The sequence below is a fragment of the Phycisphaerales bacterium genome (assembly GCA_029268515.1).
Taxonomy (GTDB): domain Bacteria; phylum Planctomycetota; class Phycisphaerae; order Phycisphaerales; family SM1A02; genus JAQWNP01.
In genome coordinates, this window is the sequence record JAQWNP010000001.1 from 1 (window position 1) to 115,343 (window position 115,343).

Below are 115,343 nucleotides of genomic sequence, written 5' to 3' on the forward strand. Positions count from 1 at the left end.
TTGAACCGTTATATGGGTTCTTTGGCGCTGCAGGAAGGTAGTCATTGTTGACAAGCTGATCCCAATTTGTACTTGGATCAAACGTGCCACCAGTTTCACCCTGAGCGCGATAAAGCTCGATCTGACTTCTTACAGTCTGAAGCTGGCTACGCATTGATGCCTCATTCGCATCATCTGCAGCATCCGTAAACTGTGGAATAACAATCGCGGCAAGAATACCGAGAATTACCACAACAATCAGAATTTCGATCAACGTGAATGCCCGTGGCATTCGTTTGGCCTGAATGTGCATTACACCTGACTCCTAAAACTAGTTGCATTGGCCTTGGGAACATCCCACTGTCCAACGCATCCCTTTGAATGTTCTAAGCCAGGTAACCAACTACCCAGCACTCCAAATAGTTGAACTCGCCGAGAGACAAGATCAACCCCGTTGCGCAGCGCTGCTGCGTGCCAGACGCCTTCCCCTCCAAAGGCGCCGACCCGCATGAGCGAATCCCCACAGGGAGCCACCTGCGCACCTGATGTATCGACCGCCCACATGGGTAGATCGAGTCTGTATGTGATAGAGATGGCAACAATAAAACTCATAAACCACCCAAACCCACCAATTGGTACTCCACCAGCTCTAATGACCCCAAAATCGCCCTCCTGAGCGATCAAGTGGGCACACAAAAAACCGTGTGGCGGACCAGCAACCCCGCAGTCTTTGCAGGGGCCGATACACTGTTTTTCCTTACTTATGATCGTTAGGAGTCGATTCTATGGTTCGAGTCAAGCCATTCCAGGCCATCCACCCGAAACCCAATCTTGCTTCACTTGTCGCCTCTGTCCCCTATGACGTGGTCACCAGAAGCGAGGCCCAAGCCCTGGCACAAGGAAACCCTCACAGTTTTTTACATGTCATCCGGCCTGAAATTGATCTACCTGATGATGTAGACCTACATGATGATTCTGTCTACGCAAAAGCCCGCTCAAATCTAGAACAGCTACTCAATGACGGAGTGCTTATCCAAGATGCAGAGCCTGGCCTCTTTATCTACCGTCAGGTCCAGGGAGATCACATACAAACGGGTGTTGTCTGCTGTTGTCATGTAGATGATTACCGGAACAACATCATCAAAAAGCATGAGCGCACGCGACCTGATAAAGAAGATGATCGTACGCGACACACCATTACGCTACGAGCCAATGCGGGACCGGTATTTCTTACCTACCGAGATACGCCGTCGATCGATCAACTCGTTGATCACGATGTCAACCAACGTCCGTTGTTTCATTTCAATGCCCCCGATGGAGTCACACACACTGTTTGGAGAGTCTCAGATACAAACGCCTATGTCACGGCTTTTGAACAGATTCCCTCCACCTATGTCGCTGATGGCCACCACCGTGCCGCCTCGGCAGCGCGTGCGGGTACTGAATTGGGGCAAAATAGACCAAGCAGCGACCAAGAGTGTGATTGGTTTCTGACCGTCTTATTTCCGGCCAGCCAACTGCAGATCTTGGCATACAACCGAGTTGTTGTGGACCTCAACCACCAACAGCCAGAAGTCCTACTGGAAGCCATTTCTCAGCTCGGCGAAGTACACCCAACGGAGAAGCCTCACCCGGCCGAGCATGGCTTGATCTGCTTTTACTTGGAAAGCCAATGGTATGAACTGAGATTTAATCCCGAGAGCATTGATACCAAGAACCCGATTAAAAGCCTTGATGTCGCTCTTTTGCAGGACCGAATATTAGAGCCATTACTCGATATAGAGGATCCACGTACCGACCAGAGAATTAAGTTCGTCGGTGGCCATCAGGCAACTGAAACAATGGCCAAAATGGTAGACCAAAGCCAAGGGAGTATCGCTTTCAGCCTCTACCCAACCAGTATCGAGCAGTTACTTGCCGTATCCGATGCGGATCTAATGATGCCTCCCAAATCTACTTGGTTTGAACCAAAGCTGAGAAGCGGTCTTTTTGTACACGCTTTAGATGATGAACTGAGTACTTGAACTCAAACAAGCAAGAAGCAACTAGTTACCATATACATCAACAAATCAGGTGTATTTAGGAATTGCACTCATGCCAACTACGAAGGATTCTTCCGCCACAACGTCCACTGTGAACACTTCACGGGCCTGCGTGCTGATCGCTGATAAATTTGAGACCACTGGCATCAACGCACTTGAACAGGCTGGCTGCCATGTGATCACTTCGCCAGATCTAGACCCCTCCACATTACCCAGTGCACTTGATGAAGCTGATCCTGACATTCTGATTGTTCGCTCAACAAAGGTCACTGAAGACGCAATAACAAATGCAAAACGACTCAGCCTCATTGTTCGGGCCGGCGCAGGCTATGACAATATTGACCTGAGTGCTGCATCAAATCGTGGGGTATTTGTCGCAAACTGCCCCGGTAAAAACGCCGTAGCTGTGGCCGAATTAGCTTGGGCGTTGATACTGAGTTGTGATCGCCGAGTACCCGATCAAACTGCTGATCTGCGTGCCGGGATATGGAAAAAATCTGATTATTCCAAAGCTGCTGGCCTGTATGGCAGAACCCTCGGCATTGTTGGACTCGGACGCATTGGCCTGGAAATTGCCGAACGGGGACGAGCCTTTGGCATGCGTACCCTCGCTTGGTCACGCAGCCTCACCCAAGAACAAGCAGATGCTGCCGGGGTCGTCTACTGCAGTACCTTAAACGATTTGGCCAAGATGTCAGATGTCATCAGTATCAATGTTGCCGGCAACGCAGAAACTTCGAACCTCATCGGCGAGGATTTCTTTCAAGCGATGCGATCCGGCGCTACCATTATTAATACGAGTCGCGGTAATGTCATCGATTCTGATGCAATGCAACGCGCTGTCAAAGAGAAAGGCATACGTGCCGGACTTGACGTTTTTGCCAACGAACCTGGTGCTGGAGGCAAAGACTTCAAGGATTCAATTGTCTCACTGCCCGGCGTCTATGGGACACATCATGTAGGCGCCTCAACAGATCAAGCTCAAATTGCAATCGCCAATGAAGCCGTTCGGGTGGTTTGCACCTACCTTGATCAAGGGGTCGTACCAAACAGCGTCAATCGTGCAGAATCCACTCCTGCGACAACACTGCTCACCGTCCGCCATCTCAATCGTCCGGGCGTATTGGCACACGTGTTCTACACGTTAGGACAAGCAGGTATTAACGTCGAAGAGATGGAGAATGTCATTTATGAGGGCGGCGAAGCCGCATGCGCTCGAATCCAGCTCGATGACTGCCCTGGCGATCAAGAACTGGACTCTTTACGTGGCAATGAACATATTCTCCAGGTCACTATTGGAAACCTCGGCCAACTCAATACCTGACAAATACTAAGCCAGCTCTAACACTTCGCAACTTTACTACTGCACAGGGAGTTCAATACATCATGCCAGTGGCTTCGAAAAAGCGGATCTTCAATTTTTCAGCTGGACCGGCCATCATTCCTGAACCGGTCATTGAGCAAGCTCAACATGATCTCTGGAATATCCAGGAATCTGGCATTGGCATTGTTGAACATAGCCATCGTGGCGATCACTTTCAACGCGTACTCACTGAAGCAGATATTGACTGTCGAAAACTAGCGAACATCAGTGATGACTACGCGATCGTGTTCCTACAGGGCGGAGCGACAACACAGTTTTCCATGATACCCATGAACTTTCTGCCCAAAGATGGCACCGCCGACTACCTTGATACAGGCGTGTGGGCTTCCAAAGCAATCAAAGATGCTCAACTATTCGGCAACGTCAACGTCGCCTTTGATGGCAGCAAATCTAAGTACCGTAAACTTCCGGAGTCAGGAACACTGAATCTCACTGAAGGCGCTGCTTATACACACTACTGTTCCAATAACACCATTTATGGAACAGAGTTTCATGCCACTCCAACTTCCAACACACCACTTATTGCAGACATGAGTAGTGATATCTTTAGCCGACAACTCGATATCAATAGTCATGCCATGATTTATGCAGGAGCACAAAAAAATCTTGGCCCAGCAGGAACGGTGCTTGTCATCATGCGCAAAGATCTTGCTGAACGCTGCGAACGAGAGATCCCCTCCATCTTTAGGTATGCAACACATGTAGACAAGGAGTCTTGCTTTAACACACCTCCCACCTTCGGCATCTATCTTATTGGACAGATTCTGAAATGGATTCTTAGGGAAGGTGGCTTACTGGCAATTGAACATCGAAATATCGCTAAAGCCAAAGTGATCTACGATGTCATTGATAACTCAGGTGGTTTTTATTCTGGCGTTTCAGATGAATCCTGCCGCTCAAATATGAACATCACCTTTCGAACACCCAACGACAAGACAGACGCCATGTTTCTTGACGATGCAAACAAACTACAGATGAGTGGACTCAAGGGACACCGTAGCGCCGGAGGTCTCCGCGCCTCGATCTATAATGCCTTTCCAAAGGAAGGGTGCGATGCCCTCGCTGAGTTCATGCAGATTTTTGCGAAGGCAAATGGCTAGGTCAACTCAATTGCCTATGTAGCTAAGATCTCTTGGCATAACTGCCCAGTCTGGCTGACATAAGACTGACCAAACAAATTGACATGATTGAGCACATGATAGAGCTGGTAAACCGCAAGTCGTGAATGCAATCGCGGCGACACCTCCTGCTCAGCGATATAGGCATCAATTACCGCTGCTGGGAAACCACCAAAAAGCTGCATCATGGCGATGTCGGCCCAGCCATCACCATACGAACAAGCTGGATCGATTACGACAACACCGCCATTGTTATTGATCACGACATTGCCAGACCAGAGATCTCCATGCAGCAAGGACACCTTTGGATGCGATGGTATGAATTGACTGAGTCGCTCAATGATCTCACTCACCATTTGATCTACGTCATTCGGAAGGTGCCTCCGGCGTCGAATACAATCTTGCTGATACCCAATTCGGTACTTCGCGTTGAACTCAACCCAGTCATCACACCAAGTGTTTTGTTGAGGTGTATATCCGAGATAATTCGATGAGCTATAGCCATACTGATTATGATTTACTCCCATCGCATGCAATCTTGCTAGATCCACGCCAAATTTTTCCCATCGAGTCTCAGCGCCGCCTTGTTCAATAAATTCCATTGCGAGAACCGTGAACTCTTCCACTTGTGTAATGCCATGTATGTGGGGCACCAGGACGGTATCAGTCAGCGCCAGATCTTGCAGACCAGCAACCTCAGCAGTCAGCATTGCGGCATACTGATTTGTCGATATTTTTACGACACATTTCGCCCCATCAACACCTGTAACGACACTTGCACCATGAATGCAGCCCCCGGCTAATTCAGCAATGTGAGCAACAGCAGGCATGACATCTAATTGACGCAGCGCTATTTCAACAAGATGCTTATCAGCCATCTCGATGCTTTTCAGCAGATTCTTGCAAATGATCTAGTAGTTGGCCACAAGCTGATGAAACAAGCTCAATCACGCGATGAAATCCATCTTCCCCACCATAATAAGGATCTGGCACTTCTTGTTCGACTAGTGAGCCATCATATTCCAGAAGTAGTGAAATCTTTTCCCGAGGCGCGCCCATTGCCAGCAAAGCCTCTCGGTTTTCCTGATCCATACAAACAATGTGTTTGAATTTAAAAAAGTCTTCGCGGCAAACCTGGCGAGCAGAGCCACGCAAATCAATGCCTTGTGATTGCGCCGCTTTTCGCATTCGCTTGTCAGGATCTTGCCCCTCATGCCACCCACCAGTGCCAGCGGAGTCAACTTCAAACTGATCCGCCAGTCCACGCAACTGAGTTTCTGCAACAAACACGCATTCGGCTAATGGGCTACGACAAATGTTTCCCATACATACAAATAATATCTGTGTCTTATGCTCAGATGTCATTTTAACTCACACTCTTCTACTTACTGATGCGCGAACCCATCTACTTAGCAGACGATGACGACGTACTTCCAAGCGAGACCTCGTCCACTTGTATTTCGGCGGGCTGTCTGCGTGCAATCTTGACGGCTACTGCACCAATAAAGCTAAACAGTACAAACACAATTGCATAGACCACCAACAGTCGAATTTCTGTAAACAACACCATCCAAGCCACCAGTATTCCTAAACAAGCAAAAGTAATACCGATTCCATACAAAGCAAACACTGCACGACGCGTACCGCCCAATCCACGATTTAGCTGGTGATGTATATGCTGGTTATCCGCCGAAGACATTGGCCGTCCAGCCATCTTCCTACGAATAATAGCCAACGCTGTGTCAATTATTGGAACGGCAAACACAATCAAGCCAGCAACGACGAGATGTGTTTCTCCATATTCACCAAACATCAAGATAATCACAACAGAGAGATACCCCAAGAGCAGGCTCCCAGCATCACCCAGGAAAATAACCGCCGGATGAAAATTAAAGGGCAAGAACCCGAGCACTGCACCAAGAGTTGCAAGACAAAGTACAACTCGTGCTCCGGCAAGGCTATCTTCCTGCGCTAGAATATCGCCGCCACTAGCGATTTCATGGCTTACCGCCATCAGCACGGATATAACAAGCAAGCCTAACATGACAATACCAGTCAGACCCGAAAGTAAGCCATCAAGACCGTCAACTAAGTTACTCGCATTACATCCACCAAGCACAAAGATTGCAATCAGCGCAGTTCCTATCCAGTAAGAAACATCTATCGACATGCCGGTTATTGGCATTTCGATCATGAGACCACTAGAACCAAATATTGCGACCAGCAGCCCTCGAGCGACATCGGTACCAACCGCTTCAATCGCCAGCGCAGCCGCAGCCACGAGTTGACCCGCCACCTTTAATCTTGGATCCCATCCCCAAATATCATCAGCAAGACCAGTAAATGCGATCGCGATGATTCCAATCACAATTGCAATTGGAACTGGCCGGTAATCTACGACCATTGCATCGAACATGGTGTAGCTCAACCCAATACCAACCAACACTGCGAATACGACAGCTCCACCCCCAAGATACGCCACCGCTTCGCGATGAATTTTCCGGTCTGAATCCGGACGATCGATGATATTGTTCTTCAGCGCTATCTGCCTTGCAATAGGCGTAGCAATGAGCGCTACAAAATAGGCTATAAGGAAGACAGGAATATAAGAGTTGAGAAGCTCTACTGCAGTGGAAGTAGCTCCCTCATCCCATGTCGCGGACAAAATAGCAGACGAATCTGGCTCTAAATCAATACTAAAAGGTAGCTGTGGATCCATACTCTAACCTTCTACCAACTTTGATACTGATGCCTCATGCAACCTATTTTACCGTCACTACTTGCCACCACTTTTTACAAGCCGACGCTTACTCTTTCTTTTGGGTTCGACCCGAATAACCTGCAATGGCTGCGTAGTTCTTCTTGAGATATCCACCTGCTGCGGTACGTGGACGATTTAGCAGAATGCCAATAATCTCGCTATTTGTTTCACCGAGTTCACGAAGCATCCTCGAAACCAATCCTCGCTCCTCTTGGTAAGCACGCACCACAGTGATGACACCATCAGACTGATTGGCGACCACCCTCGCATCACCAGAAACGATTATTGGCGAAACATCTATCAATACTAGATCAAACCGATCTCGCAACACTGCGATTGAACGATCAAATAGTTCGCCATGAAAAGCGTTACTCACCCGATTGTCCGGCGTACCCGCCGAGATGATGCTGATCTGACTTTCATTCTGCACAATCACTTCATCAAGTGACACGTCCCCTGCGAGCACGTCGCCCAATCCAAGTCGCGGCTCTGCGACACCCATAGCCTTTGCTAAACCAGGTCGCCGGAAATTTGCATCAACAACCACAACAGTTTGGCCTGACTCTTTAGCAATCGTTGCAATGTTACTGATGGCTGTCGTTGCCCCTGATTCAGGCATACCACTTACAAACGAAATGACGCCATAACCACCTTGCCCCAGCCGACGAGCAATTGGCTCGTAACTCTGACGGTATGCTTCTGCAATAACACTATTAGGCATTGTCTGGACGATGCGCTCGACCACTGTGGGCCTCGTTGGATCATCTGTTATTTCAGGGATTGATCCAATCACTCGCACCGACGAAAGAAGTTCAAGATCACTTACTCGTTTAATGCGGCGATCTGTTAGTTCCCTAATAAAAACAATGCACAAGGCCAGACCAAAGCACAATACAATACCTAGTGGGATCATAACTTCCCATCTTGGAAACGATAACGTTCGAGGCATCTCAGCATCACCAAGTGAGCGAACGCGCTGTGCATCTTCTCGCAAACGCATTAATCTCAAGCTATTGATCAGATGCACATCTGCATCACGCTGAAGCTCTAAGTGCGTACGCTGCGTTACCATTGCCTCGTAAGACGACTGATCAGCAGCGAGATCCTGCAACTCGCTTTCTTTGCCATCAACATCTTCTTCTATCTGCTGAATCAATCCTAAGAGCTGATCACGCTGATCTGCATATTGAAGACGCTCTGAATTGAGATTACGCTCGATAATCTCTCGTCTTCTTGCATTAATTTGATCTTCCGTTGCTCGTACCCTGACTTCCATCTGATACACATGTGGATGATCATCTCTAAATCGCTCACGACTACCTCTGAGCTCTGCTTTGAGTTGTTCTTCTAACTGGAGCTGCTCACGCAACGTGATGTCTGCTTCAGCCATTTGAATGTCCTCGAAGGTGTAATCCAAAGTGCCAGCAAGCTTCTCAGCTGTTTGTAGCAAGGCGCTGTTGACCATCGCAAGACTTGATCGTGATTCAATCATTTCCTGCGTCAATTGCTCTGTCTCAATTGCCGCCTGACTAAATCGTGCGTCATCTAGGGTTGTAATACCTCGGGCGCGAATAAATGATCGAATCTCGTCTCCAAGGTCCTGCAACATAAGTCTGGTACGTCGAAGCTGATCATCAAAAACTCGCTCATTTTCTACGTAAACGCGATCATTCATCCGCGTCACATACGCCATGTACGCCGTACGAATTGAATTCAACACAATAGGTACATCTGTTGCAGTATGAGCTGACCAACTTGCACCATAAATATTGGTCCCTCGAAGCACTGGTGTTGAAATGTCCTGTTCTAATTCATCTACAGCATCGGCAATCAGTGGCTCGCCAGCTTGACCAACAAAACTGTTTTGAAACCACTCAGTATTTTCACGAACGGATCGATCACTCACTGCATCTTCTAAGATTTCACGCCGCTTAAGGAGGAAGACTTGCGTATTCGATATCCGCGTCACCATTCGATCATCGACAAAGTCCTGCGAACCAACGTCTGTGGCAGTATTAAGGCCGGGGCGCACCTCAAACCACACGTCAGACGAGTACAACGGATAAACAATTCGCAGCACAATCATTGATAACACACCAATGGCTGCCCCAATAAAGACTGAAGCAATTAACCAAACCATGTAATGGCGCAACACTCGAATTGGATCAAGCGTCTGAGTCACCTCGCGGGATGGAGCCATCGAACTGGCAGCTGTTTGTCCTGGTTTTTGATCTTGTGGTTTTAGCATCATGAGGTCTCAAAAGAGTTAGTTCATTCAATTCAAGGAATTGAGATAGCAGCCTTCTCATCTATATCGGCCCGGAGACTTGCAATCTCGGCTTTCAATTCAGGATTCTTCGTAAGTTCATCGGCTCTATTGAGTCTAGAGATCGCTCCCTGAAATCGGCCGTCAAGTGCCAGCACATGAGCCAAATGTAGATATGTAACTGCCCGCTCTTGAATTTCAACCGACTTTCGCAACAATTCTTCCGCCTCCATATCATTTCCCAACTGGAAATGGATCCACCCGAGCTCATCCAGCAGTTCAGCGTTCTCAGGCGAGAGCCTTTTTGCCTGCTCTGCAAAGGACAAAGCCTGGCCAGGCTCTTCCAGATCCACACTGTATATAGCAGACATTATCATGAGAGCGTTCAAATCCTGGGGGTCTTTAGCAAGCGCCTTATTGAGTAACTCAATCGCTTTAGTAGTTTGACCAAGACTTCGATAAATTCTTGCAAGAGTATCCTGATAAGTGACATTGTCTGGATACATTTCTACTACACGCTCACTGAGCGCCAGTGCTTCAACAAGATCACTATCAGTAGTCATCAAGACATATGCCTTATTGTTAAGCGCAACACCATCACTACTATTGAGAGCTAAAATTCTTGAGTACACTTCACCTGCTTCCGAGAAATTATCAGTGACCAAATATATTTGCCCAAGTACGTGTAATGCACTGATAATTTGATCGTCTTCATAATCCGAATCAACCACCATATTGAGTAGCTCTATCGCTCTATCTTGATTGCCTGAATATGATCTAATCCAAAACAGTGCCAGCCCTTGTAACATCTGCGCGTTTTCCTCATACCCCGGAAGGCTTCTTACAAAAGCCTCACCAGCAGACGATTCAGATTCGCTAAATAGACTCTCAAGGTCAGAAAACCAGACTGCATAGCGACGTTTTATCGAATCAGGATCTTCGCCATCAACAATAATGTTTTGGTAAGCACGCGCCATCACTTCAAGAGCCTTATCTCTTTGATTAAGGCTTAAGATCGCTCTTGCAAATAGTCCCGCAAGTACCGAATCCCCAATGATTTCAGGGGTTTCCCTGAACACCTCTACCACCAAAGATCCTTCCCACTCCGGAACATCTCGTGTGATGTCTGCGATCGCCAACAATAAACGTGCATCGCGGCTTACGTTATAAGCCCGCAATAAAGCAGTCACAGCTTCCTTCGTACTTCCATTGAACTGATGGACGGCACCGAGTCTTTGATACCAGAAGGGACTATTGGGAGACAACATTATTCCCTCTTCAATGAGCAATATTGCATCATCCACTTGTCCCTTCGATGTCAGCGACTCAACAAGCATATTCCTAGCCATTACATTGTTAGGAAACTGCAAAACGAGCTGTCGCAGTGTACTATCAGCCGCGTTTTGATTGCCAAGGAGATTCAGCACTTTGACTCGAGCCAGTGAAGTCTGAGTGGTAATAGAGCTTGCTAGCTGATCAGCCTTGTCCAGCGATTGGATTGCCCTATCTAAACTCAGGCGATCCTCATCCCACTGATATTTATCAATGAAGCCAGTAGCTTCTATCATGTACGGCATGGAATCTGTTGGAAGCAGTTTCTTGCTGCTCTCAAGTGATCGCATAGCGTTTGCATGCTCAATATTGGCCAACTCTTTATCACCACCATTTCCATATTGTTTTGACTTCGCCTGGTGGAGTTTGGCTTGTAGAATCTGAGAATAAAAATCACTTTCGTAGAGCTCATTCCGAATAGCGATTTCTTCTGTAGCTTCCTCGAGCATCCCTTCCCAAATGAGGCACTCGATAAGACGAGCATGTACTTTCGAAGTCGGGTTGTCTTTCATCTCTTCACTAAGAAGGGCAAGAGCATCCACATATTGACTTTGTGAAATATATAGGTTGGATAACTGCTGAGCTGCAAACCTTTTATATATGTCATCAAGCTCGATTGCACTAATAAAGGCCTGCTTCGCGTCAGAAAAACGATTCGCTTCAATAAAGTAGCTAGCAAGAGCAATGTAATCTTCACCTACAATGCCCTCACCTAAACTCGATATGCGATCTTTCAACAGTTGTGCGCCTGCTTCTACGTTTCCTTGAGACATCTCTAAATTGGCACAAAGCGAAGCAAACGCTCGATTTTCGCTAAGAGAGACACTCAGCTCCACAATAATTTCTTTTGCTACGTCGTTCCATCTCTCACGAATACTCGCCAACCTAGCACTTTGCTCGTTATCTGAAAGCCGCTCCCAACTTTGGCTGTTGTACATTAGCTGATCATCAGCATTTCGAATATATTCCCATGTCGGATCTGTGAGCGTGATAAGCCTCACCAAATTCGCTGCATTGGTGATATCAGCAGGGTTCGCCTGGTACTGATCTACTCGAGTCTTCATGACAAATGGCAGATTGCCCTGCTCTGCCTCTAACTGCAGCCAAAGCTCCCGGAGTTCAACTTGATTTGGGGCAAGAAGAATCGCTTGCCTAATGATTCGAATTGCACGGCTCGCACCATCAGGGGTCTTGATAAGTGATTTGGCATAAGCTTTGACAAGACTAATATCGTTAGGATTGCGCCGATAAGCTTCGTCAAACGCCTGGTTTGCCTGAGCATCATCTCCGAGATCTCGATAGGACAATCCCAAAGTTCGCCATAGCTTTGCTTGATAAGGCAACTTCTTAATTAACAGCTTTAGGACTTCGACACTCTCAAGAAGTTTTTCTTTACCGGCAACGAGTTTACCTTCACTCTTGAGATTCTGGCCGAGTCTCTGGAAAAACTCCGCCTGCATAAAAAGAAGTTCTGTATTCTCTGGGTTTTCTTGCCTTGCCCGCTCTATTTTCTTTTCAGCTAGATCCCATTCACCCCTATCACAGTCAAGTAACACACTAAATTTCACCACTCTAAGATCATCTGGAGCTTTTTCAGAAAGCGACTCAATGATGGTGTTCAACTTTGAAACAGCATTTACTAAATAGTCTTGTGCCTCTCGACCTACCTCAGCGTAGCCGGTCGATATAAGTGCTTGGATACGAACTTCCTCAATTGCCATATAAGAAATAATCGCCGCGGCTGTTTCAATATCTCGCTCAATAGGATTTTCATTCACTTCTGATAAATAGCTAATAATTGCTTCAATTGGATCTTCTATCTCCAGACTTATCTCAATAGCACGAATGTACGCATTCTCAGGATCTAAGCCTTTTAGTATTTGCAAACATTTTTGAGCCAACGCCTGATCATTCAACATGACGGCAACTTTGATACTGGCTAACAATACACGCGTACTCTCAGGGTTCGATTCCCGCAGTTGCGCAAGATCATTTTTTGCCCCCGAAAGATCATTGGTGCCAATCTTCATAAAAACATCTTGCAGACCCTTTGAAACCACTCCAATTGACGACGAGCCGGTCGCTAGGGCCTCTTCTAGCTGATCTGATAGAGAGCTCAGTTCTTCATATTCATCTATCAATGACTCTGGAACTCTCGAAAGTGTTTCTGAAGCCTGACTATAGCGGCCTAGAATTGCCTCTAACCTTGCTTTGCGAATCACCAGTTGAACATTACTCGGCGTTACCTTCAGTGCCTCAATAGTTCTTTCATAAGCAAGGCCTGTTTGCCCCAACCTATCAAGTGCATCTATCAATATGCGCGCAGTAGACAAATCAACACGCTCCGTTCTCACCCACAATTCTTCTAACTTCTGAGCAGCAAGGCGATAATCACCGTCAACGAATGCTCGCTTCCCATCTGCTCTAAGAACCAACAAATCACTTTCATCATCACCACAGATATTTAATAAGGTAAGTCTTGCCTCATCACACTTTAGTTCCTCATCTGTCAGATCCGCATCAGGATTCTCTTGCTTCTTTCTTTCAAGCTGACTAAGTGCTATATCAAATAACAGAGAAGCACTTCTTTTCTGAAGTGGAAACTGAATCACTGCATTAAAGCTAGAATTAAGACCTGGTCCATTGACAATACCATTCGCTAGCTCATTCGCCTTTAACAATGCAACTTCATCCTGAAAGCTATTTTCATAATGAAGCATTGCCAGCTCATGACGGAAAGCAACTCTGTCTGAATCCCTATCAATATAATTACTTATTATCTTGACTGATCGCTCGTAAGCATTGTCTACCTGACTCAGCCGCAATAGACCTACCGCATTTCTAACAACCATTGCATCATCGGTTTGCTGAATCACCGCTTCCATCTGCTCAATCATTGCATTCTTTTTGGCTAGCAACTCATCGGTGTTTTCTGCCTCATTAGCCAGTTCGCGTTGATATTGAATGGTGTAAAACTTGGCTAACGCAGTAGCGCTGCGAGGCTTGTCTGGAACAACGCGTTCAAGATCTTCGAATGTCTGCATCGCAAATTCGTACTGTTTTTCGGCCTGACGCGAACGCCCATCAAGCTCCAGCCTCGCCACAACTTCAAGACGGCCTTGCGCTAATGAAGACCATGCCAAATCATTTTCAGGATCTAAGGTCAATGCAGCGCGTAGTTCTTCTTCTCCTGGAAAACGAACATTTCCTTCCACATCCACAGTATCGGTAAACTCAGTTGGACTCAGGTATTGCTTTGCGCGCCCGATTTCCGCAAGCAGTTGAGCCTCTTCAAGCGAGTCTTCATTAATCGAATCCTGCATTGTCAGCAAAGCATCTTCTACATTTTGCCATGATTCAATACTGTTTTGCGACCATTGAGCCGCTTTTATTGCATCTTCAATAACTGCCCAATGGAACTCCAGATTGTCAGGCTGATGTATCGCTCTCGAACGCCGAATCAAAACAAGCTCGCCATACCTTGATTTTGCTTCGGTCTGCGTTGGTGGCACGATTGCGAGAATTGATGCTTCCCATTTATCTAGATACTCAAGATTAGACTTCTCTTTACTGACGCCTCGAGCGTACTGCTTAGCCGCATCTTCGTATTGACCCGCGGCCATAAGCGCATCGCCACGGCGTATATTACGACTGGCATCCCCTCGGGCATAAAGAAACCAAAGGCCGCCCAGAATGAAGATCGCTGCCCCAAAAAAAACAGTGATATAGAAGATAAGTTTCTTATTTACTTGGGTGGCCATGATCGCCTCACATAAATAGAGTTTGACTCTTTGTTAAGTAGTTTCTGGATACTTTCCTGTTTCCACTTCAAACCAATCTGGCAAACATCGCATGAGGTGTGGAAGCAAATCTTCTAAAAACTCAGTTGCTCTTGACACAAAAATTTCTTTGTTTTCGCCCTGCTTAAGAACTGCAGTAATTTGGACTTTGCAGTAATAGGAGTACTTGCTTGATAGGTCAAATGCAAATCGATGAACATCACCAGGTGTAACAGCAACTTGGCCATTGGCCAGAAAGAAATATCCAGCAAAAATCGGGGTTTCACCCATGTCAGGATGCCTAAACTCGCTTGTTCTTAGTTGGAAGTCACCTAAAGGCAAACGTATTGTTTCTTGATCACTAGTAACAGGATGCGGCCTTTGAATCTGTGGGTAGACATGCCCAAGTTCTTTCGGACTCTCATCTTTAAGCACCCATTCGGACTGATCAATATTTAAGTCAATATTCTCGGGAACAGCCATCTGCGGTTCGTATCCACCTGCAACAAAACAACGATCTGGCACATGTGGAACAGCATCAATTTGCCCAGTGTAATAGACAACATGTAATGTCAATCTACTGCTAGCAGCGTTTCCATCCAGTGCATATGTACGTGTTAAAAACTGTCCGGATCCGAGTGATTCAATCATCTCTTCACTCAGTACAACGTCTTCTCCTACCTTGTGCCAAGAACCTAACTGTGGCGGTAAAGAGGCAATCGCTAAACGGGGCTGTATCGACTCTTTGCGAAGATGCACATTCAACTGCTCAGCGATCACTTTTATCGAAATTGCAGAAATTGCCAGCGTCAGACAGGCGATTACAAATGCCGCTATTCCACTTCGACGAACATGGGAGCGAAGTACCAGAGGCTTTGATGCAGCAACTGTTTTAGCTTCTGATTCATTTTCAATGATCAGATTCTTGATGATCCAAAGCTCTCCCAAGAAAATCAAATAGGCCGGGATCAACCAAAACAAGCCAACGATAGAGTGAAAATCTCCGGCTGCAAATCCGGTATCGAACATGGACAAGAGAGAAAGTGTCACTACACGAAGTATGTTTACAAAAATGGCGGTTGGGAAAGCAGATAATACTAATAATGCCTGTTGCCAAAAACGTTTCAGACCCAAGTAAGCCATCGCAACACCGAGTGCCAAAAAAGCCATCAGCATGCGCATTCCGGAGCAAGCTTCAGCAACATTAAGTTGGCGAGATTCTCCATCAGCAAAGAGCTCTAACGTATTACCTGAAAGCGTGACATCATTACCCATTGCTTTAAGAGCAAAGAATGCACCGCCAGCCGCGATGTCCTGCATGCGAAATGTAATAATACTCAGGAATCGATCAGAGATCGTCTGCCCAAACACAAAGAGAAATAGCAGTGGAAACCAAATCCAAATGAACGCTCGATAACCACAGAATAGAAGTATGAGCCCCAAAGTTGAGATGCCAACTCCTAGTCCCATCAAATTATGGTGGCGCAACCACGCAAGGCTCTCACCAGTAAACGTACACAACCCATACCAAAGCACGCCCACGACTACAAGAAGAAGCCCTACCCATGCTCTCTGCAGAGGCTGCGCAAGAATCTTATTGCGCGCTAAGTAGACGAAGTAGCAGGCAATTAATGGTATGACGAGAGTATGCCCCCAATCAGCTTGCTGCTTAATGGCAAACTCAACTTGGCGGAAAAAGAAGTCCCAGAAGACCCAGAAATACAGAACCAGTAAAAGCGCAACTCCAGCGAGCAGAAAGAATTGATCTGCTTGGTCTGAATCGCGTGCCCGATCATCGGATTGGCTACGCCTGGTCTGAATAGTCTCACCTGTCATACTGTGGTCAGATCGACTATGCAGAGCTCAATGTTAACTGAGATTTCGATCCCAAAAACAGAAAGCCAGTTCAGAAATTCTAAACCGTTTGCTGGTGATCCTCGCCTACCTCCCTTGATAAGTCCTACGTTTATAAGGGGTAATGGAGTTCGACAAAACTGGCCATGAAATCTGGTCATTTAAGGGCCTGTATCTTTGAAATTGGGAATCTGAGCCCAAACAGCCTAATACGGCCCAATATACCCGAAAGGAAGCAGAACCCAGCGATTGAATTCGGCTAGTTGAAGCCAATACCGCCAGCATCACCACCACCACCAGCACCCCAAACGTCAAAGCCAAAATTGCGCTCTAGAAAGAAGCCGAATCCATAGTCGAATCGAAATCCATTACGGATGACTGCCAAGGGGGTTGCCCAGAAACTCGTGCCAATAATGACATGATCATCAGGACGAAGGTAGATATCAGGCTCTGTTCTTTGGCGAATGGCTGCTAAATTCAGCCTCACAGTTGCCTCCCAATTGTCACCAATCACGCGTGTCAAATCAACACGCCGGGGAATCGCGAGCGGACCTGGTCCACCAGCAGCTGCAACCAAGCGACTGAGTGTAAGTTTGCCTACTTGGGGCAAGTTGTAAACGCCCGGGCGAGAAATCTGGCCGTCTATATAAACGACACCTTGCTCAGGTCCATCAACATAGATCTGATCATTGGGCCGAATCACAATGTTGTAACTACTCTCTCCTCGGGCAAGCTCTTGATATGGAATTGCCAAAATCCGCTCAGCAAACATGCCGAGATCTTTATCTTCAAGGTCAGACGAACCCATTGGTGTGTTGGCTTGCTGTTGAGATCCTGGAACCTCAACCCACTGCCCCTTCTCTTTTACATAGATGTAAGACGGAGCAGTGCCTGTTTCAGATGAGTCAGTGACATCTACAATATCAATTGGCTGCTTGTTATTAACCTCTATAGGCTGAAGTTCATCAACATCAACAATTGGACCATCCTGCGCAAGTATGCCTGGCGAAGGACTCGCCCCTCCTTTTTCGAGTTGATCAATTAATGAATCAACGTCAACAGGATTTTCTTCCGTCGCAGGGCGTGCCGAAGAACCATTCTCCTGTGCAGGCATTTGGCCACGATCGAACTGTGTTTGCATCTCAGGTGAAAGAGGAAGCTGCCTGATGACATAAACATATTGAGTTGTCGCTGGCACACCACCTGACTGCGCAAGGGCTTCAATAAGCCGAAAGTCCGGCTTTAAGAGCGTGTATATACCAGGTTGGGTCACGTACCCATAAATGGTCCAGGTAAACCCACCAGCATCCTCTACAACAACATCAACCTCAGGATTCGACATCACCGAATCGCTGAGTGTTTGCTCAATTCGATCTTGGAGTTCCTGTGGCGTGAGGCCAGCAGCCAACTCTTCCCCAATCTCTGGAATGCGGATAAATCCGCCAGCATCAATACGTCGCGTTGTCCGAGTCCACTGCCCTTGGGTGTAAAGCTCAAAGATTTCAATGGTGACGACATCACCAGGTTCGATCCTGTAGTCCAAAACATTAGGCGTGAGATCCTCGGGCGTGATGTTGGAGATCTGGCCCCACTCCTCGTGCTGACGCTCGACAACATCCAGTCGGGTCAATATCGGAATCGTAGTCGCGGTGGTTTCCCATCGACCAGTCACTGATGGATCAAAGAAAGAATCAACCTCACAACCAGATTGGGCGACTGCCAAAAACATTAACCCTAAAAATGAGAGATGTTGTGCCAACTTTCTGGGCATCATGCTCTGTGTCTCCTGGACCACTAACTGGACTAATCCATCACAATTCGGGGCTGATGGGGGGGAAATCGCGACAACTATGGCTCGCTCATGGCTCGCTTGGTACTTATCGACCGTGCCCCCACTTAGAGTTGAACCTTACCTGGACTGAAGGGGCATGAGAGGGGGCATTTTGGGACCAACACGCAGTTTCTAGGAACCAGGGCTGGTGATTCGAGACCGATGCCCGCTACACTAGAGGGTTGCTGGAACCTCTACACCATGAGCTCAAGACTACCAACCACAGATACCGCCAACCCTGCTGCACAGCGGCGAACGCAGGAGCGCCACCCCCGTCCCCTCGGCGGCGATACTGCCAGGCATGTCGGTCCAGCTCAAATCAGCCTTTCCGGGCAAATTCTCAACAACCGAGAGACGGCACCAGCCCAACTCACCATCAAACGAAAGCCCAAGTGGCTTCGGGCCAAAATGCCTGGTGGCGAGGGTTTCGAAAAACTCCGATCAATCATTAAGACCAATCGACTACATACCGTCTGTGAAGAAGCAAGCTGCCCGAATATCGGAGAATGCTGGGCGAGAGGTACTGCAACAATCATGATCATGGGCGATGTATGCACACGCTCATGTGGTTTCTGCAATGTCAAAACAGGTCGTCCCATGGAGGCCGATGAAGACGAGCCAAGACGTGTTGCAGCATCAATCAGCCTCATGGGGCTCAAGCATGTTGTGATCACCTCTGTTGATCGTGATGATTTGCCAGATAGCGGCGCTGGAATATGGGCAAGCACAATTCGCCAGGTTCAAGAAGCGTGTCCTACGACGTCAGTTGAGGCACTGATTGGAGACCTCCGCGGCAATGCGGAGGATCTTAAGACAGTGATTCGTTCTCAGCCCGATATTCTGGCTCATAATTTAGAGACCGTGCGGCGAATGCATCCAGCGGTGAGGCCTCAAGCTAAATTTGAACGATCTGTAGAGGTCATTGCACGCATCAAGGAAGCTGGCCTCGTTTCGAAGACGAGCATCATGGTCGGTATTGGAGAGCGAGATGAAGAGGTCTTTGAGTTAATCGAAGAGCTTCAGGAAAAAGCATGCACAGACATCCTTACGATTGGGCAATACCTACAACCCACACGAAATCACCTGCCGCTGGATCGTTGGGTTCATCCTGATATGTTCGCTGCATACCGTGAAGCAGGATTACGCGCAGGCTTCCAAGTCGTCGAATCGGGCCCTCTTGTGCGAAGCTCATATCATGCCGAGGAACAGGCTGCTCAACTGAGTCCACAACGAAAAGCCACGGATGAAAAAATGTCTGAATTGCTAGGAACAGCAACTCAACGACGAGCTACTCATCCAACGAGCTCTTAGCCAGCCTGTCACCTAAAAGAAAATCAATAGGCTGCTTTGTCTGACCATGTTGGGCGAGATCTGCCAGCACTTCACCAATCAATGGCGTGAACTTAAAACCATGGCCACTGAATCCACAAGCAAAGCAAAGACCTGGAATCTCTTTGTCCCAGTCAATTATAAAATGCTCATCTGGGGAGTTGGTGTAGAGACAGGTCTTGTAGGAAAGAAACGGACCAAATCCATCAGGAAGTCGGGCAGCAAGAATTTCTTTTGCTTGCTCAAGCTCTGCTTCACCCAGTAATCTGTCGACCTTCTCCGGGTCTGTTCTAATGCCTTGCACATGAGGCGCTAGCTTCATGCCAGATTGCCCCGGAAGGAGAGGCATTCCATACCAATATTCGCCAGAGGGTTCCTCGCATATCCAGGCTGGAAAAATCTTTTCATTGAAGAGCTCCGGCTTTTTTGGCTGGAACCAAAACACACACTGGCGCGTGACCTCAAGATGTGAAGCCATGCTCGGCAACAATGACTTGGTCCACGGCCCGGCAGTAACAACAACCCGCTCAGCCAAATACTCCGCTTGCTCAGTTCGCACAGAAATTTGAGAGCCAGACTCGGAAAGATCTATGACCTGCTGATTACCAATGATTTCAGCGCCATGCTTGTGCGCCTGTTGCACCATCACCTCAACAGCGCGCGCCGCCATGACAGCACCTGCCTTTACTTCAAAAACACCGGCATAATCAGCCGGCAATTTGAATTGTGGATATCTACGTTTTAGGTCAGCATGGTCGAGTATTTGATGTTCAAGATCATGCTGACTAAGTGCATTCGCCGTCGCTGCCACAACATGTTCAGAAGCCGGACCCAAGAAGAGGCATCCACACCGATGCCAAAGACGATCTGCTGTTGACGCAGCAAGTTCTTCCCAATACTCAAAGGCACGCGCTGCCAGTGGAACGTAGTTTGTATCCTCATAGTAGCCGCATCGAACAATACGTGACACACCACCGCTGGAACCAAGATCATGCCCTATGGCATGTTGTTCTAAACCAAGCACACGAACGCCTCGACGAGCCAACTGCCAACAGGTGGCCGCTCCCATGCCGCCAACACCAATCACAATCACATCAAAATGCTTAGGCATTAATCAGACCTCATGGCTTTTAGGACACCTTACAGATCACTCTACCGTTACAAACCGAATTCTATAGCTCTCAGTTTCACAACCCCTGAATCAGTGACAACCAAAGGCCGTCAATGGGTCGATATGCCTCGGGGCCAGGCTCATGCTATATGACAGACACCTCAAATCCTCGGATACTCAAACAAACGATGGACGCCGCTCCAATCGCCATTCTTGCCATGGACTCGAGGTGGTCATCGCCTGGATCTGCCCACAGCTTTCAACGGTCAGATATGAGATGCTGGATATGAGTGCAAACGGCCTGAAAATTCGTTCCTCCTCTCCTCTCATTGCAGGAATGCTGGGTCGAGCAACCCGCATCCTTCCCCATGGCCAATGTTTAAATGAGACGGTGAGCATTGTCTGGACCAAATCCAGCTCTGATGGCACTTATATCGAGGCTGGCCTGCGTTTTCAGACCCCAGATCAATGATGCCATAAATTCTGGCCCTCTAATGAACCTAGACATTTCAGATCCGTATCAATGGCAGATGATCTACCGGAATGCACGTCATTCCGATCATGTCTCAGATCATCGTGTTCGCGAGTGATCGCGAGTTAAAAAGAGGCTCACAAGAGCCAATTTCGTTGCCGTTCTGATTTTCAATGGGCCTCCGACCCTTCCGCTCATTGTGCGTATATCTGCCTTGCCCTTCCGCTGCCAGACAAGCCGACGTGTATGACTTTATCCACGTTGCCTGCTGTCTCTGCATCCGGTCGGGGAAGACAGGGGCGTGGTATCTGAAAAGGTGCCACGCTCTTTCCCTCTCCTTTCCGGTGTGTGGCCGGAAGCGCTCTCGGGATTCGGTGCGTGCACCCGCTGCACAAACAGTGTGGCGCACGCACCATCCCACCCGAGTTATCCAAGAATGTCAGACCCCTTCCATCCGTGAGTGAATTACAAAATGCAGAAGACTAAGGGCGATATCGATCTTCATCTCTACCTAAGCCAGATTAGCAAAGTCGATTTGCTCACTGCTCAACAAGAAAGAGATCTAGGTTGGAAGATTATCAACGACGAATGCTGTGACTCCAAGCAACAGATGATTGGAGCCAACCTTCGACTTGTTGTTTCAGTTGCTAAGAACTTCACCAACCGAGGGCTACCTCTCTCTGATTTGATCGAAGAAGGCAATCTCGGTTTGATCCGAGCCGTTGATGGCTACGATCCTGCACACGGGGCGAGATTCTCAACATATGCAACTTGGTGGATAAAGAAGTCCATCAGAAGAGTGCTTCATACTGCAGGCCCACCAATACGCCTTCCAAGCCATCTCATTGAGCGCATCACTCGATGGCGATCAATTTATGATCGTCTGGAACACCACTTACATAGGCCACCCACACCAAGTGAATTCGCCGTGGCTGCAGAGATTGATCCAAATAAGATGGAAATGGTAAATCGCATCTTGTGCATTAATCAGCGTGCTGCAACGAGGCCGAATGATCAAAGTAACTGCAACTTAAGCCTACTAGACCTCTTTGAAGATCATCGCAGCTTGCGCCCTGAAGAGACTGCGCAGCACTTTGAACAAAAATCCCGTCTACGAGACTGCCTCTTTCTACTGGATAACCGATCAGCTCGAATTGTACGGCTTCGCTATGGACTAGAAGGCACGTCACCAATGTCATTGAGACAGGTCGGAGAAATAGTGGGACTCACGCGAGAACGCGTCAGGCAAATTGAGATGGCGTCACTACGTAAACTACGTCAACTCATCGACTATGGAACAAACTCCGAAGCTGGAAAAAATCACACAAGGGCCAAGACAAATGCCCCTTCAAGACTTGTACCAGAATCACTAAGATCTGCTTAATTCGCGTCTATCGACCAGTCGATCAACCGTGTTGCTATGAACTAATGACCAATCCGCAACCAGAGTAGATGACTACCAGATAGCCAAATGACGCCTGTGATAAACCACGACGCTTCTGACAACCAGCCAATTTGCTGTCTTGCAACTCGATGACCGACTCCATTTTCTTGGATAGACTTACCGTCAACTGCTGCATGAATCCAAGGCGTGCGAGCTGAGTTTGGATCTAACCTAACTGCTTTCATAGAGCTAATGTAGCTGCAAATAAAACCAGCTTGCTGAAGGATGACCTCCTCTCGATCATCAATCCATACGCGCCGATTACGCGCCATGGCCACTCGTATACAATCTGCAACTTCAGTGACTTCAAGCGCACAAGAGGGGCCCTGAATATTCCAACTAAGATCAGCAGGCCAGCACAACCCCTTGCGTGCATCGATCAAAAGAGACTGGGCTACTACGCCTTCTCTTTTCATGGTTACGAGTACTCGGGAAGGCAGCACTGAGTCACCAATTTTTCCATACTCAGCACAAATCAAATTGGCATAGATCGGATCATGCCATTGAGGCTGCAGTGAGCTAGCCCCAGGGTTAAGTAAGAAGCTTGCTTCCCACCAACCGGCCGCCATTTGAGACGCAGGACTAGACAGAACCTGTTTCACAGGCCACACCAAGCAGAACGCAATCAGTGTCCAAACACACCACCGCAGGGGAAAACCAATTGTTCTTGGCGGCGTCGCTTTTCGCAGCGATGCTTGATCTAGCGTCGAGCCACACTCGGAACAACGGCTAAATGGAGACGCAGCATCAACAATTGAATAGCCACAACTTCTGCATTGAAGACGACTTACAAATGTGGGGATCGGCTTGCGTTGCTTTCGAAGCGAAAAAGCCACCAAGGCAAACAGATAGAGGACGAGAACCCCTCCCAGTACCGCGTATACAACGAACTCGATTTTTGACCCCGGAATAGACATGTACTCGCCACACAATACGAGAAATAAGGCGAATAAGGCGCAACTTTATACCACTATGCAAAACTATCCTCATCCCAAAACACCAGCCGATTGAGCCGCGACTTGCAAATGCCTAATTTGCATCCACTTATCAACATTTTTAAAATGGATCCAGACCTACAGAATCAGTGTCGATGTCGTGCGTATCAGCACCGATCGCGTACGTTAGAGACTTTTATCGTATTTATAATCGATATTAGAGTAGGAACGAATAAGATTGGCCAGTTCCATCGAGCATCGCCCCGCTCGTTCGCATGAAAGCGTCTTTTGGACCGTTAAAGATGCGATATGGCCCAAGAGATCCCTCGCTGCCAAGATACAGCTAACCCGGCAACGAGGCCGTCGACGGCGCATCCTGAGGCAACAATCTCATGAGGCAAAAAGGCCAGCAATAGCAGCCCTCAGAGATCTCTGGCTCAAAATGGCAACACGTTTGGTTTGCAATGACTGGCAATAAGAAACCACAATCGTCTCAAATGACACAGCTATAATTTCAACAGCATATGAAGCACCGCCTCATGCTCATCATTATCATAATCATCGCGCTTTATGTCATATGGTGTGTCATTGCCTATCTCTTTCAAGGTGAAATGGTCTTCCCTAGGCGGTATGCCAACCAGTGGCAACGTGTAAGTGTGCCAGACCATATCGAAGCACTTTGGCTTGACCACCCAGATTCTATACGCACCGAAGCATGGTTCCGGCCTGGCGAAGGAATAAGCTCCGATCGACCTGGCCCTTTAGTTATTTATGCGCATGGAAATGGCGAGCTTATAGATAACAACATTGAACTATCAGATTTTTTATATTCACAGTCAATCTCAATATTGCTTATTGAGTACCGAGGCTATGGTCGATCCCAAGGCACACCATCAGAGCAAGCAATCGTGCGAGATGCTCATAGATGGATCGAGCAGATGAAACTTCGCCAGGATGTTGATGCCCGACAGCTCATCTACTGGGGCCGCTCAATTGGCGCCGGTGTCATGTGCCAGTTGGCTCTCGAAGAACCGCCGGCTGGACTCATCTTGCAGACCGCCCTTCTCAGATGCGACACATTCGCTTGGCGTTTTGGCTTTCCCCCATTTCTCATGCGCCATCCATTCCGCACCGATCTAGCCCTACCACGTATTTTCTGCCCATTGCTTATTCTGCAACATACGACAGACCAAATCGCACCAATCACAGATGGACGAATGATGAAGCAACTTGCAGCTGGGCCAGTCACCCTTATTGAATTGAACGGCACACACAATGCACTCGCTAGCCAAACAGAACAGGAGCGACAAGAGCTTGCCATCAGACAGTTTCTAAAGCTCATCCAATCGAACATTTCATATTGAACGGCTTAGATTGATCACGCTTGATCGACGTGTATGTCAATTGCGAGTATCCTCATGTCGTTAGCAAACGCGAACAAACCCATACCCACGATACACAAGAGTACTGGCCTATTTATGTCAGAGAAAAGTGCCTATCAGTCCATTCGCGTAGCTATTGCATTGCTGATTAGCATTGTTGCAACGCTTGTGATCTGGATTTTCCTGGCCACCATCTTTGTATCCATGCTGCCAGAAAAACCCCCCGTAGAAGAAGCCGTAGCGACGACCAGCACCGTCATACTTGCTATTGCTGCTGCTGCCATCAGCAGCATTATTGGCGGCTACATCACCACACTTATAGCGCCAGACTTTGGACTCGCTGGAAGTTTCTTACTGGGCATCGCCCTGATTGTGCTTTTTGAGCCATTGGCTCGAGAAGCTGCACACTTCCCTACATGGGCATGCATTACGCTAATGGTCGTCTTTATACCAGCAGCTGTTTTTGGTGGGCTTGTCAGAACACGAATTCAAGCCGCTCCTGATGAATCGCGCACAACTACATAAATGACATTTTACTGCCAATGCGCACGGCGTCGCACTGCTTGTCAATGAGGCGACGAATCTGGATCGGCTCTTTCCGGTTGTTCCGTAACATCGAGTGCCTGGCCAGCGAAAATCATGCTACTGATACCCAATGCGGCAGAGAGAATCGAACCGCCAATCACACCAATTCGCATGGCATCTTCGTGTGCCGATGAATCAGTAAAGGCAAGACTTCCCAGAAAAAGACTCATGGTAAAACCAATACCTGTCAGTGCGCCAATTGCAAACAAGTGCCCCCAAGTAGAACCCCGCGGCAACGTTGCCCATCCTAATTTGATCGCCAGCCATGCTGAAGCAAACACACCGAGTGATTTACCCAGACATAAGCCTGCAGCAATCCCAACTGGAACCTGCCAAATTTCAAACGCGCTACGAATTGACTCTGAATTGAATGTAATACCGCCATTACAGAACACGAACACTGGCAAGATGACAAATGCCACCCACGGGTGAAGAAGGTGCTCAAGGTGCCGCAACGCTGAAAAACCTTTAGCGTCAGGCTTTAAAGGAATAGTCAATCCAACCGCCACACCAGCTAACGTCGCATGTACGTGAGCCTCTAAAATACAAATCCAAATGAATATGCCTATGAGAATGTACGGCGCAATTCTCTTGACACCGACCATGTTTAGTAACACCAATAAAAGAATGCCTACTATTCCTGCGACAAGAAATCCCAAAGAGATGTCATTGGTATAAAACACCGCAATAATAGAAACAGCTAAAATGTCATCAACAATTGATAAAGCCACCACAAATGCTTTGCATGCGACAGGAACACGTGTCCCTAACATTGCAATCACACCTAATGTGAATGCAATATCAGTTGTCGTTGAAATAGGCCAACCCCAAAAGCGAGTCTCATCCATTCCACCGATGTAGTTGATGGCAAGATAAATCACGGCTGGCCCAACAATTCCACCGATGGCTGCCACACCAGGCAACACCACCTTCGAAACAGATGCGAGTTCACCATCTAAGATCTCTCGCTTGATCTCGAGCGCCAAAATCAAGAAAAAGACCGCCATCAGGCCTTCATTAACCCAAATCAGCAGTTCCTCACGAAGACTGGCCTGCCCAATACTAATTTCAATTGGTATATCAAGGAACCACTGGTACACCGATGATACACCGGGCACATTGGCAATAATCATTGCAAGAACGAGAACAAACAACAGCAAGATGCCGCCAGCAGCCTCAAGTCTAAAAAACTGCTCAAAGTAGGAAACGCCATCGTTCTTTTTTACGGGTGGCAGAGAGGGCACTGAATTGTTTGTCATGACTCGCACCTTTTATTAACGGAAGCTACTTCGCCCTGTCCATTTCTTTTTGTACTCACATTAGCCAAACACTTCCTAAACCAACGAAATAGTTGATTTTCAAGCCACTGTTTTTGATCCCGACTCACAAATCCAACATGTCCTCCACGCTTTGTCATCGACAAGCATATCGTTGGCATTGCGCCAAGCTCCTGCATTGGCAACTTGTCGGACAAAATAACTGGATCATCACTCGCATGCAGCATAAGTGTTGGCACCGAAATGGAATTGATCCATGGCGCCGGGCTCACACCACGATAATAGGATTCTAAGTCTGAAAAGCCATGCGCAGGAGCGGTGTAGCACTTCTCAAAGTCTTCCATCGTACGGGCCTTGCTGATCGCTTCAATATCAAGGCCATCTTGGCCAACCACCTTATTTTGATCAATCAGTAGCTTTGCTTTTCGCTTCATGGTTCGTAAAAAGAACCGACCGTAAAAACGAAGTCCAATATCAAGACAATGTGAGTCTCGGCTCGCTATCAGTGGCGCTGAAACAGTCGCTGCGCCACAGACATTTGATGGCATCGTTGAAGAACATCGACCTAACCAATTCGCCACAATACTCCCACCAAGACTATATCCCACCACCACGATTGGTCGCGTTGGCTCTCGCGCTGCTGCCACACGAACAACTTGGTCAAGATCATCTATAAACCCGTAGTGATATGTTCGAATCGTCTGCCCTAAAGGCCTTCCGCAAGTACGGTGGTTTACTGCAATGCCGTTAAAACCTTCTCGCAATCCTCGGCTCATTAAGCGAAGCATATATTTTGAGCGAGACGATCCTTCGAGACCGTGGCAAGCAATAATAAGTGGCGCACCAGGCTGCTGCGTCGTCAAATCAATATCTATGAAATCGCCATCTGCACTTTCCAGTACTTGGCGCGTATAAGAAATAGGCTCCGAACGACGGCAGAGAAAGGCATAAGATGTCTGCAAATGACGACCGCAAAGCCAACGAGGGGTGCGCAAGGCGTCAACTTCAAACGAGTTAATCCAGCTGGGACCTAAACGGCTCTTCTCTAACACATTTGAGTCTTTCGCGGAGGACATACTCGTGCGCTCACTCAACTTCCTACTCTTTCTCACCATTGATTAAATACGTTTCTTGCCAAACCTTCATTTCACCCGAGTCCCATGGAGATTCTCCAAGACCAAGATAACCGAGCCCTAGCATACAACCCTCCATCGGGTTCATCTGAGTAGAATTCTTCAGCAGGCTGCTGTGCCATCCTACGTGAACCCCAAGCAGGCATTCACTATTGTCAGCATTGATCCCTTCAGGCAAGATTGCGGTGAGATGCGGACCAATGCTGGCCGACTCGCTCAAAGAAACAAATGTTACTCCGTCGTAATCGTTTTCATTTCGCTGCTGCTCATCTTGGAGTTCATCTGAATAAGTCTTTTCACCATCGACTATCAAATAATCAATCTTATATGCTAAACCAAAGCGTAGTCGCCCATGCGACCCTGCCCGATGAACGCGAAACCACAGCGTCACTTGACCCGAGTCATTCGTGCGGCACGTCAATTCGATCGTACCTCGTGCATACTGACTCAGCTCTGCTTCCGAAAGAAACCCATCAATAATGCCCTGCTCAATGACATCACCCCAACACTGATTCCATGGCCTGGTCTCATCAAGCTGCATCTCAAGCCCCTGATTGATCAGATACTGTCGATGTGGATCACTAAGCTTTTTATTTGCAATACGACTATCCAGCTCTTTCAGAACAGCGGTACGCCAACCTTCATCAGAACTACCAAGCTCAACCTCCACAAGCCACCAGTTGGGCATGTGAGGCATCCATTTATCGCTACGCAACGTGACCCAACCAATAGACACAAACCAGGCCAGTGATGTACCTAGCAAGAGAACGCCAAGCCACGCACATAGCGGTCGTTGCTTTCGAGCTCCCAAACGAACAGATCGATTGCCTGTCAGATCTCGGCCGCATTCCGAGCAACGCAACGGAACAAGACCTTCCTCTTCTGCTAATTGCGATTGACACTTTCGGCAATGAGGCGCATCACCACTCCGAATGCCGCGCCATCCAAAACCCAGCAGCAATACCCCCAAGCCCATCAATATAAAGCATAGAAATATGGCCATTTTGTAATAGCCATTGTACAAGAGCTTCTAAGCAGTGTCCCTTATGGTCTATTGATCCTGAAAATCAACACCAACCGCGATACTCAAACCTAATTCAGATCGTTCCAAAGTCATCTGACCTTGCTGATCGGCGACGAAGTTAAGTCGAAGTGGCGATTTTTTGTCTACCGCACAACCAGCGAAAACCCCATCACCCAATGGCGATAGAACAACACTGAATTCAGCAAGAGAATCTACTGGCTCCATACAACCGACCGTCAGGTCAGGGGTCAGCGTGAGTTGATAGACAACCGGCATTCGACTAAATGTCACAGCGAAGTAGCAAATAGGATCGTTCAACGTAGGTATGGCTCCTAGGATGTGTAGCGATCGTGGCGCGCCATGGAGATCGATACAGTCTTGCCAGTCCTGCAATATTGGCCCACTACCATGGCCTCGGCCAATAGAATTGACTGACCGCTTGAACTCTTGTGGCTCACCGCGAAGAAGTGGATCCATGAGATCTTTGACTCGATTACTGAGATACTTCATTCTTGCAGCTGTCGCCGCATCTAAATTGCGACCTAAATACAGACGAGCAAACGCTTCTTGCCCAACCCCTGTCGCGCGTAGTTGTTTCTGGTCACGATCTATGCGTAACAAGCTGCCATCAGTAAACGTATAAATTCCAACATACCTTTGCAGCTCTTCCTCTGAATGTGGCATCACACGTTCTGCTACGACGGAGTGATCTTCACCAACAAACTTAAGATTACCTGGCGAACCATCTGACTTATATTCGTATTCAACTGTGATATCAGAGCGATTATCTACAGCTGTTCCAACAAATTTTGAATGCGAAACTGGAACCAGTTCTACCTTAACTGGATGTGTCTCTTTGACTGGTACAAATGACTCAATCATTCGATTTAATGAGTAAGATATTTTCCATGTTAAATTGGTTTTTTGAAACTCAATTGACACATAAACTGAGACGCCCTCACTATCTGGCACCGAACCAAGAACGGTTGCACTTCTAGGCTTCCCCACCATTTCAACATAAGTCATCCACACTTCAGCAATTTCATTGCTGCCCTCTACACTAAGTACTGGATCAAGATCCGCACGAAATGCAGGCATACCTTCCGTAATCAGATTGCTCATTGATTTATGAGCACGTTTGTTAAATTGCTGAAAGACCCAAAGCCAACCATTCTGAAACGTATCTCCATAGAGCAAAATCCCTACAGCCTTCTCGCCTTGACCGGCAATTGTAAGACTGGATTCATGCTCGCTCACAATAAAACGATCACCATTTGGCAGCAGAAAATCTCCCGCAAATGGAGCCATTTCAAGTGGTATAGGATTTTCATATTCTGTTTGAGCAAAGGAAACAGCGCAAACGCTGCTGAGCACAAGTAGAGCAAATACGCCGGAGCAGAATCTTACAATAGATTTAGATATCAACATTTGCTCCCCTCGAATTATAGTTTTGGGCAACAACAAGCATCGACGTGTCTACAAGACAAATTCAATCCCCCATGGCGATTCCATGAGATTGCCTGTCGACCAAGTCACTCCGTTTCGTGTTCCCACCATCACCTCTATCACAAATGGTATAAATAGAACTTGCGCACAACTCGTAGGGTCCGAGAATAGGCCGATCAGCCAGATAGATCGTTGCGGCCAGTAGAACATCTCATGTTCAAGTACAATCTTTTTCGAACGCCGTACCTAGAGGATGCAGAACAATGCCACCCCCTGTCGTTGATCTTCGAAGTGATACTATTACACAGCCCACGAAGGCGATGCTAGATGCAATGATTTCGGCACCCCTTGGCGATGATGTCCTTGGCGACGATCCAACGGTCATTGCACTCCAAGATCGCGTTGCAGCCATGCTCAACAAGGAAGCCAGCTGCTTTGTACCTTCCGGGACAATGGCCAACCAGGTGGCAATTCGTGCTTTGACTGAGCCAGGCGATCAGATCATTGCACACTCAGAAAGCCACGTTTACAAATATGAATCAGGAGCCCCTGCAGCACTCTCTGGATGTAGCTTTTACTTTGCTCATGGTGAAAAAGGACAGTTCAATTCAGAAGATGTAACGGCAGCAATCCAACCACAAGATGCACACTTTCCGAAGTCTGCACTGGTTATTCTTGAAAACACCCACAATCGTGCGGGTGGCACCATCTGGCCCCTTGATCGCTTGGAATCAGTAGCAACTCGTGCACGCGAACATGGACTGGGACTACATTTGGATGGCGCTCGCTTGTTTAATGCCTCTGTGGCATCGGGCGTCGCCCTTTCAGAGTACGCCAAGCACTTTGACACAATTTCAATGTGCTTTTCAAAAGGTCTGGGTGCGCCCGTCGGTTCTATCGTCGTAGGAAGCAAATCGTTGATAGCCCGTGTTCACCGATTTCGCAAACTCTTTGGTGGCACCATGCGACAATCTGGTCTCCTTGCAGCCGCTGCAATCTATGCGCTTGATAACCACATCGAACGCTTAGCTGAAGATCATGAAAATGCCAAGGCCTTGGCACATGGCATCAGCAAGATTACAGGCCTAGATGTCAATGTTGATGATGTACAGACTAATATTGTATGTTTCCAAGTGGACCCAACTATCGGCTCCGCTTTTGAAATCTGCCAGAAGCTGGATGCGAGGGGCATTCGTATTTTCGACATTGGACCACAACTACTTCGTGCAGTCACACATCTGGGAATTTCATCTTCGGATATTCCTATCGCCATTAAAGAGATAGAACACGTAGTGACAGATGCCGCCCATTCAACTTCTTAACTGTCTCGTTGATTTTGGCGGGCCTTAGCAATAAATGGTGCTGCTCGAACGCGCAGCCAAGCCGTTTGACCTACCGCTCCAATCGTAAATGCGATGATGGCAACAGAAATACCCGTAACAGAGTTCATCCACACGCCTATTACTAATGTGGCTGTTGTCAGAATGAGCATTACCAGTACTGCTTCAGTGACCCCGCGGGTACGGTGATGATGAACGAGAATGCCCTGATAAAGAGCCGTCCACACTGATACCCAAACGAGAACAGGTGTCAGGCGAAGTGCTTGTTCCGCCACAGACGCAAGCTGATCATCTAGATGGTTTAGATAACGAAACCATCCTGCTGTGAGTGGCGTGTACCCAACGATCACTATCAGCGCTGTCGTCAAAATAGCAATCATCAGCGTAAAGCGCCCGAGCACTCGATTTGCATTGGGCCGCCCCCATTGATTAACAACAACTTCAGTCATTGCCACACCAAGGCTTCGAATCATAAATACCAATCCATTGAGTGCTGGCCATGCCGCCAGGGAGGCGAGTGCTAATGGCATCCGACTCATACCTGCTGAACCAAGTGGCTGAGCCACCATAACAACCAGCGGAGTCAGCGCTAGGGGCACATAGAAAGCCAGTAATCGCGAAAGGTTCATCGGCGGTGCCGCTTTTCCATGAATGAGCCCGACTTCAGCCAAGGAATGCCCACACTCTGGGCAATCTAATCGCTCAGGATCCACAATAAGAAAGTTGCATCCACCACAAGCATCTTGTGATGCTTTTAACGGTGCGCTACGTAATGTCTGACGGGAAGCAATCCTCGCAAATACTGCTTCAGCAATAACGCCAAGACTCAAAGCCGCACCACCAAGCACTGCTCCCTCAATCTTCTCGATTGAAAATCCAATAAGCAACACCGACGCTGTAAACAGAAGTCGCATCGCCGTGCCAAGACCAACCAAATTCGATTGGTTCGCTCGAATGAGAAGGCCTTGATGAAATCGCCGATCAGCGATTGCCCACGTCCACGGCAGCATGACGAGGAAAGCCAAACGCGCTGGGCCTCTTGCTACGACAGGAATGTCGAGCAAATCACCAACAATAAAACCCCATAGTGGCGTGCTTACAATCAGCAAATGCAGGAGTGTGAGGCCTGCAGCCAACCACATCATGAACTTCTTGAGAACAATGATGCGCTCACGATCGGAACAAAGGGCGGTCGATGCGGTAAGCATCATGATCACTGGAGCCTCAATAAGAAGTGCCAGTGGAAATACAACCCCACCAAAAGCAGCTAATTGTCCTTCTGCATTGCCCATGCGCGCGACAATGGCACTGATCATAGGAATCTCGATTCCCATCAAAAGCCAACTCGCCGCTAACGGCCACCATGAAGTTGCCGTTTGTTTCCAGACAAGTGGACTAGCTTGATTCGCTGGCGAGGTGGTCATAATGCTCTTTGTTAGAACTTGGTTTGAAATACAAAAATAACTACCGAACAGTGATGACCCAGGACGCTAACTGGCCGAGGTCCAGATCAAGACCATGGCAGGCAGTGCCATGGCGCGATAATCAGTGAGAATGGTCAATATGTGACTATGAAGAACGATCTTATACATTGCCTGACGGCATTATTGAGGTATTCTGAAGGATCAGACGAGGGCGAGGGCTTGGTTTCAGGAGACTGAGCTTTTTTTATTGGGCACGAAGCCCGCTTGACCGTGACTTTCTGACGATGACTTTCGAGGAATCCTTTTAGACGAATGACAGGAGAGTGTCCAGGTGTGCGGCAAGCGATTTAGTAAATATGCGTTGATGCTAACAGTGTGTGTCCTGAGCTCTATGAACAACCCTGCGCTGAGTAGCGGTAATGGAAAAACAAGCCGTGGTGATCGATCTGATTCAAAGAGCATCGATCAAACCCAACCACTTGAAGTTAATGGCCGCCTCGTCTATCCGGAAGGATGGCCAATTGGCGCCGCAATGACTCCAGCTGAGAGGTCATGGAAGGCAACCCAACTGCCACTTCGCTCTGGAATCAATGTGCTGCCACCAGAAGGCCCCATTCGCTGTGTTGCAGAGTACGAGCCAATGGAAGGCATTCTCGTTGCATGGGAGGGCAATAACAGCTGGAAAAGTATTCTCGCTGAGATGGCTTCTCACATCACAACTACTGGGAATGCCAACATATTTGTCGTTGTCGATAATAACTCTGAAGGCACATCCGCTCGAAATTCTATTGTTGCTCAAGGCGCTGACAGTTCCAGAGTTATCATTATTGTTCGCACGACTAACACCATCTGGATACGGGATTATGGACCACGCTTCATCACCGAGGGTGGATGCCGTGCGATCGTGGATCACGAGTACAACCGCCCCCGCCCCTCTGATAATGCGCTGAGTAGTTATCTCAGTTCACTCTGGGATTTTCCCTACTACGAAATTCCGCTTACCCACGGTGGGGGCAATTACCATCTCAATGGTATTGGCGAGAGTTTTGCAACCCAGCTCATTGCGAACGAAAATCCGTCCCTCACTGAAGTGCAAATTGTGGACTATTGGCAGGATTTTCAGGGACTCGATACGACTCTTACCCCTGCATTTCCGACATCTGTTGACTCTACACAACATATTGATATGTGGATGCAAATTGCTGATGACAGGCTTGCATTAGTAAGTGATTGGCCAAATAACGTCGGCTCTACTCAAGATAATATCTGTGACGACACAACAGCTGATCTGTCTAGTTCAGGCTGGACTGTTTTACGACCACCAGCTCGAAGTATTGGAGGAACACATTACACATACACCAATGTTGTGATGTGCAACGACCTGGTACTTATTCCTAGCTATGACTCATTAGCTTCAGAAAACGCACAGGCACTTGCCGTTTGGCAAAGTGCTGTACCGGATAAAACAATCGTTCAAATAGACTGCGATGCAATTGTGACGGCCGCTGGAGTAATGCACTGTATTGTGATGCATGTTCCTTCTCCTCAAGGTGGCGAGCAACCAACTGCCTATCTTCGTTCACCACGCGGCGGCGAGGTATTGGAGCCAGGCACAACCATTAATATTGAGTGGATCGCTGATGACAACGATGATGTAGTCATTGACTTAGAACTGTCCACCGATGGTGGCGCGACATTCGCAAACATCATTGCTGCCAATCTGAGCGACAGCGGTAGCTATGCGTGGCTTGTGCCCGATTTATTCAGCAATCAGGCTCGGGTCCGTGTACTTGCACGTGATAGCCAAGGAAACACTGGCTCTGATCAGAGCGATAGCGATATCACGATCAACGGAACACCAACGCTTGTGGGTGATATCAATATGGATGGCATCGTAGACGTGGCTGACTTTTCACTCTTCTTGATTGCCTTCGGCACCTCCTGTGACCCGAATTCAGACTGCCCTTCAGATCTTGATGGAAATGGGAGTGTCAATGTTTCAGATTTCTCACTATTCCTCATCAACTTTGGGCAATCTCAGTAGCGGACCGGCCCACCCAGGATCAGAGTGACGAACCGACTCTCCTTTTGGCGGCGAAGCCTTGAATTGAGACTCAGTTTCAATTAGAGTGCGAGACTCATCCATGATTCAGCTTTTTTAAGCAATGAATAGGACTTTCGACCGGCTGAACTCTCTTCTTCGATGCCTCGGAAAACTGGACACTCATACATGGATGACGCTCTACTCGGGATCCACGCTTGGCAGACAAATTCTTCTAAATAACGTCACCACCATGTATAAAATGACAGATCATCGTGAGACCCCTCCAAGAGTCGCAACCTCGCTTTGACTGCTGTGCCTTCTTACAAAACAGATACATTGCCAGACTTAAAAACGCAGACATCCTCGCCACCAATTGATCCGTGGATTGACTACACAGTAATTCCACAATCAGCATCAGACCGCCAAGGACTAAGTTGGTCGATACTTGTACCCGTCGCCCTGCTTTTCTTTGCTGCTATGCCTGATGCAATGTTTGCTCCAATACTCAAACAGATCTTTATTGACCGCTTTCAAATCAGCGACTCGGCAGCTCACTTGTTTATGGCTGTCAACATCATCGGCGTGATCGGTGGGGTGGCTGCTCTCAAGTGGCTTCGTGGATTTATGAAGCCTATGGCTATATTGCTACTTGCGGCACTTATAGAAGCTGTCCTTTTCTTAGTCATGGGCTTATTGACAGCGATACCGATTAGCTTTAGCGCTCTGCTTTTGGTGAGAGTTGTTGAAGGAAGTACTGACCTCATTTTACTTGCAGTGCCCCTCACAATAATCGCTAACCAAATGGGCGGAAATCGTAAAACACAGGGGTTTGGACTAGGAGCTACAACAATCATCCTTGCGCTTAGCGTTGGTGCTTTTGTAGGTGGTTACATTGCATCATCAGCAGTCTTTGTATGGGCCGCTGCTTTGACAATGGTCATCGCGATTATTGCTCTTATGCATATAAGAAGCAGCTCTATCGCAACCAATCCACTCACAACGGATAGCAAAAAACAATCTTCTCGAAACCGCATTTCGAAACGCGCTTATTGTGGCGCCTGGTTGCTGGCCAGTGATCGAGCCCTGGCCGCTCTACTTGCAACAACAGTACCGATTGCTCTTGCGACTGCAGGCATACAGCCTGCAACCTCAGGAATCGCTATAGGGCTGTGCCTGCTGATCATGGCAATAGGAAGCTGGCCCGCCGGCTGGCTTGCTGATCAAACTTCTCCTCGGCAAATACGAATTGTCTTTTCTATCACTTATGCCTGCGGTTTTCTTCTTCTTGCCATTGGCCCGCTTCAAGAGCCAGGCTGGCTCTTCTTTTCCTTTGTGATCATTGGCATTGGCGCTGCGGGATTAATGCCAACTGCTTTATCGCTTGGTTCTGATCGACATGCCTCCACCTCTGAAGTAGCAGCCATGCAAGGCGCTAGTCAAATTGGCTATACGATCGCCGTGCTTGCGGCAGCAGCACTGCTTCTTGCCACCACTGGCTTGATGGCTTACAAGATGATTCTTTTCATTGCAATTGGCGTCTTTTTAGTCATCAATTTAGCCGCCATGAATGCACTCAAACGAATCAATGCCAAGCAAGCCACAAACGATAAGTCAACAACCGCTACCTCGCAGGAATCAAGCTACACATCATTTAGCTTTGAGCCTTTAGATGAGGCCATCTTTTTTGAAGCCCATGATCATGACAAAGATTCTAGACATGTAGAGATAGAAACGCGTCAGGTGAATCGCTTTAAACCAGAAACACCGGTACCCGCCTCAAACCCTTAGATGAGCCGATAAATAAAACGCTTGTCTTCTCGACATACTTACACCTTGTCAGTTAATACGGCCTTGTAACTCCGCAAGAATACCGCCACGAATTCCGTACGCGCTCAGTACGTAGCTATCAATTCCAAGACACTCCATTAAACCGACAAGTGCCCAAATGCCCGCAACAATGACAGCAGCACGATCATGAGATAATCCGGTCATAATAGATCTTTGCTCACAATCAAAGTTTTTAAGATTATCTACAATTGATACGGCCACACTGAGCTGGACAGAAGTACCATTCCAACGATGTGATTCACTGTTGAGCTGATTCTCATCGACACTATGACCGCCCATAAGGGCAGCGACTGCCAGCGCGGCGCCACCACACATCACCAACGAGCGATCACCTTGATGGTGCGGAATACCTGCCTCTTCAAGAGTGTCTTTTATGTACTTTTTTACAGATAACTCTGTCTCACTAGACACCGCTCTTTCCAATCTATACATCTCAGTGGTTCGAATCGCACCAAGCTGGGTTGGAATCACCGATTCAATTTGTGTACTCGACGCGAACATTATCTCAAGGCTTCCACCACCCAGATCTGCAACAACTATATCTGCAGCTTCAACAACTCCAAAAAATCGAATGCCTCTGTAACTCAAACTCACTTCTTGTGTAGGTGAGATAACTTCTATTTTTATACCCATCTCTGCTTCAACGCGATCAACAAGTACTGCTCCATTACGAGCCTCTCGGACAGCACATGTCGCAACAGCTCTCACCTGAGTTACTTGATAGGCATTGGCTGTCTTACAAAGACAACTGATAGCACCAACAGCTCTCTCAAGTGCCTGCTGACTCAGCTGGCCAGTCTGTGAGAGCCCTTCACCAAGCCGTGTGGTCAGTCGGGATTCACTGAGAATCTTTGGCGGCCGCCCCTTAGTGATTTCGGCAACTAAGCCGCGAACACTATGAGTTCCAATATCAATAATACTAACAATAGCCATTACTTTTCAAGCACCCCGCCGAGGCCACGCTATGTGATTACCAGGCTGCAAGTTTATGACTCTTCGCCGAAGAGATCGCCAAGCCTTTCTTCTGCTTGGAGTAAAAATCTCAAGTACACCGCGTTGGTCCAGCCAAAGCCAACCTCGGCTTCTGCATAGCCACGAGCAACACTCTCATAGTCAGCCGGATCATAACTTGTATATTTCTCTACTAAATTACCAGACTGAGCAAACACAATATCAACTGCATCTACCCAGCCTTCAATGATATTGCGTACGGCCTGAAGTGCTTCACCACCATCTTTAATAGCAGTTTCCCACAAACCTTCTACGGCAAAGTGCTGTATTGGTGCCCAGCTGTATGGGAAGTCCCACTGATTACCAGAGTGTATTGAACTGGTTGGAATTCCATAGCTCCAAGGCTGCTCGCTCTTCGTCAGCGATATAAGACTCGTGCTGCCTGCTTCAATTTTACAAAATTCACTGGCACCATCGACCTGCCTGAAAATCTCTCCGGGATTATCCTTAATCCAGACAACAGTATCATCTGTCTTATGGAAAATCTGATCCTGTGTGACTACCTCAGTCTGAGCGGCGCCGCGAAGCACTCTTTTGCGTTTCTCAGGGTCGTTGATAAGACCCTTTGCCCACAGTGGTACAAATGTCGTGCTATACGCATAGGTTTTTTTCGGCGCCGTACCTATTTTGTGAATCCGAAGGTCTCTAAAAGACCCACCTTCGCCTTCATCTTGCCAAAGAAGATTGTTGATTACAAACCGGGCATTTTCAACTCGTTCACGGATTTGCTCCCGAATCACTTTCGACTCTTCTTGAGAGTGATAATCGGAACCAAAACGGTGGTACATCAACAGCAGATCGGATCCCATTTGAAACAGTAGTGTATTGAGATCGACTGGAGCGTAATTTGTTGCGTATTGCCCCTGCGCACCATATCGACCTGACAAATCGAACCCAGACGCACGAACTGCCCGATCTGCGCAGAAAAACTCCTGGGTAAGATTGGCAAAGTTTGAACACTTTGGATCCCAAAACATGGGGCGGCCAGTACGAGGATCCATAGGATTTTCTTCAGGGAACTCCCGAAAGAAACGAGCTGCATCCAAGTAGAGCTGCTTGTTTTGATCCTGCATCCCATTAACGACTTCAGGTGACGCTCCATCTCCATCAGGGTAATAACGGTAAGCAACCCATGATTCTTTTTCAGCGCCCTCTACATAATCACCATCAGGCGTAATTCGAACCACCCGAGGATTCTGGCCCTTAATGTGTACACCTCGAGGATCCCAGTCCGCAAACACGAGCTCAGGATCAGTCCAGTAGTAGTAATAAGAAGTTGCCGCTGGCACGACCTGCTTGCGCATCCAGTCATCGTAAGAAGTTGGGACAATCCTCTCTTTATCGTCTGGATATAAACAGTGAGCTAACGTTTCTATATATGGCAGGTCAACTTCTTCTCCATACTTCATCGCAAATTCGTATACAGCAAGAGCCTGCCGTGTAAATAGTGGCGGCTGTGAGCGTGTAAGGTAATAGGCTCGATTCCCATTGAGCACATAACCACCGTAGCAACGAATTTCATAGATATGATTATCAACCATTCCCTTAGCAAGCTGAAACAACCTTTGAACATCTTCGTGGGTCGATGGTCGATATTGAGATTCATCAAGGATATAACATCCTTCGTGTTTTAGAATGTATTCTGCGCTTGCAAGAATGCCTAAAATAATGAAACACGAATCCCATCCATACATTTCGCTGAATGCACCACCGGGAACAACATAGGCATTTGGAAGAAACAAGAATCCTGGCTGGTTATAGAGATTATTGCCTTCTTCAGTTGCTGGGTGTGGGCGAGGCGTCGGCAGTGGCCGAAGATCCAAATCAATTTTGTGTTGATTATTGGCCCGAATAAACTCGGCAACGTGGGGCTGATCTGCGGGGTAATAGACTGGCCAGCCAAGCGATTCATCTGGCATGCGCAACAACTTGTCAATCGCTTCCCTGCCTATCATCTGAGGCGTACGAAGAAGGTGATCTGAATCTAACCACCGACCATGAATATAAGGAAGAACACACTTACTCTGGAATTCTCTTCTGGGAAGCGTGTCACCTTTCTCTCCGAGCCACCATGAGCCAAGCGCATCTTGGAGCAGCTTAGAAAATTCAGAGTCAGACTCGTCTTCACTAATACCGATAGACACTGGTCGAGATCCAACAACTTTGTTGGACTTAGCAACTGGAGTCGTAAGTCCCTGAATGGTTAGTTTCTTCGACATGAATGACTATTCTTTTTTTTAAACAAGTGACACAGTCCTACTCTTTGAATCTTGTATCTGAAATCTTCTCATCTAGAGGCGAAAGGGTCAATTACATATCTGGGAGTAGAAGCACGGCTTCTTCAACAATATAGAGCCCTATAAGCCATCCTTTTTTGATGTATGGATCGACTTGCAAACGCCCTCGAGCCGTGGCATACCTTGCTGAAGTCTGAGAGAGGTTAATTGGAGCCTTCAAAACAACCTCAAGACTGTCATAGGCCGTTGGAGGAACCCCGATACAACAGCCGTCCCATTGGTTGAACATGAGAAGCACATCGCTTGTCTCCAACTGGATAATTGGCAAAAAAATAAAACCACTAATCTCAACCATAGAACCGTCTAAAAATAGAAGCCAAGGAGGTATGACATCGCTTTCGTCCTTAGGTTTGTATGAAGCGACCGCAGACACAAGCAATGGCCAGTGAATTTGATAGGGGTCGTCGACAGATCCAGCACCTGGAATTGAGTACCGCTCATTAAGAACGACGCGCCCCTGGTCATCAAGTGGCATCACGACATCATCAGCCACAGGCGCCGAATTCTCAACACTATCGGAGTTCGGTAGATCTTCCACCAGAGATGGGTCACTTCCAACTCCCATATTGTCTACAACTTGCTTGGGCTCTGCTTCATCAGGCTCGCTGACCTGACTCGCTAAGCTCTGTGTTTTATGATCTAGCAGCTCTGTCTCACCATCACTCGATGACGGAGTTGTCTCAACAGGCACATCGAGCACTTCTTTATTCAACGGAGGCATTACATTATTAGATAGACCATCTGACTTCCCCGCCAGGCCAACTGTTCCTACAGGCGAATAAAAAACTAGTGCCAGCACGCTAGCAATAACTAAAAAGAGAATAACAATCCAGAACACTCTCATCAGTAATACTTTTTCATGACTCCATAAAATCGGATGGTTTTATCCTAAGGGGCGCAAGTGCTTAACCACTGATGTCCGATACGCTGTCATTGCAGGGAAAAACCCAGCAGCTGCAGCCAGACAAACGGTCCCTGTGCCCACGATAAGCGTCCAAACCGACCAAGTCTGTATTGCTATGTTTATTCCCAACTGTTCTCTCACAACCCCGGCGACAACTGACGTACCAATAACGGCAATTGCGATCCCTATTATTGAACCGATCAGACCAATAATTGCCGACTCCGTAATGACTAAGCTAAAAATTCTGGATCGACTACAACCAAGAACACGGAGTACGGCGATTTGCCTTCTTCGCTGCTCAATTGAATTGTAAAGCGCAAGCATAATCGCAATTGCACTAGCAATAACCACTACAAAGGCCATCCATATCAAGATTTGATCAACACTCCCAACAATCGCAAAGAGTCTCGTAATCTGGCTTGCTGGTGATGCAACTGTGATTGTCGGATCAGATCTCAAACCGCTGAATACTTGCTGAATAGCTGAAGATGCTGAACGATTTGGTCGTGTTAGCACTCGAGCATATACACCGGTAATCTTACGATCGTCTTCAATAAGATCATCAGCTTTTGTAAGTTCAATATGACCATGATTGGACTGCTGACGTCGATCATGTGCGTGTACGATCCACGAGCTTGTTAAGTCAGAGTAAATGGCACGGTCATGTGCACTTGCCGTAGGCGACAAAATACCAACAACCTCATATTCATATTCATCATGATGATGATGATGATGCCCATGATCGTCATCACTTTCTTTTTGCGATCCAATTCCATGCGTAAGTTCAATTCGATCACCTAAGTTTAGATTGAATTGCTCACTTGCTTCCGCACCAACAACAACTTCAAATGGCCGTTTAAAGAATCGACCAGTCTCAACTTTCCAAGGCTGATCTACAACGGGCTCGAATTCGGAGAAGTACTCAGATGTGGTCGCAACGATTGGAGCGCCACGATAAGAGTCTCCAAGCTGCAATGGAACCGAGTACTCGAGCGGATATTTCTCTCGAAGCTCTTCATAATCACTCCACATGAGATAGTTTCGTGGCGCATTGGCATAAAACACACCATTCAAAACCGCCACCAACGGACTTGCATCGCGGCTAATTAACAAATGCATGTTGCCACTGCCTCGCGCGAATGAAGCACGGCCAGAGTCTCTTATGCTAAGAATTGTCAGTAACAAACCAACCGCAATCGCTACCGTCAGAATAGTGACCGACGTAGAAAAACGACGGGCGTTCATGCTACGAACTACCAGCTTCATATCAGTAAGCGCCAAGTTAGACCTCTACCTTCTGACTAAGCCCAGATGAGAGTGCTTGCAGTGTGGTGGTGTTTTCAAACTGTGAAACTACTTGTGGATCATGGCTCACACAAAGCAGAGCAGCGTTCCTGGCAGCACAGGTTTCTTGTATAAGCTTAATTGCGATGGCGGCCGCATCTGGGTCTAGGCTGGCGGTCGGCTCATCCGCCAAAACCAACTTGGGGCTAGCCACCAGAGCTCGCGCCACAGCAACACGTTGCTGCTGACCAATGCTCAACTGATCTGGAACGGCATCAATTCGTTCGATACCAAGATGATTGAGTAACCCTTGAGCTAGACTTTGGTGATCCTGCCGAGGCACTGGCGAAAAAAGTAACGCTGCCATTACATTCTCTAATGCTGAAAATCCATGCAAAAGATTGAATGACTGGAAGATCATGCCCACGTTACCCCCTCGCAGGCGATCTCGCTTCGCACCCCGAAGAGCATGGATGTCTTTGCCACTGATCAATATGTTTCCAGCCGAGGGCTCCATCAGACCAGCAATCAAGTGCAATAAAGTACTCTTACCGCAACCCGATGGCCCCGTAATCAGCAGCTGCTGACCAGCTTCTAGACTCAAAGATGCAATACTCAGCAGCGGAGGCCCACTGGCTTCGTACCGAAAGCAAAGATCACTAATTTGAAGTGACGGAAAACTCATGATGAGATACGAATTCTACCCATAGAATTGAATCAATGTTACCCCTCAGTATCAGCAGGTATTCTAATAGCTTAACGCACACATCTTTTTAGTGTCTAGACACGGCCCTTTCGGATCATCGACAAAATGAGAGAACTAGACATGCTTGGGTCTACTGAGATCATTCGCCCTGCCCGCTTCAGCGATGTGCCGAAAATACGTCAAATTGTGGACAATGTACTGGTCGAATTCTCTTTTGAGGCAGACCCCAATGGCATCGACCAAGATCTGCAAGATCCGATAGCGTCATATAACCAAGCAAATGGACTCCTAGATGTGCTTGTGAGAAACGACCACGTCATTGGATTTGTCGGTCTCATCCCTCTGAATACAGACACTATAGAACTGCGAAAACTCTACCTGGCTCAAAATGTAAGGCGATGTGGATTCGGTGGCCTACTATTAGATCACGCAATCAACTGGGCACGCCAGCAACACTTTCAATGGATGACGCTCCAGACTTCTTCGAAGTTAACAAACGCTGCTGCTCTCTACAAACGACGTGGCTTTCGTTATACCACTGGGCAAAGCCGAGGGAAAGATTGTGATCAAATCATGCGACTTGCCTTAGATCGTTAGCACAGTTTGTAAAAGGTGGCACTTTTCTACTAAGCGAGATCAGCATAACCACGAAAATACGACTTCAGTGAAGGATAGGCTTCTTTGTATCGAACATACGCTTTTTCGTAGGCTCCAACATTAGAACCCGGTTGAATTCGCGAGGTCTCTTTAATAATTGCTTTCGATGCAGCCGCAACGTCGTCAAAGCAATCAGTGCCCACCATTGCCAACAGCGCCGCTCCATAGGCCGCGCCTTCCGTCACATTAACCGTCGCAACAGGCATATTAAACACATCCGCCATAATCTGCAGCCACAACTCGCTACGAACGCCGCCGCCCGAAATCCGAATGGTCTTGGCTGATACGCCCAGATCTCGGATCAAATCTAAACTCTCGCATAAACCAAACGCAACGCCCTCTAAGACCGCCCGCGTCATCGCCGCTCGGCCATGGCGCAACGTGAGACCAATAAAGGCCGCACGAGCCAGCGGGTCAGCATGTGGCGTTCGCTCTCCGGTGAGATACGGTAGAAATATCAAGCCTTCACATCCAGGAACAACAGATGCTGCTTCCTCCAGCAGCTTCTCATACTCCTGAGATTTTACATCACCCATAACCTGCTCAACATACCAACGAAGAGACCCGCCGGCAGACATCATCACACCCATCATGTGACATCCACCATTTATGGCATGAGCGTAACAATGCATATGACCATTATTGTCTATGACAGGTGATTCAGTTGAAGCAAAAACAACACCTGATGTACCAATAACTGCTGACATGCATGATGAGTCAACGATTCCACAGCCAACAGCTTCAGCAGCTTGATCGCCAGCACCAGCAACAACTGGCGTGCCTGCAATAAGTCCTGTTCGCTGAGCTGCTTCTTGACTAATAGAACTGCACACTTGCGATGATTCGCACACTGGAGGCAGCGTCTGGGAATCTATATCTAGAGCAGAAAGAATTTCTTCAGAGTACGCACGCGTATGTAAATCCAGAAGTGACGTTCCGGATGCGTCAGACACATCTGTTACATATTCATTTGTAAGATAAAATCGCACATAGTCTTTAGGAAGCAGCATCATTTTCATTGCATCCCAATGCGCTGGCTCCTCTTCTCTTACCCAGAGCATCTTTGGCGCAGTAAAGCCCGTGAGCGCGGGCTTTCCAGTAATTTCAATCTGCCGCTCACGCCCAACAAGCGAGTGAATCTCTTCACACTGCTTTTCTGTTCGTTGATCATTCCAGAGCAACGCTGGGCGAATCACCTGACCAACAGAATCCAGTAGCACAAGTCCATGCATTTGGCCTGTTATGCCAACCCCACAAACCTGCTCTCCCGAAACTTTTGCTTTCTGAAGAACACCTCTAATCACCTTATCTGTGGCATCGGTCCACCAAACAGGATCCTGCTCGGACCATAATGCCCGTGGTGTCGATAGCCCATATGTTGAAATTTCTTTTGCAAGCACACTGCCATTTTCATCAACAAGAAGCGCCTTCGTACTTCCAGTAGCAACGTCTAGTCCAAGAAAGCATTTCTTCTTTTCCATAACAGTGTCTTTCTCACATCCTCAGCTTCAGCAAACGCCCCAAAGACTCAGCTACTACGAAGGCAATATTTCTTCATCTTCAACTTTCCAGGCAGGATCGACTAGACACAAAAAGACCAGATCAGAAGTACCCACATTTTCAATCCACTGAACAGTATGAGCTGGTATGTAAACAACCTCTTCAGGAAATACATCTTGCACATCATCTTCAATATGCATCTTGCCATGCCCCGCCAAAATGTAATACACCTCAACCGTTTTCAGTCGGTGCAACAGAGTCTTTTCGCCTTTCGCCAATGTTGCGTGAGCAAGGCTATAGCGAACATCTATTGAATCATGATCTGGGTGAAATAGCTCACGTAACACAGTTCCATCGCCACCATCAAAAACCGGCTGCTCAGCTAAACGATAAATTTGCATACTGGCCTCATTTTCACCGACCTCGATTCAACAAAAAACGCCGCCCCCGAACACGCACATTTTGTGGCCTATAACACCTCCAACAGCTATTAGTGGCGTATTATTCAAACCACATCACAGATAATGATATCTCTTTCAAAAAACTAGGTGCAATGACCCGATGGACTCCGTACTGTAAAGGATTCTGGGAAGGGGATACCCAATTTTTCAATTGCCCATTTACGAGGCAGCCACCCTTGTATTGGCGTCTTTATTTTACTAACACCAATATTGCTTGAGAACACTAATGATTACCAATAGATACAAGACGCGTTTATCTAATTACTGGATCTTCTCTGCACTTACCATAGCCACATTTTTATCAATAAACACGAGCGTTCAGGCAGACTATGAAGGCCTTAACTATCGCGTGACAAAGAACATTGAGATCGAGGGACAAATCTACTATTCCATCGACTTGTTTGTCGAAGTTGAGTCTTCAAACGATCGGTTACTGATGGTGTTCGGCGATAGCAACTTTCCTCTAAAGCTCTCTGCACTTGATGGCGGTTTTTATAACAACGCTCTTGCAAATCATCTACCCCACGCCCTTTCTCTAAACACAGTTTTTGGAGTCGCTATGGAACGTGACACGTTTGTGACTATTGGCACAGACGATGCTGTTCTGAATGGCCCAGCCACACTGCAGTTCGACACGGACTCTTTTGAGAATGATGACCTGTTTTCAGTTAACGATGGCAGTTGGTACATCCTTCCTATATCAGAAACACTTGGATTTCCACATGATGAGCTGGGCATTCTTATCGCACGGCTTACCGTGCGTGAAGATCAGACTATTGCAGGCACCATTAATCTGACCGGCCGACTGGAAGCAAACGGCGAAGTAATAGCCTGGCCCCCAATTCTGGGCGAGACATTTATTTTTACTTCGGAATCAGTGAGCTCCAACCAATCGACGCCAGTGTTGCCCAACATTTGGACCACCGGCAACAGCAATGGCGATCGATACGGATTCACTCTTGCAAATATTGGCGATGTCAATGGCGATGAATTTGACGATTTAGCAATTGGCATTCCTCGATCAGATATCGCCGGCACAAAAAATGGAACAATTGAAGTTCGATCTGGCTATGACGATGTACTGCTTTACACTATTCACGGCCAAAACCTGGGAGAGCAGCTGGGCTTCTCCATTTCGGGTGCTGGAGACGTAACAGGCGACAATATTCCAGACTTCATTGCCGGAGCACCTTATAACAGCGAAGAAGAGGACAAGGGCGGCAAGGCCTATGTGTTCTCTGGTGCAGATGGCTCTGAAGTCAATAGTTTTTTCGGCAGGAATCCCGGCGATGAATTCGGACTAAGCGTTGCTGGAAACGTCACACTTGATGGAAACAATGTGCCCGATGCTGCAATCGGCGCTCCTAAATTCAAGGAAAACATGGGTGCCGTTTATTGCTACAACCTTCAAGATGGCTCACTCATTGAGAGGCTAAAGGGCCACAATAAAGGCGATCAGTTCGGAACTTCAGTAACCATGACTTCGGACTCAAGTCGGTTTGGCCGCCTTATCGTTGGATCCCCAAAAAATGACGATACCGACAAGAATGCTGGCCTGGTTGACGTGTTTCAATTTGATGGCAGTAATTTCCAAACCCTTTACTCAATCCCAGGGAAGAACAAAAATGATCGGCTTGGCACTGTCGTTGGGCGCAGCGGTGACGTAGACAATGATGGGATTGATGACTTTGGGGTTGGGTCACCCTATTTTGATTCTGGCAGCAAAAATAATCGTGGCCGATGCACTATTTACGCATCAGCGAGTGGCGTTGCATTGTGGAATAAGAATGGTTCTCACTCAAACGAGAAATTTCCATCAAGCATCAGCGATGCTGGAGATCTCAATTGTGACGGCGTGAATGATGTAGTGTTTGGTAGCGCTAATTACAATGCTTCAGAAGATAAAACCAAGGCAGGCCGCTTTCTTGCTGTCTCCGGGAATAGTGGCAGCAATATCCAGAACATAGCCTCCGATCAAGGAAACGCTAGATTTGGACAGGCGGCTATCGGCCTAGGCAATCCTTACGGATTTAGTAAACTTGCTATAGGCGCATGGAAGTATTCAGCAGATGCGCAAAGCGGCAGAACTGGCGGCTTGGCTTATACCACTTATTTCGGCTGCAATGCGACTGCTGATTTCACGGAGCCTCTTGCAGACCAAGGACGTGTCCCAGGAAGCGGACCAAAGCCTTATCAAGAACACATCCCTACGGGCGAGGTAGGCGAGTGGATTGACCTGTTGCTTCACTACTAGTAAACACGCAATTCTAATAGCGAAATACTGCTTAGCAGAGCCTTGCTCATAAGGCCGATAATCCATCATGACCCATCTACGTGCGTTACAAGCCGCACAAATCGACTCGCTGAGCATTATTTTAGAAGCGCTTACCAAGTACAGACTAAGTACGAATGCCTAAATGCTGAAACTTCCTTGAGGAGACCGACTTCCAAGGAGGGGCTTGATGAGCTTGTTTGAAGACAATTACATAGTCTTGACAACCAAGAATGCAATTGCTGTTATTTGTCTCATATCGCAACTAGCAATAGTATCGATAATCTGCGCGCCAGCGACAGCAGATTACACCGGCTTGAATTCCGTTGTTACATCAGACATTGATATCGATGGCATTATGTATCAGTCTGTTGATTTATACGTTGGACTAACAGATCCCAATGATTCTATTTGGGCCGTCATAAGCGAAGATGATTCTCCGCTTATTCTTAGCGCTCCCAATGGTGGGCTTTACCAAAGTCCACTGGGAGGGTCGACGCCCCATGACGTAGCACTCGATGATCTCTTTGGTGATATGCTTCGCTACGACTCTTTTGTCACAATCGGATCAAATAGCACTGAGCCATGCTGCACGATTCTTCTTGGCTTTGACGTAGATGCCTTCGACAACAATGATGAAATTGTGATGGACGAAGGCGTTTGGGCTGTGCTTCCCGATAATCCTATGGCGAGCTTAGGCGCAGGTAGTGAGCACGGAGTACTCATTGGTCGATTTACATTTCGCACTGATCAATCAATAAGCGGCCACCTCAACTTTATGGGCCGGCTTGCGAACGGCGACAATTGGTCTGTTACGAATGCATCTTTTGCATTTGGTCCTCAATCGACTGACATACCTGACCTTGATGGCCACCAGGATGGTGAGTGGTTTGGTCGAAACATTGCCATTCTTGGTGATATCGATGGAGATGATATTCATGATTTTGCTGTTGGAGCGCCCAAACGAGATAATTTGAATAAGAACGCTGGCGCGGTCTATGTTTATTCAGGAAAGACTAGATCACTGATCCGTGTTTTACAGAGCCAAAGAACCAACGACAACTATGGTTCATCGATCGCTAATGCGGGAGATATAGATGGCGACGAGATTCCTGATCTCATGGTGAGCGCACCAGCTATCAAGAACACAGATTTTGCGGGTGGCCGTGTCGACCTTGTCTCAGGTGCTGATGGCCATACGATTCAGTCCCTCTATAGCGGAGAAACTGGAGATTACTTTGGCACATCTATCGCCGGCCCCCCTCCAGGAACCTCCTTTTCAAATCACACTCTCCTCGTCAGTGCCCCGTATCACAAAACTGGCAATAAACGCAAAGGTCGTATTTATATTTTTGATAGAAGTGGCACCCTGCTTTCGACGATCGACGGCGCCAATTCTGGGGATCGCTTTGGACACTCTGTTGCTTTCACAGGTGACATCAACGGCGATTCTGTGAGCGACTTTATTGTTGGTTCACCAAAAAATGACGACGCCAATTCCAATGCTGGCCGTGTTGATATCTATGATGGATCCTCATACGACACCATTACAACCCTACTTGGCCACAAAGAAAAAAGTCGCTTTGGCCAAACGGTGGCAGGTGCAGGCTACCTTGATGATGATGGATACTCAGATTTTGTAGTCGGTGCTACTCATTTTGGAAATAGCAATGGCACAAAAATCGGTCGCGTCTATGCCTACTCTGGAAAACATAAAACAGAGCTATGGCACAAAACAGGAAAACAAGCAAAAGATAAACTCGGTTCTTTCTTGTCGATTACCGAAGACGTTAATTGCAATGGCTACAACGATGTACTAATAGGCTCGCCAAAGCACAGCAGCCCAGAACTCAATGAAAGTGGACAACTCCTCGTCTGCTCCGGCAATAACAAATCCCTGATTACAATATCGACTGGAACACAAGCCGAATCCCGCTATGGCATCTCTGCATGCGTTCTTTATGGTGGAGACAATACTCCCACGATCTACGCTGGTGCCAGTCATGCTGTCACAACAAACCAAAGTGCAACTGGTTGTGTTTTTGATATTGATCTTACTGAATGTTCAGCAACTACTCAGCGATTACAACAGCACGGCGATTCGCACTTTTTCACAACTGGCCGCGACCAGCCTGCTAAGACGAACCTTAGCGACAATATGAAGTACTACCTTGGAAACATCTTAAACCTACCAATTGACCGCCCCGTACTCTCTATCCACTCGCGATAATGATTACATCGCAGTAAGTATTAACGAGTACTAGCAGCGATTTTATTGAGTCCAAACACAACGGGCTTCATCGCTATGCGTCACTCTCCCGACCAACGGGTAGCGAAACAAAGAATGTTGATCCCTCTCCATAACGGCTTTCTACCCAAATGCGACCTCGGTGCGCTAGCACAATTTCATGGGCCAACGCTAGGCCCAAGCCAGTGCCCTTGACATTATGGTGTTCCGGAGAGTCAACACGGGCAAATTTCTTGAAGAGCTTTGGAATAGCATGCTCAGGAATACCGACTCCATAATCTGTAACTGAGATGACAACACGTGAGCCGTCTACATCAGCATTTACAATAATTGGACTTTCGCTTCCACTTACTTTCACCGCATTTGACAACAGATTGACAAATACCTGGCGAAGCCTATCTGAGTCACCAATTGTCTTAAGGCTCTTGTCGCCTTCCAGTTTAATTCGAGCCGTAGACTCCGCATCTGAAAACAAACGAATTACTTCATTGAGAATCTCTAATAAATCCATTGATTCAAAGTGGTAGTCATGCCCTTCCGTCTCAAGCTTTTGGATATCCAACAGGTCGTTAATCAAACGGTTCAATCGCAATGTTTCTTGATGAATAATCTGCACGTATTCTTTAACTTGCTGACTAGACATTTCTCTATCGAGCAATAATTCTGAATATCCACGCAAGCTAGTAAGAGGCGTTCGAAGCTCATGACTTACTGTAGAAATCAGATCATCTTTGATTCGCTCCACTTCACGCTGCTGCGTTACGTCACGGAATATGCCGCGATAGGAAGTGCGTTTTTCACTGTCAATAGCACAAACAACAGCACCTTGAACTACGATTGCGTAATCGTCCTGAGTTTTTAGTGTGACCTCTAAGGGCTGCGACTCACTAACCATCGCTGAAGAACCAATCAGCAAGCGAACTGCTCCCAAGCAATCAGCCACAATGAAATCCTCAATTGTGTATTGCGATATTCTGCTTTGCTCTAGCCCAAGCCGCTTCATCCACTCGGGATTCATGAACAGCAAGCCGCCATTTGAATCAACGCCAAATATCAAATCACTCGCTTCTTCGAAGAGTGTTCGGTATTGCTGCTCGCTTTCTCTAAGAACTGCTTCAGAGCGATGGCGATCTGTAAGATCGCGAGCAATGCCCAGAATGTAGCCCGTTACGTCGCGGGATGTACGAACACAACGAAATTCCACTGGCACCTGAACACCATCACGACGTTCATGAAAGAGATTTACAGTTACAGGAACGTTTGGTTCCATCGAGGCAATAAGCTTTAAGAAGTCTGAGCTATGCGAATCCAGACTTTTCCCCATTTGTTTACCAAGGGTCTTTGCTTGCGGATGAGAGAACATTCCAATAGTCATACCTATTAACTCATGGCGACTTTTTAGTAGTGACTCACATGCTTGTCGATTTACATCAACGATGGTCCCACTATGGTCCATCACAAAGATTCCATCACCTGCAGTTTCAAAGAGACTCCGAAAACGATGCTCACTTTCATGAAGCGCCTGCTCAGCCATTTTTTGCTCAGTAATATCTACTGTTGTAGATGAGATACCGACCAGTCTTCCTGTAAGGTCCTTAATTGGCGCTACAGACATTTGCACATGAACACTACGACCATCTTTTCGAATACGCATTGTCTTGAGATCACGCAAACCCTCATCAGCCAAAGCAGCTTGATTTATTGTCTCGAGTTCATTCCACCTATCTTTAGGAACGATTTTCTTATAGAGCTGCCCTATCGCTTCAGCTTGCGAGTAACCGTATAACTCTTGAGCTGCGTGGTTCCAGCTCACAATTCTATTATCAAGATCTTGACCAATAATTGCGTTATTGGAGGACTCTACAATCATACCTAACTGACGCGTAGCCTCTTCCGCACGGAGCTGATCTGTAATATCAGTAGAAGAACCAACCATTCCAATACTCTCGCCGTCACGATTAATTCGTGGCACCAACCACGTCGCAACCCAACGTACTTCTCCATCTTTGCGCCTAAGTCGCCATGTACTTTCATAGTGGCTACTCGAACCTAAGACGCGCTCAAGATCAATGCAAATTCGATCATGATCATCAGGATGCAATAGACTACGCCAATTCGAATCCATATCCGAGAGCGTTGTATAACCAGTAAACTCACGACACATCTGGTTTAAGTAGGTAATATTCCCCGCCTTATCGCTCATCCAGATCATAACTGGAGCCCATTCAGCAATATTATGGAATCTAGCTTCACTTTCACGAAGTTCGTGCGAGCGATCCTCAACCAGCGTCTCTAAATGATTTTGATAAGAAATGATTTTGAGTCTGACCTGATCATGGCGTACCGACAACTCAGCCAGCCTCGTTGCCGCTTTCAGTAGCCTTTGCGTAAACTCCTGCGGCTCGCCCTCCTCATCACCAACAATGAGAATTGCCCCTCGCGTATTTCCACTATCGTCTGGTAGCGGGCACAACCAGACTCCTTTAGACTTCTTTTCAAATTGATTAACGATTGTCGCTAAGTCACCTGTGACATGCTCCGCATCATGCTCAATGAATCGGAACTCACTTCCGCCAATACGCTCTTCTAGATCTGTTTTGAGCTTCCCTAAACTCGAAAAGCAAATGACCTGAAAGTTACTGAGCTCATCTCGAACGACGCGGTCAGTAAACGATGTGTCCTTAATCTGGCCTTCATCATAAATAATTCCGCATCTTCGATCAGGCAATAAGTCCATCAAGCCATGACTAATTTTACCCAGGGTCTCCTCGAGAGAAGAGTTCTGTATCAGTTCGCCAAGAATACGATTTTGAAATCGATTAAGTTCGTTTTCTCGACGACGACTGGTAATGTCAATATTGATAAAGACAGCTTCATCACCCTTACCATACTTTCTTCCGTATATCGCAAAGTTCTGTAAGTCTGTTCTTGCAGAAACTAACCGCCCCACCCATTCGCGAGAAGCGACTTGCTGCTCACTCTCAAAAAACCAACGCACAAAATCAGCAATGTCATCTGATACACCGATTGTGTCTTCACGTTTTGCAAGAAAACCGACTTTTTGGCCAACAATATCCCCAGAGGCCATGTCGATAGTTTCACTAAGATGCCGGTTGACCCCTCGATAACAAAGATCAGATCCAATCCAAGCCACATCAGCAGGAATTGCATCAATGATGGACTGAAGATGTTCTTTAGAGTTAACGCGATAAGACGAAGCATCTGCAACATCGCCGCCAACATGTTCCGTTTTTATCTGGATGATTACGACTTGATAATCATCTTCTCGCGGCAGTAACTCTAACTCCGCTTTTCTGCCCCCACGCTGAGTCAGGGAGACGTCGACACAGAAGTTGTCGCTCATTGAATATTGCTTATCTTTGGGCACCTCATAATTAACAAAGTCACTGAGCATGGCCGGCCTTCCTGCCATTGGTCGATCTCCAACCATCTGCCACCATGCACTATTTGCATAGACCAGCAAACCATCATCATCAATCAGCCCTGCTGGAAGATTAATTGCGTCGATTAACCGAACCACAGTTCGCATTGGGCCGGATCCAGGGATCAGTAGTTTTTCTGATTTTAAGCTCATTGATGAGATGATCTGCTCTCCAGATATTGGCGATAAAAGAAACGCGTAATCACACTGTTATGTATGCCAATAACTACCGCATAAACCTCCATAAACTCGGTTTCAAGCGAAATAATGCCTTGAACTTCTCTTCTTACCAGGGCGGGGACCTCCGCAATCCAATTTCCATGTCTTCCAATTCACTTTGATATCAATCACTGGCAGAACTCAACCCAAATTTCTGCATCCGATACCGTAAAGTCTCGCGTTTTATTCCTAAGATCCGGGCTGCTGCTGACTGATTCCAACCTGTTTCTTTAAGCGTATTCAGTATCATTTCACGTTCTTGTTGAGCAAGCATCGACTCACCACCATCAGACGCTGCTGTATAGGAGGGTCGTGAATTACTGTCTCCACCAATCTCTGGCGGCAACGATCTTATTTCTATAACACCTGCATCTGCCAAAAGCATGCAGCGCTCAATCACATTTCTTAACTCACGAATATTGCCTGGCCATCGATACGCTGTCAGGGCCTCCATGACTCCTTTACCCAGGACTGGAGGGTGTAAACCCTGTCTTGCGGCGACCGACAAAAGAAAATGGTCAACAAGAGGTGCAATATCTTCGCGTCTTTCACGAAGAGGCGGAACCACGATAGGAAACACATTGAGACGATAGTAAAGATCACTTCGAAATCGACCTTTATCTACCTCTTCACGAAGATCTCGGTTGGTTGCCGCAACGATTCGTACCGCTACATCAATGCTTTGATTTCCACCAACACGGGTTATCTGCCGTTGCTCGATAACTCGCAAGAGCTTTACCTGTAAGCCTAAATCCATTTCGCCAACTTCATCAAGAAATAGCGTCCCTTCATTCGCCGATTCAAGCAGACCAATCTTCATTTCGTCAGCACCGGTGAATGCGCCTTTTTCGTGACCAAACAACTCATTTTCTAAGAGCGTTTCTGGCAAAGCCGCACAGTTGATAGCGACAAGAGAATTATCTCTCCGAGGAGACTGCTGATGTATATAGGTTGCACATACTTCTTTACCGGTTCCAGTTTCGCCCTGCAAAAGAACGGTTGCTTCTGAGGAGGCGACCTTTTGGCACATAACTAGAATGTTTGACATCTTGGCCGATTCAGCAATTGGGGCAATATCCTTACCGACAACTGACTTCCCAGTTTTACCGATGATATCTTTAGCGTCTGTCTGGCCTGCAACCGTCGCAAAATCTTGCAACTGACGACTCGCTACTGACAACTCTCGCTGCGCGGACTGAAGTGTCTGTTGCTGATTTTTATGTGTCTTAGAGAGAGACTGTAAGTCTTTGGCGTACCGAAGAAGCTGCGTATGAGCAACGTCAAGTTCCTCGCGAAGTTCAGAGCTGTCCTGGGTATCCTGATTCCCTTCTCTGGCGTGACGAATATCTCTTGCGTAGCGAATGAGCTGCGACTGAGCTAAACGCAATTGTTCACGCAAGAGTGCGATCGATTCTTCATGTTTGGAATTATCTTTAGAACTCATAATCTTCTATGAACTTTTACTAAGTAACGTTTAGAAGGCCGATCCAAGTAACTGCTCGACCGTATCTATCAACTCTAGAGGACTAAATGGCTTAACCAAATAGACCGTGACACCGGCTTCGGCACCTCGCTCCATATCAACTTTCTGACCGCGCGCCGTTAGCATGATTATTGGAATGTCTTTTCCATCGACTGTTTTTCTAAGTTCCACAACAACTTCAATACCAGTACGGCCTGGCATCATCCAATCAACAACGATTAGATCTGGCTTTTCGACAATGGCAATTTCCAACGCCTCATTGCCATCACTGGCTTCGAGGATCCGATAGCTATCACTCTCAAGGGTTGTACGAACCAGATTTCGCAGGCTCGCCTCATCGTCCACCACTAATACTGTCTTCATCTTTAAGATCTCCCACACATTTGGATTGCTGCACCATGATAGTAGCCATCGCTGGTGGGCTTCCAACTGGGGTGATCGCCAAATTTCCATCAATTCCCGATGTCGCTTTTACGCGACTCCAGGCAGAAATGCCTGAATTTGGCGGTGCAGAGCACCAAGTCACCCACAGAAGAGAGGGGGGACTGTGGGTGCTTGGTGCCTGCTGATGGCCTATGCCACCGCTCAAATAGGGGGGAGGAGAAAGAATATCTTCAATGTTTTCCGGATTTATGTGTGTCATGACCCTTGCGATTCCAATCCTCTTCGCAGTTTCATCAGAACCGAAGTATGAATCTGAGATACGCGACTTTCGGTCAATCCGAGCGTGATTCCAATTCGTTTAAGTGTCATATGCTCAAGATAGTAAAGACTCACAATCAACCTCTCGGTACGACTAAGCGCATCAAGTATCTCCCCACGAAGCTCTCCTCGAAGGAAATTTGAGTCGCCATTCTCCCCTGAGTCGCCACTGACTGCATCGATTCGAAAGAGCAACCGATCGCCTTTAGATGAAACAATATCATCGAGACTTTGGATGTGTCCTGCTTGCGAAGCACGAATACACTTGGTCACTTCTTCTTCACCTTGTCCAATGGTTTCTGCAATCTCGTCGTCACCAGGACGATAGCCATTTTCTGCCTGAAACTGATCTGCCATACGTCGTGTCTGACGACGACGAAGTCGAGCAATACGAGGCATCCAATCACTTGCTCGCATCTCGTCTAGCATCGCACCTCTTACACGCCAAGTGCAAAATGACTCAAAGCGTTTCCCTCTTTCGGGATCAAAGTTGTCAATTGCCTCCATAAGACCAAAAGTTCCCGCAATCATGAGATCATCTGAATCTAGAATCGCTTGGGCTGGCATTTTTGAAGCCATGACTCGAGACTGTGATCGCACCAGCGGCATGTAGTGCTCTACCAGTGCATTGCGATCTTTGTCATTTCGCTGCGCAAGGTATTTCGTCCATAGCTGCTCAGATTTGGCGTCTGATGCCTTTGATTTAGACAGAGTTTTATTTGCACTTACCATTATTTTCTCAGTAGTTGATTTTTCGCTATTGCTGCCTCAGATACCAATCCAAGACCCTACTCATGCCGCTTTGGGTGCGTGTAAATCTGCTGATTCCAACACCGACTGATCGAGCCGACCAGCCACATCTTGGCTGTATGAAGTCTCAGAAAGTTCTGTTTGAAGCACCTTGGCAACTGCGACTGGATCATCTGCAACTGTGGCGGCACCAATTTCTTGAGCCAAACCAGGAACGCGTGCAAAGATACCACCACCAATAACGACCGATGGCCGACTTGTGCTAGGCCAATCAGTGAGGCGACTTGTCAATGACCGGATCCAAGGCAAATCTTCAGCTGACGCACTAAAGACGACAACAGCATCGGGGGATAAGCGAGCCATTTCTGCGACAACTTCATCAGAAGATGCAATACCACGTGTAAAGAAAACGTGATATCCGTCAGCTTCAAGAAGCGTTGCAAGCAGCTCACCAGCACATTCATTTCCGTCATCAGGACCAGAAACGATCATGACTGTCTTACCACGAGCCAAGCGACGACTAAAGCCATTGCCAGCTTGATCAATCATTCCCCGAAGGGTCGACAATGCATAGTGATGTTGGAATACTGAAATTCCTTCACTCGCAGCCATCGATTCTATTCCTAACAATGCTGGCCACAAGACATCACTAATTGCCTGTCCCAAAGTTCCATATTCCGCCGTCATTCGTCTAACAGCCATTCGACCACCGTGGCGGTCCCCACTTAGTAGTTGCCCTATGAGTTGCTCGCGAGCTGGGCAAAATCGCTCTATATTTTCACACCACGTAACCATGATCGCTCCTTCCACAGACCGTTTATATTTCTTACTACACAAGATGTATATGCAATCACTGTGCCAAAACAAAAACCTCTCTGAATGAGTCTCAATTAGGTTTTTCTTAAAGCTCGCTGGTCATTGACCACCAGGCTCTTGTCCCATCTGGTGAATATTCACCAGTTAGCAGACCGGGCACGCATCAGATTCAGGCGACACTGCAAGAGTCCTTTGATTCCGGACCTGGCCTTCCTACTGATGCCCAAAACCCTTCTTTTGGTGCCAATATGACCCAGGTGATCCAAAGGAAACGACTGATTCACTAAGCAATTGTTGGCTGCCTGATAGGATGACACCCGTGCAGAGATCTACAGAAGATAACCCCCTGCAAATCAACAGCCCTTACAAGGATCCTATCCGTAACGGACTGGTCTCTTTAGTCAAACCTGCCTTGAACCGACTGCTTCGTCTCAGAACAATCAACAAGATCTACCGAAACTCGGTTTCCAACCCATCAGACCAACCCTTCAGTGCACGGGTACTTCAAGAATGCGGCATTGAAATAGATCTCTCTGATGATGCACTTAAACAAATACCAGCAACTGGCCCACTCATTATTGTTGCCAACCATCCATATGGAGGCGTCGAAGGACTGGCACTTGATGCCTTAGTCAGAAGAGTTCGCCCAGATGTAAAGTCCATTTCTAATTATCTCTTGCATGCGCTTCCACCGATGCGAGAAGATTTCCTACCAATCGATCCCTTTGGCGGACGCAATTCAGCCACACACAATCTCGCACCGCTGCGAATCGCGATGCGATGGCCTCGTGATGGACACGCCTTGATTATTTTCCCTGCTGGCGAAGTATCGCATTCGACCAGACAGAACTTCCATGTATCAGATCCACCCTGGGATCCTGGAATGGCACGACTGATTCGAAAATCCGGGGCTTCGGTGTTACCTATTTATGTACGTGGGCACAATCGAACCCGATTCCAAATCGCCGGTCTGCTACATCCCCGATTAAGAACGCTACTCTTGCCTCGCGAGTTTCTTAATCAGAGAGACTCAAGACTGCAACTTGAAATTGGCCATCTGATGTCGCCCGACCAGTTCGATCGTTTCCCTACTGACCATGATCTGATCTCTTACCTTCGCATCCGCACCTACTCCCTCCGCGGTCGAAAAGAGGACAAAGGCAAAAGTCGATCTGAGTTGCGACGTGCCAAAAAGAGAAGCCGCTCACGGCAGGCCGTGGCAAAACCCGGCAATCCCGAGCTTCTTTGCCGCGAGATAGAAGGCCTACCAAACGAATATCACTACGTCTCCAGCAACAAGTTCGATGTGTACTGTGCACCCGCGCATGCCATTCCTGAGACCATCCATGAAATTGGCCGACAACGCGAACTTGTCTTTCGCACGACCAATGCAGGAACTGGCAAAGCACTTGACCTTGATGAATTTGACGAGTCCTTCCATCATCTCTTTTTATGGAATAATGAACAAAGAGAGCTCGTTGGCGCCTACCGCCTTGGCCTCACAGATGAGATTGTGGCCAAACAGGGCCTGTCAGGCCTTTATTGCAGCACCCTTTTTCGCATCAAGCGACGACTTATTGATCAGCTGTTGCCCGCTATTGAATTAGGCCGCTCTTTCATTCGGCCTGAATATCAAAAAACACACTCTGCGCTCATGCTTCTCTGGAAGGGCATTGGTCAGTTTGTCTGCAAGCAACCAAAGTACAACCGACTTTTCGGTACCGTTACCATCACAAATGATTATCACAGTATTTCTAAACAGATCTTGATTGCGTTTTTGGAGTCAACACAATTTGTGCCGCCCATAGACAATATCTTTGAACCACGCCACCCAGTTCATTTACCACCCATACGTGACTGGGACTCTAAAGAAGCGAGCGTGATTATTCAGGATCTGGCAGATGTAGATGATTTAATTCGCGAAGTCGAAGAAGATCGCATGAGCGTACCGGTGCTCATACGCCAATACTCCAAGCTCAATGCGAAGCTCCTTGGATTCAATGTTGATCCTGACTTCGGAGATGTTGTAGATGGCCTCATGTACGTAGACCTCGCACAATCTGACCCGCGTTTTTTGACGTACTTTATGGGCCGAAAGAATGCTGCTGCATTCTTGGAATACCATAATCACAGTCAAGAAGAGAGTGCGCCTACAACGAAGTCAACTGAGTAATATTGACCACTACTCTACGTGAGCTTCTACACCGTAGATTGATGCGAGCAGCTCAACAACACCAATACGATCGGCATTAAACCACTCAAATTGGGACGGATCGATCTCATTGGCATCCACAGCAAATGCCAACTCTTCATCATCAATGCCTACTGGCGTATTAACGCCCACCCAGACATACCGATTTTCAACCACTAAAAAAAGAGGGCTTCCACGATCCTGGGGCTGCAATTTGAAATCTGTCTCGATGCAGGGCACCGCATCCATGTGCTCAGTTATCTCTTGAAGTCCCGTGACCTGCCCAAAGACATAGCTACCGTTAACTTCACCTCTTTGCATAAGAGAAACAACATCTGCACCAATCTCAATCGGTGCCTCCACACCTCTTTTGAGCGTCATGTAGGCCTCACCCTGAGAAAGCATCGGGTTATCAATTGCCAGAAGTGAAATCCCCAGGTCCCGACGAATCTCCCCAATCTGTGTCACATTAATTGACTGATGGCCAGCAAACGTCGCTTTCAAATTATATTGACCGAGGTCAGGGCTACTCCGATCCGAATCTACAAGCGCTGCTAGACCGAGACAAGTACTACTTGTAACAAGTACTAAACGTGTTTCAGATGCAGATAGCACCCCAGCCGAACATCGCCATTGGTAGTGATCATCGAATAACGGATCGACTTCGTTCCAAGAACCCTCTACTGAAACAACAGATAGAGGGAGTTCACTTATATTTAGACCAGCGACAGTAGATGAGTCAGAGTTATCTTTGGGACCATCGCATCCGACAACGCGAAGGCTTAAGCTCAATAGAAGCGATATCACAACAAATCGATATGTACTCATAACATAGTCTCATTGCCAACAAGAAGATGTTTCACTCGAAGCTACTCGGTCAAGTATAATTGCTGCTTCTGAGCACTGGTAAGAATCTTCAACAATCGTACTTCGATGCGCAGCTCCGCAACACAATACGGTAGATCGACGTCTTATTATCACCATGAAACTTCGTTCGACGTCGCTTTAACAGCCGGCTCAGTGGTGTAATACTCTAATAACCTGAACATACTAAAACAGAAGGCCTTGTAGAATCTTCACTAATCGTCTTAAAATAAAGAGAGCTGCTGCCTCTGAGCATCATTGAGAATCTTCTTAAGACTATCCGTAGTGCGCTGATCCAAATTTTTGCGCTCAAAAACCAACTGCTGCCGACTCTGCTCGTACTCCATAAATCCCTGGATACCATCATTGGCCCCAGCTGCACCCAACAATCCACCCATCGGCATTGGAGAACCTCTGCGATGAAGCTCGATCATCTCTTCACAAATAACACCATCTTTAGCATTGTACTCAGCGATCAGATCTCCGAGTTTAGAGCGCTGCTCTGATGCCAGCGATTCAAGCGACTGCGCCCTCATCATGGTTGCATATACGCCCCGCTCAAGATGCGAATAGACATGCGGAAAAGCTGTTTTTTTGTACTGCTGTAAAAAGATCTCGCGTTGGTTCGGTGGTAGTGATTGACTAATCTCTTCTACATGCCGAACATTAACCGCAGAAAGTGACTTCAACGCTGCAGTTGCATTATCAAGTAGCTTGCTTAGTTCATCTTGATTTTCCAAGAACACGGATGCCATCATCATGGGACTGGGCTCACCTTCCAACTCATCCATATTTTCAAATAAAACATCTCTTGCAAGAATGAGGAGCTCAACAATGGAATCCAGAAGATCATTCCAAGCCATTGTGACGGTAAGGCCCATCTCTTCATGATAAACCAGCAAGGGCTTTTCTAATTCTGAGCGTTCTTGATCGCTGAGATCAAGTTCTGCCAACACATCCGCCAAGTTGACTGCGAATTCAGCTGATCCGGCAAATCCCATTCCATTGAGCCGGAGACCTTCTGTCAATTTGTCTGGCAAATATAAACTGAATCCCCGGCGCAACTGAGCCTGTCGAAGCGAAAAATGCCCTGGATCGACGCCAAGCACAGTCGAAACATTCTCAAAGAAAACCTGGTCAACCAAAATCATGCCGTCAAAAGCAATTCGCCCCTCCCGAAACAGACGGCGCAATTCGTCTTCCGAAGGAATGTTGCCGCCTCGCAATGCCATGCCGATGCCGATCAAACGCCCCGCAAAAGGCATCACTTCTTTATTGCGATAGTCATCAAACTCATCGCGATAATCCGAATAGAGCCCCTGAACCAGGTCTCTTTCAATTTCCGACAATGCCATTGCCTTAATGAGTCGACCCACGTCTTGCCGAGAGATTGGCTGAGGAAGGATGGCACCGATATCACTCAGTGATGGTCCGCCTCCAGACCCTCGATTACGCGGGCTTACGTCCGCGTCTTCATAAGCACCACGCTCCGGCGCTTCCATCTCAATAGAACCTTCTATCACAATAGGCCCAGCGGAATCGTGTATATGTTCACCTTCTACCGAAATGCTTTCTGTCGCGATCATCACCTCGCCAGAACCGTCTGTTGAACCCATGACCACTACACCTGGCTCCCCAAACTGCAACGCCTCCATTTGCTGTTTGCCGAGAGTTCTAACTTTCCCTCTTTTGAAATCATCCCAGCGATCACCCAGAACCGTCTTGAGATCTACCAGCACTTGGTCGTTGTATTCATTTTGAGCTGCTCGCATCTTCCTTAGTTGATCTTGTTCCTCCGACGGCTCTGTACTACCAAACCAATCAAACTGAGATTCCGAGCCGGTCTTTTTTTCCACTCGCACCATGCGATCAATCGCAGTATTACTGGAAGCGACAAAATCACTTGCCAAGGCCTCGACCTGTGCTCTCATATCAGGCTCAAGGTCCTTCACTGCCATCGCTCTAAGAAGCTCGTCATAAACCCTATTTTCTGTTCCAATGACACCCGAGTGAGCACGGCCTACATAAATGAACCGAATACGATTCGCTGTGGGGCCAGGAATCACTTCTTGAATTCGACGAACTGCACCTTCATTAATCTCATTAATACGAGAAAAATCACTTGTGTATTCATCATGAATAGCTTGTGAAGTTTTCTGAAGCGTCGTCATAAACTGCTCAATGCTTTCTCTTGAGACGTCACCTTCAAAATCTGGCATATCGACGGTTGAAAGCACTTCTACGATCGCCTTACTAGACTCTTGACTTACCACCCACAACCTTCGAAACTGCTTTGTCAGAGAGGCTTCGTAATCAGCTAATACAGGTTCGAGAGCAAGGCGATCTGCATCTTTGATCGACACAATCCTGACTATTGAGATAAGGTCAACAGTCGATGCCATTGGCATCATCATATTGCCACTCTTTAAAATGGAACCTAATCGAACACGTTCACGTCGATGACGAACGCGCTCAATCGAACCTAACTGCTCATCAGTTAAAATGGCAACTATTGAATCAAAGAACTCGCTTTCTTGACGCGCAATTTTTTCATTGACCTTACGCTGCTTTAACTGAAATTTTTCGAACTGCTCTACATCGGGCACGGTCCCGGCAAAAGTCATCATGTCGCCCATTGCATCACTTATGTCATTCGCACGAATGTCTCTCATTGAAGCCAGATACAAGTCGTGTGGCCCCTCTAGCGAGGCACGCTGATCCGAAGACAACTCAAGAAGATCCGCATATTCCATGAGCTCTGAATGACTAATTGGATCCGGGAACATACCGAACGTGCCCTGAGCTATTGCTGGTCGAACTGAGACAAAACAGGCCAGTAACAAAGCGCTTATAACAATGTTCTTAAGCTGCATCAGAAATCTCCTAGAAGTCAACTCTCTTCGCAAGCGAATTGTCATAATAACATAGCCAACACTAACTTGTGTACGACAAGGCGCTTGCAGCTTTCATACTGTCAATAACCATTTTTTCTGATACTGAGAACGGCATATTGTGAATAGTCTCGTCAGGGGCTACAGCCCCCCGAGCAATTGCTTTCAGATCTTCGTTCGATATTTCACGAAGCCCGAGCTCTGCAAACGTAGTGGGCAATCCGACGTCTTTACAAAACCTCGTAACCTCTTGTAACAATGAATCATCAGCCTGCTGCATGACAAGTTGCGAAATAGTTCCAAAAGCAACTTTTTCACCGTGCATAAAAGAATGTGTCTGGGGCACCTTGGTTAGACCGTTATGAATTGCATGCGCTGCTGCTAAACCGCCCGACTCAAAACCAAGCCCTGAGAGAAGAGTATTTGCCTCTACAACATGTTCCAGCGCCTTCGACACTTCATTTTTTTCTATCGAAACACAAGCTGATCGACCATGCTTCATAAGCGTATCAAAGCAAAGTCGAGCCATACTGATCGCTGTTTTTAATGCAGTTCCTCCACGGGCATTCAATGCGCCAGCTTTTTCGCATGCTTCAGCTTCAAACCAAGTGGCTAATGCATCACCCATTCCTGCTACCAGATGCCGCCTTGGCGACTGTGCTATCAATTTTGTATCGACTAACACAAGATCTGGGTTACGCCCGTAAATACGATAACGATCATAGGATCCATCTGCTTTGTATAGAACAGACAACGCACTACATGGAGCATCAGAAGATGCAATAGAAGGACAACTCACAACATGCGCCGCAAGATCTGCTGCCGCAGCCCGAGCTGTATCAATGACTTTTCCTCCACCACTGCCCACAACAGTTCGAGCACCGAATTCTTGCCCTTTCGCAATCACACTCGATATCTCGCTATCAGTACATTCACCGCCAAAATGATGAATAAGGTATGGATAGTCAGCTTGGGCCAGGGAGGCCTTCCAGATATCCATGAGATGAGATGCGGCACTACGCCCAGCAACAATCAAGACTGGCCCTTCAAGGCCAAGCAACTGCATCTCCATGCCGAGGATTTCCGTCACGCCAGCCCCCTGTGTGTACCGACTAGGGCTACAGAAAATAGACTTTTGCAAGCTAGATCTCCTGAAATACTGTTCCAAATAAGAAGCCCGATCTCCCCGGACTCCATGTTAGCGAGCCTGGCGTGATATCATCTATCCACTATCAAAATCAGGCCTCCTCATTTAGAGGAGGGCATCTAAGAGGTCGTTTTTAGCGAGGACCACCATGCGATCAAAAACTATTGTTGGAATAGCTGCCGTTTCTACTGCTCTCTTCTTCTTGGGTTGCGATGACAAACAAAAAGCGCAGCTCGATAAGGCTGGTGACGATATCGGTGACAGCGCCAAACAAGTTGGCGATTCTACTACCGAAGAAGTTGACAAGGTTATAGAGCCTTCAGACAACTAGTTCAGTAATACAGTTTAACTTTAGAGGCTTGCATTCACTTGCAATCTTCTTATCCAGAGAGGTCTAGCATGCTTGCGCATGACCTTCTGTTGTTGTTCGTCGCCATTATTTCTCTGGCGTGTTTTTCGCGTGAACTCATTGGCCCCGCCAGCGTCCATGCAGGATGAGCTCGTTACTGAACAGCAAGCACTCTGAAACCCCACCAGAAAATCGGTTGGCCTTCGTGGAGTATCGGGGCTCGTATTTGTACACCGCCGACAATGACATTCGCCCTAAGGAGACCTTTCTTTTACTTCAAATGTTCATTGAGTTTGAAGCTGGTGGACAGAAAAGTCTCACGCCTATATTGACGATTCTCGTAGGAAAACAACTCACTCCACCGAAACCCTGCGACGTATCTTGGGGGCCTTATCAAGCTAAAATGCCCTCTAATTCAATCTAAACCAACACAAGAACGTTGCCAAAAAAGTCACGTACTACTTATGAGACAGCCCTTGGAACCACGCAACTAGATCATGCGTATCCAGGCTAGCGAATAGTAGTGATCGGCCCGATCGCTTTAAATGACTCCAACTGTTAACTGACCGCTCAGATAACGCTGAGCCGTTGGCCCCAATTGTGCATGGAGATTCCATTGATGCCTCTACGAATAAGTCTCTATAGCTGTGTCGCATTCGCGGCCAGCATGACTTTCTTAAACGTCTCTGCTATTTCACAAGAGCCCACCGACAATCTCATATCGAATGGAAGCTTTGAAAACGAGCTCAATGAATGGACCGTGACCGGAGCAGCAACCGTTTCTACGGAGGGATATGAAGGCGATGCGATTAGGCTGAGTCCTACAGCTTCCTCGAGCGCTCAGGCCATCCAAATCGTGAGTGGGCTCCTACCCACGACTCGTTACACGATTATTGCAAAGGTCAAAGGCACCAATAGTCTGATGCCCCCAATTATTGGTGTTCGTAACGGCCCTCAAATTGATAAGGCGATTGGCTACATGGCCATCGGAGAAGAAGGCCTTTGGACTGAGAAGCGATTTGAATTTTTTACCGATGAGAACGTGACGAGCGCAGAGATCTACTTACAGGCATACCAGAGCACACTTACAGGTGAGGTTTGGATTGATGAAGTCAAACTACTTCAAGGCCGCCAAACACCGCCGGTGCCCGATCCGGACCAAGCACCCTTCTCACAGCCACCAGTGATTACCGATGCACCGACTCTTGGCGACGAACTGATCAGCAATAGCACTTTTACAGATCCTGATGTGCTTCCTTGGGTTCTAGGTCTCAATGCACAAGTCGTCACCACGGATGGCGCACCCGCACTTCGTTTAATCTCAACCCAAGATACTTCAAGAACAAGTCAATCGTTAGGCGTGGCTTTGGCCCCCCAGACCACTTATACGATTACTGCAGAGGCTCGAGTTGATTCAGGCGTTATCGCAAGCATGTATTTTACTTCGAGCGGCAGCACCAGTGCATCAGTGCCAATTAGTAGCCCAAATTGGTCAACGATTGAGTTAACGTTTTCGACAAGTGACTCTTATGTAGAAGGTGGAAAACTCACCCTTGAAAACTGGAAGAACCAGCCTGGCGCCGCGTACTTTCGAAACGTACAAATGCCTGCCACCGGAGAAGAATGGACACCAACAACACATGCAACGCCTGAGCCAATAACAAAGCCACTTATTGAAGATTTTTCTTCTGGTGAACTGTCTATTGAAGATTGGCTTGTTTCAGAAAAAGGCTGGGGTGGCGATAACGGTGGTGTCACTCCCAAGAATGTGTCACTTGTCGATGATGTTGATTTAGGGATACCAATAAAAGCATTGCGACTTGCTGCAAACGGCGATCATTACACGGGCCCGATTACGCATAATGGACGAAGTACCCGAGTCGGATCAGCCATTGCAACGCGCCAATATTTCGCTTCTGGACGCTACGAAGTACGTGCGCGGGTTGCCCCAGAAATCGGTGTATGCACCGCCTTCTGGCCATTTCATTACATTGATTACTACCCGAGTCAGGCCGGATATTGGCATGAGCCAAACCCGCGGCGTAACACTGAAATTGACTGGGAATTCCCAACCGATCTACAGGGTGGAGACAGCGATGCTGATGCGTTTGGACTCAATCCTGTTGAAATTGCTTATACCAATGCAAGAACAAATAGCTGGGGCGGGCAATTTGGCGGCGAAGGCGGTGAACACAAGGGCCGCCGAGTTCTACGGAATGCACAGGGAGATATTGTCGATGTTGCGCAGGACAGTACTGATGGCCTTTACCACACATACACCATTGAGTGGCATAGTGGCACAGATTTAGGAGACGGCGGCGATACCCGAGATCCTAAAGACATTGGATACGTTCGCTGGTACTTCGACGATGTCCTGATCGATGAACTCACCGACGTATCGTTCGGCCAAGGAAACGTACCCTTTCGCGCTGCAAGATTTTGGCTAGGCGTCTGGTTTCCTGCTTCTGGCTACGCCGATCATGTTGGCTGGGCCGGCTCACCGAACTTCGATAGCACTGCTCTTTATATTGCCTCCATCAAAATTACTCCTTTCTTAGATTCACGAGATGCATGGGAGCCCGAAACAGTACCTAATCTTGCATGGGCTTCCCCAGATGCCTATCCCGATCCAATTGATCCAATCGACTCACCATGCCGCTGTGACTTCGACCTAAGCGGTGACGTTGGTTTTGCAGACTTCAGTTACCTTCTCGTGGTCTGGGGCACGGAAGACCCCAAGGCCGATCTTGATAACAGTGGCTCTGTAGATTTAGCCGACTTCTCGATCTTCCTCCTGGCATTTGGCCAGTCCTGCTGAAGATGGCCACAATTCAATAGATCCCCCGCCCTCAAGGGCGGCCTACTTGACGTAGGCACCCGTAGGCAGTGAAATCGACGTGAAAGACGATGATTTAACGAGCTTGCGAACCATCAATAGCAAATCGCCAGGAGAACCTCACCGTGCTGAAGCAACTACTTTTAATCTGCACCCTACTCGGCTGCCTGCTCGCGATTGGAGGATGTGATGATACAGACATTGGGTCTATTGAAATTACATTGAAAAATGACGGGTCTGGCGAGATTACAGTGGTTCGAGTGATGAGCTCTTCGCCATCGTCGACACAACCAGATGTCGAAGGTGTTGATTGGAATTCAAGTGCTGCCTTAGTTGTAACCAATGGGCACTTTGATCAAGTGTCTTCCTTACATCTTGGAGAGATCAAATTCCAAATGGCTCAGTCTGGATTTCTGCGAGTCGAGTTACCTCGTGGTTCAAATGTAAAATGGCCGAGTCTGCTAACGGCTTTTGATGCAAAAGACCAAGAAGCACTCAACCATAGCGCGAAAAAAACCAGTATTGGAACGCTCTCTATGAAGTCCGTTAAGGTTGTCTTGACGCTTCCAAGTACACCTATTAGCAGTGGTGTTGCGGAGTCAGAAGTTCTTGGCATCAGCCCGACCATTAAAAAGACCAGCGCTTCACTAACAATACCACTTGATCTCATTCGAAATGACGGCCATCCGATCGTGTGGGATATCACGTGGTAAACCTCCAACACAGCCCCTTCAAAAATCGTGACTTAAAACAAGGTACGGGCCTGAATGGTTAATTCGGAGACAAGACCCGAGTCTTCAGAGAAGGCGACCACTGCGCAGCAACCCACATCGCTGACTGGAACGATTCTACAGATCGCAAAGGAAGCAGGACCAGCCAGCATTCTTGCCGTGCTCTGGGTCATCCTTCCTGCAACCGCTGGATTTTGGCTGCTCTTTGCCTTGTCACCAGTCTCCAGTTTTCTTGATTCACTGGGCCCAGCGGGGTTCATTCTCTTTATCTTGGTCTTTATGCTCACCTCGGGCATTGGACTCTTACCAACATATGCTCAAGCGGTACTTGCTGGTTGGATTTGGGGTATCACCTGGGGCTCACTTGGATCGATAGCGGGCTTTACCGGCGGGGCCATTATCGGCTACGGCATCAGCCGACTCGTCGCCAGACGGCGTATTGATACCCTTATCGAGAGATACCCAAAAGCGAGGGTAATACGAAAGGCCCTCATTGGTCGCGGAAACTGGCGTACCTTTGGGCTTGTCACACTCTTAAGAATTCCGCCAAATGCACCTTTTGCCGTGAGCAACCTCGTCATGTCATCATGTGGGGTTCGACTCGTACCCTATGTGTGTGGCACAATTCTGGGTATGCTTCCCCGCTCAGTTGTCTTTGTGACCTTCGCGGCACTCGCCTCTCAGGCAACAACCTCTTCAACTGGTGAAGAAGTCCGTGACATCCAAGATTTTATTAAGAGTGGCCCCGGCCTGGGCGTCTTTTTAGTCGGAGCAGCTGTCTTGATTATCTCACTACTCATCATTGCCCGGATTTCACAACGAGCGCTTGAACATGTGGTGGAACAAGGAGAAACATAGACATGACTGCCAGCATCGTAATCAATGGCCTGATTCTTCTTGAGATTGTGATTGATCTGACAACTATTCTGTACATTCTTGGCCGGCGTAATGCTCGGCACAATACCACTCTGACATGGATTCTTGTGATTATTATCGTTCCCTTCGTGGGCGGCCCAATCATTTACTTCCTTTTTGGAGAGCCATGGCTCACACGCAGAAGAACTCAGAAACAAGCAGAAATACTCAAAGAGCTACACGAATCACCTTTACAGTCAGTAAGCCTTATTAGAGCAAGCCATGCTGATCTTTCCCCTCGTTTTGAATCGCTCTCACATCTTGCAGAAGCCGTTTCTGGCTATGAGCCACAAGCTGGCAATAAGATGCGACTTATTAATGATACAGAAGAGCTTGTCAATTCAATCGTACAAGACATAAGTCAGGCCCAACACCATGTACATATTCTGACCTACATTTTTCTGAATGATGAGAGTGGCAATACTGTTGCAAATGCACTCATCACAGCTGCACAGCGAGGCATTACCTGCCGTCTTCTTGTTGATTCATTAGGTAGTCGTCAATTTTTACAGTCAGACCTACCACAACGATTGCGAGATGCAGGCGTTCACGTTGCTGAAGCATTGCCGACCAATATTTTTCGAGCAGTCGCAGGCCGATTTGATCTGCGCAACCACCGAAAAATAACCGTCATCGACGGACAAATTGCTTATACCGGTAGTCATAATTTAGCCAGCGCTTCGTTTGCCATTAAGCCAAAGTTTGCTCCATGGGTTGATGCAACCGCAAGAATCATGGGACCAGTGGCTAGAGATCTCCAAAAAGTATTTATTGAAGACTGGTTTCTGGATACTGATGAGTCTCTACTGGAAATGCTTGAGATTCATCCAACAGTACACCCATCCTCAAATGTGATCGCACAGATATTAGGCACCGGCCCTAATTCACTTAATGACGCTATCTCCCAGCTCATTATTACGCTGATGCACTTAGCCACAGATGAACTTGTACTCACAACGCCTTACTTTGTTCCAGATCAAGCTGTGATTGCAGCACTGTGCACAGCAGCCCGTCGTGGCGTCAATACCATCCTTGTTGTACCGAAGCGAAATGATTCTCGTCTGGTAAGCGCTGCCAGCCGCAGCTATTACTCAAGCCTTCTTGAGTCAGGCATCCAAATTCGTGAATACACCAAAGGACTACTGCATGCTAAAACAATTTCCGTCGACAAACAGCTGGCACTCGTGACTTCCGCTAATCTTGATCGAAGGAGCTTTGAATTGAATCTCGAGATAAGCATGCTTGTCTATGACACAGACTTTGCAAGCGAACTAAGATTCTTGCAGCAGTCTTATATCGATAGCAGCAACTTAATCAACGCCAGAGATTGGGAAAACCGAGCGTGGTGGAGGCGCCTAGCAGAAAATACTGCTGGCACCGTCAGCCCTCTTTTGTAGACTCGGTGCCAATGGCGGCGGCTGCCTCTAAGTCAATACGCAATTCATTTGACATGAGATAGAGCACGCGCCCTGCCCGTTCATGATATTCATCAAATGCCATTACCGTGACGTAATACGATTTACCCCGCTGTAACTTAAGAGTGACTTCTGGATCGTCAACCGTAACCTTTGCAACCTCATGCGGCGGCAAACTGTACAGAGATTCATACATCTCAGGTCGCCAACCTAAATCACTACTCCAATAATTACTCGCTTCTATAGAACCTGCGAACGAATCGTAATTCCATTGCCGCGCGTTTTGACTGACAAAAACTCGGTATCCAAGAAGATCATTATCTTTATCTCTTACATCTTTCCATACGATTGTCACCTCAGAGAAATCATCATCTATGTTGGCAATAACAACATCCTCAAATGTAGCGATGCCTGGCTGGAATCGAGGCTCATTCTGATTGCCCACCCAATCAGATGCCTCAAAAGTAGTATTTTGCCAGCCGTAGTGCTTGTCGCTTGGACTGACATAGCCCTGCTTTTGCAAGTAACCTCGTTTTAAATCATTCCGTTCCCTGGCATATCGCCAAGAACGCGCATAAGTACCACCTATTGGCAGTCTTCCTAACCCACGCAGCTCAAATTTATGCGGCAGCGCATCAATCCACTCTGGATGTTCCAACACCTCAACAAAAGATGGGATTCGCTGATCCGGTGTCATTGGCGAAAGCCCATTGCCTCCCAGCGAGTCACCATCGATAAGATGCCATCCATCTTCGTACCAAATCTCTGCGATAATATGACCACTAAGAGAGACGATCCGAGCCTGATAGCCTGCAGCCTCAAAGAGGTCTACTGCCAGCCCTGCAACCTGACCGCAGTGCATGACATTCCCTTCCAACAAGACCAGTGGATCTGAGACTTTTTTCCCAGTTGCATACTCAAGCTTAATACCCGGCTGATGAACACTCACTTTGTGCAGAAACTCCAGAATCAATAAATGTCTCTGGGTGTCAGTTTCTGCACCTTCCGTCACTTGATCAAAAATTACTTTTAAGACTTGGGGACGATCGACCTGCCGCAATCTTTCTTCCAGATCTTCGATATAAGCATAATTGGAATAGTGCTTGTCATCAATTGGATCTGGAAACTGATCTGGATGATAACGTTCGGATGTATAGCTCGTACCGAGATCTTCAAACCTCGATAGATCGAGGCTATCAATATATTTCTCTGTAGCTGCTCTACTTAAGCTATTTTCAGGGCCATATTGCCTCAACCATACGACCAACACAATACAAGAACTCAGTACAACGATAACCGCAATTGAGGTAGACCATGATTGCCAGCAACTATTACATATCCTCATATAAAACAGATATCCTTGACTACGATCCAAACTTTTCGACATGGTGATCTTTGATCTAATATCGGCAAGACTGGTTGATTTACCAAGCTCTTGACCCACAGACCATCGCTAGTAACTATATAGCTAACTCAACCTTTGGCCACGGATCACTTATGGATATCATCCTACCCCTTTACAACTCGGAAGTTCTAGCGAGCAAGGTTGTAAGCACTGTTTTTTCGTATTTAGATGAGCACGAAAACGATCGTGCTTTTTTTGTTGATGATGGCTCAAGCGATAAAACAGCAGAAATTGTTGAAAACTTGATTCGAGATGACTGTCGAGTGAGCCTGATTGTTCAGCCCTATAATCAAGGTAAAGGTGCGGCGATCCACCGAGGTGCTATCGCTTGCACGAGTGAGCACATCTGTTTTGTAGATGGCGATTTAGCTTACAGCCTTGATCACCTTGACGAGCTTCGTAAAAGCCTTCAAACATTCGATGTTGTTATTGGGTCCCGCTATCTCACGAAGAACGCTCAAAAAAATATTACGCCGATACGCCGCATTATGGGCGCTACGTTTAACCTCTATGTAAGGACAATGCTTAGATTGCCTTTCCGAGACACACAAGCGGGCCTCAAGGGATTTCAGCGAGCTGTAGCACAAGACTTGTTTACAAAACAACGGCTTCAACGATTCGCGTTCGATGCGGAGCTTTTGTATCTCGCCAGGTCTAAGGGATATAGCATTACTGAGATTTTAGCGACTGTTTCAGACGAACACTCTTACAATAACTCATCCGTCCAATTACTCAAAGATCCAATAAAAATGTTTTGGTCTGTTCTACGTATACGCTTCAACAAACTAGTAGGTCGGTATGGATCCGCTCATATTACTAAGCTTTGATATTGAAGAGTTTGATGCGCCGTTTGAATTCCAGCACCCGATCTCAGAAGAAGATCAGATTGCTGTTTCGACTGAGGGCCACTGCCGAATACTTTCTTTACTTGAACGACACAACATTCCTGCCACCTTTTTTACCACTGCTTTTTTTGCTCTCCAGGAATCAACACTGATTGCATCCACTGCTGAACAGCATGAGATTGCTTCCCACGCCTACAACCACAGCGAGTTTGAAGACACCGATCTCGTACAGTCACGGCGCGTTCTACAGCGAATTTCTAACCAACCAATTAATGGCTACCGCAGCCCACGCATGGGCCCAGTTGACCAAGAGCTACTAACACACGCAGGCTATCTATATAACTCATCAGATAACCCTATTTGGCTTCCTGGCCGGTACAACAATTTTACCTCGCCACGAACGGCGAACTTTAATGGTGACCTACTAAATATTCCTGCCTCGGCATCACCTATCCTTCGCATTCCTTTATTCTGGCTTGCATTCCGACACCTTCCAATGTGGCTTATCCGGATGACCGCAAAACGAGTTTTACAGCATGATGGCTATGTGGTTCTTTACTTCCATCCTTGGGAATTTGTAGAACTAAAAAACTGGGGGCTCCCCTGGCTAATGCATCATGGAAGCGGCGACAAGCTTCTCAACAAACTTGATCATTTTGTGAGCTGGATAGGAAAACATGGACGCTTTGGAACTTTTACTGAGTTAGACCGCCGAATGCGATCTCAGGACCGAACATGACATCCAGGATTTGTCAGAGATATTGTTGTATTCTGTCGTGAACAATGACTTCTCCTAATATCGCACGCAATCCCGAAAATAAACCACTGCCATTCACGCATCAGCGTGATGTCTATGCCGCCTGGCTCCTTTGGCTCGGTTTTTTTGTGGGCATATGTATAAAACAAATTGCGAGTGATCATCAACGCACTGTGACCGCCGCTTTTCATTATGGGTCTGCTAAATGGATTGAAGGTGGTGACATTTATACAGAAGGCTTGCATGGCTTTCTCTATCTACCACATGCAGCACTCGTGTATACACCATTTCACGTACTACCAAATACGCCAAGCGAACTACTTTGGCGGCTCTTTTGTATTGGACTGTTTGCCATAGGCCTCCGACAAATAGCAATCACTGCCGGCAAGACCGCCAAAGTGCAGATGTTTCCAATTATGACTTTTCTTACAATCCCAATTGCCCTAGCAGCAATGGGCAATGGCCAAATGACACTACCAATGACAGGCGCCATGATGATTGGCATCAGTGTCCTGGCAGAATCGAAGCACTGGTGGGCTGTTTTCTGGCTCTGCCTGGCAGTGGCCCTCAAACCACTCGCGATCGTGCTTCTGCTATTGGCATGGGCACTTCGGCCAGCACTTTGGTGGCGTATGCCAATCGGCATTTTGATTCTGTTGGCGATCCCCTGGCTCTTCCAGAGCCCGACTTATGTTCTTGAGGCCTATCAAGGATTTGTCGACAAAGCCATGACCGCCGGAAGTCCCGAGGGGACGATGGCTTTTAGTGATCTCTTTGGCATGTTTCGAGCATGGGGATATGAAGCGACGACCAGTCTGGGGCTCGGCATACGATTCCTGTTTGCAATTTTAACCCTTGCCTTCGCTTACTACATTTTTCGTACCTATGGCTCGCTCTATGGAATTGTCATGCTCTTTGTGCTTTCCGTGACCTATCTCATGCTCTTTAACCCTCGCACCGAAAATAACACCTACGCAGCCTTTGCTCCGGCAATCGCAATGGTTGGAGCCTGGGCATTCTTAGTTGGCAGACGATCAGCTCTGGGCTTCCTTGTCATTATTATGGTCTTTCTGATGGCGCTGAATTATGAGATAACCAAACATATAACACCAGGCCGTGAAGTTTGGATGATCCCATTACTCACAACGATTTTTGCCATTTATCTCTTGTGGGCACTACTTGTAGGGCCAGCACCTTGGCAAGAGCGGCGCCCAGTCACTTCGATGAGCTCGGGTCAGTAGAGATCTTCCCATCATTAAAAAACGGAAGGGTGCTTTTGGCACCCTTCCGCTGATGAACCCGCTCTCTCCAATAGCGATTCTTATTGACCCTGAGTCTCTGGTACCCAAGGTGGAATCTCACCCTGCTTCTTGAGTTCTCTTGCTTTTTGAGTCCTTGCATCAATCCAGTCATTGACGCCTTTGTCCGTCTTGCCTTCTTGGGAAGACACGCCAGGGTCGGTGATCGTGTTGTAGTGCCAGCCACCCGGCCAGTAACCACGTTCTCCACCCCAACCGTAGCCACCACCGTAGCCACCGTAGCCACCACCACCAAGTGAGCTACCAGGTGACTGGCCAATCCCACCAAGGGCGGGCGCCCCGTAATAGTCACCGTAGTTGTAAGGTGAATAATCGTCGATAAACAGTGAGGCGAAGCCAAATTCATGGCTCTTGTTGATGCTTTGCGTCATCATGTACGGATCCGAGACCAATGTTGCAGTGTATTGAACCGACTTATCGTCTTTGCCTGCAACCGGATCGGCAAGCTCGAAGACCATGGTCTTCAGTGGCTCAGATGCGACAGCGAGAGCTGCATTGGGTGGATCAGTCTCAAAGCTATCTTTCCCCTGATTCCAGATGCCTAAGAACTGACTTATGGACATCGTTCCAGCATGACGTTCTGGTCGATCTGTGAAAAAGGTGACATGAGGATTGGGCTTCGAAAGCTCAAGGGTGAAGGTACCCTTCTTGCCTTCTACTGGTGTCAGGGACCCCGCTTCGGTTGATTGAACAAACAATACGGACGACTTATTACTATTGCAGCCAGCAAATGCAAGTGTCGTCACTCCAATACAAGTCAGCGTTAGTACGTTGCGGAAGTTCATCAGGTATCTCCAAAAGTATTTGGGCTACAGACCAAAACAATCTGCCCCATGACAAGCCTCCAGATACTCCTCGGAGGCGGGTTCAAAGTCGCCGGATCAGTAATAACCGACCGACTGACAAGAGTTCGATTGTAACAGGCACACGCCCTTGGGTTTGAGCCTGAAACGCTTAGTTAGAGAAAGCAGTGAGGGTTGAGCCAGGCCTTTCAGCCCGTTTTTATCCCCACTCAAGATATGACTGATGATGTTACGAAAAAGGAACTGCTGAAGTTCGCTAACTACAAAAATCACCGAATAGAGCCTCAAAAGACAGTCTTTTTGTGTCCATCCACTGCCATAAGGCTCACGAAGCGGGTCCACAAACCTCACAGATCACACTGTTTTTTCGGGCCTCTACACAGCATGGGTGAGTACATTCACCCCCCTGAGCAATCGCCTCATTACAACAAGCAGGCAACTCCTGAGAAGCACGCCCCCCCGCTTCCTGGTTCGTTTCGCTTGGTTCATCTTTAGATTCAACAAAGAGAGATGAGCCAGTGACAACTTCCAGATCTGGACGCAAGCTGCCTAGCTCAATAGCACCTTGCTCTGATATCGATGATTCCCATACAAATAGACGTCGCAATGCAGACATCGCTGCCAATGTGGGAATACTTCGATCAGAGACATTCGTGTCATAGATGTTTAACCAGTTTAGATCTTTGAGAACAGCAAGATAACTCATTGCACCATCCCCAATTTTCGTGCCATCAAGGCGCAATCGCTGAAGATTTATCAGCAGCGGAATTACATTTAGATCCTCATCAGTAATTGCTGTACGCCCGAAACTCAACCATACAACATGCTCACCGAGAACCCCAATATCTGAGATCACCTCTTGATCAACAACTACTGTTCCAACACTCGCGTTCACATCTAAACTTGTTGTTTTCTCTGAAATAGGGACCACACGAATTCCCTTACCTTGAAGGCGATTGAGCGCCGCTCTCTGCTCAGTAGATAATGGCGCCGTAATCACATCTGAATCAACAGCAGAGGATTTGATGACTTCTACACTCGGCGTTTCATCAGCGACAAGAACTGGCCCACCATCCCCAGCAATTGGAGCCCCATCATTAATCCACGAGCGTAAAATATCTATCTGCTCTCCTGATAGCGGTTCTCCTGACGCAGGCATAAAGTCAACGTCATCATGTGGCAAAGTCACACGCTGAATCAGTCCGCTTGCTGATGCATCACCCGGAACAATCGTTGTTGTTGGCGGCTGCTGAGAAAGCAAGCTACGCATTTGATCGAGCCGAAGGCTACCCCTCTGTTTTTTGGAGCCGTGACATAAGTAGCAATGAGTCTCCAAAATTGGGACGACCTCGTCCTGATAGACAACCACATTTGTCTTTTCTGAAGAGCCCTGTGCAACAACACGTGCGCCGCCAAGAAAATCAGATGGTGAAATAGGCTCTAAACCTTTATCACCTACCGCTATCCGATCAGCACTGGACTTTTGATTGAACGCAGATAATAAGTAGCCATTTCCATAGACCAACTCACCACCCAAGTATCCTGCAACCATAACCAACAACGCCGCTAGCAGAAGTGTTGCGCGTGAACAGGCCAACAACCAATAACGTGGCCGCGCCATGTCTATCAGAGTCACAATGAGCGTGATCGTTATGACAGAAGCCATTGCTATTCCAATCCAACGATGAAACAGCAACACACGCTCCGCTGTGCCAGACCGTGCATCTCCAATTGCATTGAGCCATCCCGCCCATGCGGCAAAGACACTAAAAAATGTTGCAACAATGACGCAGACGATGGTCATTGAATAGCGGCGGTGTCCACAGCGGAAGACACCACAAATCTCTGCCCCAGCAGCAACGATGACAAGTGCAATCGGGAAGTGAACCACCACCGGATGTAGATTTCCAAAGAACTCAAGGATAGCCGGAACACCTGCTATCTCTTCACCAGTAGTCGCAATGATGCTCGCCATAAGAATCCCAGCAATCTGGCCTGACTCGTACCCCGAAAAATACAACGCCACTGCTTTGAAAAATCTGCCACATGAATGGTCATTGCGACCATCAATGAACAATATACAACAGCATCTCGCCCGACAAAGAGATTATAGGACACACCGCACGATTCACTTATTGATTTTAGCCGCTCTAATGGGATGGCAATCTAGGCTATCTGTAACAGTCAGCCTGCACAATGCTGCGAGCCACCATCCTTCACAACCTCTAAGGCATAGCAACAGACCATTCTCCAAGCTTTTTTCAGACCATCAAATCTATCTCGTTTAAGGGCCTGCCCAAGAGTGACGATGATCCTAACTCGCAAATCATAAAGTTTGGCGGCGGCATCTTTCTACCAACATCTCTTCCTTCACAGAACACGAAGAGACTCCAAACTGATCTAAATGGGGATGAGATCTTTGAACCGGCGACTTCACTTTAGACCTCGAAGCTTATGCTTGCTTTCCTTCTTAGTGATTAGCTTTTGTTGCATATCAGCAGCACAAACAGCACGTACAACTCTCACGCCACAGATCGTGGAATACCGCTTTAAAGATTTTAGTTGTCTCTTGGATAAGAATAGCGAGCTGTTGAAGCAACAGATCCAGTTGCTTGCTCAGCAGTTAAATCAGGCAGCTCATAAGTATCAACATAGAGTCATTGCATTACGACTTCGAAATCTTCCATTAGATTTTAACGAACTGCAATCGGTCAATCGAACCATCGTACGCAGTGCTTGCAATCATGATCAAACGCCTACAGTCATTTATGAAATGGCCGTCAGTCATTTTATCGCTCAAGCCTTACAAGCAGCAGGCCCAAGTCTTCGCGATCGCTTTGGCGTCATTGGACTCCCTTTCGAGGCATATGGACGATCTTCGTCAGCCGCTCACTTCTCAAATCTGAATTACAAAGAAACGCTCTCTCAAATCGACACTTTACTTCCTGCCCGCTCTTTTATTCTCTCAGACACGACTGCAACACTCGCCACTATCCAGACAGGTGTTCCAATATCTCTTGCAGATACGAAGTCCCGTAAAGTGCTAGTACGGGTCAATGATTTGTGGATTCTGGTCGAACCCTACTTGCCTCCACCACCCGTTTCAGTGTCATCAAGCCAAGAAACTGGCACTTCCTCAAATGGCATTACATGGACGGTTTACAACGGCCCACCACCTGCTCCTAATCCCACACCAATACCAGAACGCGCGCCCCAGACGATCGATGCCTCGCCGGAACCATCGGTAGCCGCTGCAACGGTTCCTGATTTTGAGTTTTCCCTTACAGATCCAAACAAAGTGCCGCCTGACACCGCACCAGTCAATGCTACCATTTATGATGAAACAGGTTTATGGAATGACTCGGCAACTGAAAATGATCTTCCGTTAGATGACATTGGCCTGGAAGAAGCAGAACTTTCCGCCCACTCTCTAGAAGACTTTAAAAGCGCCTGGATCAGCAACGATCTTGCCTACGATCTAAATAGTGACGGTTTGATTAATAACACTGATCTGCAAATACTGACCGACACTATTAGTCAACCAGTATCAACCACACATAAACGACTTCTACATTTTCAGACAGTTGGTTTTTCCAGTCTCTCCGAGTTTGGGTTTGTCTCGAGAAGCACCTGTACACCAGAAGCTGGTTGGAATGCACATATTGCTAGTAGACTTCAGCCACTTGTTGATTATTTAGGCAATGATGCATTTGACTGGTGGGGACACAATACTGGTGGCGTATGGGAACAACGCCCTTTTAAACTGACGGATAGAAGCTCGCCAACCATCATGCTCTATGAACAACTCTTTATAGCGCGATACAGATATCCCGAATTGGTTAACTATCAGCCTCTCCAAACATTTGCCGCTAATCATGGCATCAATCTCTATGGTTACATAGGCTATCCATTGTGCGACTCTGAGAACAATAATCTGGGGCAGGCACTAGGTTTTGAGGCTCAACCACAACATGGAGATACCAGCCAATTCCTGAACTGGTATCGCGAATTCGTGGAATTTGGTTTTTCAGGCGTGGGACATGATGCGACAGGATTATTAAGCCATGACTCCGCGTGGCTCAGTCAAATCAAACCAATCTTGCAAGATCTCAATATGGAAGTTTTTATAGAAGCCAATCCCAAACGACATGATGGCGCTCATCTTCTCGGATTAAGTGTTGTTGCAGAACATCGCGTCTGGAAGGCGCGAGAAGAACTTCTCAATGGAGATGGAGAGATCTCTTTTTATACGGAAGAAGAGATACGTGAAGCGGGCGGACGAGCCATTTACTTGGTTACTTGGCCTGAAGGCGGTGGGCAAGGTGAAATTGCCACCGCCCCAGGATTCAATATTTTTGAATGGCGATTCAAGACCGCCAAGAAACTACTTCGAAATGGTCACACTGTTGCGGTACATCTTCATAGTCTCATGACGAATGGATACGACATCAAAAAACTCGTAGAACTTTCGCGCGACACAGCACATGTCGCTCATTCCAACAACTAATCAATACAGCTCATTAATGACTATGACCTTCGTGGCCATGACCCTCGTGGCTATGATCCTCGTGACTGTCATTCTGATTATTCATTTCAGTATGCTGAAGTGCAGGATAGACGGTGGTGTAATACGGCGCCATTGCTTCCACTGATCCAAGTAACTGCACAGCGTATTTCGTGTCTACGTTTTGCTTACACTTCATCGCTGCGACCAGGACGGCGTGATTTGTGGTCAATTTCTTGATGTACGCATCGTAACCTTCTTGTCCAGGATCTACAGCTTGCACACGTTGAGTTAAGAAGTAATTAGAAATTGTATCCTGAATATTCTGCGCAGCATCTTCTTTGACATTGACCCATCTTGTGATCTGATTGAGTGCTTGTGGGCTTACTTTTTTATGGTCGTGTTCTGCCGTAAGCATGACAATTTGCTCCATTGCCTTATTAATTGTCACAGCATCTTCACGCAACATTTGAATGCGCGAGGGATCATCATAAATGCCACATGGCATCTCGCAGTGAGCAAACGCTGATCGAGTTAAACTTGCCGCAATAAGTACAAAAACTGTGACAACAAAAATTCCGACATAACATGAGGTCCGAGACATAATAATGCTCCTTCTTAGGGTATTGGAATTAGAGATGATAGCTACCAATCCAATGCTGTCGCATCCGGGCTCAAGATAGTCAACAAATAGCTGTAACAGAGCACGAGGTGTGCTCAATGTTTAAAGAGGCTAGCTACACTTTCTAGAAGGTCGCTTGTTCCAAATGGTTTACAAAGCGACCGCACCGGACCATCTGGCAAAGTGAGTGTTTGATCTGTGGAATTTACGTAACCAGATATAGCCACAACCTTAAGGTGAGGCCGTAGCTTTCGAGCTTTAGTAATAAGCTCTTTACCACTCATCCCAGGCATGGTGAGATCAGAAATAAGCACGGATATTTCAGGATTGTCTCCGAGACACGCCATCGCTTCATACCCATCAGCAGCTTCATAAATATCATGCCCCGCACCCTCAAGCACCGCGTGCATGAGCGCCCGAATAGCGCTCTCGTCATCGACCACCAATATGCTTCTCGTTTTCGCTGGCTGTAATTCTTCTGGATCAAGATCATCTACGGATTCAACTTCAACACTTGTTTCTATTATCTGTGGAATCCATACATCAACTCGTGTCCCCTGCCCAAGAGAACTTTGGAACTCAATACCACCACCCGATCGTCGGACCATACCGAAAACAGATGACAACCCTAAACCAGTTCCTTTTGAAAAATGCTTGGTTGTGAAAAATGGCTCAAATACCTGGCTCACTGTCTCCTCATCCATACCACAGCCAGAGTCAACAACCGATATTTTCACGTAAGGTCCTGGCAATGCATCGAACCAATGAATTGACCAATGCGACTCCCTATCCTCCAGCTCAACAAGCGTAGCGCTGACAGAGATCACGCCGCCATCTGGCATTGCATCGCGAGCATTGTTTACCAGATTTAACACAACAGACTCAAGCGAACCAGCTCCAATTTTCATGCCACCCAGATTCGGATCCACATTGACCTCTAAGTCAATACCTGAACCAAAGATCCGATGGAGCATCGAAAGCACTTCTTCGAGAACATCGCTCGCATCTGATACAAATGACTCGCCGCGTTCTTGGTGACTGAGAACCCGAAGTTGCTCCGTTAGAGAAGCTGATCTACGAACAGACTCGCGAATAGCCGTCAGCCTTTCAGCAAGATCTTTATTTCCTGAATACTGATGTAGCAAGAGCTCACAATGTCCTAAGATCACTGTGAGCGAATTATTAAAATCATGAGCGATACCACCAGCTAATCGGCCTAAGGCGTTCATCCGTTCCGCTTGTCGCAACTGCAATTCGACATTGTGATGCTCAGTGACATCCATTACATAACCCTGGACCTGTGATAATTCCCCATTCTCCGCACAGATACCAACCAGATTTTGCAGTCCAAATAACAATGTTCCATCAACTCGCTGAACTTGGATCTCCTGATGATAGAGTCGTCCGTGTTCTTTAAGCGATTCGATAACTTTCTCTCGCCCCCGCGATGAACCCCAAAGCTGTAGCCCACCTCGCTGCTTTGCATCTTCTAAAGATGCAAGTCCATACATGCGAATAAATGCTGGATTACAGTCGATAATCTCTCCCTCAGGCGTAGAGATAAAATTGCCAGTAATGTCATTACTAAATAATTGTCGATATTGCCTTTCCGCACCCCGTAACGCGTCAATCATCTCGGCGAGATGGTCAACTGCATCATTCAAGACCACAAGCTCTATAGCCGGCTCCCCCTTAAACTTGGGTGGAACCTTATCGTGTTCAATTGCCGAAACTCTTTTTGCAATCAATTGCATTGGTTGAACAACAATGCGACGCACCACTAAGAGGAGTATGAGTGATACAACCAATACACCTAACGCGCTAATCACACCAGCTCGCCAGGCATAACCAGCAATCTGATCCATCGCCTGATCCATATTCCAGGAAATCTGAATTGATCCAAAGGTCTCGCCCATATAGACGACACTCTCTGAATAAACTAATGCTGACTGCTCCATCGGCACATCTAAAGCACGTGATTCTGCTAACAACCTGCCTGATTCATTCTCAATAATAATTTGATGAATACTGGCCTGTGACTCAAGTACTTCCTTTGCAACTGTCTGCAGCACCGGCACATCTTCTGACACAATTGCACCTGCGGCTGCTGCCGCCACTGCCGCAACGGTTGATGCAGAGCTTCTCTGAAGCTGCTTTTGAAGCGTCGATAACTCCAACTCTTTTACAACGGTACCAAGCAACAAGCCAAGCACAACTGCTGTGACAATAGTCACCAGTAACATCTGCAAGGCAATTGGCCGTCCACGCATATCTAATAAACTCAACAGATTTTAGTAAGCACCAGAATTAGATATTCTACTATTTCTGAAAGAACTCGCCGCTACGATTAATAGCTTGTCGAATAGAGTCATAATCTTCATCACTACCAGCCTCAAAACCTGACTTTTTCAGCGCCTTAAGTGCCGCTTCATCATCCATTTCTAGAAGTGCCTGACGAAGCGACGCCTTAATCACAGGATCCAAGTCAGCTTTAGCAACCCAAGGTTTAGTTACATTCGGAAAACGTGCTAGCTCACGAAGCGGGGAACCAGAGTCCACCATCTTCTGAAAGGTACTCTCTTTGAGCGCCCCCGCGTCATATTCCTTCCTTGCAACCGCATCTCCGACCCGGTCATGGCGATGAAGATATTCATAGGAAGATAGATCCGAGGCAGTAATACCACAGTCCAACAAAAATTCTTGAGAGAGATAACGACCAATTGTTGACTTGTCATCGCCAAACGCAAACGAATGACCGACGATGTCCTGGCATGTCTCAAGGCTGCTGTCACTGTGGGTACAGATGACTCCATAAAAAATACGCCCACCGTTATTCTGCTCCACTCCCAGCAACGAAACCTCAGGCCTTTCATCTTTCACGATTATGTAAGAAGCCGGACCAAATCTTGAAAAATCAACAATGCCATCAACAACAGCGCCCATTCCATCTTCATATGTAGAGAACACTTGGGTACTGATTGTCACTGGTCTCTGCAGCGATTCGGACATGGACTTTTGAATAGCGTCAAGAATAGGTCGGAATTGCTCTACCATTGCTTTGGGTTGATCAGACGTATAAATGCCGAACTGCAACGAGATGGGTTCAATGCCATTATTTTCTGCAATCAATTCAGAAGCCCGCGGGCGTTCCTTAACCTCCTTACCATTCCCTTCACCAGCACTTGAAGACGCTCCACCACATGATACCAGCATCCCCATGATTACGAAAAGCATGGCTCCTATTGCAAATGTCCGAAAACCCCTTTGGCAAACCAATGAATACATACATATCCCTCAATTTCAATAGAACACGTTTAACGCAGCTATTGGCACGGCCACAATCACTTGAACTAAATGATCTCACTTAGATTATCAAGCCGCACTTTTGACTCTTTTTCTTGCCGCCTTGATTTTAACCGAGGGCTTCTGAACCACGTTCTCCACCCCTCCGTCAGCTCTAATAGTCCCCACCTCAAAAGTGATATAAATACGAGACGTGCGCTCCATACAGAAAACGTGAAACTATCAAACAAATAACGACGCCCTGCGTTACGCCTTCCCAGAACACCACGCTCGCGACGAGATCTTGCGATCGATGCGAATCTTTTATTGTAAAAGCTCATGAGATAATAAAAAGGCACTGCAGTTCGTCGCGTATAGAGCCCCTTACCCAAGGATTTCGTCCCATTGATGTAGGGAATCGAAGCAACCCCAAGATAATAAAGCCCTAAATCCATTAACACTACGCTGCGCAGCAAATCAAATTCGCCAAGATATTCATACTTATCACGGTAAATAGCTTTGAACCAGCGACGCGAGCATTGATGCATACATTTGTTATGCGATTCAATCTGAGTCGATAACGACTCACCCCTACGCTGTGACAACACTAACTCAACAGCGCCTACAACAGTAAATGCCGTCCAATCAAGCCCCATACTATAGAAGGGGTCGATAAATCCGGCCGCATCACCAACAATTGCCAGACCATCTTCGGCATAACAATCACTGGTATAAGCGATGTTCTTTCGCAAATGCACATCATCTTTAATTGGCTTTGCATTCAATAACAATCTTTTCGCGACCGGATGTGTATCCAACATGCCTCGCATTCGATCAACCAGCCGCCCCTCATCTGGCAAGCTTGCCAGACGCTGATCCATGACAATGCCCACGCTCGTATCACCACCCTTGAGCCGAATAAACCAACTCCACCAACCATCTCCCATCACATGCGTCGTGGCTAAGCCGCGATGAGAAGCTGTTTCACTATTCCAATCTGGAAATTCATTTGAAAGTGAAAGACCATCAAGATCTTCAACATCTTTAAAACGTCCCCAAACTGCCATTAACGGATGCTCTTCGTTCGTCTTAATCCAGCCACGCTTCCGGCCTATGAAAGCCGCAACACCTGAAGCATCAATGACCCAGCGGCATTGCACTTCACGTTGTTCTTCGCCAACTGAAACGATAACGCGATTGGGGCCACCCTCTTTCAAATCAACAGACTTCACCGAAGCCGGCCGCCAAACCGTCACGCCAAGTTTTGAAGCCCGACACAATACCTCTTCATCAAGTTTTGCTCGGTCTACCAGATAAGAAGGCACGCGAGAGAGAAACTTGCCGCCAAGTTCTCCAGAATTACCGAGATTTGTTACGTCATCATTATTAAAGTAGAACCGCAAGCCTTGTTTGATGAGATGCTCATCATTGAGATAGTCAATCAATCCCAGGCCGCGACCAAGAAAATAGGCGCCTACCTCAACGGTCGCCTCCCCTACTTTGCGAGTAAACACTTCACTTTGCTCAACTACAAGTACTCGGATTTCAGGATCACGCTGCCTTAATATGTGAGCAGCACCAGCGCCGGCGACTGAACCGCCAATCACAACTACATCGAATTCGAGGTGCTGTTGCTTCACCATGACAAACGTCATTCCTGTAAGTACTTATTATTTATGCCACAACATTATAGCACGCCATTTTTCAGACGATCTGGCCACTAATTCCTATCTCGGGGCAATCTCATCTGTTGCCCAAGGTCTATTTCGATTTATATGGAGCGCCCGAACACCAGAAACTTGTGCGGCCGTTACAGGTGATGAATCATTACCCCAAGCACGACGAACATAGGTCATGATCGCAGCAATTTCAGCATCACTTCCTAATGGGCTTGCTGGCATTGTTTGGTCAAACACCATGCCATTCATTTCCAGCGACCCTTCTAGTCCATGCAATAATATCTGAGCAAGAACGGTGACCGAACCGGTCACCCAGGGCGACCCACGAAGTGGTGGATACATATGGGGCATGCCCTGACCATCTGCCTGATGACATCCAACACAAACGGTATAGAGTTGGCGCCCCCATTCAAAACGGCGCTGATCAGCGACAGTCCACTGCCATTGAGGCGGCTCTTCGCCAGTGCGCGACGGCCAAGTCAACCTCGCATCAATTTTCTTGACCTTGTCCAGATGAGGCTGATCTACTGACTGAGTAACAAAGTCCTTCCAATCTACAGGCGCCACGTCGAGTCTGAGCATTCGTGATTGTTCTGTGCCGAGTCGCTGTGCTGCCGCAACTGCGTTCCAGAGAACCTGACTTAACCATGGCCGATGAAACGACGCTTTCATCGCTAACTCACAGCATTGACGGCGCTCCTGCGGCGAACCAGATAACATTGATTGAGCCAGGAGATCTGCGGCGCGGCGATGTGATGAACAATCCTCTTTCCACTCATCGGACATTGATATTTCACTGAGCACCAATGATTCGCGGCCTTGAAGCCCTGCGATAGAAGCACTCACGACACGGGGCTCATTTCCGTCTCTATGCAAACTTGAAACCAAAGCAAGCAGTTGAGATTCGTGTTTGCCGTAGCCTAATGTAAGCACCGCTTGAACACGGACAGATATCTCTGAGTCAACGCTACAATCAATAACAGCCGAATCAATCTCCTCGTCACCAAGAAACTTTTCAGCCAAACGCAGTCCATGTACACGAGATTGTATATCGCTATCTGAGAGTGCTACCAAGACATCGTCACGATTGATTTTGCCCAACGCTTCCAGGGTCCAGAGCGCATGAAGACGAGACAGCGAGGCATCCGGCTCCCTTACGAGATCATGAAGCAAATCAGCAATCTCAATTGCGCGACGCTCGACAAGCTGCTGCTGAGCAAAGTCTCGCCTGCATCCATTGGGATCTCGAAGCATTAAGACAAGCTGCTGATTTGTGAGCGATGTCAAATCCAGAGGCGATTCATAAATTGCATCGTCTTTAGAAATTCGATAGATGCGACCGAGGCCAACGTTGCGATCCAACTTTCTCGCCAGAATCTGCTTGCGAAGAAATGTGGTCATGAAAATACGGTGCTGAATAATGCCTCTATACATGTCCACCACATAGACGTTGCCATCAGTCCCTTCAAAAAGATGCACGGGCCTAAATCGCTCATCAGCCGAAGCTAGAAATTCCCTCTTCTCGTAAACATCATCTGCTCTGGGTTGACTGCCATCTTCGGCAATTGACTTTCGCTTTATAAGATTTCCTGCCGGCTCACAGATGAGCGCATTACCCCGCAAATCTTTAGGTAGCGCATGACCCCTATAAATCAAAGGGGAACAAGCAGCAGTAAAATGAGACAACTTACCTTCTGTCGTAAGGACGCCTGGTTGGTATCCGCGGTTAACACCTGGCGTCTTATGAATTGGATAAACACGTTTATCTGGACTAATTGGAACATAGATGCCTGCAAAATGGTCTTGCCTTGGGTTTCGTGCTGCATAATGTGGCGCAACAAGATCCATGAGCAGTGGATTGCTGTTCGGCGCGTAGTACAAACGCCCGAAATCATCTTGCGCAATCCCCCATTGTCCATAACCGCGCGTGGGCTCAATTTCTATTTGCTTACCATCAAAACGTAGGCGAATAGGATGTTGTGATAGATAGATCCAATTGTCGAGACCTCGGAGCAGCCCATTTGCGGCGTGTTCGGGGCTATCGAGTCCGCCAAAGCCTGTCAGAAGGGTCATCGTTTCATCAGCAATACCATCTGAATCCACATCTCGGCAGAACAGTAGATCAGGAGGCGACAAAACAAGAGCGCCGTCATACATCGGCAAAATCGCTCTTGGCAACACCAACTCGTCTAAGAACGTCGTACGAGTATCCATACAACCATCACCGGTGGTATCTTCGAGAATCCCAATTTGCCCCGTTGGAAGAAACTCATCCCCGCCATCAATATCTGACATATAGCCATGCATTTCGACAACCCACAGTCGTCCATCTGCACCAAATCGCGCGATGACTGGATCGCCAATAAGTGGTTCACTCGCAACCAATTCAACTCGATATCCATCTGGTACCACAAGGCCGGCCCTGGCTTGCTCGGGAGTAAGCACCTGAGCGGGAGGTAACACCAGATTCGAAGGGAGTGCGCCTTGCATTTCGCCTGCCCTATCACCCTGTTGCGCCGTTGCAGTACTTGCTAATAGCAGCAAACTAAAAAAGATAGTCTTTCCAAGAGACTGCATTTATTAACCTCACACCTACTTCATGAACGAACTGGCTTCGGCACTTTAATATCAGGTACAAACCAGATATTTCTGAACTGTACGGGGTGACCATGATCTTGTAATAACAAGGGAGCGGGGCCCGGCCCCTCTTGATGGCCAGCGCCGGTGTTTGTTTCAATTGAAACATCATCATGGATTCGAACACCATTGTGATACACCGTGAGCTCAGCCATTTCTTTTTTAGTACCAGTTTCGTCATACACCGGTGGTGTAAATTCAATGAGGTAGGTCTGCCATTGACCCGGCGGCAATGCCATATTCACAGCTGGTGCAGCGACTCCGTAGATGCCTCCACATCGATTTGAAGCGCACGCCAACCCTGCCGAGTCGAGCACCTGCACTTCGTATCTCCCTTGCAAGTAAACACCGCTGTTGCCGCGATCCTGACCTTGACGGTTGGTGGTAGTATTGGGCACGCAGAACTCCAGAAAAAGAACGCCGCCACCCAATGCCTCTCTGGTGAGCAGAGATCCTGTACCCGGCATCACCTCCATGGCACCATCCTCGATTTTCCAACGAGCAGGCTTTTCATCTCCATGGCCCCACCTTGAGAGTGATGAACCATCAAAGAGTGATTGCGCATTGCCGGGCACCGGTGTCTCAAGCAAATCATGCTGGGCCTGTTTGAGGGTGGCAGATTGAGGCTCTGCCAGAATCCGGATCTGAGCATCTCGCCACCACACTTGGCAATCACCGCTATGAACCTGAAATGCAATATGCCCAATCCGATCACGCCTGTCGATATAGTCCGCGCACAACACATCATTGACCCAACAGCGAATGCGTGGCCCCAGTGCTTGAATACGATACTTATTCCATTGCCCTACCTTAAAGGCGCTGCGACCCTGGGAATTGTTCTCCAATGATTGCAACCAGCCGACACCACCCTCATGATAGAGGCCACCAGACCAAGATCGTTTGGAGCCATCAATCTCCAGCTGATAACCCACAAGGCGGTCATCAACCACGTGACTGCGAATCTGAATACCTGAATTACTCTCCTGCTCGATCCTGACATCAAGCTTGAGATCAAAGTCTCTGTACTGCTGAGCACTCACTAAGAAACTATTGCGATCAAAGCTACCCCATCCATGTAACACATGACCATTCATTTCAAAATGGGCTGGACCAACTCGTTTCCAGCCTTCCAGTGACCCGTCTGAAAATAGCTTTTCATAGCCTGCTGAGTCAGCGTAAACTGGCAAGGACATCAGTAGGAAGAGCCCAGCAATCACTGTTTTAAATCTAGGTAATATGTGCATTGAACGCTCCTATACAGCTCTTAAAAGATAGGCCATTTCATGCTTGCAGCAATACCCCGTCAGATTTTTCCATTCACAATCACCATTATTATCCTGACAGGGTACTGCGCAGGGGCTGATCAAGATGCTCAAACGCCACCAGTACCGACCTCACCGATAGAAGGCGATGAAACCCACTACACGACATGCCCAGCCTCCCCTGATGGAATCGGAAAGGTCTACATGGGCCGAGAGATTAGCCAAGTCATGGGCCACCTTGGTGCCCAATGGCTAGAACGCCCAGAGCGGCAACAGGAAGAGCGAACTGATCTACTTGTCCAAATGCTTGAACTCAAGCCAGATCATGTTGTTGCCGACATCGGCGCCGGATCTGGTTACTTCACCATGCCCCTGGCAAAAAATGTCTCCAATGGAAAAGTGCTCGCCGTTGACATTCAACCAGAGATGCTGAAAATGCTAAAGCAAAGAAGCCAGGATTTAGGAATCACGAATGTCACACCGGTTCTAGGAACCATCACCGACCCAAATTTACCTGACTCTTCTGTCGATTTAGTTCTGATGGTTGATGCTTACCACGAGTTTTCGAATCCACGTGAGATGATGGATGCAATTGTCACCGGACTCAAACCTGGGGGGCGGGTGGTTTTGGTCGAATTCAGAGCCGAAGACCCTAAAGTCATGATTAAGCGATTACATAAGATGACCGAAGCTCAGGTACGACTTGAGATGGATGCAGTTGGCCTGGAATGGATAGCCACCAAACATGATCTCCCACAGCAACATGTTTTGATTTTCAAAAAACCTGAACCAACCAAGACAACAGCTGAACCAGAAGAGAAGACCAGCCCGTAGAACCGAAAGAGGCGGAAGTGGTTACAGACTAAAACGTCTCTATTTCGACTGATCTAAAAAATTCAACCTTGCCTGCTGCATAGCTCTTTCGATCTGATGGATGACTTTGCGCGAGTGCTTGTTTGCACTGCTCATAAGAACTAACAACTTCACCTTCAGCTAATAAGAGCTCACGAAAAGCGATGTGCTGATTCCAAGCATCATTTCCAATAACAAATAGATGGGCGTGCGCCACCACTTGCCCTTCAATTTTGCGGGAGAAGAATCGCCTTCCAGGTATCCCCTGCTCGCCATGGCAAGCATATCCAAGCGTCTTCATGAGAGGAATGACCTCACGCGCATGATCTAACTCTTCAATGCCTGGCATGATGTCGAGAATTGGCTCTGCTGATAAATCTGGTATTGCAGTGCTGCCGATATGTTCTGTTTCGAGAACATAAGGCTGACATCCTTCCCGAATTCTTTGCGCCTCTTCCGCAAAGAGATCTGCCCAGCTCGTTTGATGAGCCACTAAACCCACGCTCCCTAAAGGAGCTCCAAGTACATTCCAGCGTTGTTCATCTATCATTTGAGACTATCCCTCTGACACGCGTCCGTTTGGCCAGGAGTTCCATCGATTGGAATTCATCGCTGCCCTAAGCGTCCAATGCTTCGGCGTCACTCAGCGACTACACCCATAGTATGACATTGATTTACCAAAAACGCACACGACTGGGCTAACGAACCACCGTCATGACGCCATTCATGATCCGCCAGTGCCCCGGCACCGTACAGACATAGGGGTATTTTCCCGGTTTTTCAGGAGCAATAAACTCAAGCGTCCTTGACTCCCCTGGTGCCGCCAGCCCCATTACATGCAATATTTTCTCTGAATCAGGGACAAACTCCCGTTCTCGACCGTCAGCGAGTGTGCTCATCGCATCGCCACCACTACCGATCTCACGCAGGGCGCCTGGCTCAATGACCAGAAGATTGTGCTCCATCAGATCATTATTGGCCAACACAATTCGAACAGGCTGGCCAGCCTTCACGGTAAATCGCCGCACGTCATAAATCATCTTCCCACGAACCGCCTCAATTGGGACCACCTTAATGTCAAGATGACCATGCTCAGCTTCCCAATGAGACCGAGGCATCTCATTGATAGCGCTGATAGCGGCAAAGCGGATCTGCTGATCGTTGCCCTCTTTCGTTAAAGGCACGAGTTGGCCAACCGCATTTTCAGGATCCGTCACCCTGGGGAGCGCCGCAATTGCAGAAAGAGATTCACCCTTTAACTGACCACCCGGAATCAAGATATTGGCATTGAGCGATGGAGCGGGCATGTTGCTCGCCGCCCAAACCTCACTTCGGCTCTCGTCAAGAATCCGAATTCGAAACTCACTGAGTCGCTGCCCATAAGGTGGCTCAGTACGATTCCAAACGCGTACAGAGTCGATGGGGACAGACTTTCCTAAATCAACTTCCCACCAAGGATCTTGCTGACCTTCAATCGTGTGCGATGAGGTTCCGGCTGAAAAGATACCATTCGTATCTCCATCAATAGCAAGATCTGCCGTTCCACCGTGCGCCTCTGTTGATTGCGAAGCCTTACCACCGATAGCTACATTTTTTGTTCCCGAGAAGACCTCGACTTCAGGCAAGGTCAGGGTGGCTGGACCAGGAATCTCCACACGCACGAAACGGCCCGCAATACACTGATCAGCCGTTCGAACGCCCGGCAGCGATGCTGTCACCGCCGGCGCCAATGAGGCTCGAATCCTCTCATCAGAAATGTGATCAAGGCTCGCCAAGACAACATCCCTCGATGGCCCATCACCTGCGCCAGAAGCGTGCCAAATTTCATGCGCTGAACCCGACGATAGAACTAGGGCCGCCGTTGCTATTGACGCAAGAGTTGGGTCATCACTTCGCTTTGCCATCGACTCTAAGCGGGGCTGTTGAGCTTGCAGCTGCGAAGGCTCAAGCTGCACAAGCATTTTGCCCAATTCGTCTCGACCAAGCTGTTTATCATCAAGAATTGCAAGGGTATCAAGCAGTTCTTCATCACGGCTATTGCCGTTGAGTTCAGCAAGATGGCTGAGCGCCGCTTCTCGCTTCGCTGAACTTACATCAGCACCACGGGTCAATAGCTCATAAGCAACGTACTCATCAAGCTCTTCTTCCAAGAGATCTTTTGTGCCCAAACGTTTCAGCATGAAGTCAACCGGAATGGGTCCAGAAGGCTCGCCATATTTACCAAGCACCGCGATCGTTCTGTCTAGCACGTACTCAAAGGCCCTATCCATTGGCCGCTTCGTCGACATCAGAGCAACATTAGCTGCATCACTTGACGGCACAAAGCCACATGCCAGCACTGCTTCTAAACGCACCCGCTGATCATCATCATGTACTTGTTGACGCAACAGCTTCAACGGTTCGTCGATATCAGGCAACGTATGCCTCAGCACTCGCGTTGATGCGGCGCGAGCTCGAGGATCCTCCGCTTGCAGAAGTTTCTCCAGCAGCGGCTGATTGACTTGACCAAGCCCCTGATAAACCCATAGACCTTCTAAAAGGCGATGTTCGTATCCTGGATCTGCTGGATCGGCTGATGCAATCCAAGCTTCTAACGCTGGGAGTACGTCTGCTGGATCACGGCGCTGCAATTCTAATCGCGCATGATATCTCGTACGACTCTCGTACGATTCAAGCAAGGAAAGTAAAGACTCATTTGACTCACCAACAATTTGAGGTGGCTCAAGTATCAATCCATCTCGATGCGTGACTCGCCAAATTCGACCATGAGCATGATCACGCCGTTCATCACGCATCGAGTACTGCATATGACCAACAATAGGATTGTGATAGTCCAGCACATACAACGCACCATCTGGACCGAGCATCATGTCGACCGGGCGAAAGTTGACATCCGTTGAGCGAAGAAGCTCTTGCGGCATCGACTCACTTCCAAAACCAGAGCCATCATCAAAGATCCGGTACCAGCGCACACCATGGAACCCAATACATTGATTGATCAGAAACCGTCCCTGAATTTCTTCCGGAAAGTGACTTGAATGAATAATCTCTGTGCCGGAGGTTGGACGGCGCCCACCAGGCGTAAAGGACTGAACAGGCGTCCCGCCCGAATAGACTTCTTGCCCTGCTCGAGGGTAGTCGTAGTTACTGGAAACCTGGGCGCCTGTGTAGTTTGCACCATTGGAAGCATCCGAAACAATATTCTGACCCCATGCATCAAAGACGTGACCCCAAGGATTCGCATAGGGATAGCTTGAGAAAACCTCGAATCGATGGGAACGAGGATCAAATCGAAAGACCGCCCCATACTTCACACGCTTGGGCCCATACGGTGTCTCCACTTGTGAGTGGTGAAACGTACCTTCATTAAAGTAAAAGGCCCCGCCCGGTCCCCACTCGAACGCCGACATCGAATGGTGGCTATCTTCAGAACCAAAACCATGGAGCACGATTTCTCGCGTATCCGCTATCCCATCTCCATTAATATCTTCGGCATAGATCAGATTTGGCTGATCAACGATGTAAGCACCATCTCCCCTAATAGCAAAGCCCGTCGGGATATAGAGCCCGTCTAAAAAAGTGGTTGACGCGTCAGCGCGGCCGTCATTGTCTGTGTCAGACAAAATAATGACCGAATCATTTGGAGGCTCACCCGGCAATAGATGTGGGTAAGTCGGCGCATTTGAAACCCATAGACGTCCTTGGGCATCAAAGGCCATTGCCATTGGATTACGCAGAGGGAAATCAACTTCAGATGCATAGAGGTTAATTTCATAACCATCTGCAAGTATGAACTTGTCAATACTTTGCTGCGGCGTTAGAAATTTAGGCTCTTCAACAACATTAGGATCACCAGCCCAAACACACTGCCCAAAAGCAGTGATCGATAAACCCAAAATAAACCAACATCGAATAAGGCATTGACTCATGGCGACCCCTGGCTACTGCCCTCAATGAGCATGTTCTTGGGATCAACCTTGGGCATGGCCCAGATGCGCTGGTCCGCTTCTAAAATGAGTTGATCTTGCTTTTGCATTTCAGGGGGAAAAGACTCAACACCAAAAGGGGCCTTCCGCCGACCATAAACATATTCCGTATTGACAGGTCGCCAGCGATAGAAGAACTGTCTGTTCTTGTGAATGATTGCTTGCCGCAACAACTCTGCTTGTGGATTCAGATTCCAGGGACTCAAAGGCGGCACATCAGCGGGCATTAGACCCAGGGCATTGGCCAAATGCTGGCTCACAAATCGATAGCCCTCATCATTGAGATGAATGCCATTGATCGTCAGCGGCTTGCTCCCCAATTCAGTCATATGTGCATACGTAGGCGCATAAAGATCAATAAAAACAACGCCCTTTTTCTTGGCAACTTTATTCATAGAAGCCGTGTACAACTCAAGATCATGATTGTGCGCAGTCGGATCAGGCAATGAACCGCCCAAGTCTTCGTGAGCAATCGGTGAAACCAGAACCAGACGAGGCGACGCCTCTGTGTTGTACTGTTGGCTTTGATGACCATCGATATACACAGCAAGATCACGCTCGAATTGATCCAGCTCTTCAGCGCCCTGAAATGACTCATTCATTCCAAAACACGCGATGATCACGTCCGTTTTGTTTGCCGCAAGGTGTTCCTGCATGGTGCCAAAATTGAGTGGACGGGGTTGGAGCGTCAGTTCATCTCCACTCCATCCCATATTCCGTAGCGAGATATTGTCTTTTGGCCTCGTTGTTTGAAGCATCGTCTCAAGGTAACCGTAATGCCCCATGCGCTCCGCAAAGGTATTACCGAGAACGACAACCCGATCTCCTGGCTCAACCACATCTGCAGCAGCAAACGGCAAACATGATGCCATCCCTAAAATCATCGTTGAGAAAATGCTGCGGTGGAACATCCTGTCATCATATCGCGTCAGCCTGTTTCTCTGCCGACTACTTTCGGCCATGGCCGCTAGATCTGTGACGATGTTTGATAAGAATCGGTCAGATACGGCAGATCCTCGACAGAGGGCCACATCCTTAGATCCAGATGGGTGCGACGTTTTTTATTTCGAGCTGGATTATTCTTGAGTCCAGAGTTGGACTGTAAAGAGTGGCCCGAGCTTCCCCCATCCACCTGCAGGAGATTCAAACTCATACACACAATCAAGCAACTAAGAAGACCAGCCATCGCAAGCAGGCAGATCACGGTTTTTTTGTGGCTCATCATTGATTACCTCACGTAACGGGTGTCCAAGCTGTCACCAACAACAGCCTCTAATCGCCCCCTTCCATAGGGGCTATGAACCCCTGCGAAACCTCTTGGCAGAGAAGGCCAAAAAAAACCAATGGAGGCCCCAGATGGCCGATGAGCCACAAACTCCCATTATCAGGCCACCAACCCACTATTAGACGATCAGACATGCTAAGAAACGGACTTTTGGGTTGCCATCCTGCTACAGTAAAGTATTGTCGAAGGTGCTTGGGACCGCATTAACTGGCCTATACTTGACCACTTCATGATGCTCATCGGTAAGAACACAACTTCTGGACTCCTCGCCTTCATAATGATGGCAGTGATTGCGTTGGGGTGCCAAAACCAGAAAACCGATAACAATGTCGCGATCATGAAGGTCAGCACAGACACCACTGCCTGTTGTGCTACAGCTGATCCTATTGCTGCCCAAAACGCCACTGGCACCGTAAAGACCTCGACAAAAGTAGTCTGCACGAGCTGCGGCCAAATCAAGGGAACCGATGTTTGCTGCCATGCGGATATGCCTATCTGCGGCTGCGGACTCCAAAAGGGGGCACCGGGATGCTGCAAAATAACGAAGGACTCCGATGAGGTCATCGTGATTTGTATGTCATGTGAGCAGTTCAAGGGGACTGAGAACTGCTGTAAAATGAACTGAACACTATGTAACCAAGGCTCAATGAGGCCGCTTAAACTAGAAACTAACTACTTAGATCCATAAACAGAATGATCTGAATAACCCAACACCCACAAGAGAGACTTGTGGACAGGAGATGAGACCCATGACCATCCGTACCAAACTTGCTACCAACCTTCTTGCCGCCGCACTGGTAGCAGCCTTTACTGTTGGGTGCCAGAACACAAAGACTGATACCGCAGCAAGAGCGAAGGTTTCAACGAACTCACCAACAGCTTCAACCGGCACTTGCTCAGCAAGCCAAACCGCCTGTTGCCAAAGTGGCAATAAAGCGAGCACTGAAGTTGCGACCTCAACTTGCAGCAGCACCAACAAAGCCAGCACTGAAGAAGCTGCCAATTCAGGTTGCTGCAGCAGCCAGAATAAAGCCAGCACCGAAGAAGCTGCCGCGTCAACTTGCAGCAGCAAGAATAAAATCAGCACTGAAGAAGCTGCCAACTCAGGCTGCAGCAGCAAGAATAAAGCCAGCACCGAAGAAGCTGCCACGTCAACTTGCAGCAGCAAGAAGAAAATCAGCACAGAAGAACCTGCTCCTGACTGCGCTTCAAGCTGCAGCGGCAAAGCAAAGACTTCAGGATCAGGATGCCCATTCAGCAGCAACAACTGATTGCGTGTTTGTGAGCATCTACGGATAGCTCAACTGAATAGCAAAAAAAAACGCACTACCTTCTGGGTGGTGCGTTTTTTATTTTTGGAATCGTTAGACGCTAAAGTAGTCCCAAGATATAGGCTGCAGCAGCGACGCCACAAGCAGCAACCCACATCCACGCCCAGTAGGTTTGCTCAGGCGCTTCCCCTTCAGTCTCTACGTGTTCAACTGGTTGCTCAGGTTGCTTTACCGGAGGCGAAACTTGCTTTGGCGGTAATGGGTGGCGACGCCTGCGCCGCGTTGAACCGACGGTGGCACGAGGAAGCGTACGTACCGGCTTAAATTGAGATGGATGCTCAGGCATGTCTTGTAGGTTAGGTCGACCAAACGGGGTCAGTCCACCTCTATGAGAGGATGATGTCCGAGAAACTCAAGCAATCTGCCATTAAATGCCTCTGCTTGCTCGAAATTCAACATATGTCCCGTTTCTTGAATGGCCATCAGAGCGACATTCGGGATTCTCTCGACCAAACACTCAGCGATCGCGCGAAAATCTGGCTCGTCAAGGGCGCCTACAACCACCAGTGTCGGGCACTCGACGTCCTCGAGATGCTTGATGGATTGCAGATTCAGTCGCTTAAAACCATGTCTCCAATGCCATCCACGATAGTCTTCCACCATCTCAGTGAGCGCTGCTCGCCAGTGTGGATTATTCGAGACATACTTGAACAGCGGGCTGCCCAGCCAGTTCTTTTGTGCCGCCTTCAGCTCACCCGCACGGGCTCGGTCTTCTGAAACTTTAAGTTGCGCAATGTACTCTTTGCTAAATTCATATCCACCAATTCCTGAACTGGCTAATGTCAATGTTGCAATAAGCGCAGGATGTTCTATCGCCATTTCAAGAGCAACGGCGCCTCCATACGAGAGACCGCATAAATGCACTTGATTGAAACCCAAGTGTCCAACAAGTGCGACCATATCTGAAGACGTATAGGTTTTTGTTTCAGGAGGATCTTCAGATGCACCAAAGCCCGGCATATCACAAAGTATGAGCGTATAACTGGCACCCAGAGCGGTGACTTGAGGCTGCCACATCCGACGGTCTACACCAAATCCATGCAAGAGCAATAGCGGTGGACCTTGACCTCGTATTTCATAGGTCACCCTGACACCGTTAACCTCAGCCTCATCCACCACAAAAAGAATCCTAGATCATGTCATTGATGATTGCTTCAAGAACCTCTTGACGACCAGACTCAATCACCGGCTCTCCACTGGCTAAGGCATGCTCACGCAAGTCATCAAAGGTGGTTTCCCCACCCTCAACGCGCTTCCCTAACTCAGAATTCCAACTCCGATAACGCTGATCGATGAATGCCTGGATGCGCCCATCCGCTCTGAGCGCGGCCGCAATTTTCAATCCACGGGCATACGTGTCCATTCCCGCAATATGCGCGTGAAAGAGATCAATAGGGTCAAACGATTCACGCCGGCGTTTGGAATCAAAATTGAGTCCGCCAGTGGTTAACCCACCGATGTCTAAAACCTCATGCATGACCCATGCTGCATCATAAAGATCTACAGGGAAACAATCTGTGTCCCATCCCAAGTTCGGCGTACCAAGATTGGCATCGATTGAACCAAGTGCATCAGCATCAATAGCAACTTTTAGTTCATGTCGCATTGTATTTCCTGCAAGCGCCGCATGATTCGTTTCAAGATTCAGCTTGAAGTGATCAAGAAGATCAAACTCGCGAAGAAAATTCAGGCACGCGGCAGCATCAGAATCATATTGATGTGTGGTTGGCTCTTTTGGTTTAGGCTCAATAAAAAACGAGCCTTCAAATCCAATATTCTTCTTATGGTCAACTGCCATATGAAAGAAACGAGCCAAGTGTTCTCGCTCACGCTTCATGTCAGTATTGATCAGTGTGGCGTAACCTTCTCGTCCTCCCCAGAACACATAGCCTTGACCACCAAGCTTGTGCGTCCAATTCATCGCATGCCTTACTTGAGCACCGCCCCACGCATATGCATCGAGAGAGCAGCTCGTTGCTGCTCCATGCATATAACGAGGATGAATAAAGAGACATGCTGTACCCCAAAGCAGTTTTTTACCACTTTGCTTTTGAGCTTTTAATAATGCCTCGCCTACTCGATCTAGATTTTGTTCAGTTGTCTCAAGATCTGCGCCTTCCGGAGATACATCACGATCGTGAAAGCAGTAGTAGTCAATGTCACACTTCTCAAGAAATTCGAAAAAGACATCGACTCGAGCTATTGCATTCTCAACCGAATCACTCCCATCATCCCACGGCATTTTGGCTGTTCCAACGCCAAACGGATCCGCTAGTGGATTGCGCATCGTGTGCCAGTATGCACAAGCAAATCGCAAATGCTCTCGCATTGACTTGCCTTCAACAAGTGCTTCTGCGTCATAGTGCTTAAAGGCGAGTGGGTTCTTTGAGTCAGGACCCTCAAAGACAATTTTCTGAATTTCAGGGAAGGCGTGTGCGGCCATGGTCAAATCCTCACTTATACAAATGTCGTTTGTGGACCGGACAGGCTATCACATTCCTGTTCAAGCTCATTGAAATCCAGATTCCCTTATGATGTCAATACATCCCTAATAGGCTCAAAAACATGACCAAAGAGAATTCTCTAGAAACAACTCACCACGAAGCCAAATCGCTGCTTATTACCGGCATTTCGCTGATTGCCGCAATGGGTGGACTGTTATTTGGTTATGACACCGGGGTGATGACCGGGGTGATCTTTATCCTGCAAGATGATCCAAACTGGCTACTCCAGGGATCGCATCTCGGACTGATGGTGGCCATTGCTTTGTTGGGATGTGCTATCGGCGCACTCGTTGGTGGGCGACTTGCAGATCAGCGCGGACGCCGCTTTGCACTCTTCCTCTCTGGCGTGCTATTCATAGCTGGTTCGATTGCCTGCGCGTTCGCACGAGACTACTGGTTTCTCTTTGGATCTCGGCTATTGGTTGGCGCTGCGATCGGTGTCACATCTGTTGCGACACCTTTATATATCTCAGAACTTGCCCCTGCCCACATCCGCGGGCGGCTCGTTTCGCTTTACCAATTTGCCATTGTGATCGGTATTCTTGCCGCCTTCCTGGTGAGCTGGGGACTTGAAGTATTGCCGTGGGTCACAACGGACGAATCTTGGAGATGGATGTTTGGCCTAGGTGCGATACCGGCATTGGTTCTCTTGCCGGGAGTTATGTGGCTTCCCGCAAGCCCACGATGGCTTGTTCATAAGGGGCATATTGATCGAGCTCGAAAAGTACTCGAGCGAATTCTGCATAACCCACGACATGCACACGAGGCGATTGATCTTGTTCAATTATCAATCAATAAAGAAGATGGCGGCGGCGGTCTCAAGACAGTCTTTGGCTCCAAATTCCGCATGGCACTTATTGTTGGTCTCGGCCTCGCCATTTTCCAGCAACTCATCGGCATCAACGCCGTGCTCTACTACGGCGATCTCATCTTCAAAGACGCTGGCTTTGTCGAAGCCGCCGGTGCATTCAAGGATGAGGTGATTGTTGGCACAGTCAATGCACTGTTTACACTCATCGCCATCTGGCTCCTTGACAAAGTAGGACGCGTGCCTCTGATGTTGATTGGCTTGATTGGCATGGGCCTCAGCATGGCAGCGCTCAGCCTTGCTTTCCTGAGTACAAACGATGGCGCGGACACAACGGCGCTTTCTGGATGGATCTCACTGATCGCCATGTGTTGCTATGTCGCATGCTTTGCGTTCTCTATGGGACCAATTGTATGGGTCATGATTGCTGAGATTTTCCCGCTCAAAGTGAGAGGCCTGGCGATCGCTGTCGTAACAGCTGCAAACTGGATTGCTAATCTCGCCGTGTCATATACCTTCCCTATTCTGAAGGACAATCTCTCTGGCGGCTGGACGTTCATGATCTATGTCGTCATGATCATTCTGACCTTCATATTCATTATTATCTGGGTACCAGAAACCAAGGGCAAGACGCTCGAAGAGCTTGAAGAGATCTGGCATCAGAATAAAAAAGATTAATGTCTAGCGCCCACAAAATTGCCTCACTGGCTGATTGCCAAGTTGATGCCGTCCGCGGCTTCTTACCAAGTACAGATCCACTCAAGTCTCTCAGTGAAACTTATGAGCCATGGGAAACACTGGCCATGAGACTCAATGGCCTCATGGCGGCAGGTGCTTGCCGAAAAGCCATTGAGAACCTCCCAACACTTGATACGACTTCACTCAAAACCAACGCCGAACGAGAGCGGGCAATGCTCTTGCTGAGTGTCTTTGGCAACGCCTATGTTTGGGGTGATGTGACGCCAGCCACTCAAATTCCTTCGACGCTTGCGATTCCTTGGAATCAGGTTGCGATCGCGATTGATCGACCCATGATTACATCACACGCATCCATCGTGCTTAACAATTGGCAGCGCATCGATTCAACTGGTCCCATTGCACTCGGAAACATTGACACACTGCAAACATTTCTGGGTGGCATGGACGAGCGATGGTTCTATCTCGTCACGGTGGCCATTGAGGCTGCTGGCGGAGAAGCGTTACCAGCGATTGTTGACGCGCAACTCGCCGTCATAGACGGCAACCAAGATAAACTCACCACAGCACTGGAAACAGTACATACTGTTATCCAAAGAATTACGGCGCTTCTGGCTCGCATGGAAGAGCGCTGTGATCCACACATTTTTTATCACCGTGTTCGACCTTTCTTGGCCGGTTGGCCAAAGCCGGGCATTACTTACAACGGCGTTGACAAAGAGTCGCGGGTACTGATTGGCGGTAGTGCTGCACAAAGCTCGCTCATCCAGACAATCGATGCCGCCCTTGGTGTTGAACATCACGATCCACGCAGTCGTCCATTTCTCATGGCGGTACGCGCCTACATGCCAGTTGGCCACCGACGGTTTGTCGAACAGATTGAATCTGGTCCTTCGATACGGCAGTTCCTATCGGGCTCCGGCAATACAACCAAGGCGGCCTCTTTCTACCGACAGTGTTTAGAGGCCTTAGAGAAATTTCGTCGCGATCACATTCGTATCACCACGCGTTATATCACTGCAGCTGCGGGCGATCTAGAAAAGGCCAGAGGGACTGGCGGCACAGAATTCGCAGGCTTTCTCAAGGCTGCTCGCCAAGAAACAACCGCTACCCATCTCACCTGATGCCTAAGATGCCCTCAACGAAGCATTTTGACATCAAATTGATGTAGAAAGAACCAGCAGTATCCAGTTGACGTAGTATCGGCACGCTGATTTACAGCATCTAGGAAGGCATCGGATTCATGAGTGAGAAACACAACAAACTTGAAACAGCTCTTTTTGGCGCAGGTTGTTTCTGGGGGGTAGAAGAGACGTTCCGTAAGCAGCCGGGCGTACGAGAGACCTCTGTGGGCTACAGCGGCGGCGCGATCTCGAACCCCTCATACGAGCTCGTATGCAGCGGCAAGACTGGCCATGCTGAAGTCGTGCAGATTACCTTTGACCCCTCAGATGTTTCATACGAGGAGCTCTTGAATGTCTTCTGGGATTGCCATGATCCAACCCAAATGAACCGCCAGGGTCCAGACCGGGGCTCGCAGTACCGCTCTGTCATTTTCTACAACTCAACAGAACAAGCAGAGTCAGCCCGTGACACCAAGAGAGCGCAAAGTACCTCGAACCGATACAGGCAGCCAATTGTCACGGAGATTTCAATTGCCGGAACATTCTGGCCGGCTGAGGAATACCATCAACAATATCTCGCCAAACGAGGTATGGGGGCGTGCCCCTCGCAGTAAAGCGATTTCATAACTCAGCCATCCCCACCCTGCAAGACTATTTGGCCACGCTCAACAAACACAGCAGTACCTCTCTCATTTGCGATCGATCCTAATGAAAACGGCGCCTGGTTTGGAATCACCTTCCACGACTGCACTTTTGTAAATGTCAGAGGCTGTTCTGGCTGACAACACTCGGCAAGGTCTTGAGACCACAAAGCCGTCACTCCACCATTTCCTACCACGCTCAATTCGCCCGATGCTGTTATGAGAATGGCCGTTGATTCGTCAATACCAAGTCCCAGAATGCTTTTGCCAAGATTTCCTTGCAAGGCACGTGCAATGAATACGAAGAGCCTGCCCATCCTGTCACGCTCAGTAAAATGTGTATCAATCAGGATTTCCCTTAGTATCGGAATCGAGAAAATTGCAGCGCTGAGCTGAACTGCTGATGCATAAGGGTTCTGCAAACTAGATTGCGATGATATTGATCCTTGGGTTGCACTAAAGACAACCCCGCCAAGAACCATTGCACCTGCACTCGTACCACCGATGACTGCACCACGTTGATGAGCCCTTGTAATGGCGGCTGAGAGGCCCGTATTAGACCACCTTGTTACGTATGCAGACTGGTCGCCACCGGCAAGAAAGATGCCCTCGGCCTGATCGATTTGCTCAATGACCCAAGCGTCATCAGCAATCTCTCGAGAATCAACCAATATGGTGCGAACCGAGTCGACCGAACCAATGTCGTTATACAGATAAGAGTTGTACCCATCACTTCGGCTTGCTCGCAACACCACAACATCTCCACCGGCCGTCTGGTGATTGAACCAAATGAATGCTTTATCTGGATCTCGGCCACCACCAATAAGTGCCAGGCCACCAAGAGGCTTCGTTACCACATTACGAGGGTGCCCTATATGCCAGGCTTTGATATGAGAAGGATATTTTTCATTCGAACACGCCAAGAGCAAAAACAACATGACCGCAATGATCATGGTGATCATTGCGGTCGTGCATTTTGGCATTAGATTACCGATGACTAAATGCTCAGACGCCTGCAGTCTGCGCATGACTGGCACGATATTGCTTGAGATGATTAATCAAACCATTCGTCGAACTATCATGGGTCGTCACCTCGCCCTTGGATTCCAGTTCTGGCAAGATTGCCTTGGCCAACTGTTTACCAAGTTCAACACCCCATTGATCAAACGAGTTGATGTTCCAAACAGCGCCCTGCGTGAAGATCTTATGTTCGTACATAGCGATCAGTGAACCAAGCGTGCGAGGCGAAATCTCTTCCACCATAAAGCTATTCGTAGGGCGATTACCCTCGAAGACCTTATGTGGAACCAATGCTTCAATATCTTCTGCTGACATCCCTGAGCCCTCTAGTTCCTTTCGAACTTGAGCCTCCGTCTTACCTCGCATCAGTGCTTCAGGCTGAGCAAAGAAGTTCGATAGCAAAATCAAATGATGCTCGCCCAATGGATTATGTGTTTTCATTGGTGCAATAAAATCACCTGGAACCACCTTGGTGCCCTGGTGAATAAGCTGATAGAACGCATGCTGGCCATTGGTGCCTGGTTCGCCCCAGATAATTGGCCCCGTCGAGGTCGAAGCGCCCGATCCATCACGGCAAACGTGCTTGCCATTACTTTCCATATCACCCTGCTGGAAGTACGCCGGGAACCGATGCATGTACTGGTCATAGGGCAGAATGGCATGCGTCTGAAAGTCCCAAAAGTTGTTGTACCAAAGACCGATGAGCCCAATGGTGGCAGGTAGATTTTCTTCGAGTGGAGCAGAATGGAAGTGTTCATCCATGTCATGCCCGCCAGCCAGCAGCTCAACAAAGTTATCGAAGCCAATGTAAATGGCAATTGACAAACCAATGGCCGACCACAATGAGTAACGCCCTCCTACCCAATCCCAGAACTCAAACATGTTGGCTGGATCAATACCAAACTTTTTGACCTCTTTCTCATTGGTCGAAAGCGCCACAAAGTGCTTTGCAACATGGGCGTCATCACCGGCAACCTTCATGAACCAATCTCGCGCACTATGCGCATTGGTTAATGTCTCTTGTGTTGTAAACGTCTTGGAAGCGACGAGAAAGAGCGTTGTTTCTGGATCACACAACTTCAGCGTTTCAGCCATTTGTGTGCCATCGACATTAGAAACAAAGTGAACACGCAGACCAGGCTGGCCATACGGCTTGAGTGCTTCGGTTGCCATGACTGGCCCTAGGTCAGAGCCGCCAATGCCAATATTGACAACATCGGTTATGCGCTTGCCGCTGAAACCCGTCCACTTTCCGCTCCGAACTGACTCACTAAATTCTTGCATGTGATCAAGCACACCATTGACCTTCGGCATGACATCTTCGCCATCAACCATAATGGGCGTGTTGGATCGATTACGCAATGCAACATGCAGTACCGCACGATGCTCAGTGATGTTAATTTTGTCACCATTGAACATTCGATCTCGAAGTTCTTCAACACCTGCTTGTCTTGCGAGCTCTCTTAGAAGCTTTAGTGTTTCATCTGTGATGCGATTCTTAGAAAAGTCAGCCAGTATGCCACAAGCCGACAACTGAAAGTTGTCAAAGCGGCTCGGATCGTCTGCAAAGAGATCGCGCATATGAACTGACTCAATCTGCTGTTTATGTTCACTCAAAGCCTTCCATGCCGGCGTTGATGTTAGATTCGACATAATGTTCCTTCTCAAAAAAGATCTCTACCAAACGTGTAGTGTTCGTAATTCAAGCTCTCATTAAGTAATATTTTTCGGCATGGTGGCATTCTTGTCCCACATGCGATACCCGCCCAAGAAGGCGTTTTTATTCGCACCACGACGACAACCTTTTGGCAACTCTTTCAGTTGTTTCGTATTACCGCCGCCTAAAACGATGTACTCCGGCTGAAGTCCATTTTGAAATTGCTTTACAGCACGGCGCACATGCTTACTCCACTTACCATGCCCTTTCTCTTCAAGGTAATGCTCACCAAGGTAGTCCTCATAGACGCTACCTTTTTTCCGATAAGGCATATGACCCAGTTCCATAGGTAGCACTTGGTTCTCTGGCACAACCATGGCAGAACCAAGTCCAGTACCCAATCCGAGAAAGAGCATTTTCCCTCCCTCATAACTTCCCAGCGCCTGCATTGCGGCATCATTGAGAAGTTTCGTCGGGCAACCAAAAGCTGCTTCGTAATCAAACTCAACCCAGCCACCACCAAGGTTGTAGGGCTCCAAGATTGGCTTGCTATCGACGATTGGAGCAGGGAGACCAATGGAAACCTGATTCCAGGTCCAACCTTCGGAAAGATTGGCGATATTTTCCATCATTCCCTTCGGCGTAATGTCCTTACCTGAGGCAAACGCTCTTCGCTTCGTTTCACCCTCAAGCAGCAGTTTTATATGAGTACCCCCGATATCGACTGACAAAGTGCCCATTTTGCTCTGTCCTTTCCATTTCTTGCCCCTAGATATTGGCTCTTAGAGCCCTAAGCCGCTGGGCAATCTAGATGAGAAATACCCCGCAGTCGAGTAGAGTACCGGGTTCTGCCGGAAAAATGAGTTCAAGAACCACCGATTTACGGGGAGGCACCAATGTCGCCAGCGACCAGTTCTCAAGATCAGCAACTTCGCCCAGACCTCATTGTCAGGTCAAAAGCCACGCCAACACCCCATCCTGAGGGAGAAGAAGGCCTAGGCATCAATGCGATTCGCTTCCTCACAATTGATTCCATTGAAAAAGCCAAATCGGGCCACCCAGGGACACCCATGGGGCTGGCACCACTGGCCTACCTGCTCTGGACTGAAATTATGAATTTCGATCCCGCCGATCCGAGCTGGCCTAATCGTGATCGGTTTATTCTCTCTGGTGGGCATGCTTGCATGCTTCAATACGCCAGCTTGCACCTGGCTGGGTACGACCTAAAAATTGATGACCTCAAGCAATTCCGACAGTGGGACTCTCGCACCCCCGGACACCCAGAGATGGACCGCACGCCCGGCATCGAGATTAACACCGGCCCCTTGGGCCAAGGTGTTGCCAATGGTGTTGGCATGGCCATGACAGAACGAATGCTGGCTGCTCGGTTCAATACCGATGACCACACCATTGTTGACCATCACACGTATGTCACCTGCGGCGAAGGCGACATTATGGAGGGCATCACCGCCGAAGCGGCTTCTCTCGCAGGCCGACTCGGGTTGAACAAGCTCATCCTCTTCTACGACGACAATGAAATAACGCTTGAAGGCGCCGCGCCAATTGAACTCAGAGAAGATGTTGCTGGCTGGTATGCCGCATTCAATTGGCACGTGATTGAGATTGCAAATGTCAACGATCTCGAATCGCTCCGCGCCGCAATTGCTGAAGCCAAATCACAAACTGAAAAACCCACCCTCATTATCGTTCGAAGCCATATTGGATTCGGATCACCAGTCCAGGACTCTGCAGAGGCACATGGCAAAGCACTTGGCGAAGACAATGCCGAAGCAACTCGCAAGAAGCTCGACTGGCCTTATGGACCATTTGAGATCCCCGAGGACATTTACAACCACTGGCATACCAAAGTGGCTAAGCGTGTTGCATCACACGGTGAGTGGAAAAAAGCATTCAAAGCGTATCAAACTGCTCACCCTGAAAAAGCAAGTGATTTTCTACGTGTCATGAATGGCGAACTCCCTGACGGCTGGCAAAACGCAAACTTGCCTGACTTCAAGGTGGGCGACAGCCTTGCCACTCGTAAGTCAGGCGGCGCCTCGCTCAATGCATACGCCGCCAATGTCCCAGAGCTTATCGGTGGTTCGGCAGACGTTGCCCCTTCAACAGATACCAACCTCAACGACAAAGGTGACATCAATGCTGGGGAGTGGGATGGCTGCAATATTCACTTTGGTGTTCGAGAGCATGCGATGGGCGCCATCTGCAACGGCATGGCAGCCCACGGGGGACTGCGGCCGTTCTGCGCCACTTTCTTCCCCTTCAGTGACTACATGCGTGAACCGATTCGTTTAGCCGCACTGATGAAACTACCGGTTGTCTTTGTATTCACCCATGATTCCATCGGACTTGGCGAAGATGGTCCAACCCATCAACCGATCGAACATCTGGCGAGCTTCAGAGCAATGCCGGATACCCGTGTTATTCGACCAGCTGATGCAAATGAATCTGCACAGGCGTGGGCCCAAGCAATTGCACACACCGGCCCCACATTACTGGTCTTATCCCGCCAAGGCCTTCGCATTCTTGATCCCAAGCTCGTCGATGTTTCAAAGGGCGCCACCGTCGTTGCACCTGGGGACGATGCTGCAATTCTTGCAACAGGATCAGAAGTTCAACTGGCTCTTGACGCTCGTGATTTACTTGCTGCAAGCGGAGTCAATGCTCGGGTGGTCTCTATGCCCTGCTGCGAGATCTTCCGTGAGCAAAGCAAGGCGTATCAAAATGAGGTGCTTCCAAAGGGCATGCCGACTTTGGCTGTCGAGGCCGCGGCGCCCACTGGATGGTATGAATTCGCAGATGATGTCATGGGACTAAGACGATTTGGCGCATCAGCCCCCGGCGAAATTGTGATGCGTGAACTGGGCTATACACCAGAAAACGTTGCCGCCCGCGTCAATGCATTACTCTAAGATGACCATTCCTATCAGCCTTAAAAAATTGCACTACAAGAGATTCAGAATCGCATTAAGGAGCCGCTCATGAAAGTCGTAATCGCTGCTGATCATGCAGGCCTGCCCCTACGGGCGACACTTGCTGAAGCAGTTGAAGCCGCAGGCCACGAAGCCGTATTGATGGGTCCCGATGACGGAAAGCCTGTGGATTACCCTGATATCGCAGAGATCGTGTGTGCTGAAGTCGCCTCGGCTCGAGCAGATCGCGGCATTCTCTTGTGCGGCAGTGGCGCGGGCGTCAGTATTGCCGCCAATAAGTGTCCTGGCGTTCGCGCAGCGATTGCACATGACACCTACACGGCTCATCAAATGGTTGAACATGACATGGTCAATATCTTGACTATTGGTGCCCGTGTGATCGGGCCAGAACCAGCTAAAGAAATTGTAACGGCTTTTGTCTCCGCAAAATTCAGTGGAGCTGATCGCCATCGACGGAGGCTTAATAAAGTGCTTGCTATAGAACGCGACGAGATTAATAACCCACTACATCAACTTCACAATGTTGGCCAAAGCGTCTGGATGGATAACATTCGTCGCGACATTCTCGACAAAGGCATTCTTGCTCATTACATCGATCGTTTAGCGATTACAGGGCTCACCTCTAATCCAGCAATCTTCGACAAGGCAATTGCCGATTCGAATCTATATGACTCAGCTATTCAATCACTGATGAAGTCGGGTACTACTGATCCAGAAGCAATCTTCTTTGACCTAGCGATCGAAGACCTCAGCCGAGCCGCTGAACTTTTTCGCCCCACCTATGAAGGCACCAATACTGTCGACGGCTACGTCTCTCTTGAAGTGTCACCACTTCTTGCCAATGACACAGCGAGTACTGTTGAACAGGGCAAGGCCCTCTTCGCGCGTGCGGGGCAGCCAAACCTTTTCATTAAGGTGCCAGGAACGCCAGAAGGCTGCAAGGCCATCGAGCAACTCATCCATGCAGGCGTGAACATCAACGTCACGCTACTGTTCTCAGTCGATCATTACAAGAAAGCGGCTGACGCTTACATGCGAGGACTTGAGCTACGGCTTAAAGATGGCCTTGATCTTAATGTCGCATCAGTCGGCTCGGTCTTCATCTCCCGTTGGGACAAGGCCGCAAACCCAAAACTTCCTGAAGACATGCACAACAAACTTGGTGTTGCGATCGGCGAAGCCTGCTATCGAGCCTACTGCGAAATGGTCGCAAGTGACCGATGGAAGAAACTCGCAGAGCATGGCGGTAACCCACAGCGACTGCTTATGGCAAGTACAAGTGCAAAGGATCCATCCTTACCAAGCGGCTTCTATGTCACTGCACTGGCAGCACCCAATACCGTCAATACCATTCCTGAGGCAACACTGACCGAGTTTGGTGAAACCGGTAATGTTGAGGGCGTACTTAGTCCTGATGGTGGCGATTGCGATGCAACCATGGCCGCACTCGAGAAAGCCGGCATCGACATTCACGCTTTAGGTGAACAACTACAGATTGAAGGACGTGATTCGTTCAACGAAAGTTGGCACGATCTTATTAAGGCTATTAAGAGCAAGGGGGCGGCACTCGCCGCGACTGCCTAATTTAACTGATACTTTTCACCACCTTTGGTGACAAAGAAACAAAGAAGGAGTTTCACATGCAACTGGGCATGATCGGTCTGGGAAGAATGGGCGCTAATATGGTGCGCCGCTTGATGAAAGATGGCCATGACTGCGTCGTCTATGACGTAACGGCTGATAATGTCAAACAATTAGCCAGCGAAGGCGCCACAGGTGCAGACAGTCTTGAGGACTTTGTCAGCAAACTAGATAAGCCTGCTGCATGTTGGCTGATGATTCCTGCTGCATTTGTAGATTCAACTCTTGAGAAATTAGCACCACTGCTCAAAAAGGGTGACATCATCGTTGATGGTGGAAACTCGTACTACCGCGACGATGTGGATCGGGCCGAAAAATTGCGCCCGCACGGCATTCACTACGTGGACTGTGGCACCAGCGGTGGGGTCTGGGGCGAAGATCGTGGCTACTGCATGATGATTGGTGGCGACGATTCTGCTGTAAAGCATCTCGACCCTGTCTTTTCGACGCTGGCACCTTCAATTGACGAAGCTCCTCGAACACCGGGACGAGAAAACGTCAAAGGCAGTACTGCAGAGCATGGCTACCTACATTGTGGCCCTAATGGTGCCGGGCACTTCGTAAAAATGGTTCATAACGGTATCGAGTACGGAATCATGGCTGCGTACGCTGAAGGACTCAACATTCTTAAGCATGCAAACATTGGCAAGGCCAAGCAAGAAGACGATGCCGAGACCACACCACTTCGTGAGCCTAAGTACTACCAGTACGATCTGAATCTCACTGATGTGACTGAGGTATGGCGACGAGGTAGCGTTATTGCATCTTGGCTACTCGATCTATCTGCCCACTCCCTTCTCGTCGATCCAGATCTTGAGAAGTTCTCAGGCCGCGTCTCCGATTCTGGAGAAGGCCGGTGGACACTCATGGCGGCAATCGATGAAGCGGTTCCTGCCCATGTCCTCAGTGCCGCTCTTTACGAGCGATTCGAGTCACGCGGCCAGGCAGATTTCTGTGACAAATTACTCTCAGCCATGCGATATGAGTTCGGTGGCCACCTTGAGAAGAAAGCATAACCATGACAAATGCTGCTGATGCCCTGGTGTTCTATGGCGCCACTGGCGATCTTGCGCATAAGAAGACCTTCACTGCGCTCCAGGCAATGATCCGACACGGATCACTGAACGTGCCCATCATTTGTGTGGCCACTTCGGACTGGACGAAGGAGCAGCTTGTGGCGCGAGCTCGCGATGGCATTGAAAAATTCGGCGATGGCGTCGACAAAAAAGCCTTCGCGAAGATGACCGAACTGATGCAGTATGTTGGTGGCGGTGGCGGCGAAGATGAGATGTACAAAAACCTCGCCACTGTGATGAAACCCTTCAAGCAGCCCATGTATTACTTGGCGATTCCTCCGAGTGCCTTTGCTGCGGTAGCCGCTGACTTAAGTCAGTATGGACTCGCCAAGAATGCTCGGCTTGTCATTGAAAAGCCATTTGGCATCGATCTTCTTTCAGCAAGAAAACTGAATGTGGATCTTCATGAGCACTTCCCGGAGTCAGCGATCTACCGAATTGATCACTATCTCGGTAAGGAAGCAACACTGAACATGCTCTACTTCAGGTTTGCGAATGCTTTTCTCGAGCCAATCTGGAATCGCAACTTCGTCAAGTCAATCAAGATCACAATGGCAGAAGATTTTGGTGTTGCGGGGCGTGGCCGATTCTATGAAGAAGCTGGCGCCATTCGTGACGTCGTCCAAAATCACATGATGCAAGTTCTTGGACTACTCACAATGTCTGCGCCTGTAAGCGGGCACCATGAAGCACTTCGTGATGAGAAGGTCAAAATTTTCAACTCAATCAAACCACTTGAACCCGAGCATGTGGTACGTGGTCAATTTGAGGGCTACCACGATGAAGAAGGGGTTGCTAAAGACTCCCAAATTGAGACGTTTGTTGCTCTAAAACTCGAAATTGACTCTTGGCGATGGGCTGGCGTACCGGTCTTTATTCGTGCCGGGAAATCACTTCCAGTGACTGCCACTGAGGTCTATGTAGAGTTTAATCGTTCACCTCAAAATGTCTTCCGATCAATGGCCTCAAATCCACGCAACGCCATCCGTTTTGGCATCAGCCCCAATATTGAAATTGGCATTAATGCCAACGCGAAGAAACCCGGCGAAGATATGGCTGGCGAGAATGTGGAGCTGCTTGTCTGCGATCATCATGATGACGAGATGACGCCATACGAACGTCTACTTGGTGATGCACTTGCAGGCGACGCCACACTCTTTGCTCGTGAAGATGAGGTTGAATCAGCCTGGGCTGTGGTTAATCCAATTCTCGGGAACGCGGTTCCTGTGCACACGTATAAACCCGGTACCTGGGGACCTAAAGAAGCAGAGAAAATTGTCCATGGCTATGGTCCATGGCACAATCCGAAGGAATCATCGTGACACTCCAGAGAATTTGGTTGATTCGCCATGGCGAGACTGAGTGGAGCCTCTCCGGGCAACACACTGGCTCTACAGATATTCCCCTCACAGACATTGGTGCCGAACGCGCCCGTCTGCTCAAGGGGCACATGGAAAACCACCAATTTAGTGCTGTATTAACGAGCCCACTTCAACGCGCCCAAGAAACTTGCCGACTCGCAGGCTATGGCGATCATGCAGAAATCACTGACGATCTCTTGGAATGGGATTACGGACAGTACGAGGGCAAGACCACCGCAGAGATTCAAGAAACTGTTCCTGGGTGGTCGCTATGGACACACCCATGCCCTGGCGGTGAAACGGGTGAACAAGTAGCCACCCGCGTGCAAAGGGTCATTGATCGAGCGATCGAAATTGGCGGTGACGTTGCTTGTTTCGCACACGGACATGTCTTACGCGTTTTGATTGCAACATGGCTCGAGATGAATCCTCAATCAGCCAAGTATTTCGCTCTAGGCACAGCATCACTGACTATTCTTGGCCATGAACATGACTATCGTGTTTTACGAGTACTCAACGAGCAGTGGCATCTCCCCTAAAATTGGTCACCACTGACAAGGACCACACCACATGCAAACCGATATTCTCGCCTCACCAGAAGCTGCTGCGGCAGCTGCTGCGTCTTTTATAGCCAACGCCGCACGACAAGCAATCAAGGAGCGGGACTGCTTTGCTTTTGCTGTGAGTGGTGGGCACTCGCCTTGGATCATGCTTCGTGAGCTCGGCGAAGAGAAACTTGAATGGTCTAAGATCCATGTTTTTCAAGTTGATGAACGCATTGCACCCAAAGGCGATGATGATCGAAATCTCACCCATCTCAAAGAGAGTTTGCTTGCAACAGCACCGATCGATCCTCAAAATATTTATGCCATGCCCGTCGATCATGAAGATGTCAACAAGGCTGCTGCTGAATACGGACAAACATTGGCTTCAGTATGTGGCTCACCGGTCAAGCTTGATTTAGTACATCTTGGCTTAGGTCCAGACGGACACACCGCTTCATTGGTGCCAAATGACACCGTCCTTGAGGTCACTGACCGAGATGTGGCGCTGACTGGTGGAACCTACCAAGGGCGTCAGCGAATGACCCTCACCTATCCATGCATTAACCGAGCCAGACAGATCATGTGGCTTGTCACTGGTGCCGCAAAACAGCCCGTCTTTCCAAAGTTACAAGCCGGCGATCCATCTATTCCCGGTGGCAGAGTTGAGCAAGAGCATGCGGTACTGATTGCGGACCGCGACGCAACTGGAACTTAAGCACCACCATGGTTATTCGTCAGTTCATTGAGCAGACGCATGGCCCGCATTAGTTCTGCCAACGACCATGCTTGAGCTCGGCAACCATGCGGCTCATGTGGCGCCTCTCCGTCATAGATCTCCGCAACATGTCCAAGACAGTCATCATCAAGTGAGGCAACCAAGGGCTCAAGATGATTTCGCATCTGCGTTGCCATTTTTGCGGGGTCTTGTGCCGAAGCCAAACGTGCCAGAACATAGGGGCCCATCAGCCACGGCCAAACAGTCCCGTTGTGATACGCCTGGTCACGCTCCATCATGGACCCTTGGTATCGAGGTTGATAGCCCGGACTGTCTGGGGCTAATGTTCTTAGGCCCATAGGCGTCAGCAGTGAAGCCTCAATCTGATCCAGAATCTGGCGCTGTTGCGTCAGGGTAAGCATCGAGTGAGGCAAACTACAGGCAAAGATCTGATTCGGCCGTACCGATTTGTCTGGTATGACATCCTCACCATCGACCGCCAACACATCGAAGAGACAGTCACGCTGCTTATCCCAGAATGCGGAAACAAATGAGGCCGCTGTCACCGCGGCCTCATTCTTCAGCGCAGCAGCTTCGATGGGATCTTGGGTGAGCTCGGCAACGATCAGCAACCCCGAATACCACAACGCACTCAGCTCGACGGGCTTCCCACGACGCGGCGTGGCTGGTATGCCATCACAAATAGCATCCATCCACGTGAGTGCTTTCCCCTCAGCTCCAGCATTCACAAGACCACTGGCGTCCACATGGATTCCGAAGTGAGTGCCTCGACGGTACCAATGC

The 115,343-nt window shown here is 48.1% G+C and carries 86 protein-coding genes (1 of these 86 running past the window's edge); 34 read left to right on the forward strand and 52 right to left on the reverse strand.

What is annotated here, in order from left to right; all coding sequences use genetic code 11:
* Both P8J86_00005 and P8J86_00010 read right to left on the reverse strand, forming a co-directional pair.
* Nucleotides 1-292 (reverse strand): prepilin-type N-terminal cleavage/methylation domain-containing protein (locus P8J86_00005; GenBank protein ID MDG2053066.1); only part of this gene is annotated, 292 nt, incomplete at its 3' end.
* A complete protein-coding gene (locus P8J86_00010; protein ID MDG2053067.1) occupies nucleotides 292-663 on the reverse strand; it encodes a hypothetical protein in 372 nt (123 codons plus the stop codon). The genes P8J86_00005 and P8J86_00010, both read right to left, overlap by 1 nt.
* A gap of 101 nt (nucleotides 664-764) precedes the next feature.
* Between P8J86_00010 and P8J86_00015 the strand changes: the two genes are divergently transcribed.
* The 3 genes from P8J86_00015 to serC all read left to right on the forward strand — a co-directional run bounded on the left by P8J86_00015 (nucleotide 765) and on the right by serC (nucleotide 4,505).
* Nucleotides 765-2,003 carry a DUF1015 family protein gene (locus P8J86_00015; protein MDG2053068.1) on the forward strand — a complete coding sequence of 413 codons (1,239 nt, stop codon included), beginning with the start codon at nucleotides 765-767 and terminating at the stop codon, nucleotides 2,001-2,003.
* A gap of 70 nt (nucleotides 2,004-2,073) precedes the next feature.
* A complete protein-coding gene (locus P8J86_00020) occupies nucleotides 2,074-3,345 on the forward strand; it encodes a 3-phosphoglycerate dehydrogenase family protein (protein MDG2053069.1) in 1,272 nt (423 codons plus the stop codon).
* Between the two features lie 62 nt (nucleotides 3,346-3,407).
* Nucleotides 3,408-4,505 (forward strand): 3-phosphoserine/phosphohydroxythreonine transaminase, encoded by a 1,098-nt coding sequence (serC, locus tag P8J86_00025; GenBank protein ID MDG2053070.1) that lies wholly within the window; start codon nucleotides 3,408-3,410, stop codon nucleotides 4,503-4,505.
* A gap of 14 nt (nucleotides 4,506-4,519) precedes the next feature.
* On the opposite strand, the gene P8J86_00030 is transcribed toward serC, so the two are convergent.
* The 7 genes from P8J86_00030 to P8J86_00060 form a co-directional block, all read right to left on the reverse strand.
* On the reverse strand, nucleotides 4,520-5,401 hold the full coding sequence (locus P8J86_00030; GenBank protein ID MDG2053071.1) for a fructosamine kinase family protein: 882 nt from the start codon (nucleotides 5,399-5,401) through the stop codon (nucleotides 4,520-4,522).
* Nucleotides 5,394-5,888, reverse strand: a complete 495-nt coding sequence (locus tag P8J86_00035) for a low molecular weight phosphotyrosine protein phosphatase (GenBank protein ID MDG2053072.1) — start codon at nucleotides 5,886-5,888, stop codon at nucleotides 5,394-5,396. The genes P8J86_00030 and P8J86_00035 overlap by 8 nt, the downstream gene beginning before the upstream one ends.
* Nucleotides 5,889-5,928: 40 nt before the next feature.
* Nucleotides 5,929-7,242, reverse strand: coding sequence for an MraY family glycosyltransferase (locus P8J86_00040; GenBank protein ID MDG2053073.1), 1,314 nt, complete (start codon nucleotides 7,240-7,242; stop codon nucleotides 5,929-5,931).
* An 88-nt stretch (nucleotides 7,243-7,330) separates the two neighbouring features.
* A complete protein-coding gene (locus P8J86_00045; protein MDG2053074.1) occupies nucleotides 7,331-9,535 on the reverse strand; it encodes a hypothetical protein in 2,205 nt (734 codons plus the stop codon).
* A gap of 29 nt (nucleotides 9,536-9,564) precedes the next feature.
* The gene (locus P8J86_00050) at nucleotides 9,565-14,643 is read right to left on the reverse strand and encodes a tetratricopeptide repeat protein (GenBank protein ID MDG2053075.1); all 5,079 of its coding nucleotides are present in this window, start codon (nucleotides 14,641-14,643) and stop codon (nucleotides 9,565-9,567) included.
* A 33-nt stretch (nucleotides 14,644-14,676) separates the two neighbouring features.
* A complete protein-coding gene (locus P8J86_00055; protein ID MDG2053076.1) occupies nucleotides 14,677-16,497 on the reverse strand; it encodes an exosortase/archaeosortase family protein in 1,821 nt (606 codons plus the stop codon).
* Between the two features lie 277 nt (nucleotides 16,498-16,774).
* Nucleotides 16,775-18,289 carry a polysaccharide biosynthesis/export family protein gene (locus P8J86_00060; protein MDG2053077.1) on the reverse strand — a complete coding sequence of 505 codons (1,515 nt, stop codon included), beginning with the start codon at nucleotides 18,287-18,289 and terminating at the stop codon, nucleotides 16,775-16,777.
* A gap of 258 nt (nucleotides 18,290-18,547) precedes the next feature.
* On the opposite strand from P8J86_00060, the gene lipA reads away from it, so the two are divergent.
* Complete coding sequence (lipA, locus tag P8J86_00065) at nucleotides 18,548-19,657, forward strand: lipoyl synthase (protein MDG2053078.1); 1,110 nt, start codon at nucleotides 18,548-18,550, stop codon at nucleotides 19,655-19,657.
* Here the strand turns inward: lipA and solA are convergent.
* On the reverse strand, nucleotides 19,635-20,786 hold the full coding sequence (gene solA, locus P8J86_00070; GenBank protein ID MDG2053079.1) for an N-methyl-L-tryptophan oxidase: 1,152 nt from the start codon (nucleotides 20,784-20,786) through the stop codon (nucleotides 19,635-19,637). The two genes, lipA and solA, sit on opposite strands and share 23 nt — an antisense overlap.
* 944 nt (nucleotides 20,787-21,730) lie before the next feature.
* On the opposite strand from solA, the gene P8J86_00075 reads away from it, so the two are divergent.
* A complete protein-coding gene (locus P8J86_00075; GenBank protein ID MDG2053080.1) occupies nucleotides 21,731-22,642 on the forward strand; it encodes a sigma-70 family RNA polymerase sigma factor in 912 nt (303 codons plus the stop codon).
* A gap of 41 nt (nucleotides 22,643-22,683) precedes the next feature.
* Here P8J86_00075 and P8J86_00080 read toward each other — a convergent pair whose 3' ends face one another.
* The gene (locus P8J86_00080) at nucleotides 22,684-23,619 is read right to left on the reverse strand and encodes a hypothetical protein (protein ID MDG2053081.1); all 936 of its coding nucleotides are present in this window, start codon (nucleotides 23,617-23,619) and stop codon (nucleotides 22,684-22,686) included.
* 557 nt (nucleotides 23,620-24,176) lie between these two features.
* Between P8J86_00080 and P8J86_00085 the strand changes: the two genes are divergently transcribed.
* Together P8J86_00085 and P8J86_00090 are read left to right on the forward strand one after the other, a co-directional pair.
* Complete coding sequence (locus tag P8J86_00085) at nucleotides 24,177-25,001, forward strand: alpha/beta hydrolase (GenBank protein ID MDG2053082.1); 825 nt, start codon at nucleotides 24,177-24,179, stop codon at nucleotides 24,999-25,001.
* 114 nt (nucleotides 25,002-25,115) lie between these two features.
* Nucleotides 25,116-25,544 (forward strand): hypothetical protein, encoded by a 429-nt coding sequence (locus P8J86_00090; GenBank protein ID MDG2053083.1) that lies wholly within the window; start codon nucleotides 25,116-25,118, stop codon nucleotides 25,542-25,544.
* A 41-nt stretch (nucleotides 25,545-25,585) separates the two neighbouring features.
* Here the strand turns inward: P8J86_00090 and nhaA are convergent, their stop codons facing one another.
* Genes nhaA through P8J86_00110 form a run of 4 tightly spaced genes read right to left on the reverse strand, consistent with a single transcriptional unit; the run spans nucleotide 25,586 to nucleotide 30,466 of the window.
* Nucleotides 25,586-26,863 (reverse strand): Na+/H+ antiporter NhaA, encoded by a 1,278-nt coding sequence (nhaA, locus tag P8J86_00095; protein ID MDG2053084.1) that lies wholly within the window; start codon nucleotides 26,861-26,863, stop codon nucleotides 25,586-25,588.
* Nucleotides 26,860-27,957, reverse strand: coding sequence for an alpha/beta fold hydrolase (locus P8J86_00100; GenBank protein ID MDG2053085.1), 1,098 nt, complete (start codon nucleotides 27,955-27,957; stop codon nucleotides 26,860-26,862). Before P8J86_00100 ends, nhaA begins: the two co-directional genes overlap by 4 nt.
* Nucleotides 27,958-27,979: 22 nt before the next feature.
* Nucleotides 27,980-29,017, reverse strand: coding sequence for a hypothetical protein (locus tag P8J86_00105; protein ID MDG2053086.1), 1,038 nt, complete (start codon nucleotides 29,015-29,017; stop codon nucleotides 27,980-27,982).
* Nucleotides 29,018-29,065: 48 nt separating this feature from the next.
* A complete protein-coding gene (locus P8J86_00110) occupies nucleotides 29,066-30,466 on the reverse strand; it encodes a hypothetical protein (protein ID MDG2053087.1) in 1,401 nt (466 codons plus the stop codon).
* Nucleotides 30,467-30,747: 281 nt separating this feature from the next.
* Between P8J86_00110 and P8J86_00115 the strand changes: the two genes are divergently transcribed.
* The gene (locus tag P8J86_00115) at nucleotides 30,748-31,806 is read left to right on the forward strand and encodes a GntG family PLP-dependent aldolase (GenBank protein MDG2053088.1); all 1,059 of its coding nucleotides are present in this window, start codon (nucleotides 30,748-30,750) and stop codon (nucleotides 31,804-31,806) included.
* On the opposite strand, the gene P8J86_00120 is transcribed toward P8J86_00115, so the two are convergent.
* Nucleotides 31,803-33,248 (reverse strand): hypothetical protein, encoded by a 1,446-nt coding sequence (locus tag P8J86_00120; GenBank protein MDG2053089.1) that lies wholly within the window; start codon nucleotides 33,246-33,248, stop codon nucleotides 31,803-31,805. The two genes, P8J86_00115 and P8J86_00120, sit on opposite strands and share 4 nt — an antisense overlap.
* A 331-nt stretch (nucleotides 33,249-33,579) precedes the next feature.
* Here P8J86_00120 and P8J86_00125 point away from each other — a divergent pair, with 331 nt between their 5' ends.
* Together P8J86_00125 and P8J86_00130 are read left to right on the forward strand one after the other, a co-directional pair.
* Nucleotides 33,580-35,292: an agmatine deiminase family protein gene (locus P8J86_00125; GenBank protein MDG2053090.1), complete on the forward strand. Its 1,713-nt coding sequence runs from the start codon at nucleotides 33,580-33,582 to the stop codon at nucleotides 35,290-35,292.
* Nucleotides 35,293-35,604: 312 nt separating this feature from the next.
* Complete coding sequence (locus P8J86_00130; GenBank protein MDG2053091.1) at nucleotides 35,605-37,080, forward strand: MFS transporter; 1,476 nt, start codon at nucleotides 35,605-35,607, stop codon at nucleotides 37,078-37,080.
* A 48-nt stretch (nucleotides 37,081-37,128) separates the two neighbouring features.
* Here P8J86_00130 and P8J86_00135 read toward each other — a convergent pair whose 3' ends face one another.
* From P8J86_00135 to P8J86_00155, 5 genes are all read right to left on the reverse strand, one after another.
* Nucleotides 37,129-38,073, reverse strand: a complete 945-nt coding sequence (locus P8J86_00135; GenBank protein ID MDG2053092.1) for a hypothetical protein — start codon at nucleotides 38,071-38,073, stop codon at nucleotides 37,129-37,131.
* Nucleotides 38,074-38,126: 53 nt separating this feature from the next.
* Nucleotides 38,127-40,370 (reverse strand): trehalase family glycosidase, encoded by a 2,244-nt coding sequence (locus tag P8J86_00140; protein MDG2053093.1) that lies wholly within the window; start codon nucleotides 40,368-40,370, stop codon nucleotides 38,127-38,129.
* A gap of 91 nt (nucleotides 40,371-40,461) precedes the next feature.
* Nucleotides 40,462-41,292 (reverse strand): hypothetical protein, encoded by an 831-nt coding sequence (locus P8J86_00145; protein ID MDG2053094.1) that lies wholly within the window; start codon nucleotides 41,290-41,292, stop codon nucleotides 40,462-40,464.
* Nucleotides 41,293-41,331: 39 nt separating this feature from the next.
* The gene (locus P8J86_00150) at nucleotides 41,332-42,618 is read right to left on the reverse strand and encodes an ABC transporter permease (GenBank protein ID MDG2053095.1); all 1,287 of its coding nucleotides are present in this window, start codon (nucleotides 42,616-42,618) and stop codon (nucleotides 41,332-41,334) included.
* A gap of 16 nt (nucleotides 42,619-42,634) precedes the next feature.
* Entirely contained in the window at nucleotides 42,635-43,321 is a 687-nt protein-coding gene (locus tag P8J86_00155) for an ABC transporter ATP-binding protein (GenBank protein MDG2053096.1), read from the reverse strand.
* A gap of 141 nt (nucleotides 43,322-43,462) precedes the next feature.
* Between P8J86_00155 and P8J86_00160 the strand changes: the two genes are divergently transcribed.
* Nucleotides 43,463-43,939, forward strand: coding sequence for a GNAT family N-acetyltransferase (locus tag P8J86_00160; protein ID MDG2053097.1), 477 nt, complete (start codon nucleotides 43,463-43,465; stop codon nucleotides 43,937-43,939).
* A gap of 29 nt (nucleotides 43,940-43,968) precedes the next feature.
* Here the strand turns inward: P8J86_00160 and xylB are convergent, their stop codons facing one another.
* Together xylB and P8J86_00170 are read right to left on the reverse strand one after the other, a co-directional pair.
* Entirely contained in the window at nucleotides 43,969-45,480 is a 1,512-nt protein-coding gene (gene xylB, locus P8J86_00165; GenBank protein ID MDG2053098.1) for a xylulokinase, read from the reverse strand.
* A 54-nt stretch (nucleotides 45,481-45,534) separates the two neighbouring features.
* The gene (locus P8J86_00170) at nucleotides 45,535-45,900 is read right to left on the reverse strand and encodes a cupin domain-containing protein (GenBank protein ID MDG2053099.1); all 366 of its coding nucleotides are present in this window, start codon (nucleotides 45,898-45,900) and stop codon (nucleotides 45,535-45,537) included.
* Between the two features lie 286 nt (nucleotides 45,901-46,186).
* Between P8J86_00170 and P8J86_00175 the strand changes: the two genes are divergently transcribed.
* Complete coding sequence (locus tag P8J86_00175) at nucleotides 46,187-48,214, forward strand: integrin alpha (GenBank protein MDG2053100.1); 2,028 nt, start codon at nucleotides 46,187-46,189, stop codon at nucleotides 48,212-48,214.
* A 208-nt stretch (nucleotides 48,215-48,422) separates the two neighbouring features.
* Nucleotides 48,423-50,462, forward strand: a complete 2,040-nt coding sequence (locus tag P8J86_00180) for an integrin alpha (GenBank protein MDG2053101.1) — start codon at nucleotides 48,423-48,425, stop codon at nucleotides 50,460-50,462.
* Nucleotides 50,463-50,535: 73 nt separating this feature from the next.
* Here the strand turns inward: P8J86_00180 and P8J86_00185 are convergent, their stop codons facing one another.
* The 3 genes from P8J86_00185 to P8J86_00195 form a co-directional block, all read right to left on the reverse strand.
* Entirely contained in the window at nucleotides 50,536-54,075 is a 3,540-nt protein-coding gene (locus P8J86_00185; protein ID MDG2053102.1) for a PAS domain-containing sensor histidine kinase, read from the reverse strand.
* A 190-nt stretch (nucleotides 54,076-54,265) separates the two neighbouring features.
* Nucleotides 54,266-55,585 carry a sigma-54 dependent transcriptional regulator gene (locus P8J86_00190; GenBank protein MDG2053103.1) on the reverse strand — a complete coding sequence of 440 codons (1,320 nt, stop codon included), beginning with the start codon at nucleotides 55,583-55,585 and terminating at the stop codon, nucleotides 54,266-54,268.
* Nucleotides 55,586-55,615: 30 nt separating this feature from the next.
* Nucleotides 55,616-55,987 carry a response regulator gene (locus P8J86_00195; GenBank protein MDG2053104.1) on the reverse strand — a complete coding sequence of 124 codons (372 nt, stop codon included), beginning with the start codon at nucleotides 55,985-55,987 and terminating at the stop codon, nucleotides 55,616-55,618.
* 35 nt (nucleotides 55,988-56,022) lie between these two features.
* Between P8J86_00195 and P8J86_00200 the strand changes: the two genes are divergently transcribed.
* On the forward strand, nucleotides 56,023-56,193 hold the full coding sequence (locus P8J86_00200) for a hypothetical protein (GenBank protein MDG2053105.1): 171 nt from the start codon (nucleotides 56,023-56,025) through the stop codon (nucleotides 56,191-56,193).
* Between the two features lie 70 nt (nucleotides 56,194-56,263).
* Here the strand turns inward: P8J86_00200 and P8J86_00205 are convergent, their stop codons facing one another.
* Nucleotides 56,264-57,058, reverse strand: a complete 795-nt coding sequence (locus P8J86_00205) for a FliA/WhiG family RNA polymerase sigma factor (protein ID MDG2053106.1) — start codon at nucleotides 57,056-57,058, stop codon at nucleotides 56,264-56,266.
* Between the two features lie 60 nt (nucleotides 57,059-57,118).
* On the reverse strand, nucleotides 57,119-57,871 hold the full coding sequence (locus tag P8J86_00210; protein ID MDG2053107.1) for a hypothetical protein: 753 nt from the start codon (nucleotides 57,869-57,871) through the stop codon (nucleotides 57,119-57,121).
* A gap of 340 nt (nucleotides 57,872-58,211) precedes the next feature.
* Between P8J86_00210 and P8J86_00215 the strand changes: the two genes are divergently transcribed.
* Entirely contained in the window at nucleotides 58,212-60,065 is a 1,854-nt protein-coding gene (locus tag P8J86_00215; protein MDG2053108.1) for a GNAT family N-acyltransferase, read from the forward strand.
* Nucleotides 60,066-60,074: 9 nt separating this feature from the next.
* On the opposite strand, the gene P8J86_00220 is transcribed toward P8J86_00215, so the two are convergent.
* The 3 genes from P8J86_00220 to P8J86_00230 form a co-directional block, all read right to left on the reverse strand.
* Entirely contained in the window at nucleotides 60,075-60,911 is an 837-nt protein-coding gene (locus P8J86_00220; protein ID MDG2053109.1) for a hypothetical protein, read from the reverse strand.
* Between the two features lie 260 nt (nucleotides 60,912-61,171).
* Nucleotides 61,172-63,820 carry a hypothetical protein gene (locus tag P8J86_00225; protein MDG2053110.1) on the reverse strand — a complete coding sequence of 883 codons (2,649 nt, stop codon included), beginning with the start codon at nucleotides 63,818-63,820 and terminating at the stop codon, nucleotides 61,172-61,174.
* Between the two features lie 61 nt (nucleotides 63,821-63,881).
* Nucleotides 63,882-64,979, reverse strand: coding sequence for a glycerol dehydrogenase (locus P8J86_00230; protein ID MDG2053111.1), 1,098 nt, complete (start codon nucleotides 64,977-64,979; stop codon nucleotides 63,882-63,884).
* Between the two features lie 154 nt (nucleotides 64,980-65,133).
* Here P8J86_00230 and P8J86_00235 point away from each other — a divergent pair, with 154 nt between their 5' ends.
* The 5 genes from P8J86_00235 to cls all read left to right on the forward strand — a co-directional run bounded on the left by P8J86_00235 (nucleotide 65,134) and on the right by cls (nucleotide 71,213).
* Nucleotides 65,134-65,316: a hypothetical protein gene (locus P8J86_00235; GenBank protein ID MDG2053112.1), complete on the forward strand. Its 183-nt coding sequence runs from the start codon at nucleotides 65,134-65,136 to the stop codon at nucleotides 65,314-65,316.
* Between the two features lie 637 nt (nucleotides 65,317-65,953).
* The gene (locus P8J86_00240; GenBank protein MDG2053113.1) at nucleotides 65,954-68,152 is read left to right on the forward strand and encodes a carbohydrate binding domain-containing protein; all 2,199 of its coding nucleotides are present in this window, start codon (nucleotides 65,954-65,956) and stop codon (nucleotides 68,150-68,152) included.
* Between the two features lie 143 nt (nucleotides 68,153-68,295).
* Entirely contained in the window at nucleotides 68,296-68,883 is a 588-nt protein-coding gene (locus tag P8J86_00245) for a hypothetical protein (GenBank protein MDG2053114.1), read from the forward strand.
* Between the two features lie 54 nt (nucleotides 68,884-68,937).
* The gene (locus tag P8J86_00250; GenBank protein ID MDG2053115.1) at nucleotides 68,938-69,759 is read left to right on the forward strand and encodes a VTT domain-containing protein; all 822 of its coding nucleotides are present in this window, start codon (nucleotides 68,938-68,940) and stop codon (nucleotides 69,757-69,759) included.
* Between the two features lie 2 nt (nucleotides 69,760-69,761).
* On the forward strand, nucleotides 69,762-71,213 hold the full coding sequence (cls, locus tag P8J86_00255) for a cardiolipin synthase (GenBank protein ID MDG2053116.1): 1,452 nt from the start codon (nucleotides 69,762-69,764) through the stop codon (nucleotides 71,211-71,213).
* On the opposite strand, the gene P8J86_00260 is transcribed toward cls, so the two are convergent.
* A complete protein-coding gene (locus tag P8J86_00260; protein MDG2053117.1) occupies nucleotides 71,197-72,576 on the reverse strand; it encodes a hypothetical protein in 1,380 nt (459 codons plus the stop codon). The two genes, cls and P8J86_00260, sit on opposite strands and share 17 nt — an antisense overlap.
* Before the next feature lie 152 nt (nucleotides 72,577-72,728).
* Here P8J86_00260 and P8J86_00265 point away from each other — a divergent pair, with 152 nt between their 5' ends.
* From P8J86_00265 to P8J86_00275, 3 genes are read left to right on the forward strand one after another with little or no spacing between them, the layout of a single operon-like run.
* Nucleotides 72,729-73,463: a glycosyltransferase gene (locus tag P8J86_00265; GenBank protein MDG2053118.1), complete on the forward strand. Its 735-nt coding sequence runs from the start codon at nucleotides 72,729-72,731 to the stop codon at nucleotides 73,461-73,463.
* Nucleotides 73,435-74,220: a polysaccharide deacetylase family protein gene (locus P8J86_00270; protein MDG2053119.1), complete on the forward strand. Its 786-nt coding sequence runs from the start codon at nucleotides 73,435-73,437 to the stop codon at nucleotides 74,218-74,220. The genes P8J86_00265 and P8J86_00270 overlap by 29 nt, the downstream gene beginning before the upstream one ends.
* 44 nt (nucleotides 74,221-74,264) lie before the next feature.
* Entirely contained in the window at nucleotides 74,265-75,479 is a 1,215-nt protein-coding gene (locus tag P8J86_00275; protein MDG2053120.1) for a glycosyltransferase family 87 protein, read from the forward strand.
* 80 nt (nucleotides 75,480-75,559) lie between these two features.
* Here the strand turns inward: P8J86_00275 and P8J86_00280 are convergent, their stop codons facing one another.
* Both P8J86_00280 and P8J86_00285 read right to left on the reverse strand, forming a co-directional pair.
* Nucleotides 75,560-76,342: a hypothetical protein gene (locus P8J86_00280; GenBank protein ID MDG2053121.1), complete on the reverse strand. Its 783-nt coding sequence runs from the start codon at nucleotides 76,340-76,342 to the stop codon at nucleotides 75,560-75,562.
* A 343-nt stretch (nucleotides 76,343-76,685) separates the two neighbouring features.
* A complete protein-coding gene (locus tag P8J86_00285) occupies nucleotides 76,686-78,335 on the reverse strand; it encodes a hypothetical protein (protein MDG2053122.1) in 1,650 nt (549 codons plus the stop codon).
* A gap of 615 nt (nucleotides 78,336-78,950) precedes the next feature.
* Between P8J86_00285 and P8J86_00290 the strand changes: the two genes are divergently transcribed.
* Nucleotides 78,951-80,867: a hypothetical protein gene (locus P8J86_00290; GenBank protein MDG2053123.1), complete on the forward strand. Its 1,917-nt coding sequence runs from the start codon at nucleotides 78,951-78,953 to the stop codon at nucleotides 80,865-80,867.
* A 13-nt stretch (nucleotides 80,868-80,880) separates the two neighbouring features.
* Here the strand turns inward: P8J86_00290 and P8J86_00295 are convergent, their stop codons facing one another.
* The 6 genes from P8J86_00295 to P8J86_00320 all read right to left on the reverse strand — a co-directional run bounded on the left by P8J86_00295 (nucleotide 80,881) and on the right by P8J86_00320 (nucleotide 90,328).
* The gene (locus P8J86_00295) at nucleotides 80,881-81,468 is read right to left on the reverse strand and encodes a superoxide dismutase [Ni] (protein ID MDG2053124.1); all 588 of its coding nucleotides are present in this window, start codon (nucleotides 81,466-81,468) and stop codon (nucleotides 80,881-80,883) included.
* A gap of 113 nt (nucleotides 81,469-81,581) precedes the next feature.
* Nucleotides 81,582-83,756, reverse strand: a complete 2,175-nt coding sequence (locus tag P8J86_00300) for a response regulator (GenBank protein ID MDG2053125.1) — start codon at nucleotides 83,754-83,756, stop codon at nucleotides 81,582-81,584.
* A 49-nt stretch (nucleotides 83,757-83,805) separates the two neighbouring features.
* A complete protein-coding gene (locus tag P8J86_00305; GenBank protein MDG2053126.1) occupies nucleotides 83,806-84,720 on the reverse strand; it encodes a PhnD/SsuA/transferrin family substrate-binding protein in 915 nt (304 codons plus the stop codon).
* Nucleotides 84,721-84,836: 116 nt separating this feature from the next.
* Complete coding sequence (locus P8J86_00310) at nucleotides 84,837-86,411, reverse strand: tryptophan 7-halogenase (GenBank protein MDG2053127.1); 1,575 nt, start codon at nucleotides 86,409-86,411, stop codon at nucleotides 84,837-84,839.
* 84 nt (nucleotides 86,412-86,495) lie between these two features.
* A complete protein-coding gene (locus tag P8J86_00315) occupies nucleotides 86,496-89,024 on the reverse strand; it encodes a c-type cytochrome (protein MDG2053128.1) in 2,529 nt (842 codons plus the stop codon).
* Nucleotides 89,025-89,044: 20 nt separating this feature from the next.
* Complete coding sequence (locus tag P8J86_00320) at nucleotides 89,045-90,328, reverse strand: DUF1080 domain-containing protein (GenBank protein ID MDG2053129.1); 1,284 nt, start codon at nucleotides 90,326-90,328, stop codon at nucleotides 89,045-89,047.
* A 39-nt stretch (nucleotides 90,329-90,367) separates the two neighbouring features.
* On the opposite strand from P8J86_00320, the gene P8J86_00325 reads away from it, so the two are divergent.
* Entirely contained in the window at nucleotides 90,368-91,180 is an 813-nt protein-coding gene (locus tag P8J86_00325; GenBank protein ID MDG2053130.1) for a methyltransferase domain-containing protein, read from the forward strand.
* Between the two features lie 28 nt (nucleotides 91,181-91,208).
* Here the strand turns inward: P8J86_00325 and P8J86_00330 are convergent, their stop codons facing one another.
* The 8 genes from P8J86_00330 to xylA form a co-directional block, all read right to left on the reverse strand.
* The gene (locus P8J86_00330) at nucleotides 91,209-91,748 is read right to left on the reverse strand and encodes a GrpB family protein (protein ID MDG2053131.1); all 540 of its coding nucleotides are present in this window, start codon (nucleotides 91,746-91,748) and stop codon (nucleotides 91,209-91,211) included.
* 148 nt (nucleotides 91,749-91,896) lie between these two features.
* Entirely contained in the window at nucleotides 91,897-95,127 is a 3,231-nt protein-coding gene (locus P8J86_00335) for a plastocyanin/azurin family copper-binding protein (protein ID MDG2053132.1), read from the reverse strand.
* The gene (locus P8J86_00340; GenBank protein MDG2053133.1) at nucleotides 95,124-96,095 is read right to left on the reverse strand and encodes an SGNH/GDSL hydrolase family protein; all 972 of its coding nucleotides are present in this window, start codon (nucleotides 96,093-96,095) and stop codon (nucleotides 95,124-95,126) included. Before P8J86_00340 ends, P8J86_00335 begins: the two co-directional genes overlap by 4 nt.
* A gap of 540 nt (nucleotides 96,096-96,635) precedes the next feature.
* On the reverse strand, nucleotides 96,636-96,950 hold the full coding sequence (locus P8J86_00345; protein MDG2053134.1) for a hypothetical protein: 315 nt from the start codon (nucleotides 96,948-96,950) through the stop codon (nucleotides 96,636-96,638).
* Nucleotides 96,951-97,145: 195 nt separating this feature from the next.
* Nucleotides 97,146-97,736 carry a hypothetical protein gene (locus P8J86_00350; protein MDG2053135.1) on the reverse strand — a complete coding sequence of 197 codons (591 nt, stop codon included), beginning with the start codon at nucleotides 97,734-97,736 and terminating at the stop codon, nucleotides 97,146-97,148.
* Between the two features lie 104 nt (nucleotides 97,737-97,840).
* Nucleotides 97,841-98,086, reverse strand: coding sequence for a hypothetical protein (locus P8J86_00355; protein MDG2053136.1), 246 nt, complete (start codon nucleotides 98,084-98,086; stop codon nucleotides 97,841-97,843).
* Nucleotides 98,087-98,115: 29 nt separating this feature from the next.
* Nucleotides 98,116-98,919: an alpha/beta hydrolase gene (locus P8J86_00360; protein ID MDG2053137.1), complete on the reverse strand. Its 804-nt coding sequence runs from the start codon at nucleotides 98,917-98,919 to the stop codon at nucleotides 98,116-98,118.
* Nucleotides 98,920-98,929: 10 nt separating this feature from the next.
* Nucleotides 98,930-100,243 carry a xylose isomerase gene (gene xylA, locus P8J86_00365; GenBank protein ID MDG2053138.1) on the reverse strand — a complete coding sequence of 438 codons (1,314 nt, stop codon included), beginning with the start codon at nucleotides 100,241-100,243 and terminating at the stop codon, nucleotides 98,930-98,932.
* A 122-nt stretch (nucleotides 100,244-100,365) separates the two neighbouring features.
* Between xylA and P8J86_00370 the strand changes: the two genes are divergently transcribed.
* From P8J86_00370 to msrA, 3 genes are all read left to right on the forward strand, one after another.
* Entirely contained in the window at nucleotides 100,366-101,790 is a 1,425-nt protein-coding gene (locus tag P8J86_00370; protein MDG2053139.1) for a sugar porter family MFS transporter, read from the forward strand.
* On the forward strand, nucleotides 101,790-102,932 hold the full coding sequence (locus tag P8J86_00375; GenBank protein MDG2053140.1) for an indoleamine 2,3-dioxygenase: 1,143 nt from the start codon (nucleotides 101,790-101,792) through the stop codon (nucleotides 102,930-102,932). The genes P8J86_00370 and P8J86_00375 overlap by 1 nt, the downstream gene beginning before the upstream one ends.
* 119 nt (nucleotides 102,933-103,051) lie before the next feature.
* The gene (msrA, locus tag P8J86_00380; protein ID MDG2053141.1) at nucleotides 103,052-103,546 is read left to right on the forward strand and encodes a peptide-methionine (S)-S-oxide reductase MsrA; all 495 of its coding nucleotides are present in this window, start codon (nucleotides 103,052-103,054) and stop codon (nucleotides 103,544-103,546) included.
* 14 nt (nucleotides 103,547-103,560) lie between these two features.
* Here msrA and P8J86_00385 read toward each other — a convergent pair whose 3' ends face one another.
* Genes P8J86_00385 through P8J86_00395 form a run of 3 tightly spaced genes read right to left on the reverse strand, consistent with a single transcriptional unit; the run spans nucleotide 103,561 to nucleotide 106,990 of the window.
* Nucleotides 103,561-104,601 (reverse strand): cyanophycinase, encoded by a 1,041-nt coding sequence (locus P8J86_00385; GenBank protein MDG2053142.1) that lies wholly within the window; start codon nucleotides 104,599-104,601, stop codon nucleotides 103,561-103,563.
* Complete coding sequence (gene pgi, locus P8J86_00390) at nucleotides 104,579-106,246, reverse strand: glucose-6-phosphate isomerase (GenBank protein MDG2053143.1); 1,668 nt, start codon at nucleotides 106,244-106,246, stop codon at nucleotides 104,579-104,581. Before pgi ends, P8J86_00385 begins: the two co-directional genes overlap by 23 nt.
* Nucleotides 106,247-106,306: 60 nt before the next feature.
* Nucleotides 106,307-106,990 carry an ROK family protein gene (locus P8J86_00395; protein ID MDG2053144.1) on the reverse strand — a complete coding sequence of 228 codons (684 nt, stop codon included), beginning with the start codon at nucleotides 106,988-106,990 and terminating at the stop codon, nucleotides 106,307-106,309.
* Nucleotides 106,991-107,146: 156 nt separating this feature from the next.
* Here P8J86_00395 and tkt point away from each other — a divergent pair, with 156 nt between their 5' ends.
* From tkt to pgl, 6 genes are all read left to right on the forward strand, one after another.
* On the forward strand, nucleotides 107,147-109,180 hold the full coding sequence (gene tkt, locus P8J86_00400; GenBank protein MDG2053145.1) for a transketolase: 2,034 nt from the start codon (nucleotides 107,147-107,149) through the stop codon (nucleotides 109,178-109,180).
* Between the two features lie 69 nt (nucleotides 109,181-109,249).
* Nucleotides 109,250-110,785, forward strand: a complete 1,536-nt coding sequence (gene tal, locus P8J86_00405; protein MDG2053146.1) for a transaldolase — start codon at nucleotides 109,250-109,252, stop codon at nucleotides 110,783-110,785.
* Between the two features lie 56 nt (nucleotides 110,786-110,841).
* Nucleotides 110,842-111,858: a decarboxylating 6-phosphogluconate dehydrogenase gene (gene gnd, locus P8J86_00410; GenBank protein ID MDG2053147.1), complete on the forward strand. Its 1,017-nt coding sequence runs from the start codon at nucleotides 110,842-110,844 to the stop codon at nucleotides 111,856-111,858.
* 2 nt (nucleotides 111,859-111,860) lie between these two features.
* Nucleotides 111,861-113,240 (forward strand): glucose-6-phosphate dehydrogenase, encoded by a 1,380-nt coding sequence (gene zwf, locus P8J86_00415; GenBank protein MDG2053148.1) that lies wholly within the window; start codon nucleotides 111,861-111,863, stop codon nucleotides 113,238-113,240.
* Nucleotides 113,213-113,818, forward strand: coding sequence for a histidine phosphatase family protein (locus P8J86_00420; protein MDG2053149.1), 606 nt, complete (start codon nucleotides 113,213-113,215; stop codon nucleotides 113,816-113,818). Before zwf ends, P8J86_00420 begins: the two co-directional genes overlap by 28 nt.
* Before the next feature lie 31 nt (nucleotides 113,819-113,849).
* Nucleotides 113,850-114,539, forward strand: coding sequence for a 6-phosphogluconolactonase (pgl, locus tag P8J86_00425; protein ID MDG2053150.1), 690 nt, complete (start codon nucleotides 113,850-113,852; stop codon nucleotides 114,537-114,539).
* On the opposite strand, the gene P8J86_00430 is transcribed toward pgl, so the two are convergent.
* On the reverse strand, nucleotides 114,536-115,343 hold the 3' portion of the coding sequence (locus P8J86_00430) for an amylo-alpha-1,6-glucosidase (protein MDG2053151.1). 1,157 nt of this gene lie beyond the right edge of the window; the window shows 808 of its 1,965 coding nt (coding positions 1,158-1,965); its start codon lies off the right edge, out of view; the stop codon is at nucleotides 114,536-114,538. The genes pgl and P8J86_00430 overlap by 4 nt on opposite strands.

Excerpts from the sequence above, each read along its gene's own strand:
- P8J86_00015 (MDG2053068.1), top strand. The coding sequence starts at position 765 with ATGGTTCGAGTCAAGCCATTCCAGGCCATCCACCCGAAACCCAATCTT.
- P8J86_00020 (MDG2053069.1), top strand. The coding sequence starts at position 2,074 with ATGCCAACTACGAAGGATTCTTCCGCCACAACGTCCACTGTGAACACT.
- serC (MDG2053070.1), top strand. The coding sequence starts at position 3,408 with ATGCCAGTGGCTTCGAAAAAGCGGATCTTCAATTTTTCAGCTGGACCG.
- P8J86_00030 (MDG2053071.1), bottom strand. The coding sequence starts at position 5,401 with ATGGCTGATAAGCATCTTGTTGAAATAGCGCTGCGTCAATTAGATGTC.
- P8J86_00035 (MDG2053072.1), bottom strand. The coding sequence starts at position 5,888 with ATGACATCTGAGCATAAGACACAGATATTATTTGTATGTATGGGAAAC.
- P8J86_00040 (MDG2053073.1), bottom strand. The coding sequence starts at position 7,242 with ATGGATCCACAGCTACCTTTTAGTATTGATTTAGAGCCAGATTCGTCT.
- P8J86_00045 (MDG2053074.1), bottom strand. The coding sequence starts at position 9,535 with ATGATGCTAAAACCACAAGATCAAAAACCAGGACAAACAGCTGCCAGT.
- P8J86_00050 (MDG2053075.1), bottom strand. The coding sequence starts at position 14,643 with ATGGCCACCCAAGTAAATAAGAAACTTATCTTCTATATCACTGTTTTT.
- P8J86_00055 (MDG2053076.1), bottom strand. The coding sequence starts at position 16,497 with ATGACAGGTGAGACTATTCAGACCAGGCGTAGCCAATCCGATGATCGG.
- P8J86_00060 (MDG2053077.1), bottom strand. The coding sequence starts at position 18,289 with ATGATGCCCAGAAAGTTGGCACAACATCTCTCATTTTTAGGGTTAATG.
- lipA (MDG2053078.1), top strand. The coding sequence starts at position 18,548 with ATGAGCTCAAGACTACCAACCACAGATACCGCCAACCCTGCTGCACAG.
- solA (MDG2053079.1), bottom strand. The coding sequence starts at position 20,786 with ATGCCTAAGCATTTTGATGTGATTGTGATTGGTGTTGGCGGCATGGGA.
- P8J86_00075 (MDG2053080.1), top strand. The coding sequence starts at position 21,731 with ATGCAGAAGACTAAGGGCGATATCGATCTTCATCTCTACCTAAGCCAG.
- P8J86_00080 (MDG2053081.1), bottom strand. The coding sequence starts at position 23,619 with ATGTCTATTCCGGGGTCAAAAATCGAGTTCGTTGTATACGCGGTACTG.
- P8J86_00085 (MDG2053082.1), top strand. The coding sequence starts at position 24,177 with ATGCTCATCATTATCATAATCATCGCGCTTTATGTCATATGGTGTGTC.
- P8J86_00090 (MDG2053083.1), top strand. The coding sequence starts at position 25,116 with ATGTCAGAGAAAAGTGCCTATCAGTCCATTCGCGTAGCTATTGCATTG.
- nhaA (MDG2053084.1), bottom strand. The coding sequence starts at position 26,863 with ATGACAAACAATTCAGTGCCCTCTCTGCCACCCGTAAAAAAGAACGAT.
- P8J86_00100 (MDG2053085.1), bottom strand. The coding sequence starts at position 27,957 with ATGTCCTCCGCGAAAGACTCAAATGTGTTAGAGAAGAGCCGTTTAGGT.
- P8J86_00105 (MDG2053086.1), bottom strand. The coding sequence starts at position 29,017 with ATGGCCATATTTCTATGCTTTATATTGATGGGCTTGGGGGTATTGCTG.
- P8J86_00110 (MDG2053087.1), bottom strand. The coding sequence starts at position 30,466 with ATGTTGATATCTAAATCTATTGTAAGATTCTGCTCCGGCGTATTTGCT.
- P8J86_00115 (MDG2053088.1), top strand. The coding sequence starts at position 30,748 with ATGCCACCCCCTGTCGTTGATCTTCGAAGTGATACTATTACACAGCCC.
- P8J86_00120 (MDG2053089.1), bottom strand. The coding sequence starts at position 33,248 with ATGACCACCTCGCCAGCGAATCAAGCTAGTCCACTTGTCTGGAAACAA.
- P8J86_00135 (MDG2053092.1), bottom strand. The coding sequence starts at position 38,073 with ATGGCTATTGTTAGTATTATTGATATTGGAACTCATAGTGTTCGCGGC.
- P8J86_00140 (MDG2053093.1), bottom strand. The coding sequence starts at position 40,370 with ATGTCGAAGAAACTAACCATTCAGGGACTTACGACTCCAGTTGCTAAG.
- P8J86_00145 (MDG2053094.1), bottom strand. The coding sequence starts at position 41,292 with ATGAGAGTGTTCTGGATTGTTATTCTCTTTTTAGTTATTGCTAGCGTG.
- P8J86_00150 (MDG2053095.1), bottom strand. The coding sequence starts at position 42,618 with ATGAAGCTGGTAGTTCGTAGCATGAACGCCCGTCGTTTTTCTACGTCG.
- P8J86_00155 (MDG2053096.1), bottom strand. The coding sequence starts at position 43,321 with ATGAGTTTTCCGTCACTTCAAATTAGTGATCTTTGCTTTCGGTACGAA.
- P8J86_00160 (MDG2053097.1), top strand. The coding sequence starts at position 43,463 with ATGCTTGGGTCTACTGAGATCATTCGCCCTGCCCGCTTCAGCGATGTG.
- xylB (MDG2053098.1), bottom strand. The coding sequence starts at position 45,480 with ATGGAAAAGAAGAAATGCTTTCTTGGACTAGACGTTGCTACTGGAAGT.
- P8J86_00170 (MDG2053099.1), bottom strand. The coding sequence starts at position 45,900 with ATGCAAATTTATCGTTTAGCTGAGCAGCCGGTTTTTGATGGTGGCGAT.
- P8J86_00175 (MDG2053100.1), top strand. The coding sequence starts at position 46,187 with ATGATTACCAATAGATACAAGACGCGTTTATCTAATTACTGGATCTTC.
- P8J86_00180 (MDG2053101.1), top strand. The coding sequence starts at position 48,423 with ATGAGCTTGTTTGAAGACAATTACATAGTCTTGACAACCAAGAATGCA.
- P8J86_00185 (MDG2053102.1), bottom strand. The coding sequence starts at position 54,075 with ATGAGCTTAAAATCAGAAAAACTACTGATCCCTGGATCCGGCCCAATG.
- P8J86_00190 (MDG2053103.1), bottom strand. The coding sequence starts at position 55,585 with ATGAGTTCTAAAGATAATTCCAAACATGAAGAATCGATCGCACTCTTG.
- P8J86_00195 (MDG2053104.1), bottom strand. The coding sequence starts at position 55,987 with ATGAAGACAGTATTAGTGGTGGACGATGAGGCGAGCCTGCGAAATCTG.
- P8J86_00200 (MDG2053105.1), top strand. The coding sequence starts at position 56,023 with ATGATAGTAGCCATCGCTGGTGGGCTTCCAACTGGGGTGATCGCCAAA.
- P8J86_00205 (MDG2053106.1), bottom strand. The coding sequence starts at position 57,058 with ATGGTAAGTGCAAATAAAACTCTGTCTAAATCAAAGGCATCAGACGCC.
- P8J86_00210 (MDG2053107.1), bottom strand. The coding sequence starts at position 57,871 with ATGGTTACGTGGTGTGAAAATATAGAGCGATTTTGCCCAGCTCGCGAG.
- P8J86_00220 (MDG2053109.1), bottom strand. The coding sequence starts at position 60,911 with ATGAGTACATATCGATTTGTTGTGATATCGCTTCTATTGAGCTTAAGC.
- P8J86_00225 (MDG2053110.1), bottom strand. The coding sequence starts at position 63,820 with ATGCAGCTTAAGAACATTGTTATAAGCGCTTTGTTACTGGCCTGTTTT.
- P8J86_00235 (MDG2053112.1), top strand. The coding sequence starts at position 65,134 with ATGCGATCAAAAACTATTGTTGGAATAGCTGCCGTTTCTACTGCTCTC.
- P8J86_00240 (MDG2053113.1), top strand. The coding sequence starts at position 65,954 with ATGCCTCTACGAATAAGTCTCTATAGCTGTGTCGCATTCGCGGCCAGC.
- P8J86_00250 (MDG2053115.1), top strand. The coding sequence starts at position 68,938 with ATGGTTAATTCGGAGACAAGACCCGAGTCTTCAGAGAAGGCGACCACT.
- cls (MDG2053116.1), top strand. The coding sequence starts at position 69,762 with ATGACTGCCAGCATCGTAATCAATGGCCTGATTCTTCTTGAGATTGTG.
- P8J86_00260 (MDG2053117.1), bottom strand. The coding sequence starts at position 72,576 with ATGAGGATATGTAATAGTTGCTGGCAATCATGGTCTACCTCAATTGCG.
- P8J86_00265 (MDG2053118.1), top strand. The coding sequence starts at position 72,729 with ATGGATATCATCCTACCCCTTTACAACTCGGAAGTTCTAGCGAGCAAG.
- P8J86_00270 (MDG2053119.1), top strand. The coding sequence starts at position 73,435 with ATGGATCCGCTCATATTACTAAGCTTTGATATTGAAGAGTTTGATGCG.
- P8J86_00275 (MDG2053120.1), top strand. The coding sequence starts at position 74,265 with ATGACTTCTCCTAATATCGCACGCAATCCCGAAAATAAACCACTGCCA.
- P8J86_00280 (MDG2053121.1), bottom strand. The coding sequence starts at position 76,342 with ATGAACTTCCGCAACGTACTAACGCTGACTTGTATTGGAGTGACGACA.
- P8J86_00285 (MDG2053122.1), bottom strand. The coding sequence starts at position 78,335 with ATGGCGAGCATCATTGCGACTACTGGTGAAGAGATAGCAGGTGTTCCG.
- P8J86_00295 (MDG2053124.1), bottom strand. The coding sequence starts at position 81,468 with ATGTCTCGGACCTCATGTTATGTCGGAATTTTTGTTGTCACAGTTTTT.
- P8J86_00300 (MDG2053125.1), bottom strand. The coding sequence starts at position 83,756 with ATGCGTGGACGGCCAATTGCCTTGCAGATGTTACTGGTGACTATTGTC.
- P8J86_00305 (MDG2053126.1), bottom strand. The coding sequence starts at position 84,720 with ATGCTTTTCGTAATCATGGGGATGCTGGTATCATGTGGTGGAGCGTCT.
- P8J86_00310 (MDG2053127.1), bottom strand. The coding sequence starts at position 86,411 with ATGGTGAAGCAACAGCACCTCGAATTCGATGTAGTTGTGATTGGCGGT.
- P8J86_00315 (MDG2053128.1), bottom strand. The coding sequence starts at position 89,024 with ATGCAGTCTCTTGGAAAGACTATCTTTTTTAGTTTGCTGCTATTAGCA.
- P8J86_00320 (MDG2053129.1), bottom strand. The coding sequence starts at position 90,328 with ATGCACATATTACCTAGATTTAAAACAGTGATTGCTGGGCTCTTCCTA.
- P8J86_00325 (MDG2053130.1), top strand. The coding sequence starts at position 90,368 with ATGCTTGCAGCAATACCCCGTCAGATTTTTCCATTCACAATCACCATT.
- P8J86_00330 (MDG2053131.1), bottom strand. The coding sequence starts at position 91,748 with ATGATAGATGAACAACGCTGGAATGTACTTGGAGCTCCTTTAGGGAGC.
- P8J86_00335 (MDG2053132.1), bottom strand. The coding sequence starts at position 95,127 with ATGAGTCAATGCCTTATTCGATGTTGGTTTATTTTGGGTTTATCGATC.
- P8J86_00340 (MDG2053133.1), bottom strand. The coding sequence starts at position 96,095 with ATGTTCCACCGCAGCATTTTCTCAACGATGATTTTAGGGATGGCATCA.
- P8J86_00345 (MDG2053134.1), bottom strand. The coding sequence starts at position 96,950 with ATGGCAGCAAACATCGGTTCCCTTGATTTGGCCGCAGCTCGTGCAGAC.
- P8J86_00355 (MDG2053136.1), bottom strand. The coding sequence starts at position 98,086 with ATGCCTGAGCATCCATCTCAATTTAAGCCGGTACGTACGCTTCCTCGT.
- xylA (MDG2053138.1), bottom strand. The coding sequence starts at position 100,243 with ATGGCCGCACACGCCTTCCCTGAAATTCAGAAAATTGTCTTTGAGGGT.
- P8J86_00370 (MDG2053139.1), top strand. The coding sequence starts at position 100,366 with ATGACCAAAGAGAATTCTCTAGAAACAACTCACCACGAAGCCAAATCG.
- P8J86_00375 (MDG2053140.1), top strand. The coding sequence starts at position 101,790 with ATGTCTAGCGCCCACAAAATTGCCTCACTGGCTGATTGCCAAGTTGAT.
- msrA (MDG2053141.1), top strand. The coding sequence starts at position 103,052 with ATGAGTGAGAAACACAACAAACTTGAAACAGCTCTTTTTGGCGCAGGT.
- P8J86_00385 (MDG2053142.1), bottom strand. The coding sequence starts at position 104,601 with ATGCGCAGACTGCAGGCGTCTGAGCATTTAGTCATCGGTAATCTAATG.
- pgi (MDG2053143.1), bottom strand. The coding sequence starts at position 106,246 with ATGTCGAATCTAACATCAACGCCGGCATGGAAGGCTTTGAGTGAACAT.
- P8J86_00395 (MDG2053144.1), bottom strand. The coding sequence starts at position 106,990 with ATGGGCACTTTGTCAGTCGATATCGGGGGTACTCATATAAAACTGCTG.
- tkt (MDG2053145.1), top strand. The coding sequence starts at position 107,147 with ATGTCGCCAGCGACCAGTTCTCAAGATCAGCAACTTCGCCCAGACCTC.
- tal (MDG2053146.1), top strand. The coding sequence starts at position 109,250 with ATGAAAGTCGTAATCGCTGCTGATCATGCAGGCCTGCCCCTACGGGCG.
- gnd (MDG2053147.1), top strand. The coding sequence starts at position 110,842 with ATGCAACTGGGCATGATCGGTCTGGGAAGAATGGGCGCTAATATGGTG.
- zwf (MDG2053148.1), top strand. The coding sequence starts at position 111,861 with ATGACAAATGCTGCTGATGCCCTGGTGTTCTATGGCGCCACTGGCGAT.
- P8J86_00420 (MDG2053149.1), top strand. The coding sequence starts at position 113,213 with ATGGCACAATCCGAAGGAATCATCGTGACACTCCAGAGAATTTGGTTG.
- pgl (MDG2053150.1), top strand. The coding sequence starts at position 113,850 with ATGCAAACCGATATTCTCGCCTCACCAGAAGCTGCTGCGGCAGCTGCT.